The organism is Azospirillum endophyticum, from assembly GCF_016595245.1.
Classification (GTDB): Bacteria; Pseudomonadota; Alphaproteobacteria; order Azospirillales; family Azospirillaceae; genus Azospirillum; species Azospirillum endophyticum.
In genome coordinates, this window is the sequence record NZ_JAENHM010000003.1 from 57,077 (window position 1) to 142,530 (window position 85,454).

The 85,454-nt window shown below is 69.0% G+C and carries 67 protein-coding genes and 1 pseudogene (1 of these 68 cut by a window edge); 32 read left to right on the forward strand and 36 right to left on the reverse strand.

What is annotated here, in order from left to right:
• Together JHL17_RS37550 and JHL17_RS00890 are read left to right on the forward strand one after the other, a co-directional pair.
• Window positions 1-417: the end of a methionine ABC transporter ATP-binding protein gene (locus JHL17_RS37550; RefSeq protein WP_200190167.1), read on the forward strand. Its footprint begins 702 nt before the window's first position; 417 of the gene's 1,119 nt are visible here — the last part of the coding sequence; its start codon lies beyond the left edge, outside the window; its stop codon occupies window positions 415-417.
• Window positions 398-1,054, forward strand: a complete 657-nt coding sequence (locus JHL17_RS00890) for a methionine ABC transporter permease (RefSeq protein ID WP_200190168.1) — start codon at window positions 398-400, stop codon at window positions 1,052-1,054. Before JHL17_RS37550 ends, JHL17_RS00890 begins: the two co-directional genes overlap by 20 nt.
• Window positions 1,055-1,105: 51 nt before the next feature.
• On the opposite strand, the gene JHL17_RS00895 is transcribed toward JHL17_RS00890, so the two are convergent.
• On the reverse strand, window positions 1,106-1,825 hold the full coding sequence (locus JHL17_RS00895; protein WP_200190169.1) for a GntR family transcriptional regulator: 720 nt from the start codon (window positions 1,823-1,825) through the stop codon (window positions 1,106-1,108).
• Between the two features lie 219 nt (window positions 1,826-2,044).
• Between JHL17_RS00895 and JHL17_RS00900 the strand changes: the two genes are divergently transcribed.
• From JHL17_RS00900 to JHL17_RS36795, 4 genes are read left to right on the forward strand one after another with little or no spacing between them, the layout of a single operon-like run.
• Complete coding sequence (locus tag JHL17_RS00900) at window positions 2,045-2,863, forward strand: ABC transporter ATP-binding protein (RefSeq protein ID WP_247893234.1); 819 nt, start codon at window positions 2,045-2,047, stop codon at window positions 2,861-2,863.
• Between the two features lie 50 nt (window positions 2,864-2,913).
• Window positions 2,914-3,933 (forward strand): ABC transporter substrate-binding protein, encoded by a 1,020-nt coding sequence (locus tag JHL17_RS00905; RefSeq protein WP_200190171.1) that lies wholly within the window; start codon window positions 2,914-2,916, stop codon window positions 3,931-3,933.
• Entirely contained in the window at window positions 3,933-4,676 is a 744-nt protein-coding gene (locus JHL17_RS00910) for an ABC transporter permease (RefSeq protein WP_200190172.1), read from the forward strand. The genes JHL17_RS00905 and JHL17_RS00910 overlap by 1 nt, the downstream gene beginning before the upstream one ends.
• Window positions 4,677-4,710: 34 nt before the next feature.
• The gene (locus JHL17_RS36795; protein WP_211113261.1) at window positions 4,711-7,074 is read left to right on the forward strand and encodes a PHP domain-containing protein; all 2,364 of its coding nucleotides are present in this window, start codon (window positions 4,711-4,713) and stop codon (window positions 7,072-7,074) included.
• Between the two features lie 52 nt (window positions 7,075-7,126).
• Here the strand turns inward: JHL17_RS36795 and JHL17_RS00920 are convergent, their stop codons facing one another.
• The 10 genes from JHL17_RS00920 to JHL17_RS00965 form a co-directional block, all read right to left on the reverse strand.
• Window positions 7,127-8,623 carry an FAD/NAD(P)-binding protein gene (locus tag JHL17_RS00920; RefSeq protein ID WP_200190173.1) on the reverse strand — a complete coding sequence of 499 codons (1,497 nt, stop codon included), beginning with the start codon at window positions 8,621-8,623 and terminating at the stop codon, window positions 7,127-7,129.
• The gene (locus JHL17_RS00925) at window positions 8,620-10,299 is read right to left on the reverse strand and encodes an amidohydrolase (protein ID WP_200190174.1); all 1,680 of its coding nucleotides are present in this window, start codon (window positions 10,297-10,299) and stop codon (window positions 8,620-8,622) included. The genes JHL17_RS00920 and JHL17_RS00925 overlap by 4 nt, the downstream gene beginning before the upstream one ends.
• Window positions 10,300-10,309: 10 nt before the next feature.
• The gene (locus JHL17_RS00930; RefSeq protein ID WP_200190175.1) at window positions 10,310-11,203 is read right to left on the reverse strand and encodes an ABC transporter permease subunit; all 894 of its coding nucleotides are present in this window, start codon (window positions 11,201-11,203) and stop codon (window positions 10,310-10,312) included.
• On the reverse strand, window positions 11,200-11,997 hold the full coding sequence (locus JHL17_RS00935; RefSeq protein ID WP_200190176.1) for an ABC transporter ATP-binding protein: 798 nt from the start codon (window positions 11,995-11,997) through the stop codon (window positions 11,200-11,202). Before JHL17_RS00935 ends, JHL17_RS00930 begins: the two co-directional genes overlap by 4 nt.
• Before the next feature lie 8 nt (window positions 11,998-12,005).
• Complete coding sequence (locus JHL17_RS00940) at window positions 12,006-13,055, reverse strand: ABC transporter substrate-binding protein (protein ID WP_200190177.1); 1,050 nt, start codon at window positions 13,053-13,055, stop codon at window positions 12,006-12,008.
• Between the two features lie 34 nt (window positions 13,056-13,089).
• Window positions 13,090-13,431 carry a 4Fe-4S dicluster domain-containing protein gene (locus tag JHL17_RS00945; RefSeq protein ID WP_200190178.1) on the reverse strand — a complete coding sequence of 114 codons (342 nt, stop codon included), beginning with the start codon at window positions 13,429-13,431 and terminating at the stop codon, window positions 13,090-13,092.
• Window positions 13,428-15,068 carry an FAD-binding protein gene (locus JHL17_RS00950; RefSeq protein WP_200190179.1) on the reverse strand — a complete coding sequence of 547 codons (1,641 nt, stop codon included), beginning with the start codon at window positions 15,066-15,068 and terminating at the stop codon, window positions 13,428-13,430. Before JHL17_RS00950 ends, JHL17_RS00945 begins: the two co-directional genes overlap by 4 nt.
• Window positions 15,069-15,334: 266 nt before the next feature.
• Window positions 15,335-16,630, reverse strand: coding sequence for an O-acetylhomoserine aminocarboxypropyltransferase/cysteine synthase family protein (locus tag JHL17_RS00955; protein ID WP_200190180.1), 1,296 nt, complete (start codon window positions 16,628-16,630; stop codon window positions 15,335-15,337).
• A 37-nt stretch (window positions 16,631-16,667) separates the two neighbouring features.
• The gene (locus tag JHL17_RS00960) at window positions 16,668-17,729 is read right to left on the reverse strand and encodes an isopenicillin N synthase family dioxygenase (protein ID WP_345773726.1); all 1,062 of its coding nucleotides are present in this window, start codon (window positions 17,727-17,729) and stop codon (window positions 16,668-16,670) included.
• An 87-nt stretch (window positions 17,730-17,816) separates the two neighbouring features.
• The gene (locus JHL17_RS00965) at window positions 17,817-18,008 is read right to left on the reverse strand and encodes a hypothetical protein (RefSeq protein WP_200190182.1); all 192 of its coding nucleotides are present in this window, start codon (window positions 18,006-18,008) and stop codon (window positions 17,817-17,819) included.
• A 372-nt stretch (window positions 18,009-18,380) separates the two neighbouring features.
• On the opposite strand from JHL17_RS00965, the gene JHL17_RS00970 reads away from it, so the two are divergent.
• The 3 genes from JHL17_RS00970 to JHL17_RS00980 are packed head-to-tail and all read left to right on the forward strand — an operon-like array spanning window position 18,381 to window position 21,699.
• Window positions 18,381-19,451 (forward strand): amino acid ABC transporter substrate-binding protein, encoded by a 1,071-nt coding sequence (locus JHL17_RS00970; RefSeq protein ID WP_200190183.1) that lies wholly within the window; start codon window positions 18,381-18,383, stop codon window positions 19,449-19,451.
• An 8-nt stretch (window positions 19,452-19,459) separates the two neighbouring features.
• Window positions 19,460-20,629 (forward strand): amino acid ABC transporter permease, encoded by a 1,170-nt coding sequence (locus JHL17_RS00975; RefSeq protein ID WP_345773727.1) that lies wholly within the window; start codon window positions 19,460-19,462, stop codon window positions 20,627-20,629.
• On the forward strand, window positions 20,626-21,699 hold the full coding sequence (locus JHL17_RS00980) for an amino acid ABC transporter permease (RefSeq protein ID WP_200190185.1): 1,074 nt from the start codon (window positions 20,626-20,628) through the stop codon (window positions 21,697-21,699). The genes JHL17_RS00975 and JHL17_RS00980 overlap by 4 nt, the downstream gene beginning before the upstream one ends.
• A 42-nt stretch (window positions 21,700-21,741) precedes the next feature.
• On the opposite strand, the gene JHL17_RS00985 is transcribed toward JHL17_RS00980, so the two are convergent.
• The 4 genes from JHL17_RS00985 to JHL17_RS37830 form a co-directional block, all read right to left on the reverse strand.
• Window positions 21,742-22,959 carry an acyl-CoA dehydrogenase family protein gene (locus tag JHL17_RS00985; protein WP_200190186.1) on the reverse strand — a complete coding sequence of 406 codons (1,218 nt, stop codon included), beginning with the start codon at window positions 22,957-22,959 and terminating at the stop codon, window positions 21,742-21,744.
• Window positions 22,956-24,086: an FMNH2-dependent alkanesulfonate monooxygenase gene (gene ssuD, locus JHL17_RS00990; protein ID WP_200190187.1), complete on the reverse strand. Its 1,131-nt coding sequence runs from the start codon at window positions 24,084-24,086 to the stop codon at window positions 22,956-22,958. Before ssuD ends, JHL17_RS00985 begins: the two co-directional genes overlap by 4 nt.
• Before the next feature lie 15 nt (window positions 24,087-24,101).
• Window positions 24,102-24,959 (reverse strand): amidohydrolase family protein, encoded by an 858-nt coding sequence (locus JHL17_RS00995; protein ID WP_200190188.1) that lies wholly within the window; start codon window positions 24,957-24,959, stop codon window positions 24,102-24,104.
• Window positions 24,960-25,132: 173 nt separating this feature from the next.
• The gene (locus JHL17_RS37830) at window positions 25,133-26,968 is read right to left on the reverse strand and encodes a sigma-54-dependent Fis family transcriptional regulator (RefSeq protein WP_345773728.1); all 1,836 of its coding nucleotides are present in this window, start codon (window positions 26,966-26,968) and stop codon (window positions 25,133-25,135) included.
• Window positions 26,969-27,051: 83 nt separating this feature from the next.
• On the opposite strand from JHL17_RS37830, the gene JHL17_RS01005 reads away from it, so the two are divergent.
• A complete protein-coding gene (locus JHL17_RS01005; RefSeq protein ID WP_200190189.1) occupies window positions 27,052-28,173 on the forward strand; it encodes an ISAs1 family transposase in 1,122 nt (373 codons plus the stop codon).
• On the opposite strand, the gene JHL17_RS37555 is transcribed toward JHL17_RS01005, so the two are convergent.
• Window positions 28,150-28,542, reverse strand: a complete 393-nt coding sequence (locus JHL17_RS37555; RefSeq protein WP_282189263.1) for a sigma 54-interacting transcriptional regulator — start codon at window positions 28,540-28,542, stop codon at window positions 28,150-28,152. The two genes, JHL17_RS01005 and JHL17_RS37555, sit on opposite strands and share 24 nt — an antisense overlap.
• A gap of 294 nt (window positions 28,543-28,836) precedes the next feature.
• Here JHL17_RS37555 and msuE point away from each other — a divergent pair, with 294 nt between their 5' ends.
• From msuE to JHL17_RS01050, 8 genes are all read left to right on the forward strand, one after another.
• Window positions 28,837-29,409, forward strand: a complete 573-nt coding sequence (gene msuE / locus JHL17_RS01015) for an FMN reductase (RefSeq protein WP_200190190.1) — start codon at window positions 28,837-28,839, stop codon at window positions 29,407-29,409.
• Between the two features lie 27 nt (window positions 29,410-29,436).
• Window positions 29,437-30,546 carry a dimethylsulfone monooxygenase SfnG gene (sfnG, locus tag JHL17_RS01020; RefSeq protein ID WP_200190191.1) on the forward strand — a complete coding sequence of 370 codons (1,110 nt, stop codon included), beginning with the start codon at window positions 29,437-29,439 and terminating at the stop codon, window positions 30,544-30,546.
• Window positions 30,547-30,609: 63 nt separating this feature from the next.
• Window positions 30,610-31,449, forward strand: coding sequence for an ABC transporter ATP-binding protein (locus JHL17_RS01025; RefSeq protein WP_200190192.1), 840 nt, complete (start codon window positions 30,610-30,612; stop codon window positions 31,447-31,449).
• Window positions 31,450-31,452: 3 nt separating this feature from the next.
• The gene (locus JHL17_RS01030) at window positions 31,453-32,340 is read left to right on the forward strand and encodes a branched-chain amino acid ABC transporter permease (protein ID WP_085557567.1); all 888 of its coding nucleotides are present in this window, start codon (window positions 31,453-31,455) and stop codon (window positions 32,338-32,340) included.
• 3 nt (window positions 32,341-32,343) lie between these two features.
• On the forward strand, window positions 32,344-33,399 hold the full coding sequence (locus tag JHL17_RS01035; protein ID WP_200190193.1) for a branched-chain amino acid ABC transporter permease: 1,056 nt from the start codon (window positions 32,344-32,346) through the stop codon (window positions 33,397-33,399).
• Window positions 33,400-33,472: 73 nt separating this feature from the next.
• Window positions 33,473-34,822 (forward strand): ABC transporter substrate-binding protein, encoded by a 1,350-nt coding sequence (locus JHL17_RS01040; protein WP_200190194.1) that lies wholly within the window; start codon window positions 33,473-33,475, stop codon window positions 34,820-34,822.
• 21 nt (window positions 34,823-34,843) lie between these two features.
• Entirely contained in the window at window positions 34,844-35,623 is a 780-nt protein-coding gene (locus JHL17_RS01045; protein WP_200190195.1) for an ABC transporter ATP-binding protein, read from the forward strand.
• A gap of 38 nt (window positions 35,624-35,661) precedes the next feature.
• On the forward strand, window positions 35,662-36,924 hold the full coding sequence (locus JHL17_RS01050; RefSeq protein ID WP_200190196.1) for an SfnB family sulfur acquisition oxidoreductase: 1,263 nt from the start codon (window positions 35,662-35,664) through the stop codon (window positions 36,922-36,924).
• A gap of 49 nt (window positions 36,925-36,973) precedes the next feature.
• Here the strand turns inward: JHL17_RS01050 and JHL17_RS01055 are convergent, their stop codons facing one another.
• The 5 genes from JHL17_RS01055 to JHL17_RS01075 form a co-directional block, all read right to left on the reverse strand.
• Window positions 36,974-38,368, reverse strand: coding sequence for an MmgE/PrpD family protein (locus tag JHL17_RS01055; RefSeq protein ID WP_200190197.1), 1,395 nt, complete (start codon window positions 38,366-38,368; stop codon window positions 36,974-36,976).
• A 42-nt stretch (window positions 38,369-38,410) separates the two neighbouring features.
• On the reverse strand, window positions 38,411-39,193 hold the full coding sequence (locus tag JHL17_RS01060; protein ID WP_211113262.1) for an amino acid ABC transporter ATP-binding protein: 783 nt from the start codon (window positions 39,191-39,193) through the stop codon (window positions 38,411-38,413).
• Window positions 39,190-39,870 (reverse strand): amino acid ABC transporter permease, encoded by a 681-nt coding sequence (locus JHL17_RS01065; protein WP_247893235.1) that lies wholly within the window; start codon window positions 39,868-39,870, stop codon window positions 39,190-39,192. The genes JHL17_RS01060 and JHL17_RS01065 overlap by 4 nt, the downstream gene beginning before the upstream one ends.
• A 2-nt stretch (window positions 39,871-39,872) precedes the next feature.
• Window positions 39,873-40,544, reverse strand: coding sequence for an amino acid ABC transporter permease (locus tag JHL17_RS01070; protein WP_200190198.1), 672 nt, complete (start codon window positions 40,542-40,544; stop codon window positions 39,873-39,875).
• Between the two features lie 70 nt (window positions 40,545-40,614).
• Window positions 40,615-41,490: a transporter substrate-binding domain-containing protein gene (locus tag JHL17_RS01075; protein ID WP_200190199.1), complete on the reverse strand. Its 876-nt coding sequence runs from the start codon at window positions 41,488-41,490 to the stop codon at window positions 40,615-40,617.
• Between the two features lie 247 nt (window positions 41,491-41,737).
• On the opposite strand from JHL17_RS01075, the gene JHL17_RS01080 reads away from it, so the two are divergent.
• Window positions 41,738-42,667: a fatty acid desaturase gene (locus tag JHL17_RS01080; protein WP_247893236.1), complete on the forward strand. Its 930-nt coding sequence runs from the start codon at window positions 41,738-41,740 to the stop codon at window positions 42,665-42,667.
• A gap of 33 nt (window positions 42,668-42,700) precedes the next feature.
• Here the strand turns inward: JHL17_RS01080 and JHL17_RS01085 are convergent, their stop codons facing one another.
• From JHL17_RS01085 to JHL17_RS01115, 7 genes are all read right to left on the reverse strand, one after another.
• The gene (locus tag JHL17_RS01085; RefSeq protein ID WP_200190200.1) at window positions 42,701-43,705 is read right to left on the reverse strand and encodes an ornithine cyclodeaminase family protein; all 1,005 of its coding nucleotides are present in this window, start codon (window positions 43,703-43,705) and stop codon (window positions 42,701-42,703) included.
• Window positions 43,706-43,719: 14 nt separating this feature from the next.
• On the reverse strand, window positions 43,720-44,688 hold the full coding sequence (locus JHL17_RS01090) for an ABC transporter ATP-binding protein (protein WP_345773729.1): 969 nt from the start codon (window positions 44,686-44,688) through the stop codon (window positions 43,720-43,722).
• 11 nt (window positions 44,689-44,699) lie between these two features.
• Window positions 44,700-45,686 carry an oligopeptide/dipeptide ABC transporter ATP-binding protein gene (locus JHL17_RS01095; RefSeq protein ID WP_200190201.1) on the reverse strand — a complete coding sequence of 329 codons (987 nt, stop codon included), beginning with the start codon at window positions 45,684-45,686 and terminating at the stop codon, window positions 44,700-44,702.
• Window positions 45,683-46,519, reverse strand: coding sequence for an ABC transporter permease (locus tag JHL17_RS01100; protein ID WP_200190202.1), 837 nt, complete (start codon window positions 46,517-46,519; stop codon window positions 45,683-45,685). Before JHL17_RS01100 ends, JHL17_RS01095 begins: the two co-directional genes overlap by 4 nt.
• Window positions 46,519-47,490: an ABC transporter permease gene (locus tag JHL17_RS01105; RefSeq protein ID WP_345773731.1), complete on the reverse strand. Its 972-nt coding sequence runs from the start codon at window positions 47,488-47,490 to the stop codon at window positions 46,519-46,521. The genes JHL17_RS01100 and JHL17_RS01105 overlap by 1 nt, the downstream gene beginning before the upstream one ends.
• Window positions 47,491-47,492: 2 nt before the next feature.
• Window positions 47,493-49,058 carry an ABC transporter substrate-binding protein gene (locus JHL17_RS01110; RefSeq protein ID WP_200190203.1) on the reverse strand — a complete coding sequence of 522 codons (1,566 nt, stop codon included), beginning with the start codon at window positions 49,056-49,058 and terminating at the stop codon, window positions 47,493-47,495.
• A gap of 63 nt (window positions 49,059-49,121) precedes the next feature.
• Window positions 49,122-49,964, reverse strand: coding sequence for a phosphate/phosphite/phosphonate ABC transporter substrate-binding protein (locus JHL17_RS01115; RefSeq protein ID WP_200190204.1), 843 nt, complete (start codon window positions 49,962-49,964; stop codon window positions 49,122-49,124).
• A gap of 108 nt (window positions 49,965-50,072) precedes the next feature.
• Here JHL17_RS01115 and JHL17_RS01120 point away from each other — a divergent pair, with 108 nt between their 5' ends.
• A complete protein-coding gene (locus tag JHL17_RS01120) occupies window positions 50,073-51,617 on the forward strand; it encodes an HAL/PAL/TAL family ammonia-lyase (RefSeq protein WP_247893237.1) in 1,545 nt (514 codons plus the stop codon).
• A gap of 16 nt (window positions 51,618-51,633) precedes the next feature.
• Here the strand turns inward: JHL17_RS01120 and JHL17_RS01125 are convergent, their stop codons facing one another.
• From JHL17_RS01125 to JHL17_RS01135, 3 genes are all read right to left on the reverse strand, one after another.
• A complete protein-coding gene (locus JHL17_RS01125; protein WP_200190205.1) occupies window positions 51,634-51,891 on the reverse strand; it encodes a helix-turn-helix domain-containing protein in 258 nt (85 codons plus the stop codon).
• Between the two features lie 98 nt (window positions 51,892-51,989).
• Window positions 51,990-53,432 carry an amidase gene (locus tag JHL17_RS01130; protein ID WP_200190206.1) on the reverse strand — a complete coding sequence of 481 codons (1,443 nt, stop codon included), beginning with the start codon at window positions 53,430-53,432 and terminating at the stop codon, window positions 51,990-51,992.
• A 71-nt stretch (window positions 53,433-53,503) separates the two neighbouring features.
• Window positions 53,504-54,454, reverse strand: coding sequence for a LysR family transcriptional regulator (locus JHL17_RS01135; RefSeq protein ID WP_200190207.1), 951 nt, complete (start codon window positions 54,452-54,454; stop codon window positions 53,504-53,506).
• A gap of 80 nt (window positions 54,455-54,534) precedes the next feature.
• On the opposite strand from JHL17_RS01135, the gene JHL17_RS01140 reads away from it, so the two are divergent.
• The gene (locus tag JHL17_RS01140; protein WP_200190208.1) at window positions 54,535-55,134 is read left to right on the forward strand and encodes a cysteine hydrolase family protein; all 600 of its coding nucleotides are present in this window, start codon (window positions 54,535-54,537) and stop codon (window positions 55,132-55,134) included.
• Window positions 55,135-55,184: 50 nt separating this feature from the next.
• Here the strand turns inward: JHL17_RS01140 and JHL17_RS01145 are convergent, their stop codons facing one another.
• The gene (locus JHL17_RS01145; protein WP_200190209.1) at window positions 55,185-56,063 is read right to left on the reverse strand and encodes a LysR family transcriptional regulator; all 879 of its coding nucleotides are present in this window, start codon (window positions 56,061-56,063) and stop codon (window positions 55,185-55,187) included.
• Here JHL17_RS01145 and JHL17_RS01150 point away from each other — a divergent pair.
• The 8 genes from JHL17_RS01150 (at window position 56,049) to JHL17_RS01185 (ending at window position 66,485) form a co-directional block, all read left to right on the forward strand.
• On the forward strand, window positions 56,049-56,510 hold the full coding sequence (locus tag JHL17_RS01150) for a hypothetical protein (protein ID WP_200190210.1): 462 nt from the start codon (window positions 56,049-56,051) through the stop codon (window positions 56,508-56,510). The genes JHL17_RS01145 and JHL17_RS01150 overlap by 15 nt on opposite strands.
• A gap of 167 nt (window positions 56,511-56,677) precedes the next feature.
• Window positions 56,678-58,141, forward strand: a complete 1,464-nt coding sequence (locus JHL17_RS01155) for an Orn/Lys/Arg family decarboxylase (protein WP_200190211.1) — start codon at window positions 56,678-56,680, stop codon at window positions 58,139-58,141.
• A gap of 10 nt (window positions 58,142-58,151) precedes the next feature.
• Window positions 58,152-60,707, forward strand: a complete 2,556-nt coding sequence (locus tag JHL17_RS01160; protein ID WP_200190212.1) for an AMP-binding protein — start codon at window positions 58,152-58,154, stop codon at window positions 60,705-60,707.
• Between the two features lie 230 nt (window positions 60,708-60,937).
• A complete protein-coding gene (locus JHL17_RS01165; RefSeq protein WP_200190213.1) occupies window positions 60,938-62,563 on the forward strand; it encodes an ABC transporter substrate-binding protein in 1,626 nt (541 codons plus the stop codon).
• A 10-nt stretch (window positions 62,564-62,573) separates the two neighbouring features.
• Window positions 62,574-63,563 (forward strand): ABC transporter permease, encoded by a 990-nt coding sequence (locus JHL17_RS01170; protein WP_200190214.1) that lies wholly within the window; start codon window positions 62,574-62,576, stop codon window positions 63,561-63,563.
• Window positions 63,560-64,480: an ABC transporter permease gene (locus JHL17_RS01175; RefSeq protein WP_200190215.1), complete on the forward strand. Its 921-nt coding sequence runs from the start codon at window positions 63,560-63,562 to the stop codon at window positions 64,478-64,480. The genes JHL17_RS01170 and JHL17_RS01175 overlap by 4 nt, the downstream gene beginning before the upstream one ends.
• Entirely contained in the window at window positions 64,477-65,493 is a 1,017-nt protein-coding gene (locus tag JHL17_RS01180; protein ID WP_200190216.1) for an ABC transporter ATP-binding protein, read from the forward strand. The genes JHL17_RS01175 and JHL17_RS01180 overlap by 4 nt, the downstream gene beginning before the upstream one ends.
• On the forward strand, window positions 65,490-66,485 hold the full coding sequence (locus tag JHL17_RS01185; RefSeq protein WP_247893238.1) for an oligopeptide/dipeptide ABC transporter ATP-binding protein: 996 nt from the start codon (window positions 65,490-65,492) through the stop codon (window positions 66,483-66,485). The genes JHL17_RS01180 and JHL17_RS01185 overlap by 4 nt, the downstream gene beginning before the upstream one ends.
• 230 nt (window positions 66,486-66,715) lie before the next feature.
• Here the strand turns inward: JHL17_RS01185 and JHL17_RS01190 are convergent.
• A pseudogene (locus tag JHL17_RS01190) lies at window positions 66,716-66,922 on the reverse strand (IS5/IS1182 family transposase); the annotation flags it as partial.
• A gap of 1,134 nt (window positions 66,923-68,056) precedes the next feature.
• Window positions 68,057-73,921, reverse strand: a complete 5,865-nt coding sequence (proA, locus tag JHL17_RS01195) for an anti-phage protein ProA (protein ID WP_200190217.1) — start codon at window positions 73,919-73,921, stop codon at window positions 68,057-68,059.
• 89 nt (window positions 73,922-74,010) lie between these two features.
• Here proA and JHL17_RS01200 point away from each other — a divergent pair, with 89 nt between their 5' ends.
• The 3 genes from JHL17_RS01200 to JHL17_RS01210 all read left to right on the forward strand — a co-directional run bounded on the left by JHL17_RS01200 (window position 74,011) and on the right by JHL17_RS01210 (window position 83,702).
• Window positions 74,011-75,273, forward strand: coding sequence for a metallophosphoesterase family protein (locus tag JHL17_RS01200; protein WP_200190218.1), 1,263 nt, complete (start codon window positions 74,011-74,013; stop codon window positions 75,271-75,273).
• Window positions 75,273-78,698, forward strand: coding sequence for an ATP-binding protein (locus JHL17_RS01205; RefSeq protein ID WP_211113264.1), 3,426 nt, complete (start codon window positions 75,273-75,275; stop codon window positions 78,696-78,698). Before JHL17_RS01200 ends, JHL17_RS01205 begins: the two co-directional genes overlap by 1 nt.
• Before the next feature lie 87 nt (window positions 78,699-78,785).
• A complete protein-coding gene (locus tag JHL17_RS01210) occupies window positions 78,786-83,702 on the forward strand; it encodes an ATP-binding protein (protein ID WP_200190220.1) in 4,917 nt (1,638 codons plus the stop codon).
• Between the two features lie 341 nt (window positions 83,703-84,043).
• Here the strand turns inward: JHL17_RS01210 and JHL17_RS01215 are convergent, their stop codons facing one another.
• Window positions 84,044-84,706, reverse strand: a complete 663-nt coding sequence (locus tag JHL17_RS01215) for a hypothetical protein (RefSeq protein WP_200190221.1) — start codon at window positions 84,704-84,706, stop codon at window positions 84,044-84,046.
• A gap of 128 nt (window positions 84,707-84,834) precedes the next feature.
• Entirely contained in the window at window positions 84,835-85,287 is a 453-nt protein-coding gene (locus JHL17_RS01220; protein WP_200190222.1) for a hypothetical protein, read from the reverse strand.
• Window positions 85,288-85,454: the final 167 nt, after the last annotated feature.

Genomic DNA, 85,454 nt, shown 5'->3' on the forward strand with positions numbered 1-85,454 from the left:
TGCGACGAGGTGATGGTGCTGGACCGCGGCCACCGGGTGGAGCATGGACCGGTCTGGTTGGTGTTCGGCACCCCGCAGGGCGACGCCACCCGCGCCCTGCTGCGCCCGCTCCGGCACGGGCTGCCCGACGACATCGCCCGCCGGCTGCAAGCCGATCCGCCCGCGCAGGGCGGCGGGCAGGCGGTGCTGTCGCTGCGCTTCACCGGCGAAAGCCACCCCGACGGCATCTCGCTCGCCAGCCTGCTGGCGCTCGCCCCGGATGCCAGGCTGCTGCATGGCGGCATCGACCGCATCCAGGGCCATGCCCAGGGCGACCTCGTGATCGCCGTTCCCGTCGCGGCGATGCGCTCGGCCGCCGGCTCCCGCTTCTCCCCCGACAGCTGGAAGGTTCTCGGCTATGTCGCCGACGATGTTTGACCGCTATCTGCGCGCCTTCGGCGAAACGCTGACGATGGTCGGAGTGTCCGTCACTATCGCCATCGCCAGCGGCCTGACCCTGGCCCTGCTGCTGGTTGCTACCGCCCCCGGCGGCCTCTATCCGCGGCAGCGCTTCAACAAAGGGCTGTCGGTGGTGGTGAACGTCTTCCGGGCGATCCCCTTCATCATCCTGCTGGTGGCGCTGCTGCCCGTCACCCGGCTGATCGTCGGCACGACGCTGGGCATTTGGGCGGCGGTCGTTCCGCTCAGCATCCACCTGATCGCCTTCTACACCCGCGTCGCCCAGGTCAGCCTGAACGAGATCGACCATGGACTGATCGAGGCGGCCCGCGCCATGGGTTTCCACCGTTGGCACATCGTCCGTCACGTCATCCTGCCCGAGGCGCTGCCGGGCCTGATCGGCGGCATGACGGTCTGCGTGATCGCCATGATCAACGCCTCGGCGATGGCGGGGGCAGTCGGGGCCGGCGGCCTGGGCGACCTCGCCATCCGCTACGGCTATGAACGCTACGAAACCCAGGTGCTGTTCGAGATCATCGTGATCCTGATCGTGCTGGTGACCTCGGTGCAGTTCGGCGGCGAGTGGCTGTCGCGACGGGTCGATCATCGCCGCTAAGGCCATAACCAGTGAAGTGATTGCCGGAGCGGCGCCGGCCACCGCCGAACCCTACCCCTCCCAGCGGTGGGAAAGAATGAAGCTGTAGCGCTCGGGCCGGATGTGGAACACCGAACGGTCGGCGCAGCCGCCGCCGACGAAGACGGAACGGCGGTCCATCACCAGCACCGGCGCGCCCACCGGAAGGCCGAGCGTCGCCGCCACCTCCGCCTCGGCTGCTGCCGCCTTTACCTCGATGTCGGCGCCGCCGACCGGCTTGCCGACGATGTCCTGCAGGATGCCGTAGATCGGCCTGTGCCCGGCCGCCTGCCAGTCGACCGGCCCCAGGGCCGGCGGTAGCAGGCTGCGGCCCAGGGCCACCGGCTCGCCGTCCACCAGATGCAGACGGCACACCTCCAGGCAGTGGGAACCGAAATCCTCCCGCAGTTCCGGCGGCGTCGCGACGATCCGCGCCGACAAGGGCCGCATCGTGGCGTCCAGCCCCTGAAGCCGCAGGGATTCGTGGAAACTGCGCAGGCGGTCGAGCGGATGCTGGACGCGCTTGCCCGCGGTGAAGGTGCCCTTGCCTTTGCGGCGTTCGATCAGCCCGTCCGCCTCCAGCCGGTCGAGCGCCAGCCGGACGGTGACCCGGCTGACGCCGAAGCGGGTCCCGATCTCGCTTTCCGTCGGCAGCCGCCCCGACGGCTCGAACAGCCGGGCGGCGATCTCGTCGCGCAGCCGGTCGGCGATCTGCCGGTACAGCGCCGTCGCGTTGTCTCGCACCACGGGCACCCTGGCGTCCCTCCCTGATCGATCGACCCGGTCAGCGGACCGAGGTCGCCTTGATGCCACCGGCGACCGGATGGCTCAAGCCTCGACACCGTCGCGATGCCGGCTGCGTGAATCCGATTCAATTCCCTAGTTGTCATGTATTTTATAATATGTATTATATTGTATTATCGAATTGAGTCGGTTGATCGGAGAGATAAAACGGATATGGACTGTGAAATCTTGACATCTCCGTCCGACAGCCGCATCGGTGCGTTGTCCGGCGATCGCTCCGGCGGTGCCGCCTTCCAGGTCGACGGCGTCGATTTCTCCTATGACGGCACGCACCCGGTGTTCCGCTCGCTGGCATTGACCGCCCGGCCGGGAGAGTTCGTGGCGCTGCTCGGCCCGTCCGGCTGCGGCAAGACCACGCTGCTGAACCTGCTGTCCGGTTTCCTGCCGCCCAGCTCCGGCCGCATCACCATTGACGGGGAGACGGTAACGCCGGAAATGCCGGCGCTCGGCTATGTCTTCCAGTCGCCGCAGCTGTTTCCTTGGCTCGACGTGCTCGACAATGTGCGCTTCGGCCTGCGGATGACGGGCCGGCTGCGGGATGCGGAGCAGCGGGACAAGGCGATGGCGGCGCTGGCGCTGGTCGGGCTGGAGGCCGCGGCTGGCAAATTCCCCCACCAGCTGTCGGGCGGCATGCAGCAGCGGGTGGCGCTGGCCCGCGTCTTGGTGCTGGAGCCACGCCTGCTCCTGATGGACGAACCCTTCGCCGCGCTGGACGCCATCACCCGCGCCACCTTGAACGAGGAACTGCTTCGGCTGTGCGGCCGGCTCGGCCAGACGGTCCTGTTCATCACCCACGACGTGGAGGAGGCGGTGTTCCTGGCCGACCGCGTCGTGCTGCTCGACATCGCGCCGGCCGGCATCCACAGCGAACTGGCCATCGACCTGCCCCGCCCGCGCCGCCTGCGCGAGACGCGGCGGCTGGAGCGCTTCACCACCCTGACCGACACATTGCTGGAGCGGATTTCCGCCATCGTCGCCGCGGCGTGAGCGGTTCTGCGGAAGAGTCCGACCAGCCCCCGACCGAAAGGATTTCGCGCATGAACCGGATGTTCGCCGCGGCGCTGTCCGCCGCCCTTTACGGCTCCATCGCCCTGCTTGCGGGCATCGCCCCGGCCGGGGCCGCCACCACGGGCGACATCCGGCCGCTCCGGGTCGGCTGGGTCTTCGCCATGGCGAACGCCCCGGCGCTGGTCGCCGACCGCAAGGGCTTCTATGCCGAAGAGGGGCTGACGGTGGACGCCAAGCCCTTCGGCGACGGGCCGGTCATCCAGCAGGCTCTCGCCGCCGGCGAGCTGGACGTCGCCTATATCGGCGCACCGCCGGTCTATCAATGGGCGGCGCGCGGGCTGGACAGCCGCATCCTGGCCAAGGTGAATTACGGACAGGCGGCGGTGATCGCCAACAACCCGGCCATCGCCAAGCTGTCCGATCTGCGCGGACGGAAGGTCGCCGGGGTGGCGCGCGGCAGCGGGATGGACGTGCTGCTGCGCGGCGCCGTGCTGAAGGAGGCGGCCGGCCTCGACCCCGATCGCGACCTGTCGGTGGTCTCCATGCCGGTCGGCAACATGAACGCCGCGCTGGACAGCGGCACGGTGGATGCCGCTTTCACCTGGGAACCCTTCATCAGCCAGCAGGTGCTGCGGGGGAGCGCGCATGTGCTGTTCGACGTCAACCAAGCGCTGCCCGGCTATCCCTGGTATGTGGTGATGGCGCCGAAGAAGACGCTGACCGACCGTCCCGACGACGTGGTGAAGCTGCTGCGCGCCCATGCCAAGGCCATCGCCTGGCTGTCCGACCACCCGGCCGAGGGCGACGCCCTGATCGCCGAGGCGTTCAAGCTGGAGCCGGTGAAGCGCGCCGACGGTACGGAGATCGCCCCGGCCGCCGTCGCCGCCGAGGCGCGCAAGCGGCTGGGCTGGTCGGATCGGCTGGAGGACAGCGACCTCGCCTTCATCCAGCGGCTGATGGACAGCTCGCTGGTACTCGGCTTAATCCCGGCGCCGATGAAGGCGGCGGACATCGTCGACGGCTCCTATCTCCGCCGGGCGGGCCGCTGATGCAGACCCGGCTCTACGGCTGGGCGGCCTTCCCGGCGCTGCTGCTGGTCTGGAGTGTCGCCGCCTGGAACCTGCCGCCTTACGTCCTGCCGCAGCCCTGGGCGGTGGCGGCGGAGGCGGTGCGCTGGCTCGACAGCGGCCAGCTCGCCGCCCATGTCGGCGCCAGCCTGCTGCGCGAGGCCGGCGGCTTCGCCGTCGCCGTGCTGGGCGCGCTGGCACTGGGGCTGGCCGGCGCGCTGTCGCAGGGATTCCGCGCCTTTTCCGCCCCGCTGACCGGCCTGTTCATGGCGATCCCGCCCATCGCCTGGGCGCCGCTGTCGATGATCTTCTTCGGGTTGGGCTATGTCGCCATCACCATGGTGATCGTGGTCGCCGCCCTGTTCCCAATGGCGGTGACGGTGCAGGAGGGCTTCCTCGCCATCCGCAACGGCAACCTGCGCGCCGCCCGCGTGCTGGGCGCCCGGCGCTGGCAGCTGATCCGTTACGTCTATCTGCCGGCCTCGCTGCCTTTTCTGACCGCGGCGCTGCGCATCGGCTTCAGCCAGGCATGGCGGGCGCTGGTGGCCGCCGAGATGCTGGGCGCCTCGCAGGGGATCGGCTGGATGGTGGCGATGGGCGGCCAGATCGGCAACGCCACCCAGGTGCTGCTGGGCGTCGCCATCATCGGCATGACCGCCTGGATCACCGAAAGCCTCGTCTTCCGCCGCATCGAGCGGCGCTACCGCCACTGGCACCTCGCCTGACCCGATAACCTGCAAAACCGGAGGAAACGCCGACATGTCCGAAACCCAGCCGCCTGTCCGCCACATCGCCCCCGTCGGGCTGTACGAGCGCAACAAGGACCGCCCCTTCCTGGGATCGACCAGCTGTTCGCACCGCCGGCTGGTCGCCGGCGAATGGACCGAGCTGCAACTGGTCTACGAGGTCGGCGCCTCAGGGCTCGCCGACGGCGCCGGCATCAAGCTGGCGATGAAGTTCTATTCCGACTGGGCGCTGTTCCAGACCAGCGACCCGCAGGCCGCCAACTATGTCTCGGTGGAATATGAGGCCGGACCGCTGGTGCCGGGGCAGAGCCCGGCGACGATCCAGGCGCTGAAGGTGCGCTTCGACCAGAAGGGCCATGAGCGTCCCTATCAGAAGGCCATCGTCATCGACGTGATCGACGGCTACCTCAATCCCGGCGACCGCATCGTGATCAGGTTGGGCGACCGGCGGCGCGGCGGGCCGGGCACGCGGGTGCAGAGCTTCGTCGAGCAGGGATTCCGCTTCCGCGTCTTCATCGACCCGCTCGGCAGCCAGAAATACGCGGAGGTGCCGGGCGACTGCGTGATCGACATCGTTCCCGGCGCGCCCGCCGCCCTGCGTCTGGTGGCGCCGCGCCTGACCGCGCCCGGCCCGGCGGCCCTGCTGCTGCGTGCCGAGGATGTCTGGGGCAACTGCTGCACCGGCGGCGCCATCGATGCCGCCCTGACGCTGACGGGCCCGCGGGGTGAGACCACGCAGCAACTGACGCTCTCGCCCAACTCCGATGCTTATGGCTGGCTGGTCCGTCGCCAGGAGGTCGCGCTGTCGGAAGGCGAGTGGCGCATCGCCGCCACGGCCGACGGGCTGCTCCCGGCCGAGGCCTTCATCACCGTCGAGCAGGACGCGCCGCGCGCCTACTACGCCGACCTGCATGTCCATTCCAACGACACGGTCGGCACCAACGACACAGCCTACAACCTGTCCTACGGCCGCGACATCGCCGGGCTGGACGTGCTGGGCTATACCGCCAACGACTTCAACGTCACCGAAAAGGCCTGGAGCGAGGCGGTCGGGCTGATCGACCGCTTCAACGAGGCCGGCCGCTTCGTCTGCTATCCCGGCACCGAATGGTGCGGCAACTCGGCCGCCGGCGGCGACCACAATGTCGTCTTCCTGCGCGACGGCGTGCCGCAATTCCCCATCGACAGCCGGGGCCAGCCGGTCCGCTCCTTCGAATGGAACGAGTCCACGCGCGGCAAGCTGCGCCCCGGCGCCTGGCCGCTCGACGAGCTTTACGCCGCCTATCAGGACGACCCGGAAGGCCATCTGCTGATCCCGCATGTTGGCGGGCGGCGTTGCAATCTCGACTGGCACCACCCCGAACTGGAGCGGCTGATCGAGATCGGCTCCGCCTGGGGCCAGTTCCACTGGGTCTATGCCGAGGCACTGGCCCGCGGCTACCGGCTCGGCGCCTCGGCCAGCAGCGACGAGCATCAGGGCCGCTGCGGCGGCGGCGCACCGGCCACCGCGGTGTTCGGCGCGCGCGGCGGGCTGACCGGCGTGCTGGCCGACCGGCTCGACCGCGCCACCATCGGCCGGGCGCTGCGCGCGCGCCGCACCTTCGCCACCACCGGGGAGCGCAGCTTCGCCAGCCTGCGGCTGGGTGACCGCTGGATGGGCGAGGTGGTGACGGCGTCGGCGACCGATACGCTCGATTACCGGCTGCTCGGGGACCGCGGCTGGGAGAGCCTGCGGCTTTACGACGGCGAGACCCTGCTGTGGGAGCGCGACCTGCACCGTGAGCTGGGGTTGTCGGAGCGGCGCATCCGGCTGCGGCTGGGCGGCGCCCGCATCAAGGACCGCTACCGCGGTGCCTATTGGAGCGGCGGCATCACCGTCACCGGAGCGGCGGTGCAGCGGGTCGAGCCCTTCGGCTTCGACCATCCCGAGCAGGGCTGCTGGCGGCAGGATGCCACCACGGTGGCTTTGCGCACCGTCACCCACGGCGACACCGACGGGGTGGAACTGACGCTGTCGCAACTGGCCGGCACGCGCATCCGGGTGCAGCTCGACATCGGCACCTATGTGAAGGTCGGCAACCCGCTGACCCCGCCGCCCAACCCGCATGCGCCGGAGGCCGTGCTGGAGATCGACGGCGACGCGCTGCTGGATGCAGCCCACTCGCCGACCGGAGCTGTCAGCCGTCTGCTGCCGGGCACCGAACTGGAGGTGACGGTTGAGCGTGTCACCGAGGCGCCGCTGCCCCGCAATCTCGCCGGCCGCATCCCGCTGGCCGGACTGGATCTGGCGGCGGGCCGCGAGCATCCGCTGTTCCTCAGCGGACGCCAGCGCGACCAGTCGCGGGTGTGGACCTCGGCGCTGTTCCTGACAGTGTGATCGCCTTGGCCCGCAGTGCCGGCTCGCCGGGATCGCGGGTCGCATCCGCGGGTCAGGGGGACCGCGGAAACATGCCGTGCCGCCATGCCGTCAATGCCCCGGCAACCGCCAGCGCGTGCGGCACGATCTCAGATGAGCCGGTCACTTCGCCCAGGCTGCCGCGGGTCGGCGGCCCGACGACGAACAGGGAGGTGACCGGCCGGCCACCGGCATCCAATGCCCGGCGCTGCCGGTCCACCTCCACCCCCAGACCAAGCGGATCCGGCCGGATCAACCCTTGGGCGGTCAGGGCCGCCAGCAGCGGGTTCCGGCCGAAGGAGGCTCCATGGCCGGCGCCGGTGCAGTTCACCAGGGCATCGTAGGTTCGCCCGGTCAGGGCGTCGCCGCCGCGCGGCCGATAGAGAACCCACAGACCGCCACCCTCATCACCGCGGGTGCCTGACGAATCGGCGTCGGCGTTCGCCCCGACCAACCGTCCGGCCAGGACCGAAAGACGCCCGTCCGTCTGCGCGGACGCCACCAGCCGGGCGACCTGCGGGGCCGCCTGGAAGCGGTGGGCGTCCCACCAGGGCCGCAGATGGCGCTGGAACCGCCTCCGCTCCTCGATGGGAAGGGCCGTCCACAAGGCACCGTTCTGAAGGCGCAGGCTTTCGAGCACGTCGGTCCAGGGCCGCCCCTGCCGGCCCGCGTCAGCGACGGCGGCACGCACCCGGCGCAGCAGGTCACGGACACCGGCAGGCGGATCGGCGGTGAAGTCGGTCCAGGAGTCGGCATGCCCGGCAGGGCGAGACCGCGGCACCAGACCATGGCGCGACAGGGCGGTCAGCGGTCCGCGATGGCCCCGGCCGAGCAGGGTCGACACCACGTCACCCATCGTCAGGCCGGTGCCGACGATCAGCACCCGGTCGGTCCGGCCGATGGGATCGAGCGCGCCGGGCGCCCATGGATCGGCGACGACCCGCTTGTGCCCCGCCAGCCCGGCCAGCACGCCCGGCAGTTCGGGCCCCGGGTTTCCGGTGCACAGCACCAGCGCATCGGCCTCCAGCATCCTGCCGCCGGCAAGCTCCACGACGAACCCGGCTCCCCGTGCCGATTCGAGCCGGCGGGCGGCGACGGCACGGTCGCGCCGGTGGGTCACCCGCACCGGCCCGGCCGCTGAGAACAGCGCGCGCAGCCTCTCGTCGAGATAACGCCCGAACACCGACCGCGCCGGATAATGCAGCCCGTCCGCCCAGCCGGCCAGATCGGCCTCCAGCACGCCACTCTCCAGGCACCAGCGATGGAAATCCTCCTCCTCACCCTCCTTGGCCTCCCCGGCCGGCGGGCCGGCCACGGCCGCCATGCGGATGGAGGGAACATTCACCCGGTGGCGCGGGTCGCCCCCGGGCGCGTAGGTCAGCCCGGCACCGGGCGACGGCCGCGGATCCACAAGCTCCACCTCGGCGGAGAAGCCACTGGCGGCACCGGCGCGCACCAACCCGGCCGCGACGCCGCTGCCCGACACACCGGCACCGACGATGACGACCCGCAACGGCCGCGGCACGGTCACAGCCCCTCGCGATGGACGATCCGTCCGCCGACCAGCGTCAGGCGGCAGCGCAGATCGCGCAACCGATCCGGGTCGATGGCGGTGGGATCCTCCGACAGCACCGCGAGGTCGGCGGCGAAGCCGGGACGCAGCGGCCCTTTCCATCCCTCGTCGAAGGTCAGGGCGGCGCCGGCCACGGTGAACAGCCGCAGCGCCGTTTCGGCATCCAGCCGCTGGTCGGGACCGATGACCCGGCCGCTGGTCCGTTCCAGCCGGTTACAGACCGACCACAGGGTGAAGAACGGGTCGTGCGGGATGTTGTCGGTGGCGATGGCGGTCGGAATGCCAAGCCGCAGCAAATGGGCGTGCGGCACCACCAGATCGCCACCATCAGGCTCGTCCAGATAGGCGGCTCCGCCCTTCCACAGGAAATAGGTCGGGATCGTCGTCACCAGCACGTCCAGCCGTTTCAGCGCCTCCAGATCGGTCAGCCGGGCACGGCCGATATGCTCGATCACCCAGCGGCGGCCGGACAGCGGATGGCGTTCGTTGACCGCCTCCAGCACCGGCACCACCTCGTGCAGCCTGTCGCTGACGATGGTGTGCAGGCGCAGATCGTGCTCGGCGGCCAGGAAGCAGGCCTCGCGGAAGTCGGCCGGGGTCAGCGCCTGCTCGACGAAGCCCGACCAGCCGGTGTCCGGCAGATTGTCGCGGGCGCAGCAGGCGACCGCCGGGTCGCCGCCATAGGCGATGTGGACGCCCGACAGCCTCAGCCAGGGATCGCCCAGACCGGCACCGCGCGCGTGGGCCAGCCAGTCGCGCATGGCGCGGCGCGCCTCGGCGATGTCGGCCCAGCTCGGGCTGACCACCAGCCCGACCCGCACCGTCAGCTCCCCCAGCTCCCACAGCCGGCGGTAGACCGAGATGGTCTGCGGCGCGGAGCCGTGCCCCTCGTAGATGCTGGTGGTGCCCTGGGCGTTGTAGAGCCGCTGGGACAGCCGGACGCCCTCCAGCCGTTCGGCGAATCCGAAGCGAGGAACCGCCGGCAGCAGGTCGAACTCGACGGTCGGGCGGCTGTTGTGCTCGACGATCACGCCGGTCGGCTCGCCGCTCGCGTCCTTCAGGATCTCCACGCCGCCGCAGGTCGGCAGGCTGGCCGCGGTGATGCCGTTCAGCGCCAGCGCCCGGCTGTTCAGCGCGCTGTGCCCCGGCGGCTTGCCCCAGTTGCCGAACAGGCCGGGGATGTAGACCGGATGGTCCGGTGCTGCGCGGTCCAGCTCGTGCCGGTCCGGCGGTCTCCCCTCGGCCAGCGTCGGGGCACCGTCGAAGAAGAAGGGCGGCGTGCCGATCGGCATGGTGACGATCCACTGGCCGGGCGGCGTCTCAGCCGCCACCGCCCGCACCCGCTCCAGAATATCGCCGACGCTGCGCGCACCGGCCAGCGAGGGGCGCAGGCGCTTCAGCCCCTCGCGCTCCATATGGGCGTGGGCGTCGTTGAAGCCGGGGATCAGCGTCGCACCACCCAGGTCGATGGCTTCGGTGGCGGCGGTGGCGAGTGCCGCGACCTCCTCCCCGCCGACCGCGAGGATGCGGTCGCCGGCCAGCGCCACCGCGCCGGCGCGTGGCCGGTCCGGATCGAAGGTGAGGATGTTGGCGTTGCGCAGGATCAGGGTGGGGGAAGAACTCGGTCCGCTCATCCGGCGATCCTCACGAGGCGGTGGTGTACCATGGGAACAGGCGGCGGATCAGCGCCACGAACAGGCGGTCGGCGATGAAGCCGAAGGTGCCGAGCAGCACCAGCCCGATCAGCATGATGTCGACCCGGAACATCTGGTGGCCGGTGGACATCATGTAGGCCACCCCCTCCCGCGCACCGGACAGCTCGGCGGCGACCAGCAGGATCAGCGAGACGGCGATGCCCTGGCGCAGCCCGGCCAGGATCATCGGCAGGGCCGCCGGCAGCACCACCAGAAGCAGCGTCGCCAGCCGCCCGGCGCCGAGGCAGGCGGCGGAGCGCAGATAGGCCGCCGGCACGTCGCGCACGCCGATGAAGGTGGTGATCCAGATCGGGAAGAAGCTGCCCCAGGCGACCAGCGCCACCTTCGAGCCTTCGCCGATGCCGAACCACAGGACCGACAGCGGCACCAGCGCGATGGAGGGGACGGAGCGGAAACCGTGCAGGATCGGCTCGCTGACATGGTGCAGCAGGCCGATGCGGGCGGTCAGCAGCCCGGCCGTCACGCCGGTCGCCGTCGCGATGCCGAATCCCAGCGCTGCCCGGCGCAGGCTGGCCAGGATGTTGGCCGGAATCTCGCCGGACAGCAGCATCGGGACGAAGGTGTCGAACACCACCGACGGCGGCGGCAGCAGCACCGGATTGACCCAGGTCCCCAGCCGCGGCACCGCCTCCCAGACCGCCAGGAACAGCAGGATGCCGGTCACGTTCAACAGGGCGCGCAGCCAGGCCGCCCGCCGCAGGCCGCGACGATGGGCGCGGCGGAACTCCTCGGCGAAGGCGGCGCTGTCGGATCGCGCATCCGCCGCAGAATGCCGGGGGGTGGAGAGGCCAGTGCCGGCCGCGTCATCCGTCGCCGCCGTCACGCCGCCCTCCGTTCACCGTCGCTCTGGTCGGCACCCCGGCTGCCGCGGGCCAGCGCCGCGGCGATGCGGGCGTATTCCCTGCCGAACTCCGCCGACCCACGGTCGCGCGGATAGGGCAGATCGACCGTCAGATCCTCGCGGATCACCCCCGGCCCGGCCCCCATCACCACCACGCGCTGAGCGAGGAATACCGCCTCATCGATGTTGTGGGTGACGAACAGCACCGACACCCCGGTCTCCCGCCACAGCCGCAGCAAATCCTCCTGCAAGGTGGTGCGGGTCATGGCGTCGACGGCGGCGAAGGGCTCGTCCATCAGCACCACCTCCGGCTCCACCACCAGGGCGCGGGCGACGGCGACGCGCTGGCGCATGCCGCCGGACAGCTCGTGCGGGTAGCGGTCGGCGGCATGGCGCAACCCGACCCGGTCGAGCGCCTCCAGCGCCCGGCGGCGCCGGACGGGGGCGGAGACCCGCTGCATGCGCAGGCCGAACTCGACATTCTGCCGCGCGGTCATCCAGGCGAACAGCGCATATTCCTGGAACACCACGCCGCGGTCCGGCCCCGGCCCGTCCAGCGGCCGGCCGCGGAAGCGGACGGCGCCGGAGGTCGGCTTGAGGAAGCCGGCCAGCAGATGGATCAGCGTGGACTTGCCGCAGCCGGACGGGCCGATCAGACAGACGAACTCGCCGGCCTCCACCCGCAGCGACACGTCGCTGAGCGCCCAGACCGGCGAGCCGTCGCGCGCCGCATAGATCTGCGACACGCGGTCGAAATCGATCAGCGGCCCGCTCATGACCCCGCTCATGACAGGGTGACCCGGTCGGGCGCCACCGCCTTCAGCGGGCTATCGACGATCAGGCCGCGGAACAGCGCCCGCAGGTCCCCCGCCGGACGCTTGGCGAGGCCGGCGGCGATGGCCCATTCCGCCTCCGCCACCAGATCGTCGACGAAGCGGTCGTCGAAGGCGATCTTGAAGGTGAACTCGGAGGTCGCCTCCAGAATCTCCTTCGGCGGCGTGTGGATGCGGCGCGAGATCAGGTCGGCCCAGCCGCCGTCGGCCAGGATGCGGCGTTCCGCCCCCTGCAAGGCCCGGATGGCGCCGGTCACCAGTTCCGGCTTCTCCTTCACCACCTTCTCGGTGGTCAGCAGCAGCTGGTGGCTCTGGAAGAATTTCTCCAGCCCGTACTGGGTCATCACCGCGGTCTTGCCGCCGGACTGGCGCTCGGCCACCGCGGCGGACTGGCTGCTCCAGGCGAAGCCGTCGATGTCGCCGCGCACCAGGGCGGAGGTCATATTGTTCGGGGTGAGATCGACCACCTCGACATCGCCCGGCGCCAGCCCTGCGAATTCCAGATATTTCGCCAGCATATATTGCCCGGAGGTGCCGACGCGGGTGGCGATCCTGCGCCCCTTCAGGCTGGCCGGCTTGATCGGATCGATGCCGCCGTCCTTGCGGACGACGATCTTCATGTCGCGCGAATAGCGGCTGTAATTCACCAGGATCAACGGCCGCAGCCCCTGTAGCACCGCGAACACCACCGGCGTGTCGGTCGAGGCGGAGAAGTCGGCCGAACCGGCGAGCAGCGCCTGCATCGAATCGCGCCCGCTCTCGAACTCCATGGTGCTCAGATCGAATCCGGCCTCGGCCCAGGTGCCGGCGGCCTCGGCGACGAAGGGCACCGCCCAGGTGTAGCCGGTGCTGCCATAGGCCAGCGTCGCCTTGGCCGCGGCGGCCTGCGCGCGGCCGGCCCACAGCGGCCCGGCAGCAGCCAGCATGCCGGCGGTAACGGCCGCGTCGGTCAGCAGGCGGCGGCGGTTCAGGCGAATGCCGGACGGGTCGAACACGGTCATGATCGAAAGGCTCCTGTCGAATGCGGCCGGGCGCTCAATGGGGCGCCAGCAGCCGGAAGGTCTGGTCGGCGGAACGGTTCTCGCGATGGGCGGCAGTCCAGCCGATGGCACGGCGGTAGCTGCCGAACAGGCCGGCGGCGGCAACCGCCTCCTCGGTGATCCCCGTCACCGTTTCGGCATCGGGAGCGACATAGAGGGCGTCGTCCGGGCAATGGGCTTCGCACAGGAAGCAGGTCTGGCAGTCGGACTGCCGGGCGATGACAGGGGCGGCTCCCTCGGCCCGGCCGCCGCCGGTCGGCTGGAACACGTCCATCGGGCAGACGGAGACGCAGATGTTGCAGCCGGTGCAGCGGGCCGGGCTGATCAGCTCGATCATGCCGCCAGCTCCCGGCCTGTCTCGGCCCGATCCGCGCGGACCGGCGCCGGGCGGGTCGAGACATGCACCTCGTCCAGGCCGCCGACCGTCAGCAGGTGGCGCTGGGCCGGGTCGAGGGCGGCATGGTCGATGCGGCGGTGCATGCCGCGCGATTCGGTGCGGGCCAGCGCCGAACGGTACATCCAGCGGGCGGTCGCCAGCATCGCAGCAGCCTCCCGCACGCGCAGGACGGTGTCGGCGGAGGCCGGCATCGCCCCGGCGGCATCGGCCCACAGCCGGTCCAGCCGGGCGAGAGAGCCGGTCAGCCCCTCCTCCGTGCGGAAGTAGTTGATGTCGTAGGGGAACACCTCGGCCTGGACGGCACGGGTCAAACCGCCGGCATCGATCGCCGCCCCGCCCCGCGGCCTGTCCTGCAATCCGGCGCCGCCTGCCCGGCGCAGGGTGCGGATTCCATTTCCCAAGGCACGGGCATGATCGGCGGCCCCGAGCCCCGCCCAATGGCCAGTCGACATCGCCCAGGCGGCGTTGTGGCTGCCGCCACCGGTGAAGCCGCCGCAGATCGATTCGCGCGTCGCGGCGTCGCCGGCGGCGAACAGGCCGGGGACCGCGGTGGCGCAGGTGCCGTCCACCAGCCGCAGGCCGCCGGTGCCGCGCACGGTGCCCTCCAGCCGCAGGGTCACCGGGAAACGCTGGGTGAAGGGGTCGACGCCGACGCGGTCGAAGGGCAGGAAGAAGTTCGGCTGGGCCTGACGCATCGCCGCCCACAGTTCCGGTTCGGCGCGGTCGAGGCGGGCATAGACCGGTTCGGTCGTCAGCACCCGCGCGATGACGGAGCGGCCGCCCTTGGAGGCCGCCCCCGGAATAGGCTCGCCGTCGGCACGGGTGAAGCTGGCCCATTGGTAAAGCAGCGTCTTGGTCACCGAACCGAAGGCCGGGGCGATGGCGTAGGCGTTGGAGAACTCCATCCCCGACAGATCGGCCCCGGCCTCCGCCGCCATCAGCAGGCCATCGCCGGTCAGCACGTTGCAGCCCAGCGCCTTGCTGAGGAAGGCACAGCCGCCGGTGGCGATGACCACCGCCTTCGCCCGCACGGTCCAGCGCCCGCCCTTCTGCCGCTGCAAGCCGACGGCGCCGGCAACGGCGCCGCCGTCGTCGACCAGCAGTTCCAGCGCCGGGCAATGGTCGAGGATCGTCACCCCGGCCTGTTTCACGCGGCGGCGCATCAGCCGCATGTATTCCGGTCCCTGCACCGACACGCGGCGCTCACGCCCGTCCGCATCGCGTGGAAAGGGATAGCCCCAGTCGGCGAGCTGGCCGACCGCCGCATGGGTGCGGTCGAGCACGCGGTCCATCCAGCCATGGTCGGCCAGATGACCGCCCAGCCCCTCGCGCGACGCCTTGGCCGCCGCGCGCTTGGCCGGATCGGGATCGATATACCACAGCGTGGTTCCCGACGCCGCGGTGGCGCCGGACGTGCCGCAAAATCCCTTGTCGGCCAGAATGGTGCGGGCACCTGCGGTTGCAGCGGCGATGGCGGCCCAGGTGCCGGCGGGACCGCCCCCCAGTATCAGGACATCGGTCTCAAGGTCGAGGGACGCGGCGGATGAACTGACAGGAGCGCCGGGCACGTTGGCCATCGGAAAAACCCTCCGGGACTGTCGATCATGCGGATTGAGCGAAGCGGCGATTCCGAAACAGCTTTCTATTACTGCTTTCGGTCGCTCTTTCTTCCTAAAATCATACTTACACACTAGAGATAGTGCGCATACCAAAATATGCACATCTGTGAAAAATTTCGGCCGGCACCTCCCGCCGAGGGGTGATGCCGGCCGCGCAGTGAGGAACCGGGCCGCGAGAGACCGCTACCGCTGGGCAATGGGCAATACGCGATGGGCAGCGGGCCTTACGCCTCGGCCAGCGCCTGCTCCAGGTCGGCGATGATGTCGTCGGGATGCTCGATGCCGACCGACAGGCGGACATAGCCGGGGGTGACACCGGTGGCAAGCTGGTCTTCCGGCGACAGCTGGGAGTGAGTCGTGGTGGCGGGATGGATCGCCAGCGACCGGGCATCGCCGATGTTGGCGACGTGGTAGAACAGCTTCAGCGCATCGATGAAGCGCCGCCCCGCCTCCGCCCCGCCTGCCAGTTCGAAGCCGACCAGCCCGCCATAGCCGCCCTTCAGGTAGGTGTCGGCGCGCCGCCGCGCCTCGCCCTCCTGCAGGCCGGGGAAGATGACCGACGTCACCTTGGCATGCGTCTTCAGATAATTCGCGACGATGCCGGCGTTCGCGTTGTGCTGGCGGATGCGCAGCGGCAGCGTCTCCAGCCCCTGGATCAGCTGGAAGGCCGACTGCGGGCTGAGCGCGGCGCCGATGTCGCGCAGCAGGGTGACGCGGGCACGCAGCGCATAGGCGATGGGGCCGAGCGGCTTGGCCGCCTCCGTCCAGATCGCACCGTGATAGCTGGGGTCGGGCTGGGTCAGCAGCGGGAAGCGGGCGGCATGCGCCTCCCACGGGAAGGTGCCGCCGTCGATCAGCACGCCGCCGATGGTGGTGCCGTGGCCGCCGATGTATTTGGTCGCCGAATAGATCGTCACCGCCGCGCCATGGTCGAAGGGCCGCACGGTCAGCGGTGCCGCGGTGTTGTCGACGATCAGCGGCACACCCAGTTCCAGGCCGATGTCGGCGACCTCGCGGATCGGGAAGACGTTCAGCTTCGGGTTCGGCAGCGTCTCCGCATAATAGGCGCGGGTGCGGTCGTCGGTGGCGCGGCGGAAATTCTCCGGGTCGGCCGGATCGACGAAGCGCGCCTCGATGCCGATCTGCTTCAGCGTGTTGGCGAACAGGTTCCAGGTTCCGCCATAAAGGTCGGTGGAGGTGACGATGTTGTCGCCGGCCTGCGCCAGATTCAGCACCGAATAGAAGGACGCCGCCTGTCCGGACGCGACCGCCACCGCCGCCGCACCGCCTTCCAGCACGGCGAGCCGCTGTTCCAGAACCTCGACCGTCGGGTTGGTGACGCGGGTGTAGATGTGGCCCAGCTCCTGAAGCGCGAAGAGGCGCTCGGCATGGGCGGTGTCCTGGAACTGATAGGAGGTCGTCTGGTGGATCGGCACGGCGACGGAGCCGGTGACGGGATCGGCGCGGAAGGCGCCGCCATGGACGGCCAGGGTTTCAAAGTGCGGCTTGCGGTCGGTCATCGGCAGGACTCCTTCTTATTCCTTGAGAGTTCGGCGGTCAGGCGGAGGTGCCGACCAGATCGGTGTAATGGCGGCTGGCCACGTCGGGGTGGGAGCGCAGGCGGCTCTTCAGCGTGTTCTCCCCGACCGAGCTGTAGAGCGGGTTCAGCGGGTCGCGCTCGGGACCGCGCGCTTCAGCGGCGAGATCGTCCGGCAGCGGCAGCACCGGCACCCGGACATCTAGGCCGGCGCCCAGGAAGAAGGCGGTCGACAGCCGGTCCACCCCCGCCGGCGGCGTCACCACCCGGTGCACCGCGGCGCGGAAATAGCCGTCCGTCGCCAGTTCCAGCAATTCGCCGGCATTGACGACGAAGGTGTTGGGGACCGGCGGCACATCGGCCCAGCCCCCGTCGGTTTCGATCTGCAAACCGCTCTGGCGGTGCTGGAGAACCAGCGTCAGCAGGCCGCTGTCCTTGTGCGGCCCGACGCCCTGCCCCTCCGCATCGTCGGCAGGGGCATCGGCGGCGGGAACCGCGTCATGGCCCGGATAGCGGATCAGCTTGACGAGCTGGGTCGGCTGGTCGGTCAGGATCGGATCGAAGGCATCCTCCGGCAGGCGCAGGGCCACCGCCACCGTCGACAGGATGCGCCGCGACACCGCGGTCAGCTGGTCCTGTAGGCGCAGCACCGCCGGGCGCAGCTCCGGCAGGGCCTCCGGCCACTGGTTGGGACCCTGCAAACGGACCCAGGGCGGCTGGTCCGGGCCTTGGGGCAAGGCCGGCCGTTCCGCACCGACGTCCAGCTGCTCGCGCCAGTCGGCCAGACCACGCGTGCGCTCCCAGCCGGCGCGGGTATAGCCGCGGAAATGGGGCGAGTTGACCATCTCGATGGACAGCTTGTCCTGCTCCGGCAGGGCGAAGAAGCCGCGCGAAAGGTCGAAGACGGAGTCGATGAAGGCCGGATCGACCCCGTGGCCGGTCACATAGAAGGCGCCGAAGCGGCGGATCGCCGCCCGCAGCTCCGACAGGAACAGCGCACGGTCCGCCGCAGCGCCATCGAGGCGGGCGAGATCCAGAAACGGCAGCGGCGGCCGCTCGGCCGAAGAGGGAAGCGCGGTCACAGGACTCTCCTTTGCGGACATGCATTCGGGAACGCCCGCTTGCGTGCGGCGACATGTGAAATCGGATTTTGCGGAGGCCGGCGCCGCTCAGTCGGTGCGGCTGCGCGCCTTCAGCCAGGTGCCGCGCATCTGCGCCCAGAGCCGGCCGACCGGCGCATCAGGCGTCAGCCCGTCAGTCACGGCACACATCCCCATGGCCTCCGGAAGCGGGATCCAGACCATGGTCTGGTCGGACGCTGCGGAGGCGGTAACCCGGCGGGCCGTCTGGGGATTGGCCATGATCGCGTTCCAGTACAATGACTTGGGAGGTTGGGGCTCGGGGTTTGGCACGACCGCCGGGGTCACGGAGCCCCGGGCGGCATCGCTGTTTCACAGCCGATCATTACGCGGAAGACTCTTATTGTCTATCATAATTGTGGATTTATGGGCCGGGAAAATTCTATATGAACACTTAAAAATTGTTGATTGATAAATTTTCACGAAACCGTTGACAGGCCAATTTCCCTATCTGCTAATTAGGGAATAAGCACTGCCCCTTCGCGGCTGCCCTGCAAACCGCCGGTCCACGACCGGAGCCGGCCTGTCGGGCGTCTTTTCGATGCGGTGCTCCGCTGCTTTCACAAAACAACAAACTCATTGCGGGAAACCACCATGCGCACGTCTTCGCAGGCTCCGTCGCGTCCATCCTCCCGAAGCGGCCTGTCGCCGCGCGTCCTGATCGCCGGCGCCCTCAGCCTCGCCATCGGCCTCGCCCTGACCGGCGCCGCCAAGGCCGGCCCGACGCTGGACGCGATCAAGGCGCGCGGCAGCATCAAGGTCGGCGTCGGCACCCAGCCGGGCTTCTTCTCCCCCGACAGCAACGGCCGCTGGCAGGGCTTCTTCGTCGATTTCGGACGGGCTTTGTCCATCGCCGTGTTCAACGACCCGGACAAGGTGCAGTTCGTCGCCTCCTCGCCGCAGCAGCGCCTGCCGTCCCTGCAATCGGGCGAGTTCGACATCCTGCTCTCCGGCGTGACCCAGACCTTCACCCGCGCCACCAAGCTGGGCTTCCATTTCGGCCCGGTGGTCTTCTATGACGGCCAGGGCCTGCTGGTGCCGAAGAAGCTGGGGGTGACCAAGGGCAAGGATCTGAACGGCGCCACCGTCTGCGTCCAGACCGGCACCACCGGCGAGCTGAACATCACCGACTTCTTCCGGCAGAACAAGATCGCCTTCAAGCCGGTGGTGATCGAGGAAACCGCCGAGAACCAGAAGGCCTTCGCCAGCGGCCGCTGCGACGTGCTGACCCAGGATTCATCCGATCTGGCGATCACCCGCACCCAGCTGCCCAAGCCCGACGATTACGTCCTGCTGCCCGAACGCATCTCGAAGGAGCCGCTGGCCCCGGCCATCCGCTATGGCGACGACCAGTGGCTGGAGATCGTCAACTGGGCGGTCTACGCCACCATCCAGGCGGAGGAGCTGGGCATCACCCAGGCCAACATCGACAGCTTCCTGACCAGCACCGACCCGACGATCCGCCGGTTCCTGGGCGTCGATCCCAGCCTGGGCGAGGCGGCAAAGCTCGACCCGAAATTCGCCTACACCATCGTCAAGACCGTGGGCAATTACGGCGAGATCTTCGACCGCAACGTCGGGCCGGGGACCAAGGTCGGGCTGGACCGGGGCTTCAACAAGCTGTGGACCCAGGGCGGCCTGCTCTACGCCCCGCCCTTCCGGTGAGCAGTCCCGTGCCGCCCGGCGCCCTGCGCTCCGGTCCGGTCGCCGCGGTCGCCCTCTGGTGGGGTGGCCGCAGCGGCCTTCAGGCGGCGATCCTGGCGCTCGTGCTGCTGGGCGGCTTCCTGCTCGGCTCCAACACGCTGGCGAACATGGAGCGCTTCGGCATCACGCCGGGCTTCGCCTTCCTCGGCCGCCCGGCGGGCTTCGAGATCGGCGAGGCGCTGCTCGACTACCGGCCGCAGGACAGCTACGCGCTGGCCCTGCTGGTCGGGCTGCTGAACACCGTCAAGGTCGCGCTGGCCGGCTGCCTGATCGCCACCGTCCTGGGCGTTCTGCTGGGGGTGGCGCGGCTGTCCGGCAACGCGCTGCTGTCCGGGCTGGTGCAGGGCTATGTCGAGCTGGTCCGCAGCACGCCGCTGCTGCTGCAACTCTTCTTCTGGAGCGCCACCTTCCAGGCGCTGCCCTCGCCGCGCCAGGCGCTGAACCCGTTGCCGGGTGTCTTCCTGTGCAACCGCGGCATCCAGCTGCCGGCCTTCGCCGATGGGCGGGCGGGCGGATGGCTGCTCGCGGCCATCGCGCTGGCGCTGGCGCTCGCCCTTGCCGGGACCGTTCTGCGCCGGCGCCTCGGGCGGCGGGATGCGCTGTCCGGAGTGTCGGTCGCGGCGGCCGCATGCGGCCTGCCCGTCGCGCTGCTGCTGGCGTCGGGCGCGCCGTTGCAGGTCGAGGTTCCTGAACTGGCCGGCTTCAATTTCAGCGGCGGGACGACGGTGTCGCCGGAATTCTCCGCCCTGTTGGTCGGGCTGGTCGTCAACGCCGCGGCGATGATCGCGGAGATCGTGCGCAGCGGCATCCAGGCGGTGCCGGCCGGACAGTGGGAGGCCGCCCGCGCGCTGGGCCTGCCGCGCCGCCGGATCATGCGGCTGGTGGTCCTGCCCCAGGCCATGCGGGTGATCGTGCCGCTGCTGACCTCCAGCTATCTCAACCTGACCAAGAATTCGAGCCTCGCCGTCGCGATCGGCTTCCCGGATCTGGTCAGCGTCATCAACACCAGCGCCAACCAGACGGGGCAGGTGCTGGAAACCATGGCGATCATGATGGGCGCCTATCTGACGGTGAATCTCGCGGTCTCGGCGGCGATGAACCTGTACAACCGCCGGCTGGCGGCGAGGGGCGCGCGATGACCGACGGCATTCTGCAAAGCGCCCCGCCCCTTTCCCCGCCACAGCCGCGCTGGCAGCGCCTGTGGATCGGCCTGTTCGGCACGCCGCTGAACGCCGCGGTGACGCTCGGTTGCCTCGCCCTTCTCGGCTGGGCCGTGCCGCCGCTGCTGCGCTGGACCCTGCTGGATGCCGTGTGGGTTGGTCCCGCCGACCGCTGCGCCGACGCGGCCGGCGCCTGCTGGGCCTTCATCGGCGAGAAGCTGCGCTACATCCTGTTCGGCTTCTACGACCAGGACCGGCAGTGGCGCCCGGCGGCGGCCGGCGCCATCCTGCTGGCGCTGGCCGGGCTCAGCGGCATGCCGCTGTTCTGGCGGCGGGCGACGCTGTGGCTCTGGCTTTTCGGGCTGGCCGCCGCGCTGGTGCTGCTGACCGGCGGTCCAGCCGGGCCGGCGGTGCCGACCGAGCGCTGGAGCGGCCTGCCGGTCAGCCTGCTGCTCGCCGTCGTCGGGCTGGTGGGCGCCTTCCCGCTGGCGGTGCTGCTGGCGCTCGCCCGGCGCAGCTCCATGGGCGGGGTGCGGACGCTGGCCGTCCTGTTCATCGAGGTGACGCGCGGCGTGCCGCTGATCGCGGTGCTCTATGTCGCGACCCTGCTGCTGCCGCTGATGCTGCCGGCCGGCGCCGCCATCGACAAGCTGCTGCGGGCGCAGATCGCGATCATCCTGTTCGTCTCCGCCTATCTGGCCGAGATCGTCCGCGCCGGCCTCCAGTCCATCCCGGCGGGCCAGTATGAAGCCGCCCAGGCGCTGGGGCTCGGCTACTGGCAATCGATGCGGCTGGTGATCCTGCCGCAGGCGCTCAGGACGGTGATCCCCTCCATCGTCACGTTGGCGATCGGCCTGTTCCAGGACACCACGCTGATCATCGTCATCGGCCTGTTCGACCTGCTGAACACCGCGCGCACCGCCGCCAAGGATCCGGCCTGGCTGGGCTTCTACGACGAGGCGTTCTGCTTCGCGGCGCTGATCTACCTGACGGTCTGCGTGATCGCGTCGCGCTACAGCCTGTGGCTGGAGCGCCGGCTGCGGCGGTGAGGCCCGCCCTGGAAATTGTATGGCGGGCCGCAGCCGGCCGGATCAGGAATAGAAGCCCGGTTCCGGCAGCGCGCCGGTCAGGGCATGGACGCCCAGCTCCTTCAGCTTGTAGTCCAGCGGGTCATGCAGGGAATGGGTGCGGACATTGCGCCAGAAGCGGTCGAAGCCATAGCGCCCGGCGGCCCCCCGCGCGCCCGTGATGTCGAACAGCCGGCCGGCGGCATCCAGACCGGCACGGGCGGCGGCGAGCTTGAAGGTGGCGACGGCGAGCGAGGTCTCGCCGCGCTCCTGGCTCCCCAGCGACCGCCCGCGCTCCCACGCCCGTTGCAGCCGGTCGAGCGCCAGCCCGCCCAGCGCGTCGGCCGCGGCGACGGCCAGCTGCGCTTCGCCGAAATGATGCAGCAGATAGGGGTCCTCGGCGGCGCTGGCCACGCCCGACGCCCGCCAGGGCCGCCCTTCCGTCAGGGTAAAGCCGCGCGCCGCCGCCAGCGCCCCTTCGGCGATGCCGAGATAGAGGCTGGCCAGGATCGACTGGGCGATGCAGGGACGCAGGCTGGAGGCGACGTCGCCGAATGGCCCCGGCGGTCCCAGTATGTCGGCGGCCGACACCGCCACATCGGTGAAGGTGACGGTGCCGCTGTCGGTCTGGCGCTGGCCGATGGCGTCCCAATCGTCCAGCACGGCGATGCCGGCACGGTCGGTCGGCAGCACCATCACCCGCAACACACCGTCCGGCCCGTCCGCCGACACCAGCAGCAGATCGGAATCACTGGCGCCGGAGCAGAAGCTCTTGGTGCCGTTCAGGCTCCAGCTCTGCGGCTCCTCCCCGTCCTCCGCCAGTTCCCCGGCCGCCTCCCTGGCCGGCGTCAGATGGGTGCGGCGGTCGAGCGGGTTCAGCGCATTGCCCCAGAACAGGCCGCGCCGCGCCGTGGCGGTCAGCAGCCCCGCCCGCTGGGTCGGGTTGCCATAGAGCAGGATCGAGGCGACCATCAGGTGATGGAAGGCGAACAGGTGGGCCAGCGAGGAATCGACCTGCGCCAGCTCCCGCACCGCCCCCAGGATGGCCGGCCAGCCTTCCCCCTGACCGCCATAGGCCGCCGGGATCGCCAGGGTCAGCAGGCCGGAGCGGCGGATGGCGTCGCGTTCCGCCTTGGCGGTGCCGCCGGCCCGGTCGCGGGCGACGGCGGTCTCATCCAACAGGCTCTTGAGGTCGGCCAATGCCCCGCGCAGGGCCGGGCTGGACAGCGGAACGAGGCTCATGAGGCACTCCTGGCCGGCTGAAGGTCGCCGAAGGGGCTGACGAAGGCGACGTCCGGCGCCGCTTGGGCGGCTAGCGGCGGGGCCGTCACCGGCAGCAGCGGGAACAGCAGGTCGGCGACGCGGTGCGCCTCCTCCAGATGCGGGTAGCCGGACAGGATGAAGCTGTCGATGCCGAGGTCGCGGTATTCCAGCAGCCGGTCCGCCACCTGCCGAGGGTTGCCGACCAGCGCGGTTCCGGCCCCGCCGCGCACCAGCCCGACGCCGGCCCACAAATTCGGCGCCACCACCAGATTCTTGCGGGAGGCAAGCTCGGTCATCCGGCGCTGGCCCTCGGATTCGAAGCGGCGGAAGGCGCCGTGCGCGGCCTCGACGGCGCTGCGGTCGATCTTGCTGATGAGATTTTCGGCGGCGGCCCAGGCCTCGGCCTCGGTCTCGCGCACGATGATGTTGACGCGCAGGCCATAGGACAGGGTGCGGCCATGGGCCGCCGCCCGCGCCCGCACGTCCGCGATCTTGGCAGCCACCGCGTCGGGTGGCTCGGCCCAGGTCAGGTAAGTGTCGAAATGCTCCGCCACCGCGGCATGGCCGGCGGGCGACGAGCCGCCGAAGAACAGCGGCGGATGGGGCCGCTGCACCGGCCGCAGCGGCACGGCGGCGCCCTTCACCGTCACATGGCTGCCGGCGAAATCGACGGTCTCGCCGGCCAGAACCCGCTTCCACACCGTGAAGAACTCGGCCGCCTGGGCATAGCGGGCGTCATGGTCGAGGAAGACGCCGTCGCCCGCCAGCTCCGCCGCGTCGCCGCCGGCCACCACATTCAGATAGAAGCGCCCGCCCGACAGCCGGTCCAGCCCGGCGGCGAGCCGCGCCGCGAAGGTCGGCGTCATCGAGGACGGCCGGGTCGCGACCAGGAAGCGCAGCCGCTCCGTCGCCGCGATCAGCGCGGCCGAGACGATGTAGGGCTCCTCGCAGGCCTTGCCGCAGGGGACCAGCACGCCGTGGTAGCCGCGCCGGTCGGCGGCCTGGGCGATCTCCGTCAGATAGGCCAGGGTGGCGGGCCGGCTGTCGACCTGGCTGCCCAGATAGGGGCCGTCGCCATGCACCGGCAGGAACCAGAAAATGTCCATGGGTCGGGTCTCCGCTCAGAGGTCGAGCGCCAGCAGGCGCCGGGCGTTGTCGAACAGCAGCCCGTCGAGCACCGCCCCGTCGAAGCCGAGCTTCAGGAAATCCTCCACCGTCTGCTTCATCGGGCGGAACGGGTAGGAACTGCCGAACAGCAGCTGGTCGCGCAGGAAGCCGTTGGCCGCCTCGACATAGAGGCGGCTGCCGGGCAGGAAGAGGTACATGTCCGGCACAATGTGGACGTTGGGATGGCGGAAGGCGATGCCGACGATCTCCGCCACATGCGGCCAGAAGCCGTGATGGATGACGATGTTCAGGGTCGGGAACGAACGGGCGATGCGGCCGACCGGAGCCGGATCGTTGAAGCGCGGGTCCGGCGTGGTCGGGCCGGTCATCAGGAAGACCGGCACCTTCAGCTGGTCGCAGGCGTCATAGACCGGCAGCAGCGACGGATCGTCGAAGGCAATCGCCGGATCGAGGAAGCCCGGCTCCAGATTGATCCCCTTCAGCCCCAGCGCGGTGACGGCTCGGCCCACCTCCGCCACCGCGGCGGCGGTGCCCTGGCGCTGCGGATCGACGGAGCCGACGCCGATCAGCTCAGGCCGGCCGGCGACCAGCTCCTGCACCCGGTCGTTGGAGGTGCTGACGCCGGGGGTGTCGCGGCCGATGATGGCGGCGGCGGTGATGCCGGCCTCGCGCACATCGGCGAGATAGCCGTCCAGCGTGTGGGAGCGGGTGAAATGGGCATCGTCGCCACGGGTGCCGACACGCCGGTTCAGCCATCTGGCCGTCTCGAAGCCGGGGGTGCCGGGGGTCGCCCCGTAGAAATCATGCAGGAAGGCGGGGCGGCTGCGCAGGTCGATGATCTTGCGGGACACGGTTGCGGTCTCCGGTTGCAGGGTCTGCCGACTAAGCGCAACAACGGTGCCAAACCGGTTTTTCCTTTCTTTCCAGATGGTTGGTGAAGCCCCTCCCCGGCGGTGGCGCTGCAATTGCAACAGCTGCCGCCGGGGAATTGCTGCATGGGCAGCGCAGTTTCACAGACGGCCCGCTAGGCCCAGTTCCCCGACCACACCGCTTCGCGCACCGAGATGCTGGATTTCAGCAGGCCGGAGGCGTGGAAGCTGTCGGCCACCGCCTGCTGGCGCCGCACCGCCCGGTCGTCCAGCGGCTTGGCGCCGTAGGTCAGCCGGCTGAAGGCCAGTTCCAGCGCCGGGGCGTCGATGCCGAGGTCGCGCGTCATGCTGCGCGCCGCCTCCGCCGCGTGGAGGGCGGCGTATTCGCCGGCCTTGCCCACCTCGTCCAGCAGGATGGCGACGGCTTCCGGATTGCGGTCGGCGAAGCTCTGGTTGGCGAGGTAGAACTGGTGGTTCGGCACCAGCCCGCTGCCGTCGGTCAGCACCCGTGTGTCGTCGCGGATCTGGGCCGAGGAGAGCAGCGGATCCCAGATCGCCCAGGCGTCGACCATCTCGTCGAGCAGCGCCTCCAGCGCCGCCGCCGGCTGCATGTGGACGATGCGCACGTCGTCCAGCGTCAGCCCATAGGCCTGCAAGGCCCGCAGCAGGAAGTAATGGACGTTCGATCCCGTATGGAGCGCCACCGTGCGCCCGCGCAGGTCGGCGGTGCTGCGGAACGGGCTGTCATGGCGGACCAGCAGCGCCTCGGCATTGGGGGCCGGCGGGTCGTAGCCGACATAGACCAGCGGCACGCCGGCCGCCTGGGCGAAGACCGGCGGCGCCTCCCCGGTCGCGACGAACTCCACGTCCTTGCTGCCGAGCGCGTCCATCATCTGCGGGCCGGACACGAACTCGCTCCAGGTCACGCGGTAGCCATGGGCGGCCAACCGCCGCTCCACCGCGCCGCGCATCTTCAGGATGCTGGAGGTTCCGAATTTCTGATAGCCGATCGGCAGATCCACGAGGTTCGCCGGCCGGGGAGCCGGATGGGGAGCCGGATGGGGGGAAGACGGTTTGGAAAGCCGCTCCTCGCCCTGATCGGGTCCGCCGGGGCGGCGGCGTGGCGCGATGGCGCCGAGATGGGCCAGCTGGGTGCGGAAGGCGTTGCGGGTCATGCCCAGGCTTTCCGCCGCCCGCATCTGGTTGCCGTCGGCCAGGTCGAAGGCGCTGCGCACCGCGGTGCGGACCAGCCGCTCATACAGGTCGGCTTCGCCGTCGGCGATGGCGCGAGCGACCAGCGCCTTCACCGCTCCCTCAAGGTCGCAGGGCAGCGGCTCCGCCACACTGGACACCCGACCCTGCCCCTCGCAGCGCAGGCGGACGTCGTCCGCGCCGATCTCCGGACCGGGCGCCAGCAGCACCGCGTTGTGCAGCACATTCTCCAGCTGGCGGATGTTGCCCGGCCAGGGGCACTGGGCCAGCCGGCGCAGCGCCTCCGCGCTCAGCGACAGCTCCGGCCGGCCGAGCCGCTCCTTGTGGAGGTCGAGGAAATGCCGGGCCAGCGGCGGGATGTCGCCCGGCCGCTCGCGCAGCGGCGCCAGCCGCACCGAGGCGACGTTCAGGCGGAAATACAGATCCTCGCGGAAGCGCCTGGCCTCCACCGCCGCCTCCAGATCGACATTGGTGGCGGCGATGACGCGGACGTCGATGGGAATGGGCTTGCGCGAGCCGACACGCACCACCTCGCGCTCCTGCAGCACGCGCAGCAGCTTGACCTGAAGGGCGGGCGGCAGGTCGCCGATCTCGTCCAGCAGCAGCGTGCCGCCATGGGCGGCCTCGAACCAGCCGGCCTGGGTCTTCAGCGCGCCGGTGAAGGCCCCCTTTTCGAAGCCGAACAGTTCAGCCTCGGCCAGCGTGTCGCTGAAGGCGCCGCAATTCACGGCGACGAACGGGCCGTCGGCCCGGCGGCTGCGGCTGTGGATATAGCGCACGGGAATCGCATTTGGAAAAGAGGAGTAGCGGCGTTCGGTGAAATGGATTCTGTATATCGGCCCATATTGTGGGAGCTGGGTCGATGTCCGGTCTGTTTCGCGTTTCCTTTCAGGGGCTTCCCGATCCTCGGACGGGCAACGCCCGTCGGCACGACTTTCTGGAAGTGCTGACGATCGCTCTGACGGCGTCGATTTGTGGTGCGGAAAGCTGCGTGGACTTCGCGCTGTTCGCCCGCGACCGGCGGGTGCTGTTCGAAGAATTCCTGGAGTTGGCGGGTGGTTTGCCCAGCCACGACACCTTTTCGCGTATCTTCCGCCTGCTGGACCCTGCGGCGTTTTCCCGCTGCTTCGAGCAATTTCTCGGCCATCTGGGGGAAGACGGTGCCGGGGTTCTGGCAATCGACGGCAAGACGCTGCGCCGCTCCTTCGACCGCGCCGCCGGTCGTTCGGCGCTGCATGTCGTCACCGCCTTCGCCTCCGGTGCCCGTATGGTGGTGGGGCAGCGGGCGGTGGCGGCGGGCGAGAATGAGATTACCGCAGCGCGGGCGCTGCTGGAACTGTTCGACCTCAAAGGCGTGCTGGTCACCGGCGACGCCTTGCATTGCCAGGGGGAGACTGCCCGTCTCATCCAAGAGCGAGGCGGCGACTGGCTGTTCCCGCTCAAGGACAACCGGCCGACGCTGCGGGCCGAGGTGGAGCGCTACTTCACTGATCCGGCGACGGTGCTGGGAGACGCCCACGTCACCACCGACGCCGATCACGGCCGGGTCGAGGTGCGCCGCCATTGGACCAGCCCGGAGGTGGCGTGGCTGGCTTCCGACCGCCGCTTTCCCGACGAGGCGCACTTGCCGGGTTTGGCGACCTTGGGTCTGATCGAACGCACCGTCATCGGTGCGGATCAACGCACGACCACCACCCGCACCCTGTATCTCTCCTCTGCCCAGTTGGACCCCAAGGCTCTGGCCCGGGCTGTGCGCAGCCACTGGAGAATCGAGGCCGCCGTCCATTGGGTCCTCGACACCAGCTTCGACGAGGATCGCGCCCGCAACCGTAAGGACCACGGACCGGAAAATCTCGCTGTCTTGCGCAAGCTTGCTCTTAACGTCGTTCGAGCCGCCAAAAACAAAGACTCAATCCGAGCCAGGCGAAAGCGCGCAGCATGGTCCGACGAATACGCTCGATCAATCCTCGGCCAAATGCGATAGCCGTGGGATATAGCGTGAGACCAGTTCCTTGCCGGTGCCGGTTTCGCCTATGATCAGCACGGTGGCGTCGCTGGGCGCCAGCCGGTCGAGATCGGCCTGGAGCCGTTGCGACTGCGGATCCTCGAACACCATCGCGGTGGCGCGGATCTTCGGCTTGCGGGCGCGGCTGGCCGGGTCGAAGGCGACGATGCGGCGCTGTTCGTAACCGGCGGCGTCGATGCCCGGTCCGCAACTCCCGTCCTGGCCCACGACGACGGAGGGCAAGGCGGCGGCGTCGAACCGGCAGGAGGACAGGCCGGGTCCCGGACGGGGAGCGGCGTCGAAGGCTGTCGCGGCGGGCCAGCGGTCACTGGGCGGGATCCTGGTCATGGCGGCACCTGCTTCCTGAGGCGGGCATCGTCGGGTCACCCCGAACATTCCCCAGTGTATCAATATGGAAATAGATTCAATATTACAAACTACTCATGTGGTATTTCAGAACTTCTGATGCTTTTTACATGATTCCTGCTGCATGTGCAGCAGCGGCGGCGTGACGGCTGCTGCCTTTGAAGCGGGCCATCGTTGCCCGCCACATGACTTCTCGAATATTTTCAACAGCTTACCGGCTTGGCACACAGCTTGCCCCTATGGCTCCGGACATTCCCGCACTGGAGCTTGTGTAAAATGGGCAAGATCAAGGTCGTCACCGTTTCCGGCAATCTGGGCGCCCGGTCCCGCACCCGTGCCCTGATCGATGCCGTGGTGCAGGGGGTGGAGGCACGGGCTTCCATCCATCGCACCGACATCGTGATCGGCGAACTGGCGCCGGAGCTGGGATCGCTGACCGACCCGAAGGCGATCCCGCCGCGCGTGGCGGACGCGCTGGCCGCCATCACCGGCGCCGACCTGCTGGTCGTCGGCACGCCCGTCTACAAGGGCTCCTACACCGGGCTGTTCAAGCATCTGATCGACTTCATCGACCCCAACGCCTTGGGCGGCGTGCCGGTGGTGCTGACCGCGACCGGCGGCAGCCCGCGCCACGCCCTGGTGATCGAACACCAGTTGCGCCCGCTGTTCGGCTTCTTCCTGGCCCACACGGTGCCGACCGGAATCTTCGCCCAGGACGGCGACTTCACCGACTACCGCCTGACCAGCCCGGAGATCGCCGCCCGCGCCGCCCGCGCCGCCGACGAGGCGGTGCGCATCGCCGCGCTGGGCCGGCTGGCCGCTCCCGCCGATTCCCTGGCCGCCGCCTGATCCCCCTTCTCTCCCGGAGACCTCGCCATGACCGCCACCACGACCGACCGCAACGACGCCGTGAAGTTCGCCTATTGGGTTCCGAACGTGTCCGGCGGCCTCGTCATCAGCAAGATCGAACAGCGCACAAGCTGGGACATCGACTACAACCGCAAGCTGGCGCAGATCGCCGAGCAGGCCGGGTTCGAGTATGCCCTGACGCAGATCCGCTTCACCGCCGGCTATGGCGCCGACAACCAGCATGAATCGGTCGCCTTCTCCCATGCGCTGCTGGGGGCGACCGAAAAGCTGAACGTGATCGCCGCGGTGCTGCCCGGCCCCTGGCATCCGGTGGTGCTGGCAAAGCAGGTCGCCACCATCAGCCACATCACCAAGGGCCGCATCGCCGTCAACATCGTCAGCGGCTGGTTCCGCGGCGAGTTCCAGGCGATCGGCGAGCCGTGGCTGGACCATGACGAGCGCTACCGCCGGTCGGAGGAGTTCATCCGCGTCATCCGCGGCGTCTGGTCGGAGGACGATTTCTCTTTCAACGGCGCCCATTACCGCTTCGAGAACTACACGCTGAAGCCGAAGCCGCTGGCGCCGCTGCCGGAGATCTTCCAGGGCGGCAGCTCGCGCGCCGCCCGCGACATGGCGGCCCGCGTGTCCGACTGGTACTTCACCAACGGCAACACGCCGGACGGCATCAGGGCGCAGATCGATGACATCCGCGCCAAGGAGGCCGGCACCGGCCACCGCGCCAAGATCGGCGTCAACGCCTTCGCCATCGTCCGCGAGACCGAGGAGGAGGCCCGCGCCGTCCTGAGCGAGATCCTGGAGAAGGCCGATCCCGACGCGGTGAAGGGTTTCCACCACGAGGTCCAGAATGCCGGCAACGCCTCGCCGGAGCGCGAGGGCAACTGGGCCAAATCCACCTTCGAGGATCTCGTCCAGTACAATGACGGCTTCAAGACCAACCTGATCGGCACGCCGCGCCAGGTGGCGGAGCGCATCGTCGCGCTGAAAGCCATCGGCGTCGATCTGGTCCTGCTCGGCTTCCTGCATTTCCAGGAGGAGGTCGAGTATTTCGGCCGACACGTCGTCCCGCTGGTCCGCGAGCTGGAAGCGGCCAGGGAGCGGGAAGCCGTCGCCGCCTGATCCGATCCTCGCGGGGGGAGGTGTCGCCTCCCCCCTTCCGAAGCCTTTCAACGGAGCGCGCCGATGCCGGCCGTCCTTTCCGAACCCGTTGTCCCGCCCGCGAACGGGAACGTTCCGTCCGCCCTGGCGGTCGAGGCGCTGTCGCTGTCCTTCGGCGGCGTCACCGCGCTGAGCGACATCTCCTTCGCCGTGGCGCCGGGGGAAATCCGGGCGGTCATCGGCCCGAACGGCGCCGGCAAAAGCTCGCTGCTCAACGTCGTCAGCGGGCTGTACCGGCCCGATAGCGGCCGGGTCTGGCTCGGCGGGCACAGCTTCGCCGCCGTGCCGACCGACCGGCTGGCGACCCTCGGCGTGTCCCGCACCTTCCAGAATCTGGCGCTGTTCAAGGGGCTGTCGGTGCTGGACAACGTCGCCGCCGGCCTGTCGCACCGGCTGCGCGCCGGGGTGCTGGCCCAGGTCATCGGCCTGCCGGCCGCCCGGCGGGAACGGGCGGAGGCCCAGGCCAAGGCGGAAGAGCTGCTGGCCTTCCTGCATCTCGACGATGTCCGCGACCGCCCGGCCGGCACCCTGCCCTACGGGACCCAGAAGCGGGTCGAGCTTGCCCGCGCTTTGGTATCGCGGCCCCGCCTGCTGCTGCTGGACGAGCCGATGGCCGGCATGACCCTGACCGAGAAGCGGGATCTCAGCGGCCACATCCGCGCCGCCCGCGACGATCTCGGCGCCACCATCGTGCTGATCGAACATGACATCGGCGTGGTGATGGGGCTGTCCGACCGCATCGCCGTGCTGGATTACGGCCGGCTGATTGCCGACGGCACGCCGGACGACATCCGCAACGACCCGGTGGTGATCGACGCTTATCTCGGCGTCGCCCACGACCTCGAAGCCGGAGAGGGCATCTGAGCCATGGAGTGGCAATTCTTCACCGAGGTGCTGGTCGGCGGCCTGCTGTCGGGGGTGATGTATTCCCTGGTCGCCATCGGCTTCGTCCTGATCTACAAGACCTCCGGCGTGCTGAACTTCGCCCAGGGCGCGCTGCTGCTGTTCGCGGCGCTGACCTTCGTCAGCCTGGCGGAGCGCGGCCTGCCGGTCTGGGCGGCGATCCTGCTGACGCTGGCGGCGATGACGCTCATCGGCGCGCTGATCGAGCGCACGGTGCTGCGCCCGCTGGTCAACCAGCCGCCGATCACCCTGTTCATGGCGACGCTCGGCGTCTCCTACGTCATCGAGGGGGCGGCACAGCTGCTGTGGGGCACCCAGGTGCATGGGCTGGATCTGGGCATCGACGATCTGCCGCTGGAGATCGGCGGCGTGCTGATCAGCAGTTTCGACCTGTTCGCCGCGGCGGTGGCCGGGGCGATGGTGGCGGCGCTGACCCTGTTCTTCCGCTACACCCGCATCGGTCTCGGCTTCCGCGCCGTCGCCGACGACCAGCTCGCCGCGCTGGCGGTGGGGCTGAGTCTCGACCGCATCTGGACCGCGGTGTGGACCGCCGCCGGGGTGGTTGCGCTGGTCGCCGGGCTGCTGTGGGGGGCACGGCTGGGCGTGCAGTTCTCGCTGTCGCTGGTGGTACTGAAGGCGCTGCCGGTCCTCGTCCTGGGAGGGTTCGATTCCATCGCCGGAGCCATCGTCGGCGGCCTGATCGTCGGCGCGGTGGAGAAGTTGGCGGAGGTCTATGTCGGACCGTTCGTCGGCGGCGGCATCGAGGGGTGGATCGCCTATGTCGCCGCCCTCGGCTTCCTCTTGATCCGCCCCTCTGGCCTGTTCGGCGCCAAGCCGGTGGAAAGGGTCTGAGCCATGACCGATCTCGCGCTTGAGAAGACCGCAACCGGCACGGTGCGCCGCCTCTCTCCCGCCCCGTTCGGCATCGGCGTCCTGCTGATCGTCGCCTACGGCGTCCCGCCGCTGGTCGCCAGCGAGTATCTGTTCGACGCCATCCTGACGCCCTTCCTGGCGCTGGCGCTCGCCGGGCTGGGGCTGAACATCCTGACCGGTTATGCCGGGCAGGTGTCGCTGGGATCGTCGGCCTTCATGGCGGTGGGGGCCTATGCCGCCTACAATCTGGCGCTCCGCCTGCCGGGGCTGCCCTTCCTGCTGGACATCCTGCTGGCCGGTCTGGTCGCCGCCGCGGTCGGGCTGCTGTTCGGCCTGCCCAGCCTGCGGCTGCGCGGCTTCTACCTCGCCGTCTCGACGCTGGCCGCCCAGTTCTTCGTGCAGTGGGTGTTCAACAAGGTCGGCTGGTTTTCCAACGACAGCCCGTCCGGCATCGTCACCGTGCCGCCGCTGTCGGTCGCCGGCCTGCCGCTCGACAGCTCCGCCGGCCGCTACCTGTTCGCGCTCGGCGTGGTGACGGCGGTGACGCTGGCGGTGTGGCGGCTGGTGGAAAGCCCGACCGGCCGCGCGCTCGTCGCCCTGCGCGACCACGAGACGGCGGCGCGGGTGATCGGCATCCCGGTGCTGCGGGTCAAGCTGCTGGCCTTCGCCGTCTCCTCCTTCATCATCGGGGTGGCCGGCGTGCTGTGGGCCTTCGCCTATCTGCGCACGGTGGAGCCGGCCGGCTTCAACCTCGACCGCTCCTTTCAAATCCTGTTCATCGTCATCATCGGCGGGCTGGCCTCGCTGCGCGGAGCCTTCCTGGGGGCGGCGCTGATCGTCGTCTTCCCGCTGCTGCTGGCCCGGCTGGGCGAGGCGCTGCTGGGCGGGCTGTTCGACAGCGGCGTGCTGGAGATGAGCCAGCGCATCGTGCTTGGCCTGCTGATCATAACCTTCCTGATCGCCGAGCCGGCAGGCCTGACCGCCCTGCTCGACCGGGCCTGGAACCGGATCTGCGGACGCTTCCGCCGGGCCGGCTGAGCAGCCCTTCCGAAAAAATCCGGGGCATCCCGCCCCTTTTCAAAAACCAGCAATCCCAACGGAGACACACCAGATGTCGCGTCCGAACACCCGCCCCTTGTCCTTGAAGACTTTGTCCCTGAAGACCGCCCTGCTCGGCGCCGCCGCCCTGCTGCCCGCTGCCGCGCAGGCGGACGAGCAGTATTTCCCGCTGCAAAGCTACCGCGTCGGTCCCTATGCCGCCGGCGGCACCGGCTTCTTCGGCGGCTTCATCGATTATCTGACGCTGGTCAACAATCGGGACGGCGGCGTCAACGGCGTCAAGCTGACCTGGGACGAGTGCGAAACCCAGTACGAGGTCGAACGCGGCGTCGAATGCTACAAGCGGCAGAAGAACCGCCCCGGCGTCGCCGCCTGGAATCCGCTGTCGGTCGGCATCGCCTATGCCATGATCGACGATGTCGGCCGCGACAAGGTTCCGCTGATCACCGTCAACCACGGGCGCACCGACAGCACCGACGGCCGCGTCTTCAAATACGTCTTCCCGCTGCTGCTGAACCCCTACAGCGAAAGCTCGGGCATCGTGAACTACATCGGCGCGCGGGAAGGCGGGCTGGAAAAGCTGAAGGGCAAGAAGATCGTGGTGCTCTACCACGGCTCGCCCTACGGCAAGGAGACCATCCCGATCTACCAGCTGCTGGCCGAGAAATACGGCTTCTCGGTGGAGCAGGTCGAGGTGCCGCATCCCGGCAACGAGCAGCAGTCGCAATGGCTGTCGATCCGCCGGACCAAGCCCGACTACGTCGTCCTGCGCGGCTGGGGCGTGATGAACCCGGTGGCGCTGAAGACGGCGCAGAAGGTCGGTTTCCCCGCCGACCGCATCATCGGCAACGTCTGGTCCAACTCCGAGGAGGACGTGATCCCGGCCGGCGACGCCGCCAAGGGCTACACCGCCATCACCACCCAGGCGTCGGGTGCGGACTATCCGGTGCTGCAGGAGATCGCGAAGACGGTCTACGGCGCCGGCAAGGGCAATCTCGACGACAAGAAGCGGATCGGCAGCGTCTATCACAATCTCGGGATCGTGAACGGTATCCTGAATGTCGAGGCGGTGCGCATCGCCCAGGACAAGTTCGGCAAGCGCACCCTGACCGGCGACGAGGTGCGCTGGGGCTTCGAGCATCTGCGTTTGGACCCCAAGCGGGTCGAGGCGCTGGGCGCCAAGGGCCTGTTCCATTCCATCAACGTCAGCGTCGCCAACCACGAGGGCGAGGGGCGCGTCACCTTCCAGCAGTGGGACGGCGCCAAATGGAAGGTGGTATCCGACTGGATCGCCCCGGACTGGGCGCTGCTGCGCCCGATCATCGAGAAATCGTCGCTGGCCTACGCCGCCGAGCACGGCATCCAGGTCCGCGACCCCGCAGCCGAAGACGCCAGCAACTGAGCCCGCAGGAGGTCCGCCGCCATGGCGATTCACGAGGTGCTGCTGTCGCTGGACGGGGTCGAGGCGACCTACAACCACGCCATCCGCGCGCTGTCAGGCGTCAGCCTGAGCGTGCGGACGGGAGAGATCGTCGCCCTGCTCGGCGCCAACGGGGCCGGCAAGACCACCGCCCTGAAGGCGCTGTCCGGCCTGCTGCCGGCGGAGCGCGGCCAGATCGCCGCCGGCACCATCGTCCATGACGGCGAGGACGTCACCCGCCGCAGCCCGGCTGAGCTGGTGCGCGCCGGGCTGGTGCAGGTGCTGGAGGGGCGGCACTGCTTCCGCTCCCTGACCGTCGAGGACAACCTCGTCGTCGGCGGTCAGGTTCGCGGCCTGGGCCGCGCTGCCCTGCGGTCGGAGCTGGAGCGCATCTACGCCCTGTTCCCCCGCCTGCGCGACCGGCACGGGACGCCCGCCGGCCTGACCTCCGGCGGGGAACAGCAGATGGCGGCGATCGGCCGGGCGCTGATGGCGCGGCCCCGGCTGCTGGTGCTGGACGAACCGTCGATGGGGCTGGCCCCGCTGGTGGTCGAGAACATCTTCGCCGCGCTGAAGCGCCTGAACCGCGAAGAGGGGCTGTCGATCCTGGTGGCCGAACAGAACTCCACCGTCGCCCTGCGCCATGCCGACCGCGCCAGCGTGCTGGAGACCGGCCGCACCGTGCTGGACGGTCCCGCCGCCGACCTGCGCGACCGCGACGACATCAAGGCCTTCTACCTCGGCTTCGGCGTCGCCGCCACCAACGCCCCTGCCGCCGCCTGACCGTACCAACCGCAAGAACCGACAAAGGATACGAGACGATGAGCACTGCCGTTCTCGATAGCACTGCCAAGACCGCCAACGCCACGACGCAGGGCGTGCCCGGCCTGCCCCGCCCCACCAAGCCCGCCCACGTCATCAGGGACGACGCCGAAGCCATCGCGGTGGCCGAGGCGCTGGCCCGCGAGGTCGCTGGCACCGCGTCGAAACGCGACCGCGAGCGCATCCTGCCGGTGGCGGAACTGGACGCCTTCTCGCAGAGCGGCCTGTGGTCGATCAACGTGCCGAAGGCCTTCGGCGGGCCGGAGGTCTCCTACGCGACGCTTGCCAGGGTGGTGCAGATCGTCGCGGCAGCGGATCCGTCGCTGTCGCAGATCTCGCAGAACCATCTGGGCGTGGTCGCCGCCATCCGCACCGTCTCGGACGAGGCGCAGCAGCGCCTGCTGTTCGGCGAGGTGCTGACGGGCGTCCGCTTCGGCAACGCCTTTTCCGAATTCGGCACCAAGCGCGCCGCCGACTTCGCCACGAGCTTCACCGACGAAGGCGACCATGTGCTGGTGACGGGGCGCAAATTCTACTCCACCGGCGCCCTGCTCGCCCATCTGGTTCCCATCGTCGCGGTGGACGGTCAGGGCCGCGCCTGGTACGCCATCGCCGACCGCAACGCCCCCGGCCTGACGGTGATCGACGACTGGTCGGGCTTCGGCCAGCGCACCACCGCCAGCGGCACGGTGATCCTCGACAAGGTCAAGGTGCCGAAGACCCATCTGGTTCCCGGCTACAAGGGCTACGAGACGCCGACCGCCGACGGCGCCATCTTCCAGATCATCCAGGTCGCGGTCGACAACGGCATCGCCGAGGCGGCGATCCGCGACACGCTGGAGTTCGTGCGCAGCCGCAGCCGTCCCTGGGTCGACAGCGGGCAGGACCGCGCCTCGGACGATCCCTACACCATCCAGGCGGTCGGCCGCCTGACGCTGCGGCTGCACGCCGCCGAAGCCCTGCAGGAGAAGGCGGGCCTCGCGGTGGACGCCGCCGTCGCCGCCCCCGGCGCCGAAACGGTCGCCAAGGCCCAGCTCGCCGTGGCGGAGGCCAAGATCCTCAGCACCGAAATCGCGCTGGAAGCCAGCAGCACCCTGTTCGAGCTGGCCGGCACCCGCTCCGTCCTGGCCGAGCACAATTTCGACCGGCATTGGCGCAACGCCCGCACCCACACGCTGCACGACCCGGTGCGCTGGAAATACGCCATCCTCGGCAACCACGCCCTGAACGGCGTCAACCCGCCGCTCCATGCCTGGAGCTGAGCCGACGGAAGAGGATCGGTGCGGCGGCGGCCGGGGATGGTCCCGACGGTCAGGCCGCCGCCATATCCCGGAAGAGGCAGCGGGCGTCGCCGGCGGTTCCGATGCTCAGCACGGCGGCTTGCAGGCGGTCGACCGCCGGTTCGGCCAGCACCCGCGCCGCGTTGGCGCGGAACTTCGCGATCACCGCCGCATCGTCCATCGGACGTTCGCGGCAGCCGCGCGGATGGGACAGCCGCGGCCCCTCGAACCAGCGCCCGCGCGCCCGCACCCGCACCTGTCCGGCGGGCCGGCGCGTCTCCCCGCCCATCGCCCCGTCGATCTCCGGATCGACGGTCGCCGCCACACGGGCGGCCACTGCCGCGCGGTCGTCGTCGGCGAGGGCTCCGGCGGCATGCCAGTCCACCGGCGGCAGCCCCAGCGCGAGGCAGGCGAGACAGTAGGGCAGGCTGAACTGGGCATCGACCATGGTGGCGGGGGCCGCATCCATGAAGTCGCGGGCCAGACCGGCGGAGGTCAGAACCTCGATCCGCTCGATCTCGCCGGCCGCCAGCCCATGGGCGTCGCGCAGCGTCTCGAAGGATTCCAGCGCCGTGTGCATCCAGCGGCAGGCCGGATAGGGCTTGAAGCTGGCATTGCGCGCCCACCAGACCTCCCCCAGCCCATCGCAGAGGATGTCCGGATCGAAGCGGTCGGACCCGATCATCCGCCAGAACCCGGTCGGCCCGTCGAGCACGTCGGCGGCACCGACCAGCCCCGCCATGGCGTAGCGGACGGCGCGCAGGCCGGCCTCCGTGGCCGGGGCGTTGAAATCCTTGAAGGACACCAGCGGGCGGGCATCCCAATTGTAGCGCCGCAGGCTCGGCACCGGCGCCAGCGTGCCGGCGAAACCGAAGGCATTGGCGAGGTCGGCGCCGCCGAGCCCGAGAAGGCGGCCATGGACCGCCGCCGCCGCCAGAGACTGGTGCTGGCACACGCCATAGACCTGCCGGAACCGCTCCTGGCTCGGCTGGATCGACAGGATGATGCGGGCGTTGATCTCGTAGGCGGCGGCAAGCGCCGCCAGCAGCGTTGCGCCGTCGGCACCGGACATGGCCACGCCGCTCAGCGCGGCGGAGACCAGCGTCGCCCCCGGATGACCCATGCCCTTGCCGTCGACCTCGAAGCCGTCGTCATGGTCGAGCGCGTTCATCGCCGTGGAATTGACGAAGGCGGCTCCGGCCGGCGCGAGCGACACCCCCATGCCCGGCACCGGACAGGGACCGTCGGCACAGTCCGCCCGCACGGCGGCCAGCACGCGCCGGGTCAGATCGGTGTCCGCACCGGCGAGGCCGCAGCCGAGCGCATCGAGCAGATGCAGGGTGATCTTGGCGAGGAGGTCGGCGGGGATGTCCGCCACCTCCAGCCCCGCCGCGAAATCGGCCAGCCGCCGCGTCAGCGTGGTCATGGCGCGCGCGTCTGCGTAAAAGCGAGTTGCATGAGTGGACCGTCAGAACCGGAAAGCGGTGAAACGGTCGAGGAAGCGCCGCGTGCGCTCCTCGCGCGGGGACTTCAGCACCTGTTCGGGCGGGCCGTCCTCCAGGATGCGGCCCTCGTGCAGGAACAGGATGCGGGTGGCGAAGTGATAGGCGAAGCCAAGCTCATGCGTCACCAGCAGCATGGTCCGCCCGTCCTCCGACAGGTCGTTGATGACGCCGAGCACCTCCCCCACCAGTTCCGGGTCGAGCGACGAGGTCGGCTCGTCGAACAGCAGCACTTCGGGGTCCATCGCCAGGGCGCGGGCGATGGCGACGCGCTGCTGCTGGCCGCCGGACAGGCGGGCCGGATGGGCATCCGCCTTCCCGCCGAGGCCGACCCGCTCCAGATGCCGCTGCGCCGTGCGCCGCGCCTCGGCCCGCGAGCGGCCGAGCACCGACAGCGGCCCCTCCATCACATTCTCCAGCGCGGTCATGTGGGGGAACAGGTTGAACTGCTGGAACACCATGCCGACCCGCGCCCGCAGGCGGTTCAGCTCGGCCTCGCGATAGCGGGTGGCGCCGCCCGCCGCCGGCTTGCCCACCGCCTCGCCGTCGAGGATCAGGCGCCCCCTGGTCGGCATCTCCAGCACGTTCAGGCAGCGCAGAAGCGTGCTCTTGCCCGACCCGCTGGAACCGAGGATCGCGATGCGCTCGCCCCGGCGCACCGAAAGGTCGATGCCCTTCAGCACCTCGGTGGAGCCGAAGCTCTTGTGCAGATCCTCGACCTGCAACACGACGTCGCCGGCCACGGTCATGCCCGTCCCGCCGCGAAGCGCCGTTCCAGCGCGTAGGATGCCAGCGTGAAGGGGTAGATCAGCAGGAAATAGATCATGGCCACGACGGTGAAGGTTTCCATGGGGATGTAGTTCTGGCTGCTGAACAGCCTTGCGGTGTACATCAGCTCGTGCACGGTGATGATCGAGGCGACCGAGGTGTTCTTGGCGAGTTCGACCGCGCGGTTGGTGAAGGCCGGCACCATGCGCCGCACCGCCAGGGGCAGGATGATCCGGCGCAGCAGCCGAAGCCGCCCCATGCCGAGTGCCCGTCCCGCCTCCCACTGCCCGGCGGCAACCGACTGGATTCCGCCGCGGTAGATCTCGGCGCAATAGGCCGACGCGTTCAGGCTTAGGGCCAGCGCGGCGGCGGCGAAGGCCGGCAGCTGGATGCCGCTCAGCACCGGCAGCGCATAATAGAACCAGATGAGCTGCACCAGGACCGGGGTGTTGCGGAACAGCTCGACATAGCCGCGCGCCGGCCAGGCGATCCAGCGCCGCGGCGAGAGGCGGGCGAGACCGACGAGCAGGCCGCCGGACAGGCCGGCGGCGAGCGCCACCGCCCACAGTGCCAGCGTCAGGCCACAGGCTTCGAGAAACAGGTCGATGTTGGCGAAGACCTCGCCGAACTGAAGCTCCGGCATCGCAATCGTCGGCATCGTCATCGCGCTCCCGCCCGGCGGCCGCGCGCCTCCAGCCACTCGGCCAGCTGGCTGGCGGAGAACAGCACGACGAAGAACAGTCCGGCGACCACCGTATAGACCTCCAGCGGGCGGTAGGTCTGGGTCACGATCACCATGGCGCTGTAGATCGTCTCGTGGAAAGCCAGCGCTGCCGCCAGCGTCGTGGTCTTCACCAGCTCGAAGCTGCGTTCGACGAAGGGCGCCGCCATCCGGCGGGCGGCCTGGGGCAGGATGATCCGCCGCATCAGCCGCGCCCGCCCCATGCCGAGCGCCCGGCCGGCTTCCCACTGGCCGGTCTCGACCGACAGGATGCCGCCGCGGAACACTTCGGCGAAGAAGGCGGCGGACTGGACGCCCAGCGCCGCCAGGGCGGCGGCGAAAGGCGGCAACGTCAGCCCGAACGCCATCGGCAGGCCGTAGAAGAACCAGAAGAAATGCACCAGCGGCGGCGTGTTGCGATAGAATTCGGTAAAGGCCAGCGCCGGCCAGGACAGCGTCCGCCGGCCCGACAGGCGCATCGCCGCCAGCACGCCGCCGATCGCCACCCCCACCGCGATGCCGCAGACCGACAACAGCATCGTCTGCCCCAGCCCGGCCAGCAGGATGTCGGCATTGCGGGCGACGGCGAAGAAATCCCAGACATAGCCCATCAGGCGTTCCTGCGCTCCCGTTCCTGCGCTGCGAGACCGCCCCCGGACCGGCCGGGGGCGGATGGCCGGGTCAGGTCCGGGACCATTGCTCGCGCACGAGGGCCGGAGCGTCCTTGGGATCGATCCCGCGGAAGGCGAGGAACTCCTCGTAGATCTTCTGGATCCGGCCCGACTCATAGAGCGACTGGATGGCGATGCCGACCCAGTCGCGCCATGACTTGTCCACGTCGCGGCGCACGCCGGCGCTGGTCGAGGCGGCACGGATCGGGTCGGGCAGCAGCACGGTGCCGCGCTTCACGCGGCTGCGCAGCATGACCAGCGCCGGATGGAACAGCGAGACCGCGTCGACGCGGCCGGAGACGAAAGCGGCCCCCACCTCGTCGATGTTGGGGAAGCGTTCCAGCTTGGCATTGGTCAGGCGAACGGTCAGTTCGCGGTCCGGCGAGGTGCCGAGCACGACGCCGATGCGCACGTCGGGCTTGTCAAGGTCGCTCCAGCTCTTCGCCGCCAGACCGTCGCGGGCCAGGATGCCGAGCGCGTAATAGAACATCGGCTGCACCGGGAAATCGACGGCGAGCGCACGCTGGGGGGTCGCGTCCATGGCGAACAGCACGTCGAACTGCCCCGCCTGGAGGCCGGCGACCGCGGTTCCCCAGGTCGTTTCGACGGCGACCGGCTTGACGCCAAGTTCCTCGGCCAGGGCGACACCGGCGCCCCAGCCGATCCCCTTCCACTCTCCCGACCGCTGGTCCTTGAAGAACCACGGCTCGCCCGGCGGCGTCCCGATCCGCAGTTCGCCGCGGTTGCGAACCTGCTGGAGCGTATCGGTGGACTGCTGCGCCGCCGCCGGCGCCGGCGTGACCGCGACCAGCGAGGCCCCGGCCCCCGCGCCGGTCAGCATGATCGCACCGAGCGCCCTGCGACGCTGAATTCCAACTTCATCCATGGTCTGCACTCCCTTTTCCCAAAGGGTTATCGATGGCTTTGTTGTTTCGCAACATAAAAGCGTATGCATCGTGTGAATTCATGTAATTACCAATTTTTCAATGTATTTATATGCCGTCCCGAGAGCGCCAAGCCGCCACGCAACGCAGACGGATGCGGCTCGATGGCTCAGCTCAAGCTCCATTGCGTTATTTCCTATTTATGAGATATAGTTTAAAAATGAACAACCAATCCATATGGTGAATTATATGATCGATGTGGCCGTGCCTTCCTCCAGACGACGGGCACGCTGGCGCGGCCTGCCGGAAGCGCCGACCTGGATTCTGGCGCTGGTCATTTACGGGGGGTGGGGGCTGCTGACGTGGTTCGACCATGCCCTGCCCTGGTGGGTGGTGCTGCCGCTGGGATCCTGGCTGATCGCCTGGCACATGTCGTTGCAGCACGAGGTCATCCACGGCCATCCGACCCGCTCGGCGAGGATCAATGCGGCGCTGGGCTTCACCCCGCTCAGCCTCTGGCTTCCCTATGAGCGCTACCGCCAGTCGCACATGACCCATCACCGCGAAGAGTGGCTGACCGATCCGGTCGAGGATCCCGAATCCCGCTATGTCACCCCGGTGCACTGGGCGGCGCGCGGTCCGCTGGCGCGGACCCTTCTGCGGGTCGACAACACGCTGGCCGGCCGCCTGACCATCGGCCCGGCCCTCGCCATCGCCGGCTTCCTGCGCGGCGAGGCCGTCCTGCTGGCGCGCGGCGACCGCGAAGCCTGGACCATCTGGCTGACGCATGGCGCGGCGGCAGGGGCGGTGGCCGCCTGGGTGATTCTGGTCTGCGGCATTCCGCTGTGGGCCTATGCACTGCTCTATGCCTATCCCGGTTTCGCCCTGGCTCTGGTCCGGTCCTTCGCCGAGCACCGCGCCGCCGGGGACAGCGACCACCGCACCGCCATCGTCGAGCGCGCGCCGCTGTTCGGGCTGCTGTTCCTCCACAACAACCTGCATGTCGTCCATCATCTGCGGCCGGACCTGCCCTGGTACGCCATCCCCGCCTATTACCGTGCGAACCGGAGCGCGCTGATCGCCCGCAACGGCGGTCTGGTCTACCGGGGGTACGGCGAGGTGGCCCGGCGCTATCTGTTCACCCCGCACCACCAGCCGCCCCACCCCTTCACCCACTGACGCGGACAGGGAGTTGAGGACGCGAAGCGCCCATCAGGCAAAGCGGAGAGTCTGCCCGACGCCCAGCCGGGCAGCCTTCTCCAGAAGCGCATGGCCGAGCGCGATGTCGCTGAGGCTGAGGCCGCGATGCCAGAACAGGATGGTCTCGCCGTCGCTCTCGCGGCCCGACCGCAGACCCGCGACGATTTGGCCGAGTTCGGCATGCAGGTTTTCCTCGCTCAGCCGGCCGCTGTCGACATGGGCGCGGAGCGCGCCGAAGGGCAGCCCCTTGCGGCACTGGCCCCAGTCGTCCACCACCGTCTTGTCCATGATGTCGGTCAGCGACAGCTCGACCGCGCTCATGGTGCCGTAGGGCACGACCAGCGCCCCCTTGGCGATCCACTCCGTCTTCAGCAGCGGCGCCGGCTCATGCAGGCGCGAGGCCTCGACCACGATGTCGGCGCCGCGCACGCAGGTCTCCCAATCCTCCGTCGCCACCACCGGCTTGCCGAGGTCGCGCGACAGCCGCTCGGCGAAGCCGTTGCGGCTCTCGGGACGACGCGAATGGACACGGATCTCGTCGAAATCGAACAGCCGGTCGAGCAGCCGGACGTTCCAATAGGCGGTGCCGCGCGCGCCGATATGGCCGAGGATGCGGCTGTCCTTGCGCGCCAGATGCTTGGCGCCCAGCGCGGTGACGGCGCCGGTGCGCATCTCGGTGATGCCGGTGGCGTCGATGAAGGCCTTCGGCATCCCGGTCTCGGGATCGAACAGGTTGAGCACCGCCATTTCCGACGGCAGGCCGCGCCTGTAATTTTCGACGAAATCGCCGACCACCTTGACGCCGGCGACGCCAAGCGGCTTGACCACGCCGCGCAGCACGTTGAAGTGCCCCTTGGCCGATGTTTCGGGGATCAGGTGGACGCGCGGTTCGATCACCGTCTGGCCGCTGCCCTGGGCGTGGAGCGCCTGCTCCACCGCCGCCAGGATCTCGTCGTCGGTCAGCGCCAGCCGTTCGACGTCCGGGCCGTTCAGATAGGAAATATTGATGTCCGCCATCGCGGGGTCTCCGTTCACGCTGCCGCCGGGACGGCATGCAGGGGGTGGTGGCAGGCGACGCGGTGCCCATCCGTCAGGATGCGTTCCGCCGGCTCCTCGGCGCGGCAGCGCGCATCGGCCAGCGGGCAGCGCGGATGGAAAGCGCAGCCGGACGGGGGATTGCGTGGACTGGGCACCTCGCCGCGCAGGGGCGGCGCGCGGTGCCGATTGCCGGGATCGAAGCGGGGAACCGCCGCCAACAGCGCCCGCGTGTAGGGGTGCGCGGGGACGTTCAGCACATGCTCCGCCCGCCCGACCTCGACCGCACGGCCGAGATAGAGCACCAGCACCCGGTCGGACATGGCGCGCACCACGTCGAGATTGTGCGACACCATCAGGATGGTCAGGCCGAAATCGCGCTGCAGGCCGACCAACAGGTTGACGATGTCGCCCTGCACCGAAAGGTCGAGCCCGGCGGTCGGCTCGTCGGCGACCAGCAGGCGCGGCCGCAGCACCAGCGCGCGGGCGATGCCGACCCGGCGCGCCTGCCCGCCGCTGATCTGGTGCGGATGCTTGTCCAGCACCGACTCCGGCAGCCCGACCCGGCGCAGCAGGTCGAGCACGCCCGGCCAGGTATCCCGCTCCGCCACGCCATGGATGCGCAGCGGTTCGGCCAGCAGGCTGCGGACGGTCATGCGCGGCGACAGGGCGGCGGCCGGATCCTGGAAGATCATCTGGACATCGCGGCGGAACGCCTTCGCCTCGCGCCCACGCAGGCTTTTGACCTCGCGCCCGTCGAAACGCACCGTTCCCGCCGTCGGCGGCACCAGCCCCAGCGCGGTGCGGATCAGCGAGGATTTGCCGGAGCCGCTCTCCCCCACCACGCTCAGGGTTTCTCCCGGATGGAGGTCGAACGACACCGCGCGCACCGCCGGGACGGTGCCGTAGTTCAGCGACAGGCCATCGAGCGACAGCAGGGCGAGCGACAGCAGGGGATGACTCACGGCCAGTTTCCTCAGACCAGGGCGCAGGCGACGGATCGGCCGCCGCCGAGCGCGCGCAACGGCGGCACCGCCGCCCGGCAGGGCTCCGCCGCCTGCGGGCAGCGCGGGGCGAAGACGCAGCCTTGCGGCAGGCGCGTCGCGTCCGGCACCTCGCCGGGGATCGAGGCCAGCGTGGCGCGCCGGATGACGCCGGCGCCGATCTCGCAGGCCAGCAGGGCACGGGTGTAGGGGTGGCGGGGATCGCCCAGCACGGCGGCGGCCGGTCCGCTCTCCACCAGCGTTCCGGCATAGAGCACCACCACGTCGTCGCACAGCTGCGACACCAGCCCCAGGCTGTGGGCGATCAGCAGGATGGTGCCGCGATACTCCTGCCGAAGCTCCTCGATCAGGGCGACGATCTGCCCTTCGATGGTGGGGTCCAGCGCGGTCGTCGGCTCGTCCGCGATCAGCAGGTCGGGTTCGGCCAGCAGGGCGGCGGCGATCATGATCCGCTGGCGCATGCCGCCGCTGAACTGGTGCGGGTAATCGGACAGCCGCCGTTCGGCGTCGGGAATGCCGACGCGGGCCAGCATCGCCACCGCCCGCGCCAGCAGGGCACGGCGCCTGTCCTTCGGACGCTTGGCGCGTTGCAGGTCGACCAGTTGGGTGCCGACGCGGAAGACCGGGTTCAGCGCCGCCATCGGGTCCTGGAAGATCATCGCGAAGCGGGTGCCGCGCAGTGCCGCCAGCTCGCGGTCCGGCAGTGCCAGCAGGTCGCGACCGCCGTAGCGGATGCTGCCCTCCAGCCGCGACAGGTTGCGCGGCAGCAGGCGCGGGATGGCCGAGGCCAGGGTCGATTTGCCCGAGCCGGATTCGCCGACCAGCCCGACGACGCGCCCGCGCCCGAGATCGAGCGACACGTTGCGCAGCACATTGGCCGGACCGGCGCCGGTCGCGAAGGAAACCGACAGGTTGCGGATGGCGATCAGCGGCTCCGCCTCTTGCGGGGAAGCGGTCACGGTTCCGTCCTCAATTTGGGATCAATGGCATCGCGCAGCGCTTCACCGAACAGGGTGAAGCCCAGCGTCGCCAGCGTCAGCACCGCGCCGGCGGCAATCACCGGCCAGGGCGATTGCGACAGGGTGGTGTAGCCGTCATGCAGCAGCGTTCCCCAGCTCGCGCGCGGCGGCGGCACCCCGACGCCGAGGAAGCTCAGGCCCGCCTCAATGGTGATGACGACGGGCACGTCCATGCTGGCCAGCACCACCAGCGGCCCCAGGATGTTGGGCACCAGATGATGCAGGGCGAGGCGCAGCGGCGAGGCGCCCAGCACGCGTTCGGCCTCCAGGAAGGGGCTGTTGCGCAGACTCAGCGTCTGCGCCCGCGCCACCCGGCCGAAATGCGGGACCAGCGTCACGGCGACGATCAGGATCACCTTGTCCAGCCCAGGCCCCATCAGCGCCACCACCGCCAGTGCGAAGACGAGGCTGGGAAAGGCACTGATAATGTCGAAGGCGGCGAGGATCGACCGCTCCCCCTGCGGCGGCGCATAGGCGGCGGCGGTGCCGAGCAGGGTGCCGGCGGCGAGCGCCACGGCGATGGTCGACAGCGCCACCAGCAGCGCCACCCGACCGCCGTCGGCAAGCCGGCTCAGCAGATCCCGGCCGAGATGGTCGGTGCCGAGCCAATGCGCCGCCGATGGCCCGCCGAACCGGGCCAGGATGTTGAGTTTGTTGGGGTCATGGGGAACCATCCACGGCCCGGCCAGCCCGAGCAGCAGCACCGCCGCGACCAGCAGCAGCCCGGCGCGCCCGCCCGGATCGCGCCATATGCGTTTGAGGACGGCGTGCATCAGCGGTCTCCCGCCCGGCGGATGCGCGGGTCGAGCCAGGCATAGCTGAGATCGACGGCCAGATTGGTCAGGGTGAACAGCGCCACGACCACCAGCACACAGGCCTGCACCACCGGGTAGTTGCGCGAGGAGATCGCGTCGTAGACCAGCGTGCCGATGCCGGGCCGGGCGAAGACGATCTCGGCGAAGATGGCGCCGCCGAGCAGCCGGCCGACGCCCAGCCCAAGGATCGCCACCGTCGGGATCGCCGCCGGCTTCAGCGCGTATTTGTAGACGACCACCCGGTCCGGCACGCCATAGGCGCGCAGCGTGCGGATGTGCGGCTCGCCCAGCACCTCCAGCAGCGAGGCGCGCAGCAGCCGGGCGATGTAGCCGATCCAGCCGAGCGCCAGCGACAGTGCCGGCAGGGCCAGCCGCGCCAGCTGGTCCCCGATGTCCCCCGACCGGCTGACGCCCAGGACCGGGAACCAGTCGAGCCAGATCGAGAAGACCATCAGCAGCAGGATCGCCACCACGAAGTTCGGGATGGCGATGAAGCCGATGCTGACCGCCGCCGCCGCCCGGTCCAGGACGCTGCCCGGATGCGTCGCTGCGTAGCAACCGAGCGGCACGCCGAACAGCACGGCGATGGCGATGGCCGACAGGGTCAGGGTGACGGTGTAGGGCAGCACCTCCGCCACCAGCGCCGCCACCGGGCGCCCCGACACCACGTCGGTGCCGAGATCGCCATGCAGCACGTTCCAGACGAACAGGGCGAAGCGCTCGTGTACCGGACGGTCGAGCCCCATCGCCTGGGTGAAGGCCTGCACCGCCTCCGGCGTGGCGCGGGGGCCGAGCAGCACCTGCGCCGGGTTGCCGGAGATGAACAGGGTCAGCACGAACAGCAGGGCGACCGCCCCCGCCAGCACCAGCAGGGTGGAGGCGAGGCGCTGCCCGGCATGCCGCAGGAGGACCGGCAGGGCTCCCGCCACGGTCAGGCCGCGCCGAAGCGGTTGAACAGCTGGTCGTCGCCGTTGGGCAGGATGCCCGGCACCAGCCAGTCCTTCAGCGCATAGACGTTGACCTCGTGGGTCAGCCAGATGAAGGCAGCGGACTCGTCGATCAGTTTCTGCGCCTCGATGTAGAGGCGGGCGCGCTCGGCCGCGTCGGTGATGGCGCCGGCCTTGGCGAACAGCGCGTCATAATCCGGGTTGTTCCAGCGCTGCCAGTTCCAGCTGCCGATCTGGGCTGCGGTGAACCATTGCAGCTGGAAGGACGGGTCGGCCTTGCCGCCGAAGCGCTGGAGCGACAGTTCCAGATTTTTGCCGGCCTCGCCGTTGCCGGCCGACCAGTAGCTGCCGCCCTCCTGCACGTCGAGGTCCAGCGTGATCCCCGCCTCGGCAAGCTGCGCCTGGATAATGATGCCGGCATTCTGGTAGGCCGGCTTGTTCAGCAGCGTCAGCCGGGTGCGCAGGCCGGAGACGCCGGCCTCGGCCAGCAGCTTCTTCGCCGCGGCGACGTCGCGGGCGCGGCGCGGCGCGTCCTTCCAATAGCCGAGCAGTCCCGGCGCCACCGGGGCGTAGGCCCGGCCGACCGCGCCGTTGTAGGCGCCTTCGATCACCTGATCGACGTCGATGGCAAGCCGGATCGCCTGACGGACGCGAAGGTCGGTGAAGGGTGCCTTCTCGACATTGATGCCGATCCACACGAAGTTGATCGAGTCCTGCTTGAGGATCCTGGTTCCCGGTATCTTGCCGACGTCGGCGGCGTTCGCCGGCTCGATGGCGGTGAACTGCAGCTCGTCGGCGCGGAAGGCCAGCTCGGCGGTCTTGGAGTCACGCACCGGGCGCAGGACGATCTCCTCGAAGCCGGGCTTCGGCCCCTGGAAATCCGGGTTGGCGCGCAGGACGACGCGCTCGTTGGGACGCCATTCGGCCAGCCGGTAGGGGCCGGTGCCGATCACCTTCGTCGGCTGGTCGGCACGGTAGGCCCCGGCCTCGAACGCCTTGCGCGAGATGATCAGGCCGGAATTGTCGGGCAGCACCACCTGCCACAGCGCCGGGGCGGGGGTCTTCAGCTTGATCCGGCCGGTGTATGTGCCGGTGACCTCGACCTCCTCCAGCGCCGCCAGATCCTTGCCGTGCAGCGGAAGCTTGCCGTTGGGGCCGGGCTTGATCGCCCGTTCGAACGAGAACTTCACGTCGTCGGCGGTCAGCTCGCCGAACCCGTCGTGGAATTGCTGGCCGGGATTCAGCTCAAACTCGATGACGGTGTCCGACACCTGCTCGATGCGCCTGGCTGCCGACAGCTCCCATTCGAAGCTGCCGGGCTTGAAGGCGATCAGTCCCTGGAGGACGGAGCGCAGGATGTTGCCCTCCGGATAGCTCAGCCGGTTCAGCGGATCAAAGGGCGGCTGCACGTCGCGCGGCAGCGCCAGCGTAATGCTCTTGCGGCCCGCTCCCTTCTCGGACTGGGCGAGAACCGGCAGGGAGAAGCCGGTGCCGGCGACACCGAATGCCGCCCCGGCGGCCAGAAGCTGGCGCCTCGTCACATCGACCATGGTGGTGATCCTTCCTGTCTTGCGTGCGTTCTTGATTGTGCGTGCGTTTCGAATGGGAATGGGTCAGCCCGGCGCCGGGTAGCCGGCGGCCAGCGCCTCGGCGGCCCAGCGTTCGGTGACGGCGTAATCCGCCGGATCGGTAACGGCGAACCCGGCCAGCACCAGCGCCTCGCGCACCGCCGTCAGGCCGGGTGCCTCGCCGCTGGCCAGGAAGGCGGCGCGCAGGGCCTCCACCGCCTCGACCGGGACCGAGGGGCTGGCGACCAGCGGCGGCATCGCCACCGGATCGGTGCTGGCGACGATGCGGATGCGCTTTCCAAGTTCGGGATCATGGCGCAGCATCAGCTCCAGCGTGTAGCCGTCGAGCGGTGCCACATCCGCGTTGCCGTCCAGCACGGCGTCGAGCACCCGCTTCGGCGTCACGCAGGGGCCTACCGTGGCGGCATAGAGCTTTGGCCGTTCCGCCGTGCGGAAGCGCAGCAGATGGTGGCGCGGGGCGTTATAGCCGGAATGGGAATGATCCACTGTGAAGGCCAGCCGCCCGCCGAAACTGTCCTCCAGCCGGTGGATGGCGGATGTCGCCCGGACCACGAAGTCGGTCCGGTATTCAGCCCGCCCGCCATAGCGGGCCCCTGCCGGCACCGGTGCGGCGACGATCCGGTGCCGGGAGCCGGCGCGCACGAAGGGCCAGCCGCACATGAAGGCGGCGCCGAGATCGTCACGGCTCCAAAGATCCTCCAGCCGGGCCGGAAAGCCATGGTCGAGCACCACAAGCGGCACGCCCGAGCGCAACGACACCCAATCGAACAGCGCCCGCCATGCGGCAGCGGCCTCGGCGTTCGGCGCGTACATCCGCGCATTGGCGGCCAGCGCCCCGCCCTTCCCGCTTTCCCCTGCGACCGCCATGTTTCACCATCGATTTGTGTTTTTCATATTTTAGCCGATTAAATTGATAGACAAATAACGTGGGGATCAATAGGAAAATGATTAGAAAACTACAGATGTGAACTGGAAATGCGGCAGGACCCTCTGGTGCTCGGCGCCGGCCCGTTGACGATCGAGGCGGTGGTCGGGGTGGCGCGGCAACGGCAGACCGTCGCCCTCGGTCCGCTGGTGGCGCCGCGCATCGCCGCGGCCCGCGCGGTGGTCGAAAGGCTGGCGGAAGCGGAAGTCCCGGTCTATGGCCTGACCACCGGGCTTGGGGCCGGCGTGGACACCCGGCTGACGGCCGACGATCTCATCGCCTTCCAGCACCGGGCGGTTCCCGCCCGCGCCGTCGGGGTGGGGCGGCACCTGCCGACCGACATCCTGCGCGCGCTGATGCTGGTCCGCGCCGCCGGCTATGCCGCGGGCGGCAGCGGGGCGTCGCCGTCGATGCTGCACGCGCTGGTCGCCGCGCTGAATGCCGGCTTTCACCCGCTGGTGCCGTCCAAGGGCTCCATCGGCGCCGACGACCTCGCCCCGCTCGCCCATCTCGGCCGCGCCCTGCTGGGCGACCCGGAGGCCGAGGCGGAGGTCGGCGGAGACATCCTGCCCGCCGACACCGCGCTGGCCCGCGCCAGGTTGGCGCCGCCGATCCTCGGTCTCAAGGACGGCCACGCCATCGTCGTCGCGAACGCCCTGTCGGTCGGCCAGGGCTGCCTGGTGCTGGAGGATGCCCGCGTGGCGCTGGACGCGCTGGATGCGGCTGCGGCGCTGAGTTGCGAAGGGTTCCGGGCGCAGTTGGAGCCGCTCGACCCGCGCGTCCAGCAGGCCCGCCCCGCCCCCGGACAGGCGCAGGCCGCGGCCCGGCTGCGGGCCCTGCTCGCCGGCAGCGCCCTGGAGAAACCGGGGGCCGCGAGGCGCCTTCAGGATCCTCTGAGCTTCCGCTGCCTCGCCCCGGTCCACGGCGCCGTCCGCGTGACGCTGGAGGCTGCGCGCGAACCGGTCGCCATCGAACTGAACGCCGCCGCCGATAACCCGCTGGTGGTGGCCGAAGCGGGAATTGGCGAGGATGCCGGGAGCGAAATGCTGCACAACGGCAATTTCGACATGACCGCCTTGGTTCTGCGTTTCGAGGCGCTGGGACAGGCGCTGGCCCAGGCGGCGACCATGGCGGCCCACCGCACGATGAAACTGATGTCACCCGCGGTTTCCGCCCTGCCGCGCTTCCTCACCCCGCAGGGCCAGAGCCGCACCGGCTTCGCCACCGTCCAGAAGACGATTGCGGCGCTGGAGGCGGAAATCCGCCATCTCGCCTTGCCGATCTCGCTGGGCGTCCTGCCGGTGGCCGACGGGATCGAGGACCATGCCTCGATGGCGCCCGCCGTCGTCGCCAAGACCGGCGAGATCGTCGAGCGGCTGCGCTGGCTGACCGCCATCGAGTTGGCCGCCGCCGCCCAGGCGGTGGATTTTCGCGGCCCCCTCGTTCTCGGCACCGGCACCCGCGCGGTGCATGCTTTCGTCCGCGGTCTCGTCGCGCCGCTGCAGGAGGACCGCTCGCAAGGACCGGACTTCGAACGGCTGGCCCAGGCGATCGCCGCCGGCAAGCTTCAGCAGGCCGTTGCGGCCATTGCCTGATTGCCGGACCATGCCCTCAGGTCGATGCCCCTTCGTCCATGCGGCCGGCAAGGCCGGACTCCGCGAAGGCGCCGGACGGCATCGCAAAGAAGTCGGCCAGACCAATTGGAAAGCTGTCGAGAATTTTCTCCAGGGAGGAGACGGACGGACTGACCTGGTCCTTTTCGATCAATGAAATCAGTCCATTGCTGAGTCCCGACCGTCTGGCCAGGGCGCGCTGCGACAGCCCGTGGGTCTGGCGCAGGCTTTGAAGCTTCTTCCCAAGATCGGTCATTTCGATAACCCGATTGCTCCCGATTGCCGAAGATCAGGTTTCTGGAAGGCCGGCCGGATCGGCACCGCAGTCCTGGGTTCGAGCTGGCCCCGATCGGTTCAGCGGATGTCCGGACGCCTGTCGTGCCAGGGGCGCGCCCGCTCCAACTGCCCGGCAAGGCTGAACAGCAGGGCGTCCTCGCCCAGCCGGGTGGCGATCTGCACGCCGATCGGCAGATTCTCGGCGTTCCAGTGCAGCGGCACCGACGCGGCAGGCACGCCTGTGCAGTTGTACAGCGAGGTGAAGGCGCTGTAGCGCCGCAGCCCCTCGTAATAGGCGTCGAGGTCCGTGCTGCCGGTGTCCACGGTATGGAGCGGCAGCGGCGGCGCGGCGAAGGTGCTGGTCAGCAGCACGTCGTAACGCTGGAAGAAGCTGCCCAGCACCCGCGCCAGCCGATGGATCGTCCACACCGAGCGCGCCAGATCCTCGCCGCTGTAGGATTGCGCCTCCTGCGCCCACAGCCATGTGATTGGTTCGACGTCCTCGGCGATCACCCGGCGACCCAACGCCTCGCCGCGCAGGCGCAGCACGTTGGCGATGTTGGAGGCCACGATGATGCGGGTCGCGCGCTTCATCGCCTCGGCGTCGATGGCGGGACGCGCCTCCTCCACCTCGTGACCGAGATCGGCGAGCAGCCTGGCCGCCGCGTGCACCGCCTCCACGCAATCCGGGTGTATCGCGTTGCCGCCATGGTCGGTGGTCTGGAAGGCGATGCGCAGCCGCGGCGGTTCCTGCGTCACCGCGTCGAGGAAGCGTCCGGCGAAGGCCGGGGCGGCGTAGGGATCGCCCGGTTCCGGACCGTGGGTGGCGTCGAGCAACGCCGCGTTGTCACGCACCGAACGGGTGATCGCGTGATGGACCGACAGGCCGTTCCACCCCTCGCCGTTGTCGGGACCAAAGGGGTTGCGGGCGCGGGTCGGCTTCACCCCGAACACGCCACAGTTCGACGATGGGATGCGGATGGAGCCGCCGCCGTCGGTGCCATGCACGGCGGGAACCAGACCGGCGGCGACCGCCGCAGCCGCACCGCCGCTCGACCCGCCGGCGCTGCGCGACAGATCCCACGGATTGCGCGTCGGCCCGAAAGCCGAAGGAGCCGTCTCGCAGGCCAGCCCCAGCTCGGCGGTGTTGGTGTAGCCGAGCACGATGAGCCCCGCCGCCCGGTAGCGCGCCGTGATGGTGGAATCATGGTCGGCGACGTTGTCCTGCCACAGCCGGCCGCCGTTGCTGGTCCGCTGGCCCTTGTAGAGGATGTTCAGATCCTTCAGCAGGAACGGCACCCCGGCCAGTGGGCCGGCCAGCGGATCGGAGGGGTCCGTCGCGGCCGCCACCCGCCGGGCCTCGTCATAGAGGGTGTGGACGACCGCGTTGATCGCCGGGTTGATCAGTTCGATGCGCCGGATCGCCTCCTCGATCAGTTCCAGCGGGCTGATCGCCCGGTCGCGCACCAACCCGGCCAGCCCGATGGCGTCATAGCGTTCGTATTCGGGGAAAAGCGACATGATCGGCGGTATCTCCTGTGTGTCGGTTTCGGGCGTCCCACCCTGCCGTTTAACTCCCGCCGTGAAATTTTCTAATTCCCTATTTGTGAACTATGGAAGTTCAATTCTGCACAGCCCGCCCCAGAAGCGGGGGTGGAGGCGGGGGTGGAGACGGCGCCGCCAGGGGGCTGAAGGCCGGCGTCGAACAGCGCGACGAGGTGGTCGATCACCGCGCGGACGCGCGGCACCTCCTTCATGTCGCGGTGCAGGACCAGCCAGAGTTCCCGCGTCAGCAGCGGTCCCGCCATCGCCACAGGCTGCAGGTCGGTCTCCCCCGCCGCCAGCCAGACCGGCAGCAGGGCCGCACCGAAGCCGGCCCTGGCCGCCGCCAATTGCGCCTGCACGCTGTTCGAGCGGAAGGAGACGCGCCGGCCACCCGCGTGGCGGGCCAGCCAGACGGCTTCGGGAAGGTCGGCCAGCGCCTCGTCGTAACCGATCAGCGCGTCCGGGGCGCCGGCGATCGCGAACAGGCCGTAGGCGACCGTCGACAGGCGGCGCGCGACCAGATCGCCATGCTCCGGCCGCGCCATGCGGATGGCCAGATCGGCCTCGCGCCGCGCCAGGCTGAGGGTGCGGTTGTCCACCGTCACCTCCAGATCGATGCCGGGATGGCGGGCACGGAACGGCCCCAGCCGGGGCACCAGGAAACGGTCGGTCAGGGCCTGGGTCGCCGTCAGACGCACGGTGCCGGTCAGCCCCTCCTCCCGCCCGCCGCGGCGCAGGATGGCGAGCGCGCGCTCGTCCATGCCGTCGGCCAGACGGAAGACCGCCTCCCCCTCCACCGTCAGGGCGTAGCCGTCGGCGCGCCGCTCCACCAGGGTGCGCCCGAGATCGGCCTCCAGCGCGGCGACGCGGCGGCCCACCGTGGCATGGCTGATCCGCAGGACCCGCGCCGCCGCCGACAGGCTGCCGGTGCGGGCCAGTTCCAGGAAGATCCGCACGTCGTCCCAGCTGAGCGACGCTGTCTGTTTCTGCACAGTCATCGCGCAAACCTGGCGGATGGCCGGACGGCCTTGAACACAGCAGACTGACTCACCCGTTCCCCCTCTTCCGGAGTGTCCCCATGCCCGAACCCAAGACCCTGCTGGCCCTGGCCGGCGCCCCGCAGACCCCCAGCCCGCTCGACAAGGCCGCCCTGGTGCTGATCGACGCCCAGCGCGAATACACCGAGGGCAGCCTGCCGCTGTCCGGCGTCGAGGAAGCCGTCGCCGAGGCCGGCCGGCTGCTGGCCCTGGCGCGCAAGGCCGGAGTGCCGGTGTTCCACATCGTCCATCACGGCAAGCCGGGCGGCGTGCTGTTCAACCCGGAAGGCCCGTTCTCCGCCATCGTCCCGGCGCTGATCCCGCATGACGGCGAGACGGTCGTCGTGAAGGGCCTGCCCAACGCCTTCGCCGGCACCGATCTCGACGCACGGCTGCGCGCCACCGGCCGGACCGAGCTGATCGTCGCCGGCTTCCAGACCCACATGTGCGTCAGCAGCACGGTGCGCGCGGCGCTCGATCTCGGCTGGCGGACGACATTGGTCGACGCCGCCAGCGCGACGCGCGACCTGCCCGCTCCCGGCGGCGGCACAATTCCGGCCGAGGCGCTGCACCGGGCCGTGCTCGCCGCGCTCGCCGACCGCTTCGCGGTGGTGGTGAGGGACAGCGGCGCCTGGGCCTGACGGCCCGCCCGCGTCCAGCCTCGCGGCGCCTGCGCTCGCAGCGCCTGTGCTCATGACGCCCATACGGCCTGGACCGCGTCGCGCATCGCCTGGATCGCCGGCTCCTGCTCCTTCCCGGACGGAAGGATGAAATGGAGGTCGCTTTCCAGGCACTCCCCCGGCCACAGGGCGACCTCGCCCGCCACCTCGGCCGCCAGCGCCTGGTCCTCGCGCAGCAGGGCGAGGCCAAGCCCGTCCATCACCAGGCCTTTCAGCGCGCCTTCCTGGTCGACCTCGACGACGGTACGGGGAACCGCGCCGTGCCGCGCGAAAGCGCGGGCGGCGATCCGATGGAAGCTGCATCGCGGCGGCGTGCCGATCCAGGGCAGCGCGGCGAGATCGCTCCAGCCCGCGTCCTCAATGCCGGCGCGCCACGCGACCGGGCCGACGATGCGCAGCCGCACCGTGGCGACGCGAACATGGCGGAGCGCGCCGTCCGGCCGCTCCTCAAGCACGAATCCCGCCTCCAGACGCCCGTCGAGCACCCGCTCGACCACGTCGGCCGAGACATGGTGCGACACCTGGACCGTCAAGCCGGGATGCGCGCTGCGCAGCCGCGACAGCAGGAGGCCAAGGCGCAGCGCCACCGGTTCGCCGGCGATACCGAGAGCCACCGGCCCCGCCACGTCGCCCCGCAAGGTCCGGGCATGGGTGACCAGGGCCTTGGCCGCCGCCAGGGTGCGCTCGGCATCCTCCAGCAGGATGTTTCCCTCCCGCGTCAACTGCATGCCCTTGGCCGTGCGCTCGAACAGCGCGGTGCCGAGTTCATCCTCCAGCACCTTGATGTGGCCGCTGACGGCGGGCTGGCTCAGCAGGAGCAGCTGCGCCGCGCGCGTCAGGCTGCCCTCGCGGGCCACGGTGGTGAAGGTCTTCAAATGATGGAGTTCCATGAACGCCTCCGTGGACGCCCTCCATGGGCATGGCGCCGAAGCGGGAAGTGGCAATTCCAGGCTGTGGAACCTTCGCCCACAGCCTTTTCCCGGGATATTGAAGGGGCGGGCAACCCGGCTCCCGACCTGGGAAACGCCAATTTACCGACTGAAAATATTATTTTGCAAGCTATCACACCAAAATATGTGATAGATATTTTATTTTCACATTTTATTATCGCTTTTATTGCCCGGGCTGTTGTTGCCAAGCTTGGGACACGTGGCGAGCCGGGCAGCGTTAGCCCCTCCTTCGCGCGGCGAGATCCGCTCCACACCGCAACACACAATCGTCACCATTCAACATTCCCAAAACGAAATACGAATGAATTCTTGAATCTCCCGTTCCATACGAAATATCTCCAAAGCTCATTGACGAAGAATTGCGTCAAATCCTTGTTGTTTCTCTGACGCATCATTTTCCCCGATGCTAGTCTTCAGAATTTTTTATTGGACAACCGGCAGGCCTGCGTCCGTTATTCCTATAAAACAAGTATAGTTATGACAAGAATAACAATGATGTTTCGTTGAAACTGGCCGCATCGGATGCGCGACCAACCAAGAGCGAGCTCCATCCCATGTCCGAACCAACTGACCAAATCACCACCCGGTCCGCAGGCCAACCGGCCGCCCGGCTCGCAGTCGAGACACCGCTCGCCGACGCCCTGCTGGCGGCGAGCGCCGGCACGCGGGCGTCGTTCCACGCCCTGCCCATCTGCCGGCGCGCCTCCATCCGGACCTCGCCCCTCGCTCCCTCGTTCGACGCGCTGTTCGGCAGCGGGCTGTACAGCGAAACGACGATCACGGCGCCGCCGCTCGACACCTTCTTCTTCCCCCACCGCTCGCTCGCCAGAGCCGAAGAGCTGGCTGCCCGCGCCTTCGGCGCCACCGGCACGCTGTTCGTCACGGTGGGAACGACCGCGTCGAACCAGATCGCGCTGGAGGCCCTGGTCACCAGGCCGGATGCGCGGGTGCTGGCCGACAAGGGCACCCACCAGTCGATCCACTTCGCCCTGTCGGACAAGCACGCGGCGGTCGACTACATCGAACCGCGCGTGTTCTGCGAGCATTCCGAACGCGCGGCCCTGGCGCTGTCCGACATCGTCGACCGCGCCGCCGCGGCCGAGCGGGCGGGCAGGCCGTACGACCTGCTGGTCCTGAACGGCCAGTCCTACGACGGCGTCGTCTACGACATCCCGGCGATCCTCACCGCACTCGCCGAAGCCAGCCCGTCCCTGACCGACATCTTCATCGACGAGGCCTGGGGCGCCTGGAGCTATTTCCACGAGAGCACGCGGGTCCGCACCGCCCTGCACGCCCGCAGCACCGTGCCCGCGCTCGAACGCTTCAACATCGTCGCCACCCACTCCGCCCACAAGTCGCTGAGCGCGCTGCGCCAGGCGTCGCTGATCCATTACACCGGCGATCCGGCCCTGGGGGAGCGGCTGCGGCTGGCGCGCTACCGCCACCACACCACCTCGCCCAACTACCAAATTTTGGCCTCGCTCGACCTCGCGCGCGCCCAGATGGAACTGGAGGGCGACGCGCTGGTCGAACGCTCCCTGCGCCTCGCCCGCCTCATCGCCGACAGCGTCGCCGCCGACCCCGATCTCGGCGCCTTCTCGGTCAACGCCGCCGCCCCTCCCGCCGCCCTGGCCGGGCATGTCGCCATCGACCCGACCAAGCTGTCGCTGCGGGTGTCCGGCCTGCCGGTCGGCGCCCCGGAGCTGCGCGAGCGGCTGTACAGCCAGCACGCCCTCTACGTGAACCGCTGCACGCCGACCTCGCTGCTGCTGAACATCCACATCGGCGTGCTCGAAGAGGACGTGCTGGCCCTGCTCGACGCCCTGAGGGCGATCCAGCGAAGCCTGCGTCCGCCGCCGGCGGAGCGGCGCATCTCGACCTCCTTCATCATTCCCTACCCGCCGGGCGTGCCGCTCATCGTTCCGGGCGAGGAGATTGGAGACGACACGCTGCGCCGGATCGAGGCCGTGCAGTCGGCCGGAGCCCGCATCTACACCATCGAAAACCGCGCACGATAAGGGACGAGCCATGATTCCCCTTTCCCGGATCGAAGAAATCGCCGCCTCGCGGCCCGACCACGCCGCCGTTATCGCCGGCCGCACGGTCCTGAGCTGGAGCCAATACGCCGACGCCGTGCGCGACGCCGCCGAGGGGCTGGCCGGCGCCGTCGCCATCGACGAGCTGCGGACCATCGCCTTCCTCTCGCACAACCGGGCGGAGCTGGTGGTCGCCGCCTCGGCCGCCGCCACCCTGAAAAGCACGCTGTGCGGGCTGAACTATTCGCTGACGCAGGAGGCGCTGGCCGATCTGCTCGACCGCATCGAGGCGGATTGCCTGATCGTGTCCTCGGGCTTCCTGGCCGACCGCGGCCTGAACGTCCGCGCCCTGGCCGGCGGACGGCCGGTCATCGACCTCGACGACCGGTTGCCCGGCGCCACCGGCTACGCCGCCTTCCGGGGGCTGTCGGCCGGGCGGCGCCCGCCCAGCGCGCCGGCCCGACCGTTCCGCGCGATCTCCTTCACCTCCGGCACCTCCGGGTGGCCCAAGCCGGTGATCCGCAACGGATCCTTCGATGCCCGCCGCTTCGCCTACTTCACCGCGCGCTACGGCTTCTCCTCGGCCGACCGCCATCTCGCCACCATCCCCTTCTACCACGCGGCGGGCGGCGGCTGGGCGCGGCTGTTCCTCCACCTCGGCGCCACGCTGGTGCTCGCCCCGCCCGACGACGCGGTCGAGACCGCCGAGCTGATCCGCCGCGAATGGATCACGTCGAGCACGATGACCCCGCCGATCCTGTCCGGCGTGCTGCGCCACGTCGCCCAGAACCGCGCGCGGGTCACCCCCAACCAGCTGCGCTTCGTGCTGGTCGGCGGCAAGCATTTCCCCGCCCCCGCCAAGCAGGAAGCGCTCCAGGTTCTCGGCCCGGTCGTCTACGAGTATTACGGCACCACCGAGACCGGCGTGAACACCATCGCCGAGCCGGCGGACCTGCTGACCCATCCGGCCAGCGTCGGCCGGGTCTATGACGGCAACCGCATCCTGATCCTCGACCCCGAGCGCCGCCCGGTGCCGGCCGGCATCATCGGTTCCGTGGCGATCGCCAGCTACATGAACATGGACGGCTATCTCGGCGCCGCCACCAACAAGGTCCAGATCGACGGCGAGCGCTACCTCGTCACCTCGGAGGCCGGCTATCTCGACGAGGACGGGCGGCTGTTCCTGCTGAACCGCTCGCAGGGCGCCGACAGCGTCAACCTCTACGCGCTGGAGAACGCGATCCGCCAGATCCGCGGCGTCGACGACGTGGCGCTGGTCCGCAGCACCGCCCCCGGCCCGGTGGCCGTCCATTGCGCCGTGGTGCTGAAGGCGTCGGCCGCGGTCCCGGCCGCGGAGGTCCAGGCGCGCGTCGGCGAGATCGTCCGGCGCGAGCGCGTCGCGCTGGCCCGCTTCGAGCTGCTCGACCAGATCCCCTACAGCCCCTCCGGCAAGGTTCGCGCGGCGGAGCTGGAAACCGCCATCCTCCGGGCCGGCGAGCGGGCGGCCAGAGGGACGGACGAGCGGACGGCCGGGGGAACGGCGAGGGGTACGGCACCGCCCAGGCCGGCCAGACCCGGCGGCAAGGCCGACGGCGTGCTGCTCGGCATCGCCCTGCTGGCGCTGACCGCCATCTCCTGGGGCGGCATGTTCCCGGTCGCCAAGGCTGCGCTCGCCAGCATCGACGGCTTCCACCTGACGCTGCTGCGCTACGGGCTGGCGTCAATCATCCTGCTGGGCATCCTCGCCAAGGTCGAGGGCTTGCGCGCCTTCGCCCTGGAGAGCCATGGCGGCAAGCTGTTCTTCTACGGCTCGATGGGCTTCGCCGGCTTCAGCATCCTCGCCTTCGTCGGACTGGCGAACTCCAAGGCCGAGCATGGCGCCATCATCATGGCGCTGATGCCGCTGATCACCGCCCTGCTAACCTGGGCGATCAAAGGCGTGAAACCCGGCCGCGTCACCTTCCTGTGCATCGCGGCCGCGCTCGTCGGGGTGGCTCTGGTGGTCACGCGGGGCAGCCTGTCGGCGCTCGGCGGCGGCGCCCTGCTGCCCGACCTGCTGATCCTCGCCGGGGCGGCGAGCTGGGTGGTCTACACCCTGGGGGCGGCATCGGTCCCCGGCTGGTCGGCGCTGCGCTACACCGCGCTCAGCGCCGCACTCGGCACCGTCACCATCGTCGCCGTGACGGGGCTGGCCACGACCAGCGGCTTCATCACGGTGCCGACACCGGAGACGGTGTGGTCGGTGCGCGGCGAGATCGCCTACCTCGTGCTGATCGCCGCCGTGCTCGCGGTGTTCAGCTGGAACATCGGCATCCGGCTGCTCGGCCCGATCAACGGCGTCCTGTTCATCAACCTCGTGCCCATCACCGCCTTCGCCATCAGCCTCGCCCAGGGCCGGGAGTTCGGACAGGCTGAGCTGGCGGGGGCCGGCCTGACCATCGGCGCCCTCGTCGTCAACAACCTGAACAGCCGCGGCCTCTTCCGCCTCAAGTGGCCGGCCCCGGCAAAGCCGGTCGGCTTCGGGCGGACGGCGGCGGAAACCCCGTAAGCGGGACGGGACGGCGGCTGTTCAGCACTGAACAGCCGCCGTCCGGATTTGTGCGGTCGCCTATTTCCTATTCAGAAAGTATGATTTATTTATCAATTTGACGGGATGTCTTTGGATGATCCGCCTCCTCTCTTCCGCTTCCTGTCCAGCCAATCGCAGCGCGCCGGCCTGACGGCCGCGCCGCGCGCCTGGCACCCTCTGCCGGCTTCCCCATTCCCCTGGAGACCATCATGGATCGCCGTACCTTCCTGGGTGCGATGGCCGGACTCGTGCCGACCGCCGCCTTCGCCCAGACCACGACCGCGCCGGGCGCCAGCCCGACAGGCACGGCACCGACAGCGACGGCCTCAAGCCCCCGCTCGCTCTCCATCGGCGCGATCTCGGCGCCGAACTCGCTGGACCCGCAGTTCTACCAGTCGCCCACCAACAACCAGACTCTGCGGCAGATCTTCGATCCCCTCGTGACCGAAGACGCCGAGGGCCGGGTCCGGCCGCTGCTGGCGCAGTCCTGGCGGGCCGTGGACGAACTCACGTGGGAATTCAAACTGCGGCCCGGCATCCGCTTCCACGACGGCACGCCGCTCACTCCGGACGACGTCGCCTTCACAGTGGAACGGGTGCCCAACGTTCCCAACAGTCCCGGCTCCTTCGTGCCCTACGTCCGCAACATCGCGGCGGTGGAGCCCATCGACGCCACCACCTTCCGCATCCGCACCAAGTCGCCCAACCCCTACCTCGACCGCGACTTCACCAACCTCTACATCCTGTCGCGCAAAATCCACGCGGGCGCGGCGACGGCGGACTTTACATCCGGCAAGCTGGCGGTCGGCACCGGCGCCTTCCGCTATGCCGGCTTCACGGTAGGTCAGCAGATCGAGCTTGAGCGCAACCCGGATTTCTGGGGCGCGCCCACCGGCTGGAACCGGGTGCGCACCCGCTTCATCCCCGACGCCGGTGCCCGCGTCGCTGGGCTGCTGTCGGGGGATCTCGACCTGATCGACGGCGTGCCGGTGCAGGATGTCGCCCATCTCGCCGCCGACCCGCGCCTCGCGATCTTCAGCGTCGCCAGCGCCACCAGCGTCTACCTGTTCCCCGACGCCAGCCGCGACCAGTCGCCCTTCGTCACCGACCGCGCCGGCAAGCCGCTCGACCGCAACCCGCTGAAGGACGTCCGGGTGCGGCAAGCCCTGTCGCTGGCCATCGACCGCAAGGGGATCGTCGAGAAGCTGCTGCTCGGCCAGGGCACCGCCGCCGACCAGTTCGCGCCGCCGCCCGCCCCCGACCGGCTGCCCGGCCGGCCCACCCCCGCCGCCGACCCGGCACGGGCCAGGCAGCTTCTCGCCGAGGCGGGCTATCCCGACGGCTTCGGCCTGACCATCCACGGGCCGAGCGGCTTCTTCACCAGCGACGTCGCGGTGCTGCAGGCGGTGGCGCAGGGCTTCTCGCGCATCGGCGTGGACACCAAGGTCGAGACGCTGCCCATCGCCACCTTCTTCTCGCGCGCGACCAACCGCGAGTTCGCCCTGTTCATGACGACCTACGCCACCACCAACAGCGCGGAGCTGCTGCGTCAGGTGGCGTTGACCAAGAATCCCGACACCGGCGCCGGCCCGTTCAACCGCCAGCACTACTCCAACCCGAAGGTCGACACCCCTCTGCTGGAGGCTCTGCGCACATTCGATCCCGAGCGTCGCGTCAGGCTGATCCGCGAGGCGCTGGCGGCCTTGGACGAGGACGCCGGCATCATCCCGGTCTTCTTCCCCCGCTTCAACTGGGCGGGCCGCAAGAGCCACGTCCGCTTCATCCCCGGCAACGCCTTCGGCCACACCAACGCCGTCTTCACCGAGCCGGTCTAGGATTCCCGCCATGCTTGCGTGGATGTTGCGGCGCTCGTTCCAGGCCGGGCTGGTGGTGCTGGCGATGACGCTTCTGGTCTTCGCCGGGCTGCACGTCGCCGGCAATCCGGTGGACATCCTGGTGCCGCCCGACGCCGATGCGGCCGAGCGCGCCCGGATCGCGGCGGCCTTCGGCCTCGACCGGCCCCTGTGGCGGCAGTACCTGCTGTTCCTCGAACGGGCAACGCAGGGCGATCTCGGACGCAGTTTCATCTACAACCGCCCTGCCCTGTCGCTGGTCTTCGAACGGCTGCCGGCGACCCTGGAGCTGTCGGTGCTGGCCCTGCTGATCGCCGCCGGATTCGGGATTTCCCTGGGGCTGTTCGCCGGGCTGCGTCCGCAGGCCCTCCTGTCGCGGCTGATCATGGCCGGCAGTGTGGTGGGGCTGAGCCTGCCGACCTTCTGGGTCGGGCTGATGCTGGTGGTCGGCTTCTCGGTCCGGCTCGGCTGGCTGCCCAGTTCGGGACGGGGCGACACGCTGGCGCTGCTGGGGGTGGACTGGTCGTTCCCGACGCTGGACGGGCTGCGCCATCTGGCCCTTCCAGCCGCCAACCTCGCTTTGTTCAAGGTCGCGCTGATCCTGCGGCTGACACGGGCCGGCGTGCGCGAGGTGGTGCATCTCGACTATGTCCGCTTCGCCCGCGCCCGCGGGCTGGCGCCGTCGCGGGTGGTCGGCGTCCACATCCTGCGCGCCATCATGATCCCGATCGTGACGGTGATCGGGCTGGAGTTCTGCTCGACCATCGCCTTCTCCATGGTGACCGAGAGCATCTTCGCCTGGCCGGGCATGGGCCGGCTGATGATCGAGAGCATCCAGGTGCTCGACCGGCCGGTGATCGTCGCCTATCTGGTGGCGGTCGTGCTGCTGTTCGTCACCGTCAACCTGCTGGCCGACCTTCTCTACCGGCTGCTCGACCCGCGCGTCGGCCCGGCGGATGCCGCGACGGGAGCCGGCAGATGAGCCTCGCCGCCGGGGCCCCGCCGCAAGAGGGGGAGCAGCGCGGCCCACAGTCCTCCGTCGGGACGGTCTGGCGCGGCTTCGCCGCTTCAGGCGTGGCGCTGGCCAGCCTCGCCGTCTTTCTCCTGCTGGCCGGTGCGGCACTGCTGGCGCCGTGGATCGCGCCGCAGAACCCCTTCGACCTCACGCAGCTCGACGTTCTGGACGGACGGCTGGCACCGGGCTCGCCCGGCGGTGCAGGCGGCACCTATTGGCTGGGCACCGACGACCAGGGGCGCGACATGCTGTCCGCCATCCTCTACGGCCTGCGCCTCAGCCTGCTGGTCGGCATCGGGTCGGCGCTGGTTGCCGGATCGGCCGGGACCTTCGTCGGGCTGGCCGCCGCCCAGGCCGGCGGCCGGACCGACGGCGCGCTGATGCGGCTGGCGGATCTGCAGCTGGCCTTCCCGTCGATCCTGATCGCCCTGATGGTGATCGCCTTCCTCGGCCGCGGGATCGGCAATGTGCTGCTGGCGCTGATCCTGGTGGAATGGGCCTATTACGCCCGCGCCGCCCGCTCGGCCGCCCTGGTCGAGCTGAAGAGCGAGTATGTCGAGGCCGCCCGCTGCCTGGTGCTGCCGGAATGGCGCATCCTGCTGCGCCATGTGCTGCCGAACTGCCTGCCCACGCTGGTGGTGATCGCCACGACCCAGGTGGCCCGCGCCATCGCGCTGGAGGCGACCTTGAGTTTCCTCGGGCTCGGCGTGTCGGTGACGGAGCCGTCGCTCGGCCTGCTGATCGCCAACGGCCGCAATTACGTGCTGTCCGGCGAGACCTGGATCAGCCTCTACCCCGGCGTCGCCCTGCTGGTGGTGATGGCCGCCATCAATCTGGCCGGCGACCATCTGCGCGACACCCTGAACCCGAGGCTCGAACGATGAGCGCCCCGCCGTCCCCCGCGCCGTCCCCCCTGCCGCCCCTGCTGGAGGTCCAAGCCCTGCGCGCCGAACTGGCGACCCGCGGCGGGCCGCTGAACATGCTGGACGACGTGTCCTTCACCCTCGGCCACGGCCGCGTCCTGGCGCTGGTCGGGGAATCCGGCTCGGGCAAATCGGCCACGGCCTTCTCGATCATGGGGCTTCTCGACCCGCCGGCGCGAGTGGCCGGCGGGTCGGTCCGCTTCGCCGGCCGGGAGCTGGTCGGCCTGGCCGAGGCGGAGATGCGTCGGCTGCGCGGCAACCGGATCGCCATGATCTTCCAGGATCCGATGATGACCCTGAATCCGGTGCTGACCATCGGCGCCCAGATCGTCGAGACCGTGCTGGCCCACGCCCCGGTCGGACGGGCCGAGGCCCGGCGGCGGGCGCGCGACGTGCTGGGCCGGGTCGGCGTGCCAGGGCCGGAGGAGCGGCTGGCCTGCCATCCCCACCAGCTGTCCGGCGGCCTGCGCCAGCGGGTGGCGATCGCCATCGCCCTGCTGCACCAGCCGGACCTGATCATCGCCGACGAGCCGACCACGGCGCTCGATGCCACCATCCAGGCGCAGATCCTGCGGGAGGTCCGGGCGCTCGTCACCGAACGGCGGACCGCCCTGCTGTGGATCACCCACGACCTCTCGGTGGCCGAACAGCTCGCCGACGACATCGCGGTGATGTATGCCGGCCGGATCGTGGAGCGGGGACCGGCGACAGCACTGCTGCGGCAGCCCATCCATCCCTACACGGCCGGGCTGATCGCTAGCCTGCCGCGCGGACGGCGCGGCAGCCGGCTGACTCCCATTCCCGGCCTGCCCCCGACCCTGGCCAGCCGCCCGTCCGGCTGCGCCTTCCGGCCACGCTGCGGGGTCGCCGGCCCGGCCTGCGCCGCGGATCCGCCCTGGCGGGACCGTCTGGCCGGCAGTGCGCCCGGCGGTGCCGTGCGCTGCGTCAACCCCGGGCAGGCGGTGGCGGCATGACTGCCGCCCTGACCGCCGTACCGACCGCCCCCCTGACCGAAGGAGTCTTGGCCGAACTGCGCGCGGTCTCGCGCGTCTTCGCCCTTCCCGGCCGACGCGGCGCCGGCTTGACGGCGGTGGACAGTGTCGATCTCGCGGTGCGGCGCGGCGAAATGGTCGGTCTGGTCGGCGAATCCGGCTGCGGGAAATCCACCGTGGCGCGGATCATGGCCGGGGTGCTCGCCCCCAGCACCGGCACCCTGCGGCTCGGCGGCCGCGACTTCGGCAGCCTGACGGCGACCGAGGCACGGGCGGCGCAGTTGCGGGTGCAGATGGTCTTCCAGAATCCCCACGCCAGCCTCAACCCCCGCTTCACCGTCGAGGAGATCGTCGGTGAGGCGGTGCGGTTCCACCGGCTGGTGCCGCGCGACACCCTGGCCGACCATGTCGCCGCCCAGTTGCTCCGGGTCGGGCTCGACCCATCGCTGCGGCACGGCCATCCGCACCGCTTCAGCGGCGGCCAACGCCAGCGCATCGGCATCGCCCGCGCACTCGCGGTCCGCCCGGACGTGCTGGTCTGCGACGAACCGGTGACTGCGCTCGACGTCTCGGTCCGCGCCGGCATCCTCAACCTGTTCCTGGACCTGCGCGATCAGGGCGAACTGGGGATCCTGTTCATCAGCCACGACCTGTCGGTGGTCGGGCATGTCTGCGACCGCGTGGCGGTGATGTATCTCGGCCGCGTGGTCGAGGAGGCGCCGGTCGATGCACTGTTCGATGCGCCGCGCCATCCCTACACACAGGCGCTGCTCGCCGACGCAAGCACCCCGTCTCCGCCGGCCTCCGGCTCGGAAAGGATCCGGGCCGGGGCGCCGGCACTGTCCGAAAGGCCATCGGGCTGCCGCTTCCATCCGCGCTGCCCAGCCGCAAGACCGGACTGCGCGGTCCGGGAACCGGCGCTGCGCCCCGTCGGACCGGGGCATCGGGTAGCCTGCCTGCTCGCAGATCACTGAAACGGGGGCCGTTCAAGCGCCCTGGAGCCCGTGATGCACGGAGAAAGTATCCCCCTCATAGCCTGTGCGAAAGAAACAGTTGTGTCAGGTTTCATGCCACAGGACCTTGGTGCAAAAGTCTGGGCTGGTGGCGGTCGGGAGGGCGAGGGAGTATAAAGGTTCAGTCAGTCTTCACGGCAACTTGTTTGAGGGCTCGGTGCTGACGTAGACGATCACGTCTTCTCTGGAGGGTTGCTCGTGTTCTGCGTGACGTGCGCAGCGGCGCCCAGGCTGCGCCTGTTCGCCACGAAATCCTTGGTGTCGTAAGCCTTGTCGGCGCCCACCGTGATGCGGTGACGGCCGGTGATAGCCTCGACCATGGAAACCGCCGCTTCGCGTTCAGCCAGACCGGTGGCCAAGGTGAGCCGGACATCCATCACCGGGGCGTGACGGTTCTCCGACCGCACCCTGTGCCAGCAGAGAGAACACGAGAGCCCACCGCAGCACAGCCTTTTTCCGCATCCTGACAATTAGCAGTGCCGCCCGCTTCCATCGGGCTCACGATGAGGTGCGCAATTTCCTGCGCCGAGCAACCCAACGCAAGCAGCACGTCCCGTTCCTCTCAGCGATGGGCAATCCATGTCCAACAGATCGCCGCCCTACGCGATATGATCCCTGGCGCGTAGTCCACACCATCCAACTCACGGTGCCGTCTGGACCTCCTCCATCCTTGCTATGAAACCTGACACAACCCGTTGATCAGGCCGCTTGATACTTGCAGCAGTCCTGGCTGGGGTGTCGTTCTTCCGGGCATAATCAAGGCGGACAGCTGCAGGCGACTGATCGACGGGCACAGGAGCGGTTGCGGTCACCGGATTCTCCGAAGCGTGAGAACAGTGGCGGAGTATCTGGATCGCCCGGCAGCACCGGTCAAACTCGCCCCTCATCGTCCCCTGACCCACCGGTCCTGAAGTTCCGGTCGTGGCGGGCGGCACCGCGCCGTATGCGCCGGTCGGTCGGCGTTGGGCTCTTGGCGGTTCGTCGTTCGGCCGGGCTGCCCGACTAGCGGTCGGCGTGGTGAACGTTGCGGGGCGGTTGTCGGGGGCGTCCGTTTCACGACGGGCGGTCCTCCCCGATTGTCGTGCTCGGCGCCGCGGCCCCGGTGGTGCCGACGGCGAAGCCGCCGCACCACTCCGGATTCTGGCTCTATCCGGTCGGCGCCGTATCCGTCGCGCCGATCCCGTCGGCGGCTTCCGAAACGACCCACGCCACAGCCTTGCCGGACGGCTGGCCACCAATCGCCCCGCCCTTCGTCAAGGCCACGCTCTCCGGCGCACGCGCGTCGCCGTCCGCCGCCGGACACTCCCACCGCTTGCGGCCGGCGACGCTGTCACTGTCGAGCTGCAAAGCCTTAAAGGCAAAGGCCGGTGCTTGCGAAGCGGCAGGCCTTTGCTGCGTTCGCTAATAGTGGTGCAGGGGCAGATTTTGGGCTTTACCGAACGTGCCATAACACTCGGACGCAGCAACTTGAACTGCCCCCGTTCAAACGGCGGTGGAGAGGCGGCAGAACTCACTGGCCGTGGCGCAAACCTCTACTCCCTGATATGCCCCGCGACCGGCTTCGCCATCTTGAGCCGGTCGCGCGCCGCTGAATTCAGCCTTCTGATGCCGAACTGTCGGGCCGCACCCGTCAGCGGATCCTCGACATCGATGCAGCCGCGGATGGCGGCCGACAACTCGGGCAGGGCGATATCCTCAATGGATCGCACGTCGGCGTCGGTGTTGGGAAACCGGGCCATTTCCCACGCCGCGACCGCCATCGCGTCCGGCCAGACGAAGCTGGTGCCGGTATGCTCGGTCTCGATATGGGCGACACCGCGCGCCACCGCCATGATCCGCTCCCGGATCAGGCGGCCGGAGCGCTTGAATCCATGGGCGCGGGCGATGCGCTCGACCAGCAGGCTGTCGCAGATCGGCGCCTCTGCCGCGACGACCTGCAATACCATCTCCTTGAGAATGGCGGAATAGTCGCTCTCTTGGAACCGGTCCGGATCGATGCCGGCGATGGCGCCGAAGTCCGTCCGCCGATACTCCCCGCCATAGGCCGCTTGGTCGTCTTCGGTTTCCATCGGGGTCTCGGCCTCGTCGGAGCCATCCTCTCCGTCCGCCCCCAGATCGAGCACCACATCCGGCGCCTCCGCCGTCACAGGCGCGGCGACCGCTTCGGCACGTGACCGTTCCAAGGCCTCCTTCAGCGCGGCGTCGAGCCGGTCCAGCGCCCCCTCCGGATCGATCCACCACTCCGTCGACCATACCCGCGCCAGCGACCAGCCCAGTCCCCTCAGCACCGCTTCGCGCACCTTGTCGCGGTCCCGCGCCGTTGCGGCACCGTGATAGGACGCACCGTCGCATTCGATGCCGATCAGATAATCCTCCGGACGGTCGGGGTGCACCACGCCGAGGTCGATGCGGAAGCGGGACACGCCGACCTGCGGAACCACCGTCCAGCCACGCCCACCCAGTCCCTGCGCAACCGCCTGCTCGAAATGGGAGTTCGCCGAACCGGCGGACGCGCCGGTAACCTCCCCCAAGGTCCGCGTCCCCCGCTCCGCATATTCGAGGAAATGCCGCAGATCCCGCAGAGCCGACGAGCTGGTGCGGTTGAGATCGATGAGCGTGGGCGGGAAGGAGGTGAAGACGACCATCTCCCGACGCGCCCGCGTGATGGCGACATTGAGCCGCCGCCAGCCGCCGTCGCGGTTCAGTGGCCCGAAATTCATCGGCATCGTTGGGGCATCGGGCGTTTCCGGCCCGTAGGCGATGCCCAGAAGGATCACGTCGCGCTCGTCGCCCTGGACCGTTTCCAGATTCTTGACCACGACGGGCTCAGGCGCATCCTCAGCGAAATAGGGCTCCAGTTCGGGGTAGCGCCGCCGGGCGCGGTCCAGCAGATCCTCGATCAGCTTCTGCTGTTCCGAATTCAGCGTGATAACGCCAAGCGTCAGGCGGTTGCCCCGTTCATCGACAAAGGCGGGGTCGAGAAGGCGCCGCAGAACCTCCGTCACCACCGCCTCGGCCTCGGTCCGATTGTTGCGGTCCTTGCCGCGCGACCAAGCGCCGGGGACCTGCCGCAGGCTGACCATCGTCTCGCGCGTCACCGGGGCGGGGAAGGTAATCAGGTCGCCGTCATAGTAACGGTGGTTGGAAAAGGCGATCAGGCTCTCATGCCGGCTGCGGTAATGCCAGGTCAGGCGGCGTTGCGGCAGACGGGCGCCCAGGCATTCCTCCAGAATGCTTTCCTGATCGGTTTCGATCTCGCTATCGTCGTCTTCCGCACCGGCTCCACGATCGAAGAAGCTGGTCGGCGGCATCTGCTTGGGATCGCCGGCGACCACCAGCTGCCGGCCACGGGCGATGGCGCCCACCGCGTCCCACGGCGTGATCTGCGATGCCTCGTCGAAGATGACCAGATCGAACGGCGGCATCTCCGGCGGCAGGAACTGTGCCACCGACAGCGGACTCATCAGCAGGCAGGGGGTCAGCGTGGTCAGTGCCGGACCCATCTCCGCCACCAGCTGGCGGACCGGCTTGTGCCGCTTCTGCAGCTTCAACTGATGCGCCAGCGTGCCGAAGCCGGCGGGTGGCGACTTCGAGTCCTTGGCCGGGATGCCGCCGGCAATCCGGGCACGGATATAGAGTTGCGTCAGTTCGCCGAACTCGCGGTCGAGGGCGCGGAAGCGGCCGATGGTATCCGTGTGTTCGGTGACGTTGAAGTCGCGCACCAGCGGTTCGATGTCGATTGCCCAGTCCGCCCACCAGCGGGCGTAGGCGATGTCGAAGGCCTCCGCCGCACGGCCGGGAGGGACGGTTCCATCCTCCACCGCCACCACCAGCCCGTCCAATCCCTGTTGCACCGCAGCCTGCCGCGCGCGCTGCCACGCCGTCCAGGCATTCAATTGCGTCGGCCGCGCCGCCATTGCCGCGGCGATGGTCTGACACTCCGCCAGCAGGTCGGCGCCGTCGACCGGTTCCGGCGCACCGGCGGTGCGTTCGAACGCGTCCTTGGCATCCAGGAAGGCGGCATGGCTGTCGAGATACTGCCGCATCACCTGCCCGACCGCCCCTTCGGGGGCCAGCAGGTCACCGGCCTCGGTGCAGAGCTGCTTGAGCGACGTCCGCAGGGCGATCAGCTGATCGGGGCTTTGCGCAGCACCGCCGAGCGCCGCCCGCACCGTTCCGGCAGCCTTCAGCTTGCGGTCCAGCCGGTCCGGATCGGTGGCTACTCCCTGCCAGCCGGGAAGCGCCTGCGCCTGGGGCAGGCCGTCGATCTCGGCCAGGATCTCCTGCAACCGGCGCAGCCGGGGAAGATCGGTCTCCGGATCGGCGGTCCCGCTGGGGTCGAGCCGCTTCGCCACCGCCTTCTTCCGCAGTGACGACAGTGGCCAGATCGCCTCGCCCGCCGCTGCCCACTCGGCATCGAGTTCCGCCATGGGCAAGGCTTTGACCCGCTCAGGATCCATCGGGCGAGAGAGCAGCGCGGCCTCCGTCCGATACGCGCCGAGCAACGGCAACACCCGCGTGCCCTGCTCGATCATCCTGGCGGCATCGGGCGTGAAGGCGAAGCCCAGATTCAGCTCACCGACCTCTCCCAGGGCGCGGGCCAGGGCGGCGGCAGCGGCAAGGCCGCGCCGGTCTCCACCCACAGCGGTGCCGAGCCCGTCGACGAGCCGGGCGCGGGCCAACTCCAACGTCTTGGAGGCGGCGGCCAGCGCGGCGGCAGCGGCCAGCAGCTCGGCCTGCCAAGCGTTCGACCATTCGGTCCGCCCGACATGCCCGAAGGCGGCCCGGTTCTCCGGCGATGCCGTCGCGCGGTGCAGATCCAGCCTGTGGGCGGTGTCCCGCAGGCTTTCCAGATCCGTTTCGGCGTGCTCCATCCCTCTCGGCCACGTCAGACGCAACGCGGCGTCCGCGCCGTCCCGGGCGACCCGCCCGATGGCGCTATAGAGGGTAAGGCCGTTGGCATGCCGCCGGTGCAGCGCCCGAACGAAATTGTTCAGCCGGTCGCGACTGGTCTTGAGTTCGGCTGCGCGGCGGCTCCACAGCTCAGCCGGCGGCTCCTCCGCCGTGGTCCATGCGGCGTCGAGCTGGCGCAGGACGTCCTGCTTGGATGCCTTGTTGCTGTGCAGCTCAAGGCAGAACGGACCGAGGCCATGAGCGACCAGCCGGCGATGGACCACGTCCAGAGCCGCCCGCTTCTCCGCGACGAACAGCACGGTCCGGCCGAGCGCCAGATTGTGTGCGATCATGTTGGCGATGGTTTGCGACTTGCCGGTACCCGGCGGGCCGTCCAGCACGAAGTCACACCCCTGCGCCGAGCCGACAACCGCCGCCAGCTGGGAGGAGTCGGCGGCGAGTGGCGTGAACAGCTCTTCCGGCGCGACAAGCTCGTCAAGCTTTGACGGGTAGGGCGGCTCCCCTTGGCCGGCATAGGCGTCCCGTGGCGTTTCCAGCAGGTGCCGCACCACCGGATTGCGCTTCAAGGCGTCGGTGCGGTCGACCAGATCCTTCCACATGAGGTATTTGGCGAAGGAGAAGGCGCCCAGCACCACATCCTCGACCACTTCGAAGCCCGGCATGTCGCGCACGGCCCGGCGAACCATGGTCCAGATGCGCGGAACGTCGATCCCGGATTCATCGACCGGCAATGGCCCGGCCAGCTCCGGAATGTCGAGTTCGAAATCCTGGCGCAGCATCTGCAGCAGAGTCAGGTTGAAGCGCGGTTCATCCTCGTGGCTGGACAGTCGCACACCCGACCGCGCACTGCGCCTTTGCAGCTTTACCGGCAACAGGATGAGCGGGGCGCGGTAATGGCGCGTGTCGCTGCCGGATTTCTTCCAGACCAGGAAGCCCACCGCGAGGAACAGCGTGTTGGCGCCGCCCTCCGCCAGATCGAGCTGTGTCTTGCGGTAGAGGTCGACCAGTTGCGCATCGAGCTTGTCGGTCGGCATGGGCGACAGGATCTCGCCGCGCTCCATGGCATCGCGGGCATAGGCGGCCTCCAGCTCCTCTCCCGTGCGCTGGAGGTGCAGCGCAGTATCGCGGCCGGCACCGCCGTCCATCGCCGGAGCCGCCACGATGCGGAAGCTGGCTCCGTCGGCAAGCCTGTCCTCCAGCGTGGCCGGATCGGGACAGATCAGGCGGATGCTGGTCGCGCCCGGCTTGACGTTGAGCAACCGGTTGCGCGTGGTCAGGTCCAGAAGCTTGCGTTGCCAACGGTCCAGCCGCCCTTCCGCCGTGGCGACCCCGTCCGGCGGCTCGCTGGACTCTGTGAGATCGAAATCGGGAAGGGCGGGAGCCGCTTCGAGCACATCCCCCACCGCGACGATGTCGGCGTCCGCCGCCGCCTGCCCCGTCCACGACGACGCGGCATCCGCCAGGGCCAACGGGCGCAGGCGCTGCATCCGGGCCCGGCGGATGTCGAGGGCCATGACGAACTCGCCCTCACGCTCCTCGTCGATCTGGCGGTTGGCCTGGGCGATGGCGCGCGAGAAGGGCGACGGATGCCCGCCGGTGGCCAGCGTGGTCTCGAACAGCACCAGTTCCTGGAGCGCCACGCGCTTGCGCAGGCTGGCGGCGTCCTCGACCAGAAGGGTGGCGAACTCCTGCGGTTGCAGCCACACGCCGGCGAAGGCATGGCCGCGCGTGACGACGATCACCGGATAAAGGCCGGCCTGCTCCAGCACCGCGGCGAACAGCAGCGCGGTGTCGAGGCAGGTCCCCAGCCCGGTCTCCAGGATCTGGGAGGGCGAACGCACCTTCTGCCCCTGCCATTCGAAGCTGCTTGGCGGTTCGGCATAGGTCAGGCGCAGGGATGCGACGGCCGACCAGATGGCGGAGGCCAGTTCGTGCACTCGCGTGCGGCTCTTCGACTGGTATCCCTCGACGCCGTCCGGGCGGCCGCCGCGCCGCAGCACGTCGCTGGATGCCTTGATCAGCCGGCTGACGGCCGGGTCGTTCGGCAGGGTGAAGGCAGCCAGCAGCTCCGGCATCGCCGCGGCACCCCCCCATTCGTTTCGGGCCAGTAGTTCGACCGGCAGTACGCGATCGGCGGCATCGCCGCCGTCCATGCCCTCCGCCGTGGCCCGCAGCGTCACCGTCGCTCGGATCGCTTCGTTCAACTGGAACAGCAATCCGGCGTTCAGCCGCAGGTCACGCTTGGTGATGTGCGCCTCGCCACCTGCGGCGATGCGGTCGATGCGCCACTGCACCGGCTCGAAGACCGGCGGGTCGGCCAGGATCTCGGCCACGATGTTTTGCAGCGGCTCTCCACCCAGGTTGATCAGGCGGAGATCACGAAGGACGGGGACGGCGCTCTGATGGGTGGCAAAGCTGATTTTGGGGGCGATCACGGCGTCGATCGCCAGCGCGGAACTCGCCGTTTCAGTGCGAGAGTCCATAACGTTGACGTCTATGGTCGATTCCATGATGATGCCTGCCGCCTGAAGTAGAGTTATTTCTCACTATATTCAAAAACAAAGGGTTGGCTATGGGCAGTTTCCACTTCCTCCACGCGGCCGACATCCACCTCGACAGCCCTTTGCACGGCTTGTCGCGTTACGACGGGGTGCCGGCGGAGGAAGTGCGTGGCGCGACGCGGGCGGCCTTCGACAATCTGGTCGCCTATGCCTGCGATCAGGCGGTGGATTTCTTGCTGATCGCCGGCGACCTGTTCGACGGCGAGTGGAAGGACATGGGCACCGGTCTCTACTTCGCCCGCGCGATGGGAAGGCTGGCGGCGGCAGGCATCCCAGTCTATTGGCTGTCCGGAAATCATGACGCGGCCTCCGCCCTGACCCGGTCGCTGCCTTGGCCGGACACCGTGAAGCAGTTCAAGCCGCGCCGCTCGCACACCCACGTCATCGACCATCTGGGCGTCGCAATCCACGGGCAGAGCTTTCCGAATGCCCATGTCACCGACAACCTCGCCGCCAGCTATCCCGACCGGGTTGAACATCATTTCAACATCGGCCTTCTTCACACCGCGCTGACCGGTCATCCGGGACACGCGACCTACGCGCCCTGCACAATCGACGATCTGCGGGCCCGCCATTACGACTACTGGGCGCTGGGGCATGTGCATGACTTCACCGTCGTCGCGGAGGCGCCCTACATCGTGTTCCCCGGCAACCTCCAGGGCCGGAACATCCGCGAGACCGGACCGAAAGGTGTGGTCCATGTGGAGGTGGAGGACGGTGCTGTCGCCCGTTTGACCCACGTACCGCTGGACACCGTGCGCTGGCTTCGGGTGGAGGTGGATTGCACCGGAGCGGACAGGATGGACGAGGTCCACGCCGCAACCCGCACCGCCCTCGCCGTTCGGCATGCCGATCTGTCCGACGGGCGTCCGACCGTCGCCCGCGTGGTGCTGACCGGCTCGACGTCCCTGGCCGGCAAACTGCAGGACGGGCGGGCGACCCAGCGCGACACCGTGCGCGCCCTGGCCGCCGCGGTCGCGCCGGACCTGTGGATCGAAAAGGTCCAGTTGGACGTCACCATGCCCGGTTCGGCGCCCGTCGCCGATGGTGCCGCGGAGGACATCATGGCTCTGCTGGCCGAGGTCCGCCAATCGCCGGAACTGGCCCAGGACCTGAAGGCGGACCTCCTTCCCTTCTTGACCGCGGCGGCCAAGGCCGGGGAATTCGACGAGGACAGCCTCGCCGCCATGGCGACACGGGACGACTGGCAGGCCCTGTTGGCGATTGCGGGAAGCGCACTGGAAGCACGTCTCACCGGTAAGGAGACAGAGTGATGCGGTTCGCCGAACTCCATCTGGAACGCTATGGCCATTTCGAGGATTGCCGCCTGCCCTTCCAGGCGGGAGCTCCCGATTTCCATATGGTCTACGGCCCCAACGAGGCGGGGAAATCGACCACTCTCTCGGCCGTCTCCGACCTGCTGTTCGGCTTTCCGATGCGCAGCCCCTTCAACTTCCGCTTCGATTACGCGCTGCTGCGCGTCGGCGCGGTGCTGGAGGAGGATGGACGGCGCCTGGCCTGCCGGCGCCGCAAATCCCGCGACCAGAGCCTGATGGATGCAGCGGACTGTCCCCTCGATGAAGGCCTGCTATCAGCCCTGCTGCACGGCCTCAACCGCGAGACCTTCGGCGCCGGTTTCAGCCTGAATCAGGCCGGACTGCGCGACGGCGGCCAAGCGATGCTCCAGGCTTCGGACGATCTGGGGCAAGCTCTGTTCGCCGCCGGATCCGGACTGACGGAAATCAGCAAGGTTCGTGAGGCGCTCGACAACGAACTGGATGCGATCTGGGGCAAGCGCGCTGCCGCCCGTCGGACCTTCGTGGCCGCGGAAAGGCAACTCGATGCCTGTTTGAAAACCATGCGCGAGGCGCAGCTCAGACCCAAGGAATGGTCCGCTGCGCAGGCGAAGGTCGAGGCATGCGAACAGACTCTTCGGGATCTGCTGCAACGGCAGGACGCGCTGACCGTTCAGCGCGACGCTGCCGAACGGCTGCGCCGCATCGACACCGCGATGCGGTCGCGGGCCGCCCTGTTGGCTGAGATCGCCGCAGAAGGACTGGTGACCGTCTTCTCACCCGCGGAGGACACCGCGGCGCGGACCTTGCTGGCGGCCCTGACGAAGGCGGTTGAGGCTTATGACGCGGCCAAGCGGCACCGCGACGACGTTGCGGAAAAGCTGAGCCGGCTCCAACCAGATCCCATCGCCGCGCTTGGCGAGCACATCGAGCGCCTGATCGAAAAGCGGGGCGGGATCACCAAGGACGTCTCCGACCTGGCCCGGCTGACGGTCGAGCGGCAAGGACTGCTGGAACGCGCGGCATCCCTGCGCACGGAGCTGACCCTGCCCGGCGACCTGCCATCCGGCCTTGAGGTCAAGAAGCTTCGCGACATCGCCAAACGTCACCTCAACCTCGCCAACGGCCTGGGGGCGCGGGATGGGGAGCTGGAAAACCTGCGGACCGATGCCCGGAAACTGCGCGAGGACTTGGCCGACGCGGTCGTCGCCGAGGGGCTGGACGAGATCCGGGCTGCGATCGGCCATGCCCGTGGGCTGGGCGACGACATCGACTACCGTTGCGCCGAGGCCCTGGCCGCCATCGAGCGCGCGGACGCCGAGACGCGGCTGGCGCTGGCGGCCCTTGCCCCTTGGCAGGGGGACGCCGACCGGCTGGCCAGGCTCTGCGAATTCGACGACGGAGAACTCCAGGCCGCCTCCGATGCCGAACTCAAGCTCGCCACCAGACTGGAAAGCGAGCGGGCCGAACTCCGCCGATTGGAAAACGAGATCGAACAGCTCGGAACCCGGCGCGGATTGCTGACTCAAACCGGGCAGGCGGTGTCGGCGGACGAGGTTCTTCGGGCGCGGCAGGCACGGGATGATCTGTGGACGGCCATCGGCATCCATCTGCGGGAGGGCCGCGCCGCGGAGGCCCAGGCACTCGGCGACGATTTCACGGCGGCGCTTCAGGACGCCGACGCTGTCGCCGACCGCCGTTACGCGACCGCCGAGGAGTCCGCGCGCCTGACTGCCCTGGACCACCAGCAGACCCTCCTGGATTTGACGCGGCAGCAGGCGGAAAAGGCCGTACAGGAAGCTGAGAGCGCGCTATCCGCACAAACGATCTCCTGGGAAGACCGCCTTCGCGCGCAAGGCCTGCCGCCCCTCACGCCGCTGAGGCTGCGCGCCTGGTTTGCCCAACGTCACACCGCGCTGGATCTTCATCACCAGACGGCCGAAGCCCGGCGGCAGGCAGCGCGCCTGATGGAACGCAGGGCCGAAGCGGTCGGCATCCTTGCAAGGGCATTGACGGTTTCGCCGGAGAACGACCGGCTGTCGCCGCTGCTGGCGGCTGCCGACCGTGAACGGATGAAGGGCGAGATCCTGGAGCAGGCGTTCCGCGAGAAAAACGCCAAGCTCGCTGCCCTGGAAGAGAGTATCTCCCGTTGCGAGCGGCAGGACATCCAGGATCGCCGGGCCTTGCAGGCCACGGTCACCGACTGGACCGAGGCGTCGGCGCGGTTGGGCATCGCCGCGGACATCGCAGGCATCGACCATTGGCTCGAACTGGTCGAGGAGCTGCGGGGCATCCTTGACGGCATCTCCGCACACGACCGCCGCCTCGACATCATCGGCAAAGACCGCAAATCCTTCGATGCGGAGGTGGAGGCGCTGGCCGCCGACGCGCAGATGGACATCCAGGCCGACCCGATGCGGACGCTCGACGCTCTTCGGGAGCGCTTGACCAAGGCACGTTCGGTCGCTCAGGAGATCGAGACGCTGGAGGCCGAGCGGAAGAAGCATCAGGCGGACATGGATCGCGCCGCCATCGATCGAACCATCGCACTCGATCGCCTGGGTCCCTTCATGAACCGCGCCGAAGTTGCCGAGGCCGCTCTGCTGCCTCCGCTCCTCGACCGGTCGAAAGCCTATCAGGATTGCCTTGCCCGTCTGGCTGAGGCCGAACGGCGGATCGTCGCCGATGGCGACGCTCTGCCGCTTGCCGATCTCATCGCCGCCTGGGAAGCCTGCGATCCCGAGATGGTGGCCTCCCAGTCGGCCACATTGGGGCAAGCGCTGGAGGCGCTGAACAAGGAGGTGGCGGAAGCGGCCAATGCGCTCGGCGAGGCCCGGATGGTGTTCCAGAGCCTGGACCAATCCTCCCATGGCGCGGCTGATGCCGCGGCCGACGCAGAGGCGGCAAAGGCGGACATGAAGGCCGAGGCGGACCTCTATGTACTCAAACGAGCGCAGCAGCTTCTGTTGAACCGCGCCGTCGAACAGTATCGCACGCGCCGGCAGGCGCCGTTGCTGACGCGCGCCGGCATGCTTTTCCGCACATTGACTCTCGGGCACTTCGTCGATTTCCGGATCGATCACGATCCTTCGACACCGCGCCTGCTGGGACTGCGGCATGATGGAGAGACCCTTGTGCCCATCGAAGGCATGAGCGAGGGGACGCGGGATCAGCTGTTCCTCGCTCTGCGGCTGGCGGCGGTCGAACAGTCGATTGCCGCCGGTGTGCGGGTGCCCTTCATCGCCGACGACCTGTTCGTCAATTTCGACGACGACCGCGCGGAAGCCGGCTTGAACCTCCTTGCTGGGCTTGCTGCCTCGACGCAGGTGCTGTTCTTCACCCATCATACGCATTTGCGCAACATGGGGCAGGCAGTCGCTGGACTGACGCAACTTGAGTTGTGAACAACATCAGCGACGGGTTCCGTCAGCCAGCACAATAGGGCATACCGCAGGGGAAACCCATAAGTGCCCTGCGCTGGTCCAGTGATCATGGCGAAAGCACCAAAGTCCAGCGGGAGCAACGTCGGCGACAAGGCCGACCGGCAGAGTGCCGGTGGCGCCGCCATGTCCGGGGGCGGCCGCTTCCAGGATGAGGTGGGCGCCTATCTTTTCGTTCACCTGCTCGCCAGAGCAACACCCTTCGGGTTGCCAAACCCGACCTCGCTCGAGCATGTGGCCAGCGAAACCGGCCAGGACACCGACGATTGGCTGGCGATCACATCGCCGGGCGGGCGCATCTATATCCAAGCCAAGCGACGGATCGAGCACTCCGCGCGTCCGGCCTCCGAAATGGGCAAGACCTGGCGGCAGTTCCTGCGCCAGCACGCCGCCGGGGCCACCGATCCACACCGTCCTCTCGATGCGGCACGCGACCGCATCGTGCTTGCAGTCGGGCCGGAAAGTCCGGAAACCGTCCGCGTTCGTCTGCGCGAGGTGTTGTCGCGGATGGCAGGCCTGCCGCCGGCGGCGCCCATCGAGCGCGCGGCTGCCAACACGAAGGAAAAGCAGGCGCTGACCAGTCTGCTGAGTCTCCTGCGCGCCCTCTGGCAAGAGGAATTCAAATCCATCGCGTCCGACGACGATCTGCGGCATTTCCTGGCCTTTGTTCAGGTTACAGTGCTGGAGCTTGGCGACGGCACCCACGGCCTCACGGCGATGGAAACCGTGCTGAGCAATCGGGTTCTCGCGGATGGACAGAACGCAAGGACGGCGTGGGTGACGCTGTGCCACGCGGCGAAGAGCCTGTCGGCCGACCGCAAGGGCATCGACCGCGCCGGGCTGGAGGTGCGGCTGCGTGACACCGGCTGCTTGCTGCGCGGGGATCCTGCGCCGGATCTCGTCCGCGCCATGGCGGAGAGTGTCGAGAGTGCCCACGACAAGCTGGATGAACTCCTCAAGCGAACGCCGCCCGACCTGCGGACACCGGAAGCGGAGCCAGAGCCCTCTCTCGACCCGGCTGGTCTCCATGATGCATTTGCCCGCGCCTCGCGGGACCTGCTTGGCTGGTCACGGACGATTGACGGGCAATGGATCGAGCGGGCGGAACTCTCGATCCTCGCCGGGCGGCTCGAGGGCGAGGAACCGACGGTCAGCATCCTGCTCGGACCGCCGGGAAGCGGCAAAAGCGCCCTTCTCGCCAGCTTGGGAGCAGCCATCCAGGCGCGGGGATGGCCGGTCCTCGCCATCAAGACCGACACGCTCGACACCGACACCGAATCACCGGAAGCACTCGCCCGCCATCTCGGGCTGCCGGACACCGTCGAGACCTGCATCCGGGCCATGGCGGCTTCGGGGCCGGTGGCGGTGCTGTTCGACCAGCTCGATGCGCTCTGCGACCTGATCGACCTGCACCCGCGCCGGCTCGTGCTGCTTCTCGACACCATCGAGCGGCTGGGGAGCATGCGGAATGTTCATGTGGTGGCATCGTGCCGCAGCTTCGAATTCCGCCATGACCCGCGCTTCGGACGGCTTTCGGCCGACGCGGTCGTGCTCTCTCCGCCGGAATGGGATGCGGTGGCCGACCTGCTGCGTGCCCAAGGCGTCGACCCGACCGGCTGGGCGCAGGAACCGCGTGAGTTTCTGCGTGTGCCGCAGCATCTCAAGATCTTTCTGGATCTCCGCCGGTCCGGCGGTGAGGCGGCGGTGCATGCAGGCTATCAGGCGATGCTCGACGCCCTGTGGCTGGAGCGGGTCACCATGCACGGTCGGCATCCCGACCGTGCGGACCTGCTGATCGACATCGCCGCAAGGATGAGCGAACGCGAAACGATGTGGCTTCCGGCGGCGATGTTCGAAGGGAAGGAGTACATCATCGCCGCGTTGCAGGCCGCGGAGATGCTTGTCCGCGATCCGGCGGGGATTCGGATCGGCTTCGCCCACCAGACCCTGCTGGATCATGCGCGCAGCCGCGGCTTCGTTCGGGATGTCGGCCGGCTTTCCGACTTCGTCAAAACGCACCAGGACGGATTGTTCCTTCGCCCGCGCCTATGGAACGCGCTGACCTACCTGCGCGGCGCGGACGAGGCACTTTACCGCCAGGAATTGAACCGCCTGCTGTCGGCAGATCTGCGCCTGCACATCCGGTTTCTGCTGATCGACTTCTTCGGCGGCCGGGAGGACCCCGGATCGGCCGAGATCGAATGGATGCGCGGCATGATGCAGGATGCCGCTTTGGCGCCGCGCATCTGCCGGGCTGTGGCCGGGCAGCGTCGCTGGTTCGAGGTGATGACGGTTACCGACCTTCCCGACCTGATGGACGGTCCCGATGGCATTGCCTGGGCATCCTCGCAGATCCTGCGCGCCGCCTTCCCCTTCGCGCGCGATCAGGTCGTCGCCTTGGTGCGGCAGCACTGGATCGGGCGCAACGACCGGGTGGCGCACGCCTGGAACCTTCTCTACGCCGTGGAGACCTGGGACGAGCCGGCCGTGACACTCGCGCTAGACCTCATCCGCACGGGCAGGATCGGCGACGGCGAGGTGAACCATCTCGTCGGCACAGTGTCGGCCACTGTCCCTGAGCAAGCTCCGCGGCTGGTGGGCGAGCGCCTGTCCGTGGCGATCGCACGGATGGACGCCACGCCTGCGCCGGAACCCCCCGCCCCTCCGGAGGAAGCGTCCGATCTGGCGAAGGCAATGCACGATCTCCAGCATGCGCCTGAGAAGCGGTGGGAGAACCTGCTTACCAGCGGAAGCGATTGGTGGGACCTGTCCGCCGTCGCCGAGGCGGCGCCGGCCGCATTTGTCGAGGCCGTGTTGCCCCCATTTACCGAGATTGCTAATCGAGGAGCGCGACAGCTCTGTCGCCCGGAAACCCACTACCGCGACCTCAGCACCGATAGCGATCTCGACTCCGACCGCACGCCTCTGATCCGGGCGATGACGGTCGCGGTGACCGAACTTGCCCGCCACGACGCACCTGCATTCCTGGACTTCGCCCGGCAGGCTCAAGCTTCGACAGTGGACCTCGTCCATTGCATTCTGGCCCGTGGCTATGCGCTCGCTGCGGAAACCGAACCGGCTGCCGTCCTCGAATACCTGCTGGCCGACGAACGCCGCTTCAGCCTTGGAGGGTATCACGGCGCGCGGTGGGCGAGCCGTGATCTGATCCAGGCCCTCGCCCTGTATCTGGACGATGCGCAGTTCTTCCGCCTGGAGCAGGCCATCCGCGCGTGGGAACCCTACAAGTTCCTGAAGGACGAGGGTGCCGAGACACGCCGCGACGCGCTGCGCTGGAGCCGCGAAAAGCGGTTCCTTTTGCTCGACGCATTGCCACTCGACCGCCTGTGCGCCGCATCACGCCGGAACATTCTCCAAGAGGCCCGCCGGTTCGGTCGTCCTGAACGCCCACCAAGTCCTTTCGAATTGGCCAGTTTTGTCCGCAGCCCCATGTCGGCCGAGCAGATGGCAAAGGCCAGCGATGTGGAAATTTTGAACATCCTCCGCGAATATCCGGACGGGCAGGAACGGGATTGGACCCGGGGAGGAAATGTCGGCGGCAATCGTCAGCTCGCCCAGACTTTCGGTGAGTTCGCAAAGACCCATCCCCGCCGGGTTCTCGCGCTGATCGGGCAACTGGCGCCTGAGAGCCATGAAACCACCGTCCAGCACACGCTCGACGGGCTGGCGAAGTCGGACCTGACAGACGAAGAATTCTTCGCCGCTGTCCGGGTCCTGCTGAGGCGTGGCTTTACTGGGCTCGACTTCAAACGCTGGCTTGCCCACGCCCTCACCAACCGGTGCAAGCACCCACTTGGACTGCCCGACGACCTGCTAGCCCAGTTGGAAGGAGCCCTCACAGCTTGGCAGGCGCCGGTGGAGAATGTCCTTGGGCAGCGTGAGCCAGCCAAGAAATCGGCGGAATGGGAAACCAACCCTCGTTCCATCCTTTGGGGATTGGGAGGATCGCGCATCCTTCCCCATGGAAATTATCCGGTGTTGCGGGCGCTTACATATGGGCTTTTGCTGCGAAAACCGCCTGCTACGGAACGGTGGATGAGCGTGCTGGAACAGCATCTGGAGCGGTCGGAGGACCCTCGCGCTTGGGCTGCGATGACGCACGATCTTCAGCAGTTGCGTCATGCGGACCCCAGACGGGCGTCACCTTTCTTGAGCACCCTCTTCAACCGCTATCCCAGCGTTCTGCATGATCCGGAGGGAGCGCTGCTGCTCGCCTATGCGCAGTCCTGGGCTTCCGCTGTCCTGATGCGGGAATGGATGAGTGTGTTGCGGGATGGTCCATGGGACGGAGGGCGCCAAGCTTTCGGAGAGCTGCTGTTCCTGCGGTGCGTTCTTCAGCCGAATGATGGCTGGGCAGGCGGGCAGTTGAAGGCCTTTCTTGATCCGGCAACCAAGCCGGACGGGGTGAGGGAGCGCGTGGGCATCGCCTTTGCCGCCGTGAATCTTTGGAGCGACCGGCGCTACCGGGGCGAAGCGGCCGATGCGCTGGTTGAGCTGTGCGGCTGCGGCGAGGACGCCGTTCTGAAAGCTGCATCCGATCTGTTCCGTCTGCACGATCCGCTGCCGGCGGACAAGAACGGGCAACGACTGCTCGACGCCTTGATCGTCCATTCCGTTCTACGCCAGCCGCTCGGCTGGACATTCGTCGTGCGGACGCTGTCGGGGCTGGTGCAGGTCGAGCCGCGCCGGGTTGCCCGACTGGCTGACGATCTTGTCGAGGGCTGGGCAGCACGCCTGGTCGGCGACACCGCACGCCACCAGCATGACATGGACGAGCTGATCGACGTCGCGGTGACACTTCAGCGCTGCGATCCTCCCTACCGTGCCCAGGGGCTGGACCTGTTTGAGCGCCTGCTCGCTTTGGAAGCCTACGGGGTGGAGGATGTGCTCGTCGAACTCGACGGCCGGTTCGTCCGCTCGGCTGTGCCCAGACATCGGCGGCGCGTTTGATCTGGCTCTCGTCGCCATGGTGGATGCTGATTTCAACCTCAAGGCTTCCATCCTCGGCCAATTCGGCCGTACTGATGCCATGGATGGGTGCATCTCATCGCCGCCTGCAAATCGGCGTGGGGCTCTGACACCGGTCAGCACGAAAAGGCGGGCTTAATGATGGAGATTATGGGGTTCCAGCTACGTGCTGTTTCACAGCGAAACCTGACAGAAACCGGTGTTGGGTGTCGGGCTAACAGCAGATGAGCCACTCGGTCGGGCTACCTTTCGAACGGGAGGCATGGCCGGCGTTGCGCAGCCGGTGCGGCGGTGGTCTGCGCTCTTATCGGTTACGATTACGGTTACGCCAGACCTGGTTGGACCGGCCACCGCTCGGTCGGGAACGGTGTGCCCGCTATCTCCACCACCTCGCAGGCACGGAACAGGTCCGGGATGCTAACCATGCGCTGGAACGCGTGGAGATCGCGCTCGAAGTTCCAGTTCGACTGATCAACGCGGGTATCGAGATCGCGCAGATGCCGGTCGATAACCCCGCAGAAGGCGGGTGTGATCGACACGCCGCGCGCTGCCGCCACGCGGCGGCTTTCGGTGTCGATTGCGTACATCAACGCCAAAATCCCCTGGCGACCATCTGTGCGGACCGGCAGACCACGCTGATCCGCGGGAACACGGCGATGGTCGTAGGGCATGTCCAGCGTGGCGTAGCCCGGCGCCTCGAAGGCGAACACCAGCGCATCGCCATGGCGCACAACACCCAACTTGATGGGACCAGATCGCAGTGTCTGAACGTCGTGCTTGTCGAGGCGCGGCATGCCGGTGATGATCTCGAACCGCCCACCGCCTAGCACCATGGCCGCACCTCCGTCGGGCGGCAGGGCGCGCAGGAACGGCGCCGGGGCCGGATCACCACGGCCGACGGCTGTCCAGCACGACGGCTCGCTGCTTGGCCGCTTGTCCAGGAATACCCCACCCGTCATCGCCTTGCGGTGCTTTGCTTCACCCATAGTTCCTCCAAACAGATTATGGTCCTATCGATGTTCTGCGCGAAAGTCGGGATAGTCCCATCGCGTGGAACTCCATTTGAGCCCCCGACGTGACTGGCACAAACATCGCACTCGCCGGTCGTCGGCGATTAACTTATGCGACACACGGGATCCTGCTCGGAGTCGTTCAGCGCCCAAAAGACGCAACGCTCCAGGTCTCCGAACAGGGAAAGTTCATCAGGTGAACGGAGATCGACAATAAAGGCCGTCAGAAACACCGCCAGCCAAGGCGCCTTAGGGCGGGGCGGCGGTTCCTTCCACAGGCCGATCGTGCGCAGGCTGTTGGCCTGAGCCCGATAGCCGTGCAGGCACATCTCCCAGGTGCTTTCCGAGATCGCTTCATTCCAGCAGGCAAAACACATGACGAAGGGATCCTTCGGCAGCCCCGGTTTGCGAGCGATCTGAAAGAAGGCTCCCCCTTTGATTTCCACACCATCGCCGGTTTGCGGGTGAACAAAGCCAAGACCGAGGCCAAGACCGGGAAAGGAACCGCCGCCGGCAGCAACTATCGGCAGCAAAAAGTCGAGCGTATCCTGTGCCACCTCTGAGCGCGGACTCTGGCGGACGTGGCCAGTGTTTAACGTCAGGTGATGGACGGATTGATGGTTGGGTGCAGCGTTCGCTTTCGGACTGGCGTCGCCACCGCAAGGTCACGTCCCTGAACGTGGTGTAGGAGCTGTGGGGAGCCGGCCCGCCGAAGCGCCCTCGG

Excerpts from the sequence above, each read along its gene's own strand:
- JHL17_RS00890 (WP_200190168.1), top strand. The coding sequence starts at position 398 with ATGTCGCCGACGATGTTTGACCGCTATCTGCGCGCCTTCGGCGAAACG.
- JHL17_RS00905 (WP_200190171.1), top strand. The coding sequence starts at position 2,914 with ATGAACCGGATGTTCGCCGCGGCGCTGTCCGCCGCCCTTTACGGCTCC.
- JHL17_RS00910 (WP_200190172.1), top strand. The coding sequence starts at position 3,933 with ATGCAGACCCGGCTCTACGGCTGGGCGGCCTTCCCGGCGCTGCTGCTG.
- JHL17_RS36795 (WP_211113261.1), top strand. The coding sequence starts at position 4,711 with ATGTCCGAAACCCAGCCGCCTGTCCGCCACATCGCCCCCGTCGGGCTG.
- JHL17_RS00925 (WP_200190174.1), bottom strand. The coding sequence starts at position 10,299 with ATGAGCGGACCGAGTTCTTCCCCCACCCTGATCCTGCGCAACGCCAAC.
- JHL17_RS00935 (WP_200190176.1), bottom strand. The coding sequence starts at position 11,997 with ATGAGCGGGCCGCTGATCGATTTCGACCGCGTGTCGCAGATCTATGCG.
- JHL17_RS00940 (WP_200190177.1), bottom strand. The coding sequence starts at position 13,055 with ATGACCGTGTTCGACCCGTCCGGCATTCGCCTGAACCGCCGCCGCCTG.
- JHL17_RS00945 (WP_200190178.1), bottom strand. The coding sequence starts at position 13,431 with ATGATCGAGCTGATCAGCCCGGCCCGCTGCACCGGCTGCAACATCTGC.
- JHL17_RS00950 (WP_200190179.1), bottom strand. The coding sequence starts at position 15,068 with ATGGCCAACGTGCCCGGCGCTCCTGTCAGTTCATCCGCCGCGTCCCTC.
- JHL17_RS00955 (WP_200190180.1), bottom strand. The coding sequence starts at position 16,630 with ATGACCGACCGCAAGCCGCACTTTGAAACCCTGGCCGTCCATGGCGGC.
- JHL17_RS00965 (WP_200190182.1), bottom strand. The coding sequence starts at position 18,008 with ATGGCCAATCCCCAGACGGCCCGCCGGGTTACCGCCTCCGCAGCGTCC.
- JHL17_RS00970 (WP_200190183.1), top strand. The coding sequence starts at position 18,381 with ATGCGCACGTCTTCGCAGGCTCCGTCGCGTCCATCCTCCCGAAGCGGC.
- JHL17_RS00980 (WP_200190185.1), top strand. The coding sequence starts at position 20,626 with ATGACCGACGGCATTCTGCAAAGCGCCCCGCCCCTTTCCCCGCCACAG.
- JHL17_RS00985 (WP_200190186.1), bottom strand. The coding sequence starts at position 22,959 with ATGAGCCTCGTTCCGCTGTCCAGCCCGGCCCTGCGCGGGGCATTGGCC.
- ssuD (WP_200190187.1), bottom strand. The coding sequence starts at position 24,086 with ATGGACATTTTCTGGTTCCTGCCGGTGCATGGCGACGGCCCCTATCTG.
- JHL17_RS01005 (WP_200190189.1), top strand. The coding sequence starts at position 27,052 with ATGTCCGGTCTGTTTCGCGTTTCCTTTCAGGGGCTTCCCGATCCTCGG.
- JHL17_RS37555 (WP_282189263.1), bottom strand. The coding sequence starts at position 28,542 with ATGACCAGGATCCCGCCCAGTGACCGCTGGCCCGCCGCGACAGCCTTC.
- msuE (WP_200190190.1), top strand. The coding sequence starts at position 28,837 with ATGGGCAAGATCAAGGTCGTCACCGTTTCCGGCAATCTGGGCGCCCGG.
- sfnG (WP_200190191.1), top strand. The coding sequence starts at position 29,437 with ATGACCGCCACCACGACCGACCGCAACGACGCCGTGAAGTTCGCCTAT.
- JHL17_RS01025 (WP_200190192.1), top strand. The coding sequence starts at position 30,610 with ATGCCGGCCGTCCTTTCCGAACCCGTTGTCCCGCCCGCGAACGGGAAC.
- JHL17_RS01030 (WP_085557567.1), top strand. The coding sequence starts at position 31,453 with ATGGAGTGGCAATTCTTCACCGAGGTGCTGGTCGGCGGCCTGCTGTCG.
- JHL17_RS01035 (WP_200190193.1), top strand. The coding sequence starts at position 32,344 with ATGACCGATCTCGCGCTTGAGAAGACCGCAACCGGCACGGTGCGCCGC.
- JHL17_RS01040 (WP_200190194.1), top strand. The coding sequence starts at position 33,473 with ATGTCGCGTCCGAACACCCGCCCCTTGTCCTTGAAGACTTTGTCCCTG.
- JHL17_RS01045 (WP_200190195.1), top strand. The coding sequence starts at position 34,844 with ATGGCGATTCACGAGGTGCTGCTGTCGCTGGACGGGGTCGAGGCGACC.
- JHL17_RS01050 (WP_200190196.1), top strand. The coding sequence starts at position 35,662 with ATGAGCACTGCCGTTCTCGATAGCACTGCCAAGACCGCCAACGCCACG.
- JHL17_RS01055 (WP_200190197.1), bottom strand. The coding sequence starts at position 38,368 with ATGACCACGCTGACGCGGCGGCTGGCCGATTTCGCGGCGGGGCTGGAG.
- JHL17_RS01060 (WP_211113262.1), bottom strand. The coding sequence starts at position 39,193 with ATGACCGTGGCCGGCGACGTCGTGTTGCAGGTCGAGGATCTGCACAAG.
- JHL17_RS01065 (WP_247893235.1), bottom strand. The coding sequence starts at position 39,870 with ATGCCGACGATTGCGATGCCGGAGCTTCAGTTCGGCGAGGTCTTCGCC.
- JHL17_RS01070 (WP_200190198.1), bottom strand. The coding sequence starts at position 40,544 with ATGGGCTATGTCTGGGATTTCTTCGCCGTCGCCCGCAATGCCGACATC.
- JHL17_RS01075 (WP_200190199.1), bottom strand. The coding sequence starts at position 41,490 with ATGGATGAAGTTGGAATTCAGCGTCGCAGGGCGCTCGGTGCGATCATG.
- JHL17_RS01080 (WP_247893236.1), top strand. The coding sequence starts at position 41,738 with ATGATCGATGTGGCCGTGCCTTCCTCCAGACGACGGGCACGCTGGCGC.
- JHL17_RS01085 (WP_200190200.1), bottom strand. The coding sequence starts at position 43,705 with ATGGCGGACATCAATATTTCCTATCTGAACGGCCCGGACGTCGAACGG.
- JHL17_RS01100 (WP_200190202.1), bottom strand. The coding sequence starts at position 46,519 with ATGCACGCCGTCCTCAAACGCATATGGCGCGATCCGGGCGGGCGCGCC.
- JHL17_RS01110 (WP_200190203.1), bottom strand. The coding sequence starts at position 49,058 with ATGGTCGATGTGACGAGGCGCCAGCTTCTGGCCGCCGGGGCGGCATTC.
- JHL17_RS01115 (WP_200190204.1), bottom strand. The coding sequence starts at position 49,964 with ATGGCGGTCGCAGGGGAAAGCGGGAAGGGCGGGGCGCTGGCCGCCAAT.
- JHL17_RS01120 (WP_247893237.1), top strand. The coding sequence starts at position 50,073 with ATGCGGCAGGACCCTCTGGTGCTCGGCGCCGGCCCGTTGACGATCGAG.
- JHL17_RS01125 (WP_200190205.1), bottom strand. The coding sequence starts at position 51,891 with ATGACCGATCTTGGGAAGAAGCTTCAAAGCCTGCGCCAGACCCACGGG.
- JHL17_RS01130 (WP_200190206.1), bottom strand. The coding sequence starts at position 53,432 with ATGTCGCTTTTCCCCGAATACGAACGCTATGACGCCATCGGGCTGGCC.
- JHL17_RS01135 (WP_200190207.1), bottom strand. The coding sequence starts at position 54,454 with ATGACTGTGCAGAAACAGACAGCGTCGCTCAGCTGGGACGACGTGCGG.
- JHL17_RS01140 (WP_200190208.1), top strand. The coding sequence starts at position 54,535 with ATGCCCGAACCCAAGACCCTGCTGGCCCTGGCCGGCGCCCCGCAGACC.
- JHL17_RS01150 (WP_200190210.1), top strand. The coding sequence starts at position 56,049 with ATGATGGAGTTCCATGAACGCCTCCGTGGACGCCCTCCATGGGCATGG.
- JHL17_RS01145 (WP_200190209.1), bottom strand. The coding sequence starts at position 56,063 with ATGGAACTCCATCATTTGAAGACCTTCACCACCGTGGCCCGCGAGGGC.
- JHL17_RS01155 (WP_200190211.1), top strand. The coding sequence starts at position 56,678 with ATGTCCGAACCAACTGACCAAATCACCACCCGGTCCGCAGGCCAACCG.
- JHL17_RS01160 (WP_200190212.1), top strand. The coding sequence starts at position 58,152 with ATGATTCCCCTTTCCCGGATCGAAGAAATCGCCGCCTCGCGGCCCGAC.
- JHL17_RS01165 (WP_200190213.1), top strand. The coding sequence starts at position 60,938 with ATGGATCGCCGTACCTTCCTGGGTGCGATGGCCGGACTCGTGCCGACC.
- JHL17_RS01170 (WP_200190214.1), top strand. The coding sequence starts at position 62,574 with ATGCTTGCGTGGATGTTGCGGCGCTCGTTCCAGGCCGGGCTGGTGGTG.
- JHL17_RS01175 (WP_200190215.1), top strand. The coding sequence starts at position 63,560 with ATGAGCCTCGCCGCCGGGGCCCCGCCGCAAGAGGGGGAGCAGCGCGGC.
- JHL17_RS01180 (WP_200190216.1), top strand. The coding sequence starts at position 64,477 with ATGAGCGCCCCGCCGTCCCCCGCGCCGTCCCCCCTGCCGCCCCTGCTG.
- JHL17_RS01185 (WP_247893238.1), top strand. The coding sequence starts at position 65,490 with ATGACTGCCGCCCTGACCGCCGTACCGACCGCCCCCCTGACCGAAGGA.
- proA (WP_200190217.1), bottom strand. The coding sequence starts at position 73,921 with ATGGACTCTCGCACTGAAACGGCGAGTTCCGCGCTGGCGATCGACGCC.
- JHL17_RS01200 (WP_200190218.1), top strand. The coding sequence starts at position 74,011 with ATGGGCAGTTTCCACTTCCTCCACGCGGCCGACATCCACCTCGACAGC.
- JHL17_RS01205 (WP_211113264.1), top strand. The coding sequence starts at position 75,273 with ATGCGGTTCGCCGAACTCCATCTGGAACGCTATGGCCATTTCGAGGAT.
- JHL17_RS01210 (WP_200190220.1), top strand. The coding sequence starts at position 78,786 with ATGGCGAAAGCACCAAAGTCCAGCGGGAGCAACGTCGGCGACAAGGCC.
- JHL17_RS01215 (WP_200190221.1), bottom strand. The coding sequence starts at position 84,706 with ATGGGTGAAGCAAAGCACCGCAAGGCGATGACGGGTGGGGTATTCCTG.